We start from the raw sequence: 82,533 nt of genomic DNA, 5'->3' as shown, positions 1-82,533 counted from the left end.
ACAAGGAAGCGGGCCTGATCGACTGATCTGACCGAAGCCTTTCCCGGCCGCGGGCACACTGTGCCCGCGGCTACCAATGACCCTCCGTTTTCCTCTGACAGGATTCAGCTATGACCAATAGCGACCCGAGAGCTGGGAACGACATCGACAAGCAGAAAGTCGAAGAGTTTCTACAAACCGAATCCGGTGGAAGAGCGACGACAGGCCCTGCTGCCGTTATTCTGTTTGTTGTTCCACTGCTCTGGTCCCTTTTTCAGCTTTGGATAGCGTCACCGCTTCCTTACATCTTCGAGATGGGCGTCTTCAATTCCACGGAATCGAGATCCATACACCTAGCGTTTGCGGCGTTTCTCGCGTTTGCAGCTTTCCCGATGATTCGAGGAAAGCATGCCAACCATGTGCCCGTGTATGACTGGATTCTTGCGTTGGCGGCGGCGTTTGCCGCATCGTATCTCTACATATTTTATGACCAACTGTCGCAACGCCCGGGCGCGCCCAATACCCAGGATATGGTGGTTGCGCTGGGTGGTCTTGTGCTCCTTCTGGAGGCTACGCGCCGTTCACTGGGGCTGCCGCTGACCATCGTTGCCGGCGTGTTTATTATTTATTCGCTCGCCGGGCCCTACATGCCCGATGTGATCTCTCACAAAGGCGCGAGCCTCAGCAAACTGTCATCACATCAGTGGCTGGGCACCGAAGGCGTGTTTGGTGTTGCCTTGGGCGTGTCTACCAGTTTTGTCTTCCTGTTTGTGCTCTTTGGCGCTTTGCTTGAGCGTGCCGGCGCTGGTAATTATTTTATCCAGGTCGCCTATGCTCTGCTGGGTCACATGCGGGGCGGACCAGCCAAAGCGGCCGTTGTGTCCAGTGGTCTGAGTGGCATCATTTCCGGATCGTCAATCGCAAACGTGGTGACCACCGGTACCTTTACCATTCCGCTGATGAAGCGTGTTGGTTTTCCTGCCACCAAGGCAGGCGCAGTGGAAGTTGCAGCCTCCACTAATGGCCAGCTGACACCGCCCATCATGGGGGCGGCGGCGTTCCTGATGGTCGAGTACGTTGGTATTTCTTATCTTGAGGTCATCAAGCACGCGATTTTGCCGGCAATGATCTCCTATGTAGCTCTGATCTATATCGTTCATCTGGAAGCCTGCAAGCTGAACATGAAGGGTATTGAGCGTCTGGACCGGCCGACCCTGGCACAGCGCATGTTGAACTGGGTCGTGATTCTACTAGGACTAAGCGTTCTCACGCTGGCGGTCTATTATGGCATCGGCTGGACCAAGACCTTGTTGGGTGACGCCGCCATGTGGGTTCTGGGGCCGCTGCTGTTACTCGCCTACGTGGGCCTGGTGGGGTATGCCTGTCGGTTCCCGGATCTTGCTGTGGATGATAGCGACAAGGCAATGGACGAGTTGCCGCCGGTTGGGCCCACGGTTAAAACCGGGCTCTATTTCCTGCTGCCGGTGGTGGTGTTGGTGTGGTGTCTGACCGTTGAGCGTTTTTCACCGCAGTTGTCTGCCTTCTGGGCGACAGTGTTCATGATCTTTATCGTGGTTACTCAGGGCCCGCTGAAAGCCTTTTTCCATAACAAGGGTAATTACCTGACGAGCCTGAAAGAGGGTGTCGTGGATCTTACGCACTCCCTGGTGACCGGTGCCCGGAATATGGTGGGAATCGGCGTGGCCACCGCCACTGCGGGTATTGTGGTGGGTACTGTGACTCTGACCGGGATTGGCCTTGTGATGACTCAGTTTGTCGAGTTCATCTCCGGGGGCAACCTGTTGCTGATGCTGATCTTCACCGCCATCATTAGTCTGATACTGGGTATGGGATTGCCGACCACCGCCAATTACATCGTGGTGTCTACCCTGATGGCCCCGGTGATCGTCACCCTGGGGGCTGAGAATGGACTGTTGGTGCCGTTGATTGCCGTGCACCTGTTCGTGTTTTATTTTGGCATTCTGGCGGACGACACGCCGCCGGTGGGGTTGGCGGCCTACGCGGCCGCGGCAATATCCGGTGCCGATCCCATACGAACGGGTGTGCAGGGTTTCACCTACGATATCCGAACCGCAATATTGCCGTTCATGTTCATTTTCAACACGCAGTTGCTGTTGATTGGTCTGACCGGTTGGGTGGATCTGCTGATTACCATCTTCAGTGCGGTGACGGCGATGCTGGTGTTCTCGGCTGCCACCCAGGGCTACTGGTTTACCAAGACCCGGTGGTGGGAGACGGTATTGCTGCTGCTGATCACCTTCACACTCTTCCGTCCAGGATTTTGGTGGGATCGTATCTATCCTCCGACGGAGGACCGTCCTGGCGCAGAGGTGCTTGAATACGTGGATAAGGTGCCTGCTGATGAGCCTATCATTGTCCAGGCGTCGGGCATGTCCCTGGACGGCAACGAAGTGTCCAAGTACCTGCAGTTGCCGCTGCCAGCGGCAGATACCCCGAGCCAGCGCCTGGCTAAGTCGGGTCTCGAGGTGTCGCCGCAAGGTGGTCAGATGGTAGTGGATTTCGTTAACTTCGGAAGTGTTGCCGAACAGGCTGGCATCAGCTTTGGCTGGACCATTGATAAGGTCCAGGTGGAGATTGACCGCCCGCCGAAGGAGTTGATGTTTATCCCGGCTCTGATCCTGCTTGCCTTGCTGGCTTTTGGTCAGCTTCGGCGAAAAGCCCGGGAGGAGGAGAGTGCGCAGGTAGCCTGACGCCTCCACTCCCTCGTTCCCTTAGCAAAAACCCGGCATTAACCTGCCGGGTTTTTTTCTGGTAGACTCCCGGTCGAATCGGCCCGCGGTTTGTATCGTGGAACGCCGTCATCATGTGATCTCTGGTATAGATCACCGCTGAGCAACCAACTGGAGTTTTTCATGCCCGTCGTAACTTTGCCGGATGGCAGCCATCGCAGTTTTGCAGAACCCGTAACCGTTCATGACGTTGCCGCCGATATTGGCGCAGGTCTGGCCAAGGCCGCACTGGCTGGCCGTGTGAATGGCCAGCTGGTGGATACCAGTTACCGCATTGAAGACGATACCGAGCTGGCGATCATCACCGATCGCGACGAAGACGGCGTCGATATTATCCGTCATTCCACCGCCCATCTTCTGGCTATGGCCGTAAAAGAGCTGTTCCCCGATGCCCAGGTAACCATTGGGCCTGTGATCGACAACGGCTTTTACTACGATTTCAAATTCGATCGCCCGTTCACTAACGAAGATCTGGCGCGCATCGAAAAGCGCATGGAAGAGCTGTCCAAGCAGGATATTTCGGTGTCCCGGTCCGTGCTGTCCCGCGACGAAGCAGTGAAACTGTTCGATGAGATGGGCGAAGAGTATAAGGTTCGCATCATTGAAGACATTCCAGGTAGCGAAGACCTGTCATTCTACCGCCAAGGCGATTTCATCGATTTGTGCCGTGGCCCGCATGTGCCCAGCACCGGCAAGCTGAAGGCCTTTAAGCTTACCAAGGTGGCCGGTGCCTACTGGCGCGGCGACACCAGCAACGAGCAATTGCAGCGGGTCTACGGCACCGCGTGGGGCAACAAGAAGGATCTGAAGGCCTATCTGCACCGCCTGGAAGAGGCAGAGAAGCGGGATCACCGGAAGATCGGCAAGAAGCTGAACCTGTTCCACATGCAGGAAGAGGCGCCGGGCATGGTGTTCTGGCATCCGGATGGCTGGTCGTTGTACCAGGAAATCGAGCAGTACATGCGCGACAAGCTGCATTTCCATGGTTACAAAGAGATCAAGACACCGCAGGTGGTCTCCCGTGCGTTGTGGGAAAAGTCCGGTCACTGGGACAAGTTCCACGATGACATGTTCACCACCGAGTCGGAAAAGCACGATTACGCTATCAAGCCGATGAACTGCCCGTGCCACATCCAGGTGTTCAACCAGGGCCTGAAGAGCTACAAGGACCTGCCGCTGCGGCTGGCCGAGTTTGGCTCCTGCCACCGTAACGAGGCGTCTGGTGCGCTGCACGGCCTGATGCGGGTGCGTGGCTTTACCCAGGATGATGCGCATATCTTCTGCGAAGAAGATGCGATTCAGGAAGAAGTGTCTCGCTTCATTGATCTTCTGCACGAGGTCTATCAGGACTTCGGCTTCGATCAGATCCTCTACAAGCTGTCCACTCGCCCCGAGAAGCGGGTAGGGTCGGACGAGGTCTGGGACAAGTCAGAGGCCGCGCTGGAAGAGGCGTTGAACCGTGAAGGCGTTGACTGGGAACTGCTGCCGGGCGAGGGTGCTTTCTATGGCCCGAAGATCGAATTTTCCCTTAAGGACTGTATCGGACGGGTGTGGCAGTGTGGCACCATTCAGGTCGACTTCTCGATGCCGGGCCGATTGGGCGCCCAGTTTGTCGCGGATAATTCAGAGCGGAAAACACCGGTTATGCTGCACCGGGCCGTGCTGGGTTCGTTCGAACGCTTCATCGGTATTCTGATCGAAGAGTACGAAGGCGCGTTTCCGACCTGGCTGGCACCAACCCAGGTGGCCGTACTGAATATTACCGATAATCAGCGTGATTATTGCCAGAATCTGGCGAAAAAGTTGGATTCTTTGGGGTATAGGGTTAATGCTGACTTGAGAAACGAGAAGATCGGCTTTAAAATCCGCGAGCATACTCTTAACAAGGTTCCCTACCTTGTCGTTGTCGGCGATAAAGAAGTCGAGAACAACGCCGTTGCGGTGAGAACCCGCAAAGGTGAAGATTTGGGAACACTATCGCTCGAAGCGTTCGAACAACTTTTGCAGAAAGAAGTTGAGCGCAAGGGCAACACAAAGACGGAGATCTAATTATTAAACAGCGAGCGAATCGGGGTGGGCGTACACCAAAGGCGCCGATCAATGAGAATATTGACGCAACCGAAGTCCGACTCATCGATGCCGAAGGCAATCAGGTCGGTGTAGTACCAATTGAGGACGCCATCAAGCAAGCTGAAGAGGCGTCTCTTGACCTGGTCCAGGTTACGGATTCCGATCCGATCGTCTGTAAGATAATGGACTACGGCAAGAAAATCTTCGATGAGAAGAAGGCCAAGGCGGCTGCCAAGAAAAAGCAGAAGCAGACGCAGGTTAAAGAGCTTAAGTTCCGACCAGGAACTGAAGAAGGGGATTATCAGGTCAAACTACGCAACCTGGTACGTTTCCTTGAAAACGGGGACCGCGGCAAAATCACTATTCGCTTCCGTGGACGTGAGATGGCACACCAAGAAATTGGTATGAAACTCATGGGCCGCATTGAAACGGATATTGAGGAGCTGGCAACGGTTGAGATGCGGCCGAAAATGGAAGGCCGGCAGATGACCATGATTGTGGCGCCCCGAAAAAAGAAGTGATCCTGTTCGGGTGATGATCCCCCGCGCACGCGGGGGATTTGTCGTTCAGGGCCACATTTGATGTTCTTAAAAATAGAATGCGGAGTTTTAAAAATGCCTAAGATGAAAACCAAAAGCGGAGCCACGAAACGGTTCAAGAAAACCGCCACTGGCTTCAAGCACAAGCAGTCCTTCACCAGTCATATCTTGACCAAGAAGAGCCCCAAGCGTAAGCGTCAGCTCCGCGGTACCAAGCTGATCGCTAAATCCGATGTGGCGTCCATCAAGCGTATGACAGCGTGCTAATAGCTCGCTAATCATTCCTGACAAGGTTTATTAAGGTAGAAGGATTAAAGTATGGCTCGTGTAAAACGTGGTGTGGTCGCACGCCGTCGTCACAAAAAGATTCTCAATCAGGCCAAAGGTTACTACGGTGCTCGTAGCCGTGTATTCCGTGTAGCCAAGCAAGCGGTTATCAAAGCCGGTCAGTACGCATACCGTGACCGTCGTAACCGTAAGCGTGCTTTCCGCGCTCTGTGGATTGCTCGTATCAACGCTGGCGCCCGCGCTAACGGTCTGTCTTACAGCCGTCTGATCGCTGGTCTGAAAAAGGCTAACGTCGAAATCGATCGTAAGGTTCTGGCCGATCTGGCCATGAACGAGCAGCAGGCGTTTGCCGCTGTTGTCGAGAAAGCCAAAGCATCTCTGTGATCGCTTAAGCTCTTCATCGATTGATCATCGATACGGACGTCTCATGTCATCATGGAGACGTCTTCTGATAGGGGAAGGGCACGCTCTTCCCCTATTTTTGTTTATAGAATTCGTTATTTGTACTCCCATTTCTGGTTTGGAGCAGGGTCAATGGAAAACCTGGAGCAATTGGTTCAGGACGGATTGGCTGCGGTGGACAAAGCCGACAGCTTGCAGTCGCTTGATCAAATTCGCGTTGAGTACCTAGGTAAAAAAGGCGTGATTACCCAGCAGGCAAAGACACTGGGGAAGCTTTCCGCCGAAGAGCGTCCCGCTGCAGGCCAGAAGATCAACGAAGCCAAGGGGCAGGTGGAACAAGCTATCAATGCCCGTCGCACCGACCTGGAACGCGCGGCCATTGAGGCCAAACTGGCCAGCGAATCCATTGACGTCACCCTGCCAGGCCGAGGTCAGGATCTGGGCGGACTGCATCCGGTAACCCGCACTCTGCAGCGCATCGAGCAGTTTTTTTCGAGGGCGGGCTACACTGTTGAGCAGGGCCCTGAGATCGAAGACGACTACCACAACTTCGAGGCTCTCAATATTCCCGGCCACCATCCGGCCCGTGCCATGCACGACACCTTCTATTTCAATCCCGGCACTCTGCTGCGTACCCACACGTCACCCGTTCAGATCCGTACCATGGAAGCGGGTAAGCCGCCATTCCGGATGATCTGCCCGGGCCGCGTCTATCGCTGTGATTCCGATATGACTCACACCCCCATGTTCCATCAGGTGGAGGGCTTGCTGGTTGAGAGGGATGTCAGCTTTGCCGATTTGAAGAGCACCGTTGAGGAATTCCTGCGGGTATTCTTCGAGCGCGATCTTGAAGTGCGTTTTCGTCCGTCCTATTTCCCGTTTACCGAGCCCTCCGCTGAGGTGGATATCGAGTGGGGCAGGGAGGCTGACGGCAGCATCAAGTGGCTGGAAGTCATGGGTTGCGGCATGGTGCACCCGAAAGTATTCGAGCACTGCGGTATCGACGCCGAGGAGTACCGTGGCTTTGCGTTTGGTCTTGGCGTTGAGCGCCTGGCCATGCTGCGCTACGGCGTGAATGACCTGCGCATGTTCTTCGAGAACGATTTGCGCTTCCTGCGCCAGTTCCGTTAATCCGGCGATTTACGGCATTCAAATCAACAGGCGAAACCGCATCAGGACAAGGCATTAACCATGAAATTCAGTGAACAGTGGCTGCGCGAGTGGGTAAATCCGGCAATCGGAACCCAGGAATTGATGGATCAGATCACCATGGCCGGTCTGGAAGTGGACGGCTTTGAACCGGTTGCCGGTCAGTTCAGCGGTGTTGTGGTCGGTGAAGTGCAATCGGTAACGCTGCACCCGGACGCCGACAAGCTTCGGGTTTGCCAGGTAAGCGATGGCACCCAGACGGTTCAGGTAGTGTGTGGTGCGCCCAATGTTCGCGATGGGTTGAAAGTGCCGTTTGCGGTTGTTGGTGCGGTCCTGCCCGGCGATTTCAAGATCAAGAAGGCGAAGCTGCGTGGCCAGCCCTCCGAGGGCATGCTGTGTTCGGAGTCGGAGCTGGGGCTGTCCGAGAGCCACGACGGCCTGATGGAGCTACCTGCGGATGCTCCGGTAGGTCAGGATGTTGCCGATTACCTGAAGCTCAATGACGTCACTATCGATGTGGATCTGACACCCAATCGCAGCGACTGCCTGTCCATCAAGGGTATTGCCCGGGAAGTGGGCGTGCTCAACAGCCTGGTGGTTGAAGGGCCGGAGATTCACCCGGTTGAAGCGGTGCATTCGGAAGTGCCGGATATTCGTATCGAGGCGACTGCCGGTTGCCCGCGTTACCTGGGGCGTATCCTGCGCAATGTAAATTTGCGCTCACAGTCGCCGTTGTGGATGCAGGAAAAGCTGCGCCGCTCTGGCATCCGTTCCATCGATGCCGCCGTGGACGTAACCAACTACGTCATGCTCGAGCTGGGTCAGCCGATGCACGCCTTCGACCGCACTGAAATCCAGGGCGGTATCGTTGTTCGGATGGCCAAGCCCGGTGAGAAGCTGGTGCTACTGGATGGCCAGGAAGTCGAGTTAACCGAGCAAACCCTGATTATTGCCGACCACGAGAAGCCGGTAGCTATTGCTGGCGTGATGGGTGGAGAGCACAGCGGTGTCAGTGCCCAGACCGGCGATCTGATTCTCGAGTCGGCCTATTTTGATCCCATTACCCTGGCCGGTAAGGCTCGGGGTTATGGCTTGCATACCGACGCTTCGCACCGCTTTGAGCGTGGCGTGGATTACAAGCTGGCGCGCGAGGCCATGGAGCGCGCAACGCAATTGCTGCTGGAAATCGTTGGTGGTGAACCCGGCGAAATCGTTGAAGTGGTCAGCAAGGACGATCTTCCGAAAGATCACTCGGTGGATCTGCGCGCTACGCGTCTCTACGACGTGCTTGGGCTGGACATTGATCGCACCACGGTCGAGGAAATTCTGACCCGTCTTGGCTTGCACATCGATAAGTTGCTAAAAGACGGCTGGCGTGTGAGCGTGCCGAGTTTCCGCCCGGACATTGCCATCGAGGAAGACCTGATCGAGGAAGTTGGTCGGATTTACGGCTACAACAACCTCCCGGTTACCGAGCCTGTTGGTTCTCTGGGTTTGCGCCAGGAAGACGAAGCCACCCGGCCGATCTCGGCGATTCAGAGCTTCTTTGTGGACAACGGCTACCAGGAGGCGATCACCTACAGCTTTGTGGATCCCAAGGTGCAGCAGCTGATCGATCCGGAGCGGGAGGGTATCGCCCTGGCCAACCCCATCTCTGCAGACCTCTCGGTGATGCGCACCAGTCTCTGGAGTGGGCTGCTCAAGACCGCTGCCTACAACCAGAACCGTCAGCAGCCCCGCATTCGTCTGTTTGAAACTGGCCTGCGGTTCGAGCAGGTGGGAGAGCGGATTGATCAGCAGCAGATGCTGGCCGGTGTTGTGGTGGGTTCGCAATACCCCGAAAACTGGGCAAACGGTCGCAGAACCGCGGATTTCTTTGATGTAAAAGGAGATCTGGAAAGCCTGTTCCGTTTACTTGGTATCGACATCCAGTTTGTCGGCAGCCAGCATCCGGCCCTGCACCCGGGCCAGACCGCGGAGCTGCTCCGGGATGGCGAACATGTCGGCTGGCTAGGCACATTGCACCCACAAGTGCAGAAAAATCTTGAACTTAATGGCACGATCCTGGTGTTTGAGCTATTCTTGGATTCTATCGTTACCGGTTATGTGCCTAATTTCAAAGAAATTTCGAAATTTCCGGAAGTTCGCCGGGATTTGGCTATGATTATCGGAAGTGACGTCGCGTTTGCCGATGTCGAGCGTGTAGCCAAAAAACATGCCGGTGAGCAACTGACAGCGTTACGAGCCTTTGATGTTTATGAGGGCGAGAGTCTGGGCGAGGGGAACCGTAGCCTGGCTCTGAGTCTGTTCTGGCAACATCCGGAACGTACGCTGAATGAAGATGAAGTTCACTCGCTCTTCAATGGTGTGATTGACGCCTTGAAAGAAGAGCTGGGGGCAACACTGAGGAGTTGAGAGACATGGCGGCTTTGACGAAAGCGGAAATGGCTGAGCGGTTGTATGAGGAGTTGGGCCTGAACAAGCGTGAAGCCAAGGAAATGGTGGAAGCTTTTTTCGATGAGATCAGAGGCGCCCTCAGCCACAACGAGCAGGTAAAGCTGTCAGGATTCGGGAACTTCGATCTGCGGGACAAGAAACAGCGTCCCGGCCGGAACCCCAAGACCGGTGAAGAAATCCCCATCAGCGCACGGCGGGTCGTTACGTTTCGCCCGGGGCAAAAACTTAAGCAAAAAGTAGAAGCGTATGCTGGAACCCAGTCATAACAATGAACTCCCCACAATTCCGGGGAAGCGATACTTTACCATTGGCGAGGTCGCTGACCTCTGTGCTGTGAAGGCGCACGTCTTGCGTTATTGGGAGCAGGAATTTCCCCAGCTGTCGCCGGTCAAGCGCCGGGGTAATCGCCGGTATTACCAGCGGGCTGACGTTATCACCATTCGTCAAATCCGCAGCCTGCTCTACGATCAGGGGTACACCATCGGTGGTGCCAAGCAGAAGCTGAGCAGCCACGAAGTCAAAGATGACACCTCTCAGTACAAGCAGCTGATCAGACAGATGATCACTGAACTGGAAGACGTTCTGGATGTGCTGAACACGCCCGTCAAATAGAGGCGTTATCTCATTAAAACCGAGCTGGTTTAGTAGACCACCTCGGTTTTTTTTATGCCTGGCTAATGGGCTTTCCTGATGTCTGCGGATTGGGCCTGTTTAGATCGAATGCGTCATAAAGACCGGGTAGATCCCTGAGCGACGGATACACCATTAGATTTCCATTCCCCGCAGCGTGCAGGCGGCCATCGCGAGTGGCGTCAACTTGGGCAGCGTTGGATTGCAGAGGGAAGAACTGAACCCGCGTGCCGGCTATCGCCGTAACCGTTCTCACCGGCAAAATGTCAGCTTCTGTGCTAAACCCAATAGACAGCAAGGTATGTTTGAGTCATTGGTCGCTAAAGGTTGGGTGCCAGGGTGGCAAACGTAGATGAGGCATGACCTGAAGGATAAGAGTTTCAGAATCGGGCTCAGACGCGCTTGCGCGCCAGCCCATGAAAAGCTCGAGGGGCAACCTCAGATCAACAGTTTGCTTGATCCCAACCTCAGTGAAATAGATTACCTCGACGTTTTGCTGAGGTTTCAAGTCGGATTTCGTGAATTGAATACCTACCTCTGGTCGGCCCTGGAAGGCAGCGAGAAGTTTTGCCAATACACCAATCAGAGCTGCCGGTTGGATGCTCTCCGGGAGGACGTTGTCAGTATTTCGGGAAATCACCGGCTGCCGGATTATGGTCGGTTCCCTGAGCCTCCCTCTTATCCGCAGGGGGTGGCTGTACTCTATGTCGTCATGGGGTCGAGCCTCGGAGGGCAGGTCATTCATAGAGTATTGGCCAGGAAGGAGAGTAAAAACATCCGTTGCGCTGGCCGCTTTTTCAGCGGTTGGCCGGCTGAGCGCGCCTGTCTCTGGAAGAGGTTTCTGGCCGATTTGGAAGCATCAGCTGTTCTTTCCCATCAGGACGCGAAGGTGGCGCTCGGCGCGAATAGAGCCTTCGATGATTTATCTCATTTTTTTGAACGATTTTTCGGAAAATGGCTGAGAAAGTTGGGCCTAACTTGCTTCGTGTCACATTGAATCGAGTTCACGGTTTTTTCGGAGTCCAAAGGTAGTAGGTTTATTTCAGCATCCAGTGAACACTGAGCATCGGTGGCTTCTATGTCCGGGATTGACCTTTCGAGTTGCGCTGAAGAACCCATCCGAATACCTGAGTCAATCCAGCCATTCGGATCGCTGCTCGTGTTTGACTCTGATCGCCGTCTCGCACGTTACAGTCTCAATTCGGACGAGATGCTGAACCCTCTGAGTCCATTGGCTCCGGGGATTCGGCTATCCGACATCTTTCCTCTTGATGCAGCCCTGACCATCGACAGCTTCATTAACCAACTCAAAACGCTTGGTGGAAAACAGGCGCTTTTTGTCCAATTGATGGTAATGCATCAGTCATTTGGAGCCTGTTTTTACAGAAGCGGCGAATTTGATGTGCTAGAGCTGGTGCCGACGTCGGCCGATATGAGCTTTCAGGAAGGCTTTTTCAGGTTGCGGGACGAGGTTCAGCGACTTCTCGATTTACCTGACAAAGAAGCGCAGCTCGATTACGTCGTGCGTTTCATCAAAGAGTTGACCGGCTTTGATCGAGTTATGGTGTATCGCTTTGACGCAGAGTACAACGGCGTTGTCTGTGCCGAAGCAAGAGAGCCAGAACAGGAGGCCTTTTTGGGGTTGCATTACCCGGCCTCTGATATTCCTGCACAGGCGCGAGCACTCTACAAGGAGAACCTGGTTCGCTATATTGCCGATGTCGAGTACACGGGATGTGAGCTGTCGGACTGGAGGCATGGGCCGGTGGATATGTCTCAGAGCCTTCTGCGGTCAATCTCACCGATGCACATCCAATACATGAAAAATATGGGTGTGCGTTCAACGCTTGTGGGTTCGTTACTCAGCGATACGGAGCTGTGGGGCTTAGTGGCTTGCCATAATTCCGATCCGACCTCTTACGATTACTCCCGAATGGAGCTTTTTCGCTGGTTAGTGATTTATTTTGGTAATGCTATTGAAGTTGCGCGCCTGCGAGATACCGAAAAACGTCGAGCGCAGGTCCTGCAAATCGCAGATCAGCTAATGGGCAGAGTTCGCCAGGCAGAGGGCGGTCTGTCAGACCTTTTCGCTGGTGACCAGAGCGAGCAGTTATTGAAGATCTCTGGCTGTAGTGGTGCGGCATGCTATCTCGATGGTGAGTATTCCTGGTGCGGCCTTGTACCTACAGAGTCTGAGGTGAAGCGCATCTTAAGAAAACTCACGAAGCTTGGAGTTGTTACGATTGGCGAAATGTTTGTTACGGACAAGTTGCCGAGTCTGTTGGAGGAGGCGTCCAGCGGCCATCCGTTGTCTGCCGGTGTGGCTCTCATGAGAGTACAGGGGGCCAACAAGGATTCTTATTTCATTTTCTTCCGGAAAGAGGTCGTACGAACCGTCAATTGGGCGGGCAATCCGGACAAAATGGTCGAGCAAAACAAAACAGGATTAACGCCGCGTTCCTCTTTCAGCGCCTGGAAGGCAAAAGTCAGTGGTACCTCCAGGCAGTGGGAGTCAGAGGATAAAGATGTTGTACGGGCTTATCTGGGCGTCATTGAAATAGAGCTGAAAGCAAGGGCAGAGAGGGAGCTTCAGCTGCTCAGCAAATGCGTTGAAAGTATTAATGATTCGATCATCATCACCGATAACATCATCGACAGTCCCGGCCCCCGCATAGTTTTCGTGAACAAAGCTTTTGAAATGCAGACCGGGTACTCGAAGAAGGAGGCTCTCGGCCAAAATCCCAGAATGCTGCAGTGTGGGAAAACAGATCGGCACACCTTGGCGTGCATTCGCAACGCGATAAATCAGGCGCAACCGATACGGGTTGAAATACTGAATGCCAAGAAAAACAAAGAGCTCTATTGGAGCGAGCTTGATATCTCACCTATTTTCGACAAACGAGGCGAGGTCGGTCATTTTATCTCCGTTCAACGGGATATTACGCTACGCCGATCTGCTGACGAGACCCTTCGTTTCATTGCTGAGCGCAACTGGAATCTGGATCAGAAGGGCTTCCTGCCTGACCTCGGAAATCACGTTCTGGAACTGACTGGTTTGCCCGCGATGCTGATTGCAACCTGCGAAACATATCGGCGACCTTGTTTTACGACCGTTGTGTTTCTTCTTAACGGGCGCTTGCGGGCCAATTTTTCCTTTGAAATGCCGGACAATGTCTGGGGAGGGGAATCCTCCGAGGCCTTCTTCTGCTCGAACTTTGAGTTTCTAGCGGTAGAGCAGGACCTCGGGTATGTTGATCTCGGTAACTTCAAGGAGGTTGCAGGTATTTGGCTGAATGACGAGCATGGGTTCCGGGACGGTGTGATTCTGCTCTTGTCGGCCCAGCCGGTCCAGGCGAAAAAACACATCAGTGAAAAGCTCAAGTTGATCCAGATCCATGTGGCTCTGGATCTGGTCCGGAAAAAAGCAAGCGATGCGATCTGGTTGCAGGCCAACTATGACCTGCTCACAGGGATTCCAAATCGACGCATGTTCAATGATCGGCTCGCTCAGGCCCTGAAGAAAAGCAGCCGAACAGGGGCGTTGGGCGCGCTTTTGCTGCTCGACCTTGATAATTTCAAAGAGGTCAATGACCTGTATGGTCATCCCCTTGGCGATAAACTGCTGATCCGGGTAGTAGAACGGATCAAGAAGTCCCTTCGCGATTCGGATACGTTCGCCCGGCTTGGGGGCGACGAGTTCATCATCATTCTGGAAGATTTGAGTGACTTTGCAGATGTATCCCACGTCGCGGCCCAGATCCTGGAAAATATGAGCGCCCCCATCAGGCTTGATAAGCACGTTGTGTATTCATCCTTCAGTATTGGGATCTCGGTGTTCCCAACTGATTCTGAGGATGCGGAGCAACTGATTGCGTTCGCTGACCAGGCTATGTACGCGGCTAAAAGTAGGGGAAGGAACCAGTTCATGTTCTTCACTGCCCAGATGCAGGAAGCCATGGCACGCCGCGCTGAACTGGCTACAGACCTTCGCAAAGCGATCGAAAATGACGAGTTGGCCGTGCATTACCAACCGATCATTGACATGAAATCTGGCAGGGTCGTTAAGGCAGAAGCGCTGCTCCGCTGGCATCACCCGAAAAAAGGACTAATCAGCCCGGCCGATTTCATTCCAGTGGCCGAAGAAACGGGACAGATCATCGAAATTGGCGATTGGGTGTTCCATCGCGTGGCGAATTACACCCAGCATCTTCGAAACGCCTATGACACGGAGTTCAAGATATCGGTCAATAAATCACCGGTTCAGTTCAGGCAGGAAATAAAGGACCAGTTACAGTGGGTGGAATACCTTCAGGCGATCGGTTTGCCTGCTTCGTCGGTCATTGTTGAAATCACTGAGAGCAGCGTGATGGACGATGTTGAGAAAGCAGCCCTGGTTCTGGGGGGGTTGCAGGAGAAGGGGGTTGAAGTCGCGCTCGATGATTTCGGGACTGGCTATTCCGCCATGGCCTATCTGCAGCGTTTTGACATTGACTACCTGAAAATTGACCAAAGCTTTATTCGTGCAATGGATGCACACTCTGGTGAATTACCGATGGTTGAGGCCATCATTGTGATGGCGAAAAAGTTGGGAATACAAGTCATTGCCGAGGGAGTCGAAACAGAAGAGCAGGCAACTCTACTGAAGCGCTCAGGGGCGGATTTTGGGCAGGGCTTCTTTTTCGCCAGGCCCTTAAGCTCGGATGATCTGGAAGACATGCTGAAAAGCCAGGCTCAGCAAAAACCTTCCTAACCGGCTCGATCTTTCCGAGCGTTGCGTTTACTAAGAGATGTTGGACTCTATAACGAACTGATCCCGGATCTTACGATGCCGGGATCAGTGTCTTTGAATCTGGTCGGGACGGTAGGATTTGAACCTACGACCCCCTGCACCCCATGCAGGTGCGCTACCAAGCTGCGCTACGCCCCGAATTGCTAGTGCCTTTGAGAAACTTGAGAGTTATCTCAGTGGCTTAGCGGGAGCGAAGTCTACACCAGCCTTCAGCAAAAATAAACAGGCTTTGGGCCATTTTATTCCCGGTTATTTACCGGAGTTTGGTCTCTCTGAGTTTCAGGATAAATTCCGGCGGATCGAAGCTCGCGGAGGTGGCGTTCGGCCAGTATTTATCGAACACCGTTAGCCCAGTCTCACCCTCGAGTAGCGCACCGGGTTCCAGGAACTGGAACAGATCCAGATAGGAATGCACTTCGGTCTTGGAGACCCGGCGTACAATATGCTCTGGGCCAAGCTCTGAAGGATGGCGCAGCCCCGAGGCTTCTAGCAGGTTTTGAAGTGCATCTAGCGTAGTTTTATGGAAGTTGAAGACCCGCTCGCTCTTGAGTTCGACATCGAGCTTGTTGCCACGACGGGGGTCTTGGGTGGCCACGCCACTCGGGCACCGACCGGTGTGGCAGCTCAGCGCCTGGATGCAGCCGAGCGAAAACATGTAGCCGCGGGCTGAGTTGCACCAATCGGCGCCCAGAGCCAGGGGGCGGGCAATATTAAAGGCTGAGGTGATTTTGCCGGCGGCACCAATGGCGATGTCCTCGCGAAGGTTGGTGCCTACCAGGGTGTTGTGGACCAGTAGCAGGGCCTCGGTCATGGGCATGCCCAGCCGGTTGATGAACTCTAGCGGCGCAGCACCGGTGCCGCCTTCACCACCATCGACCACAATGAAGTCGGGTTTGCGGTTGGTCTCCAGCATCGCCTTAACGATGGCGAACCACTCCCAGGGGTGACCGATTGCCAGTTTGAACCCTACCGGCTTTCCGCCCGATAGCTCACGCAGCTGATCAATGAATTCGAGCAGCTCCACGGGAGTGGAAAAGGCGGAATGGCTGGCAGGAGACACGCAATCTTCGCCCACCCCCACGCCTCGGGCTTCGGCAATCTCAGGCGTAACCTTGGCACCCGGAAGAATGCCGCCGTGGCCGGGTTTGGCACCCTGAGATAGTTTGATCTCTATCATTCTTACCTGGTCAAGGGTGGCATTCTCCCGAAACATGTCGGCATTGAACGAGCCATCCTTATTGCGGCAGCCAAAGTAGCCGGACCCGATTTCCCACACCAGATCGCCGCCGGGTTGGCGGTGATAGCGTGAAATCGATCCCTCGCCGGTATCGTGGTAGAAGCCGCCCATCTTGGCGCCCGTGTTCAGGCTGAGGATTGCGTTCGCGGAGAGCGACCCGAAACTCATGGCCGAGATGTTGAACACGCTTGCGCTGTAGGGCTTTGCGCAGTCTTTGCCAATCAGGATCCGGAAGTCGCTACCACTGATTTTGGAGGGATTAAGGGAATGGTTCATCCATTCATAGCCTTCCTCGTACATACTCAGCTGCGATCCGAACGGGCGCTTGTCCAATACGTTCTTGGCGCGCTGATAGACGATGGTGCGCTGCTCCCTGGAAAACGGGCGTTCTTCGGTGTCGGACTGGATAAAGTACTGCCGGATCTCGGGACCGATGGATTCCAGCAGATAGCGGATATTGGCGAGAATCGGGTAGTTGCGGCTGACCGTGTGTTTCTTCTGAAGGAGATCGTAGGTGCCGAGCACCGACAAGGCTCCGAACGCGATCGGGAAAAGGTAGCTGGCCTCAACGAGAAGCGACAACGCCATAGACACAAAAAAGCCGGCGATGCTCAGCGCGTAGACGGTGTAACGTACCGGAAACGTGGTTGTTTTCTCCATGTATACCTCAGTTGGGTCCATTCAGTCGCAAGGACTCGGCGTAGTGCCAGATTATTTCGATACGCTATGAATTCTGTAGCCGACCGCCAGGCAGAGAGCTATTCACGGCGCATTCTTGGTCTATGATGAAGGAGGATGCAGCAATTCGCTGCATTTTTGATGTTTTGAGCTCAAAACATTACCATGACGCGCTTGTAACGTTTGAATACCGATTCCCAAAAAGACTTTCCACTTCAGGAGGCGCCAAACGTGGGCGAGGTAGTTAAAGACGAATATCAGACGGATTACGTCGCGGGTCAGGATAATATAAATCCTTTCGGCCTGGATCTTCATGCGCCGGTATTTCCGATTACGGCAATACTGGTCGTGCTTTTCGTGGTAGGTACCCTGATTTTTCCGGCAGAGGCGAAGTCGCTTCTGGACGGGGCAAAATGGGACATTATTGCCACGTTTGACTGGTTCTTTTTGCTCAGTGCCAACGTGTTTGTGGTGGTGTGCCTGGCGCTGATCTTCATGCCGGTGGGCAAGATTCGCCTGGGCGGTATGGACGCCAAACCCGAATTTTCGACTTTGTCCTGGTTTGCCATGCTGTTCGCAGCCGGCATGGGCATTGGCCTGATGTTCTGGGCGGTCGCTGAGCCAACAGCTTACTTCACTGGCTGGTACGAGACGCCGTTTAACGTTGAGCCGAACACGCCAGAAGCGGCCAACCTGGCCATGGGCGCTACCATGTACCACTGGGGTCTGCACCCGTGGGCTGTCTATGCCATCGTCGCGCTGTCGCTGGCGTTCTTCTCCTTCAACAAGAACATGCCACTGACCATCCGCTCAGCCTTTTTCCCGCTGCTGCGTGACAAGGTTTGGGGCTGGCCTGGCCACATCATCGATATCCTGGCGGTGGTAGCCACCATCTTCGGCCTGGCAACCTCCCTTGGCTTTGGTGCCCAGCAGGCCGCAGCCGGACTTAGCTATTTGTTCGGTGTTTCTGACGGCATCAATGTGCAGATGGCGATCATCGTGGGTGTGACTGCGGTTGCGCTGATTTCAGTACTGCGCGGTCTCGACGGCGGTGTCAAAGTACTCAGTAACATCAACATGAGCCTGGCTGGAATCCTGTTGTTCTTCATTATTTTCGCCGGCCCGACCATGACGGTAATCGAAACCCTCTGGGTGACCTCGTCCAGCTACGTCGGCAACATCCTTCAGTTCAGTAACCCGTTTGGTCGTGAAGACGAAGCCTGGTTCCAGGGCTGGACTGTGTTCTATTGGGCATGGTGGATCTCCTGGTCACCGTTTGTTGGCATGTTCATCGCCCGCGTTTCCCGTGGCCGTACCGTGCGTGAGTTCGTGACTGCAGTTCTGATTATCCCTACCGTGATTACCGTGGTGTGGATGAGTGCCTTTGGTGGTACTGCGCTGGAGCAGATTCAGAACGGTATTGGTGCGCTGGCAGCCAATGGCCTGACTGACGTGCCGCTGGCCATGTTCCAGATGTTCGAGAACCTGCCGCTGACGGGCATTATCTCCTTCGTCGGTATCATTCTGGTGCTGGTGTTCTTCGTAACCTCTTCGGACTCCGGTTCATTGGTTATCGACAGCATCACCGCTGGTGGTAAGACCGACGCACCGACAGCCCAGCGTGTATTCTGGGTGGTCATGGAAGGTGCAATTGCCGCAGCGCTGATCTTCGGCGGCGGTGAGGATGCCCTGGGCGCGATTCAGGCAACGGCGATTAGCGCCGGTCTGCCGTTTACCGCCATTCTACTGGTCATGACGTGGGGGCTTCTGAAAGGCCTGACTCATGAACGCAAATTGCTGATCGCCCGAGGCGAAATGTAATTGCACCAGTAAAGATAAAAAAAACCGGGGCTTTGCCCCGGTTTTTTTATGTCTGAAATTTGATTCGGGTGCTTGATCTGATGATGTGTGGATCAGAGCGCGCCAAAGACGTTCATGGCGTAATTCGCCCTCTCGCGGGGGGTAAAGTGGGGGCGTTTAAGACTCTCGATGGTCCGCAGTCTGGGCAGAAGGCCACGGCCATTGGCCATCTGGATAGCCAGGCCCGGGCGGGCATTCAGTTCCAGTAGTAGTGGCCCTTCGTTGGCATCCACCACCAGATCCACGCCCATATAGCCAAGACCGGTCGCCTCATAGCAGCGCGCAGCCATTTCCAGCATGTCTTCCCAAGCTTCAATGTTGATGTTCTCGAGCGCCAGGCCGGTATCCGGGTGCAGGGTAATGGGGCGGTTGAACTGCACCGCATTCAGGCTGCGTCCGGTGCCGATGTCCAGGCCTACACCCACGGCGCCCTGGTGCAGGTTGGCTTTGCCATCTGAAGCTTTGGTGGCCAAGCGTAGCATGGCCATTACCGGATAGCCCTGGAACACCACGATGCGGATGTCTGGCACGCCCTGATAGGAAAACTTGGCCAGAGACGGCGCAGACTCCACCAGGTTCTCGACAATGGCGACATCCGGGCTTCCTGCCAAGGAGTAAAGCCCCGCAAGTATGTTGGTCAGGTGGCGCTCAAGGTCGGGCGCTGCGACCCGGGCTCCGGAGGCTTTGATGTAATTATCATCATCGCGGCCGGTAATCACCGTGATGCCCTTGCCGCCGGATCCCTTTGCGGGTTTGATGGCGAACCCGCCGAGACCTTCGGCCATTTCGCGAAAATGTGAAATTTCGTGCTGTTGTCGGACAACCTGCAGCAGCCGGGGCGTAGTGACCCCGTATTCGGCCACAGCCAGCTTGGTTTTCAGTTTGTTGTCCACCAGTGGATAAGACGAGCGCTCGTTGTAGCGGGCAATGTAGTCAACATTGCGCCGGTTCATATTGAGCATACCCAGCCGGTTCAGACGTCGGGGTGAGATCCAATCCATGTTAGTCGTAGGCCCTCATGGGCGTGAACCGCTTGAGTTCGCTCAGTTTGTAGCCGGTGTATTGCCCCATGAGCAAAATCAGGCCGAGTACGGCGAAATGCAATTCGGGGAAATTGAAGGTCAGGTGTCCGGCCAGTGGCGTGCTCATCAGTAGGTAAGCGCAGATGGCTACAAACAAACTGCCGGCGCCCTGGACCGCCACTTCATTAGCCCCTTCCTCCTCCCAGAGGATGGACATGCGCTCAATGGTCCAGGCAATGATGACCATGGGGAAGAAGGTAACCGTCATGCCGGTATTGAAGCCCATCTGATAACCAATGATGCTCAGGCCGGCAGTGATGAAGATAACCAGAATGATCAGGGCCGATATTCGCGATACCAGCAGCAGGTTCAGACTGGACAGGTAGCCGCGCATCATCAGGCCAATGGAGACCACTGACAGGAAGGCGATCAGCCCTGGTACCAGGGTGGTTTGCACGAACGCCACCGCAATCAGTACCGGCATGAATGTCCCGGAGGTGCGAATGCCGATGACGATCCTCATGAACGCCACCACGAGTGCGCCCAGCGGCAGCAGCAACAGCATGCGGAACATGCTTTGTTCCTCGATGGGCAGCTCGTAGAAGCTGAGGAAGCCGAGCCCATTGGAGTCCGCTTGCATGGTCGCCAGCTGCAGCGCTGGCACTGTTTGGCGAAGCATGGAGAAGCTCACTTCGGAGTTGTCGCCACCCACTACGTCTAGGAGTGATGCGGAGCCCTGTCGCCACAGCAGAAGACTTTCGGGAACGCCTTGCTCGGCGTTCTTGGGGTCAAACGTTAACCACTGCTGGCCGTTGTAGATCTGCAGGAAGGACATCAGCGACTGGCGGCGCCGGGCATCTTCCAGCTTCAGCCCATCGGCGATGCGGGCTGGAATGCCCGAGTGGTTCAGCATGTCCACCAGCAGATCCAGGTAGTTTTCCTCGGCCACCAGCAGGGTGGTGTTCTGGGTGCGGGTATCTGGCTGCATCAGTCGGATCAGCTCCCGGGTCATGCTCTCCGGAGTGCTCGACCGTGCATTCGCCTGCGCCAGGAGTTCACGCACGGCGGTTGCCTGGGGCTCTTCAAAGAATACTTTGCGAGCCTTGGGTTCTTTAGCGGGTTTTTGGCTCAGAGCGGTTTCGTCCGGAATAAACTGGGCTTTGAAGTACAGGGTTTGCGGGCCTGAGACATCGCGCTTGGTCCATTCCGCCGTGCGATTACCAGACTTCTCGATGATTGAGAAGCCGTATCCGGGCGACGCGGCCTGTTCGCTAAGGATGCGGAATCCGGGCGGTTGATCCGGCACGTTCAGGCTGGCCTGCACTGCATTGTCGTCGGCATCAAAATCGACACGGGCCTCAATCATCCAGACCGGGCGCTGTTCCCCGGTCAGCCAGGGGATGCCAAGCTCAATGTGACGCCAGACAGCCAGGGAAATGCCTGCAGAAATGAGCAGAAAAACGGCGACGTAAAACGGGAGGCGAGAGCGGGGCTTCACGAGTCATTCCTGTTCTTGGCGATGGCTTCGGGCAGTTTGGTCGCGAATTCCCTGCCAACATCAATCAGCATTACGTCGCGGAGGACGTTGCGACCAATCAACACTTCATTGTCGAGATCGTTTCTGTCGGTCAGCGTGAATTCGGCGACTTGTTGATGATCCCCGATTGCAAATTGGAGCTCCACAACCACGCGACGTTCAGGGTCTTCGGCGGCGGCCTGGGTGACCCGGACCCTCCGGACGATTTCTTTCTCGAGGGTGGTCAGCGTATCCGAGCCTGGCACAGGCACATCAAAGCGAACCCAGTTGCTGCCATCACGTTCGAATCGGGTGATGTTGCGGGCATCAAGGGAAGACGTTTCAGCACCGCTGTCAATACGCGCGGTGTAAACCTGCTCCACAGCCGCCAAATAGATTTTTTCCACGTGGCCAACAATGATTTTGCCCTTAAGGCGAGCGTCCTGAGTCTTGGAGGTATCTACCGTTGGGCAGACTCTCTGTGCGGGGGCGGGGGGGCAACTGGGTTTTTCAACCTGAGTCTTGATGGCATCAATGATCGAATCGGTGCTGTCCTGCTGCTTTTCCAGCATCTTTTCATGACGGAACTGGGCATTGTTATCCATGGTCACAAGCGTCGCCCGTTGGGTATTAACGGACGTATTAAGCTCGCTTAAATCTTGCTTGGGCACCATGAAATATCGGTCTGATGAGCATCCAGCCAGCAATACAAGCATGCCAGTTACTAACAGGACTCTTGGTTGAGGAAAACCAGCCCGTATTTGTTTTAAACCCATTGAATACCCCTGTGCCGGCAGTTCTCAGGCCGTTTCCATGGCTGGTACCACGGCCAGTATGAATGTATTTGAAGATAGTAGGCGCAGGAGTATACAACAACCGAACTGTGTAGTTGCTTTACAGTTGGTTAAGAGGGGGATTTTCTGGCAAGTTCTCAGGTTCGGTAGGTAACTGATTACCGAAACAAGAGGTTAGCTTCGCCCAGCGTGGTTTCTGAGCGCAGGAATTCCTGAATAACCGGTGAGCAGTTCAGGTAGAACAGTAACAGTTCGCGCTGAATATCCTGATCCTGAATCCGCGCTGCGTAACAGATCAGGTCGCGCAGTGCTTCGTCGCCGGAATCTCCGCTGACCGTATCAAAAGCCTTGCTGTAGCGGCCTTTCAGCAGGTTGGTCAAACGTTCCAGATGGAATTCACCGGTGTGGGTGATGTGGGGGAGTACACGGGATCGCCCGATAGAACTGCGCATTTCACGCGTTCCAGCCAGTCCAGAATAGGCCGCGGGCGCAGAACAGCCCGGTTGCATGAAATCCGTTCCAAGTTTTCGCCAGAGTTCTTTTAGCATGGTTTTTCGCCCGTATGCGATCCTGTCGTCGTCCCCGGCACGGTTAACAAAACGTAATGCCTAAAGACAAAAGGACATTCCATCCTTTTAGACGATATTACGAGGCGCGTCTATAAACAGATGCGCTCGGCTCCGGGATTTGCCAAGCAGTCGAGATCAAAGCAGTGATCCACGATGACTGTCACGGGCCGCTGGGAAAAAGGTTCCATGGATGAGGTAGACTGTGTGCACTGATTCACAGTCTGGTTTTTTTAAAGATTTTCGCCGCAGATACAGGAGTGCATGCAGTGCCGGAAGCTGTCACTGGATTGATGATGTCCCAGCCAGCTGTAATGGCTGGTTGGATACTGGTGCTGATGGTTGGCGTGTGTGCGCTTGCAGCCTTATTAGTACGTAGTGCTGGGGCCCGTCGAAGTTTGGCGTCGGAGCTTGAGGCGCTGGAGCAGGCCCGCGCCGAGGTTGAGCAGTCGCTGCTGGCGGCCCATCACGAGCGAGCCATGGAACGGCAGCAGACGGAGCACCTGCAGCAGGCGCTTGACGAGCAACATCATCGCCTGACCAAACACGAACAGGATTTGGAGCAGTGGCGTCAGCGCGCAACCGGTCTCGAAAACCGGGTTGCCGGGCTGGAATCGGATCTGGAGGGGCGGCGCTCACGGATCACCGAGCTCGAGCAGGAGCGGACCAGCCAGCAGCAGCGCGCGGATGCGTTGTCCCGTCAGCTACACGAGGCCCAGGTAACCCTTCGTGAACAGGAAGTGACACTGGACAAGGAACGGCGCGCCACCTCGGAAAAGCTGGAGTTGCTGGAGCGCAACCGCGACGCCCTCAAGCAGGAATTTGAGAATCTGGCGAACAAGATCTTCGAGCAAAAAAGTGAGCGCTTCAGCCAGCAAACCCGCACCAGCCTGGATACGTTGCTGAACCCGTTCCGTGACCAGCTTCAGGATTTCCGCAAGCGGGTAGAAGACGTCTACACTACAGAGACACGGGATCGCCAGGCGCTGCGAAGTGAAATTAAGTCGCTTCAGGAGCTGAATCGACAGATCACCGAGGAGGCCTCGAACCTGACCCGCGCCCTCAAGGGCGACAAGAAAATACAGGGTAACTGGGGTGAACTGATTCTCGAACGGGTGCTGGAGAAGTCTGGTCTGCGCAAGGGCGTGGAGTACGAGACCCAGGGCAGCTACCGCGACGGTGACAACCAATTGCTTCGGCCTGATGTCGTGGTTTACCTGCCGGACAGCCGGAATCTGATTGTCGATTCCAAGGTGTCCCTGCTCGCCTACCAGCAGTGGGTCACCGAAGAGGACGATGCGGCGCGTGAAGAGGCGTTGAAACAACACGTGGAAGCGGTTCGGAATCACATCCGGACGCTGAGTGAGAAGGATTACAGCCAGCTTCATGGGCTGCATTCGCCGGATTTCGTGTTGCTGTTCATGCCCATTGAACCGGCGTTTGTGGCAGCGTTTCAGCAGGACGAGAACCTTTTCGCAGAAGCGTTTGAGCGAAAGATTATTGTGGTGACACCGACCACGTTACTGGCGACGCTGCGGACGATCGAAAACATCTGGCGGTATGAGCGACAGAGCCAGAACGCTCGCCGAATTGCCGAGCGCGCCAGTGCGGTGTACGACAAGCTGCGGGTGTTTGTGGAGGCCATGGAACGACTCGGAGGGCAGTTGCACACCGCCCAGGGCACCTACGATTCCGCCATGAACACCCTGACCCGTGGGCGCGGCAATCTGATATCTCAGGCAAACCGGTTTGTTGAGCTGGGTGTCCGGGTGAAGAAGGAATTGCCAAAGGGCATTATGGATCAGGCGGAAGTGGATGCCGAAGACGACCCCGACGATGAGAGGGCGGGAGCCTCTCTAGAGACGGAAGAGCAGGCGATTGGCGCGGATAACGATCAGGAGTGAGTGTCATGGCAGTATCGTACGGAAAGACCCGTCAGCGGGCTCTAGGGCTGGTTCTAGCATCAACGTTGCTGGCTGGTCAGGCTTGGGCACTGGCTCCGGAACATGAGACCCGTCGCCTGATGCTGGCGACCGAAGAGGCGGTGACCGAAGAGCGCTGGGGAGAGGCGGGCGAGTACCTCAACCGGCTCCAGCAGCTTGAAGGTCCCAAACCCGCAGACTACTTCTTTTATCGTGGCCGGGTGATGTACCAGGCGGGGCACCTGAACGAGGCACAATCGGCGCTGGAAGCGTATGTAGAGAGTGCTGGAACAGATGGCAGCCACTACCAGAAAGCGTTGAAGCTGATCACTGTGGTAGAGAAAACCCGCAAAGATCAGGCTGCGGCGCCTCAGAACGGTAACGGCGAGTCGAATAAAGTGGCTGTGATAGAGCCGGCCGGGGACCAGCAGATGGCCTCCCTGCGCAAACTCTACCTGGTCAATTCTGATCGGCAGGCACTTGCGCTGCACCTTAATGCGTTGCTTGAAGGGGCAGGCTGGCGTGAAGATCAAACCATCGTGCGACTGGATAAACCGGCCGATGTGCAATACCGGATTCGTGCGGAGTCCAGTGCCATCAACTTGCAGGAAATTCGCCGTGATGCCGAAGGGCGGATGGTGAGAACAACGCAAACCCTCTCGGTGTTTGGTGTAAATCCGCAGGTGGAATGGGCCTGCGAGGCCGCTGCGACTACCTGCTGGGTTTACGACCCACGAGACGGATCACGCCTGTTGCAGCTGTCCCTTGATCGGGACCAGACTCAGGAAATCGCCCGCACCTTTGGCAAACTAATCCGCAATCTGCAGACCCCCGCGGGCTCCTGAAGCCCTTCAATTCTTCAGGTTGCCCCGTTCGCCCTCGCGGTAGGCGCCCGGGGTAACACCTGTCCATTTCTTGAATGCCCGGTGAAAGGTGGACGGCTCGGTGAAGCCGACCTTGCTGGCAATATCGTTGATTGGTAGCTCCGGCCGGCCCAGGTAGTAAATTGCCATGTCCCTGCGCAGCAAGTCCTTGATCTCCTGAAACGAGGTGTTTTCCTGCTTCAACCGCCTGCGCAGTGTTTGCGGGCTGGTGTGCAGTTCCGCGGCAATCCATTCGAAGTCGGGCAGGGGCTTGGAAAAGTCTCGGCCGATCAATGCCCGGATCTTGCCGGTGAAGGTATTGCTCTCATCAGGGCGTGACAGCAGATCCGCTGGTGACGTCTTCAGGAACTGCCGCATTTCCGACTTGTCTCGAATCACCGGCGCGCTGAGGAAGCGCTTATCGAAGGTGAGGGCGGTGCGATCGGAGTCGAATGCCAGCGGGCAGTGAAAAATGTGGCGGTATTCATCGCCGTGAGCCGGCCGGGGATAGGCGAACTCAACTTTGGTTAATTCCACCGGCTGACCGATCAGCCAGCTGCCGAGTCGGTGCCAAATCACCAGGATGCTTTCACGAAGGAAGAAGCCGGGGTCGTGGATCTCGCCTTCCATGCGCGTAACCAGCTGAACCGTATCGCCACTGGTTTCCAGCTCCATGGTCACCATAGGCTCGAAGAGCCGGGAAAACTGGTAAGCCTGTCTGTAGACCGCCTCCAGTGTGGGGCAATCAATCACCAGCGCACACATGGTAGCGAAGGTGCCGCTGCGGGCACGGCGTGGGCCAAACCCCATGAACTCGTCATCAAGACGGTGCCACAGCACCTGCATCAAGCGGCTGAACTGCTCACTGCTGACCCGCGCCATCTCGATGCGCAGCAGCTCCGGAGATATCCCGGCGTCTTTCAGCATCTCATGGGTATCAAAACCCAGGCGCTCGGCGCCCTCTAGAGCGGCCTGCACAAAGTGTCTTGAAACCGTCAGGTTAGACATGTCACTCGCTATTCCGTGAAAACGAGCCCCATCATAAAACCCCGGTGGAACAATGCAACCGGCCAAATATCAACAAACTGGCAGAATCGGCCAATGGGAATGAAGGAACCGGCAGTTGGCCCCGAAGGCAAAACCGGGCAGCATGAGATCTACTGACAAATCTGACAACAACAAAGTGAATATCAAAGGAGAACGCCATGGCAGGTCCATTGACCTCACTGAAAGTATTGGATTTCAGCACCCTGTTGCCCGGCCCCTACGCCACCATGCTGCTGGCCGACATGGGCGCTGAAGTATTGCGGGTGGAGGCACCCGACCGGGTGGACCTCACCAAGGTAATGCCGCCGTTCGATGGCAAATTCGCCACCGCGTTCTCCTACCTGACCCGCGGTAAGCAAACGTTGCCTCTGAACCTGAAGCAGCTCGAAGCGGTTGAGCGGGTGAAGGAGTTGGTGAAGGATTACGACATCGTGGTGGAGCAGTTCCGGCCCGGTGTTATGGATCGCCTGGGCATCGGCTACGAGACACTGAAAGCCATCAATCCCAAGCTGATCTACTGCGCCATCACCGGCTATGGCCAGACCGGCCCCTATCGCGACCGCGCCGGGCACGACATCAATTACCTCGCCTTGGCGGGTGTCAGCAGCCACTGCGGCCGCGCAGACAGTGGTCCGCCGCCTCTGGGTATTCAGGTGGCGGATGTGGCTGGCGGCTCACACCATGCCGTCATGGGTATCCTGGCGGCCGTTATAAACCGGCAACAGACCGGTGAAGGGCAGTTCGTTGATATAAGTATGACCGACGCCGCCTTTGCCATGAACGCCATGGCTGGCGCTGCGTGTCTGGCTGGAGGGCAAGAGCAGAAGCCGGAGAGTGCGTTGCTGAATGGAGGCTCGTTTTATGACTACTACCGAACCCAGGATGACCGTTGGTTGTCCATTGGCAGCCTGGAGCCACAATTCTCTGCAAGGCTTTGCGATACCTTGGGTTTGGCTGAGATGAAGGGGCATGCTCTTAGTCAGGACCCTGTGCAGCAACAGCAGTTGAAAGCGGCTCTGAGGGAAAAAGTTGCGGAAAAGACGTTGAGGGAATGGCAGGAAATTTTTGCCGATCAGGACGCTTGTGTGGAGCCGGTATTGACGGTTTCTGAGGCGGCGGAGCATCCGCAGTTGAAGGCGAGGGGGATGGTGGTTGAGGTGGATCGTGGGGATGGGGTGATGCAGAAGCAGATAGGTAGTCCGATTAAAGTAGGGGGGCAAATCGTTTGATAGCGAAAACCAATGCGCAGAAATAAAAAAGGGGCCTTTCGGCCCCTTTTGCTTAGTTGCTTTCTACCACTGCACTGTTTGTTACGGAAACCGAACCATCTTGAGTATCAGGGTCAGTTGCAGTTGTGAACAGTTCAGCGATCTGAGCAACCATCTCGTTAAAGACCGCTCCGCTGGTCAGAGGATCCACTTCAGTATTGGAAGCGCTCACCGGTGTGCCATGCGACCCCTCGGTGAAGCGAGTTACGGCTGGCACAGAGCCAGCAGCAGTTGGAGTGGCGCCAATCTGCGCGATGGTCGGTTCAGTACCGGCCAAAGGTGCAGGAAGGCTGTCGATTACGAAGCCGTTGCTAAGCGTAAGCTCCAGAGGTCCTTGCCCGTAGAGATCGGCATCCGCTGCATTGGGGATGGTTCGGTCTGATGGGTTTTCAGCTGTGCCATCACCGACGATCTCTGTGAGCAGGATGTCAAAGGATGACAGGGATTTGCCAAAGTTGACTGGGTCAGTCGAGTCTATCAGGCCTTGGAGAACCGCGAAGTAGGTTTCCAGGGCAGATGAGCCTTGCACCAAAACGCCGTCAGAAGCTGCATCAAGCCCCGCCAGAATAGCAGGAGCACCGAAGCTTGTGCTGGGGGAGTTCTCAAGAAGTTTGGTCACTCCTCCGCCTGAGTTCAGCACTGCAGCTGCCTGAATCACAGGCTGATTTTCATTTACAGTTCCTGCAGCATCTGGCCCTGAGACCGAGTTATTAACGGATACGAACGGCAAGCCGTTAATGCCGCCAAGCGAATGGCCGACAAAATAGACTCTATTTGGATCCAAATCTGCGCCATTGGCAGTTCCGTCAATGTCGAGGCCTTCAATTGATGCGTTAAGGTTTAGAAGATCAAGCACGCCTTGACGAAGATTATCGCGGCTGTTTGCGAAATCGCTCAGGTTGATGAATAGGCTACCTGATGCTTCAGCCCCGTCAGGCAAGGCTGACATTGGTGTGGGTTCAAGCGCAGCGTTGGCTGAGAAGTTAAAGTGACGCTCAGTAGCACCAGCCGAGGCGCCTGCAGTCACTGTTCCATTTTGATCTTTGATCATAGAAAGACCAGGAACGATGCTGCCAGCCGGGACGACACCGTGAAGAGGCTGGTCAATTGCAATAGTGGCAAAACAATCGTCACCTGAGGCTGTCCAAGTTAATGGATTCTCTGGTGTGTCGCCAGTATCGACACAGGAAAATGCTAGCGCATTCGCTAAGGGCAAGGTTGCTGAGCGGTCGGTAGTGATACCATGTTGGTAAATGATAACCGGCCAACCGTTAACGGGTTTTGTTATACCTACTGCTGCTGTAGCGGAGGCGTCCGGGTACGTTACCAAAACAGGCACTGTAGTTTCAGCAGTTTCCCCAGCAAACGGGAATCGATAGGTGATTTTGTCAGATGGCGCCACTACCTCGGGCAAACCAGTTGCCCCAGGAGGGCTTTGAAGGCTGTCTGCTTGGTTAGCTGTCCAGCTGGAGGTCTTGATCACCGAACCATCAACATTGTCTGCAGGAATATCAAGGAAATAGGGTAGTGTAATGTCACCTTGAGAGACTTTTGCAGGCGCAATAAGTGCTGGGTTGATTGAGCTTGCATCTTCGTCCGTTGAGTAAAAGTTAACAGTACGTGATTGCGGCGCTTCAAGAACTCCAAGCGAATTCACGAAACCGCCCTCTACTGCTGTTGCTTGGCCCGCAATAGTTGGGCCCTTGACGAAGATAGCTGCTTGAGAGACTGCTGTCTGTAGGGAGAAGGCCAACGTAGTATTGAGGTCCTCGCCAGTTCCCGCGACGTCGCCAAAAGTAAGCGTGACGCTTCCCGCATTTGCAGCTGTAAGGGTGTCATCCAAGTCCGCATTATACAGTCGGAATCCTTGAGCAGGATCAGTCAACAGCTGATACAGGCGATCATTGATTGCGTCGTCTGTCGCATCACCGCCAGTCGCCTGATTGGTCAGGTTATAAGTTTCGTCAAGAAGCTTAGTGATCGCTTCTTGGCGAGCATCAATCTCTTGGCTCTCCTGGAAGAACTTTCGCGGAGCAGCGTTAGCAGTGAGTACATCCTCAACACCGGCGGTGGTAAACGTCATCGAGAATACGATGTCGTCCTTCGATGGGGCGGTTGCGCTTACCCCAGCTTTGGTGAAAACAGTTTGCATGAAGCCGAAATAACCCTCAGCCAAAGTCTCCCAGTCGAGAATAGCACTTCTAAATGGGGCGAGATCTGAGTTGCCAAGAGGCTCATTAGGGTTGGAGTAATTCTGGTAAGCAGGTGAGCCAACCAGAGGCTTGCCGCTCGCATCGCTAACATCATTGGTGATAACCACTAAGTATTTCGTCTTAGGTTCCAGTGGTGCTAGCGGGTTGATACGAATTACGTTGTTTACGCCGTCGTCAAGACTGATGATCTCAGCTCTGGCAACGGGAATCGCCAGCTCTGTAAAGATGCTGGTTGCTGCAGCCGTTTGACCGGCGGCCAGTAGGCCGCTTGCGACTTGGTAATCCACAGCTTGCGCAAAGCTTGGGATTTCACCCTCGGCTGAAAGTAGAGCGTCTTGGCCAGGATATTCAAGAGGCAGCAAGAATACGTTTTGACTGGGGTTCGGGATAATCGAACCGCCGGCATCGATGAAACTGCGCGCGTCCAATGTTTGGTTCGCATCGAGACTGCCGGAGATTTTGATATCGAAAGCAGAAGAAACGGAATTCCCATCAAGAAAACCGATGCCAGTTGTGACTGGGTTGGTAGGGTCAGAACCATCAACCATAGTCCCGTCAGCCGCGCTTTCCAACGCAAACAAGATGTCGTTGGGGACAGGGAACTCCCGAGTCACGCCATTGAAAACCGGCCATGTCTTACCAGTGAAATTCGGGTTACTGATCTTATAATCCGGATTCGCATTGCTCCCCGATTTGCCACTATCAAAGCAGCCTGTAAGTCCAAGGGAAGACGCCACGGCAACGCTTATTAGAGTTTTCTTGAACATGGGTGGAACCTTTTCCTGTTGTTGTGTCGTTATGTCAGGCAGCTGACGGGGCCGGTCTGATCCGGTAAGCCCGTTGTCAGTGGCCTGTTCTGCTTTTAACTGTTGTTAACTGTTGTCTGAAATTGTAGCCAGCGCATTAAGCCAATTTCTGTATCTTCGACTATAGCGACAGTATGGCAAGTGTTGATCAGCCGAAAGTGTGATTCTTTCGCTTTGAATACTCCACGCACGAATGGAGATTGGCCAAATTGCAAAATAGTTGGCCCTGAGCGGTTTGTCGAGCAATGAGGTGTTGGTCGGCTGGCTATTTGAAAGTCGAAAAATCCGGGCTCCGCTTTTCGCCGAACGCCCTGAACGCTTCTGCCGCTTCTGGTGCCTTCAACAGGTCAGAAAATCGTGCGCCTTCTGCGATCATTGTGTCCCTGAGTTCGGCTTGAGTGGGTCGGTTGAGCAGCGCTTTGGTGGCGCGCATGGCTGCCGGTGCCTGTTGGGCCAGTCTGGTGCAAATCTCGCGAGCGGTAGCTTCAGTCTCGGACGGATCGCACACGCGGTTGATCAGGCCGAGGCGGGCCGCATCTTCAGCGGTGAAGGTATCACCCAGCATCAACAGCTCAGCGGCGCGAACCCGCCCAAGCCAGGACGGCAGCAGCAAACTGGAGGCGCCCTCCGGGCACAGGCCCAGGTTGACGAATGGCATCTGAAAGCGGGTGTTGGTGCCGGCGAATACCATGTCGCAGTGCAGCAGCAGGGTGGTGCCGATGCCAACGGCTGGGCCATTCACTGCGGCCACCACGGGTTTGGTGGCACTGGCCAGCAGAAATAGAAAACGGCCGACCGGTGTGTCTTCGAAGGCACCGGGTAAACCCGCAGCGAATTCGCCGAGATCGTTGCCGGCGGTGAAGCAGTCGTTGCTCCCGGTAAACAGCACGCAGCGAATCTCTGGATCGTTTTCGGCCTGTTCGAGGGCATCACCGAGCCCGGTGTACATGGCGTGGGTCAGGGCGTTCTTTCGGTCTGGCCGGTGGATGCGGATGGTCAGGATGCGATTGGCTTGCTCGGTCAGGATGAGGTCAGTCATTGGGCCTCCGGCTCGGATTGTTGTTAAGTGCTTTTTCGTAAGGCTTACTTTCAGGTGTGGTTTTCAGAGAGTAATTATTATTTTGTTAGCATGATAGCTTTTTAGCGGCGGGTTGTTGCAGCTTTTGTACACGGCTTTACCGTTGGCCAGATGCCGCGCCTGATGGATTTTCTGGTAAACTCTCTGGCTCTTTTTTAGACCACGACACCAAACAACGACATCTAGCTGATGAGGCGCCTATGACCACGGTAATCCGCCAGGACGACCTGATTGAAAGCGTAGCGGACGCGCTGCAGTTCATTTCCTACTATCACCCGAAGGATTTCATCGATAGCGTGCACGAGGCCTACCAGAAGGAAGAGTCTCAGGCGGCGAAAGACGCCATGGCGCAGATCCTGATCAACTCCCGCATGTGCGCCGAAGGCCACCGGCCGCTGTGTCAGGACACCGGCATCGTGACCGTGTTCGTGAACATCGGCATGAATGTTCAGTGGGACTGCGAACTGCCCCTGGATGATGTGATCAACGAGGGTGTACGCCGCGCCTATACCCACCCGGATAACGTGCTGCGTGCCTCTATTCTGGACGATCCGGACGGCAAGCGTGCGAACACTGGCGACAACACGCCGGCCATCATTCATTACAAGATGGTGCCGGGCGATACGGTAGAAGTGCACGTAGCCGCCAAAGGCGGTGGTTCCGAAGCGAAATCCAAGTTCGCCATGCTGAATCCGTCCGATTCTGTGGTGGATTGGGTGCTGAAGATGGTGCCGCAGATGGGTGCTGGCTGGTGTCCGCCGGGCATGCTCGGTATCGGTATCGGTGGTACTGCCGAGAAAGCCATGCAAATGGCCAAGGAGTCGCTGCTGGATCCGATCGATATTCACGATCTTCAGGCACGCGGTGCGTCTAATCGTGCTGAAGAGCTGCGTCTTGAGCTGTTCGACAAGGTCAATGACCTGGGCATTGGTGCCCAGGGCCTGGGCGGCCTGACCACCGTTCTGGATGTGAAAGTGAAGGATTATCCAACCCACGCGGCCAACAAGCCGGTGGCGATCATCCCGAACTGCGCCGCTACCCGTCATGCGCACTTTACCCTGAAGGGCAATGGTCCGGCGCTGCAGACTCCGCCTAGCCTGGAAGACTGGCCAGAAATCACCTGGGAAGTGGGAGAGAACGTTCGCCGGGTGAACCTGGATACCGTTACCCCGGAAGATGTGAAGGACTGGCAGCCGGGCGAGACGGTACTGCTGTCCGGCAAGATGCTGACCGGCCGTGACGCTGCCCACAAGAAGATGGTGGATATGATAGAGAAGGGTGAAGAGCTGCCGGTCGATCTGAAAGGCCGCTTCATCTATTACGTGGGCCCGGTCGATCCGGTGCGTGAGGAAGTGGTTGGTCCTGCTGGCCCCACCACCGCCACACGGATGGACAAGTTCACTCACACCATGCTGGAGAAGACCGGATTGACCGGGATGATTGGCAAGGCTGAGCGTGGTCAGGTGGCCATCGACGCCATCCGCGAGTTTGGCGCGGTGTACCTGATGGCGGTGGGCGGCTCTGCCTACCTGGTGTCCAAAGCCATCAAGCACGCCGAAGTGGTGGCTTTCCCTGAACTGGGTATGGAAGCCATTTACGAGTTCGAAGTTGAGGACATGCCGGTGACCGTAGCGGTGGACTCTCGCGGTTCGTCAGTGCATCAGACCGGTCCCGCCGAGTGGCAGGAGAAGATCATCGCGGCCAAGGCCGTCTGATCGGTTTCTCCGTCGGAGAACAAGAAGGGGTGAAGCTTCGGCTTCACCCTTTTTTTATGGCCGCTGTTTTATCGCGCGTACCTGTCTTCGAGATTGCTCAGGACGAGCAGCTGATGTTCAGGTGCTTGCCCCAATCCGGTGGTGGCGCGGCGTATTGCTCGTGTTCGGGTTGCTCGTCGAACGGACGCTCCAGCACTTTGATCAGCTCGTGCATGGGCGCGTAATCGCCGTTCTGGGCGTCCTGGATGACCTGTTGGGCCAGGTAGTTTCGCAATATGTATTTGGGGTTCACTGCGCGCATGGCGGATTCCCTGGCCTCATCAGACCGGCTTTCGGCCTGTAGCCGCTGTTCATAACGCTGCAGCCAATCGCTGGCGGTACTGCGATCCACAAACAGGTCCAGTACCGGGCCGTGGCCGTGTCTGCGAAGGTTGGAGAGTGCCCGGAAAAAACCGGTGTAATCCACATGGTGCTCATGCAGCATGCTGAAGGTGTCCATGATCAGCCCCAGGTCGGACTCATGCTCCTGCTGCCAGCCCAGTTTGTCCCGCATGTTCTGCAGGAAGCGGTCGTTGTAGGCTACTTCGTAGCGGCGCAGTCCCCGGCGTACCGCATCCTCGTCCATCACCGGCAACAACGCGTTGGCCAGATAGCGGCAATTGGTGAAGCCGATCTGTGGTTGCCGGTTGTAGGCGTAACGGCCGCCCTGGTCGGTGTGGTTGCAGATGTAGCCGGCGTCGAAGTCGTCAAGGAAGGCGTAGGGGCCGTAATCGAAGGTGTCGCCAATGATCGACATGTTGTCGCTGTTCATCACGCCGTGACAGAATCCTACGGCCTGCCAGTCTGCGATCAGCCGGGCGGTGCGCTCCACCACCTCTTCGAACCAGCGCTGGTGGCGTTCTTCCTCCGGAAGTGCAATCAAATGTGGGAAGTGCAGTGCGATCACATGTTCAAGCAGGGTTTTGACGGTTTCCGGGCCTTCATGATGGGCGGCAAACTCAAAGTGGCCGAAGCGGATGTGGCTCTCGGCAACCCGGACGAGTGCGGCTGCGGTTTCGATGGTTTCACGACGCACCGGGTCCTTCGCGCTGACCATGAATAAAGCTCGCGTGGTGGGAATGCCCAGTCCGGCCATGGCCTCGCTGCACAAGTACTCCCGCATGGTTGAGCGAAGCACCGCCCGCCCGTCGCCAAACCGGGAATAGGGCGTGGTACCGGCCCCTTTCAAATGCCAGTCCCAGCGCCGGCCGTCCGGCCCGACGGTCTCCCAGAGCAATAGCCCACGGCCATCGCCTAATTCCGGGTTGTACATTCCGAACTGGTGACCGGTGTACTTCATCGCTACCGGATCCATGCCCTCGAGGAGTTCGGCGCCGGCGCCGATCTGGGTCCACTCGTCGGCGTTTTCGGTGTGAAAGCCCATGTCGTCGGCCAGCGCGTGATTGAAGCACACCATACGGGCGTCTTTCAGGGCGCTGGGCTGAACACGGGTGTAGAAACTGTCCGGGAGTTCCAGGTAGCGATGTTCAACTCGAAAATCGTGGTTGCTCATAAAATGCCTATACTCCCACTGGTACGAATACTGCTGTGCTTATTAACCATTCAACCACTGCCGGGACTCCAACATCGTGTCTGAACCTGAGCTGAGACAAACCCTCAACGCCCTGATCAAGCAGGAGGCGCTGCCTGACACCTACGTGAACACCGCCGAACAGACCGTTCTCCCATTGGTTGAGCACCTGGTCGCGCTGCAGCGCAGTGCCAATCGAACCATTGTGGTTGGCATACACGGCGCGCAAGGCACCGGGAAATCGACTCTGGCGTTGTTTCTCCGGGAGATTCTAGGCAAGCATTATCACTGCCCAACTGCCAGTTTTTCGCTGGACGATCTCTACCTTACCAGAGCGGAGCGCTGCGAACTTGCTGACCGCGTTCATCCCCTGTTTCGCACCCGGGGCGTGCCCGGCACCCACGATGTCGAGTTGGGTCAGCAGGTAATCAAGCAACTTAGAGCGGCGCAATCGACCGACCAGACACCCATCCCGATGTTTGACAAGTCTGTCGATGACCGGGTTCCACGGGCTGAATGGCCTGTATTCCAGGGGCCGGCGCAGGTAATCCTGCTCGAAGGTTGGTGTGTGGGCGCGCGGCCCGAGCCGGATCAGGCTCTGGAGCAGCTGCTCAACCCTCTGGAGTCTGAAGAAGACATGCACGGCATTTGGCGCAGAACCGTGAACGACTGTCTGAAGGGCAGCTACCGCCGGTTCTTTGATGACCTGGACACGCTGGTGATGCTGAAAGCCCCCTCTATGGACAGTGTCCGGGAATGGCGAACTCTGCAGGAGCACAAGCTGGCAGAAAAGATCAAAAACGCACCAAAAGCGGGCGAGGGGTCCGGCGCCGCCCAATCATTGCGCATCATGACCGATGCCGAGGTGGACCGGTTCATCATGCACTACGAGCGCGTCACCCGCGCCTGCCTGATTGAAATGCCCGAGCGAGCCAATGTGTTGATTGAGGTGGCTGAGGATCATTCCCTTGGGTTGCCGCAGTTCCGAACCTAGTAACGGAGTATTTCCATGACCAAGCCGAAGCTACTGATCATCTCTGACCTGGATGGCACTCTTCTCAATCACGAGAACTACCGCTGGGAGGCGGCCGCGCCAGCACTTAAACGGCTTGATCAGGCCGAAATTCCGTTAGTTCTCAACTCCAGCAAAACCGCCCCGGAGATCCGCAAGGTGCGGCAGGAACTGGGTAACGGGGCGCCTTTCATTGTCGAAAACGGTGCAGCGGTGGTGATTCCGGCGGGCACCTTCGGAAATAACGAGGAGCAGGTGGTTAATTTTGGGGCATCCAGGGCCGATGTCCTGGCGGTGCTGGCGGCTCAACGCAAGGCCGGTGCCCGGTTCAAAGGCTTTGAGGATATGTCGGCCAAGGAATTGGCTGAGTTGACCGGGCTTGATGAAACATCGGCTGAAATGGCCAAGGATCGGCTCGGGACTGAGCCCCTGTTGTGGGAGGGGCCGGACGAAGAACTTGCTGGATTTCAGACAGCCCTGATGGCCGAAAACCTGCGCCTGGTGCAGGGCGGACGGTTCTATCACGCCATGGGTGTCTTCGATAAAGCCGATGGGGCCCACTTTTTGCTGGGTAAATACCGGGAGCACTTTGGTGAGCAGCCGGTAGTTGCCATTGCCCTGGGAGACAGCCCCAACGATCAGCAAATGCTGGAGTCGGCGGATATCCCGGTTGTGATTCGAGGCGTTCACAGTGACGACGTGCAGCTGCCATCGGCCAAACACGCCATGCGCTCCCTCAAGCCCGGCCCGGACGGCTGGAATGAGTGCGTACTCAATCTCCTGTTTGAGTACGGCTACTAACAAGAGAACCGGTTCCAAAGAGGAGAGCCGCCATGGGCGACTTTTACCAGAATGGCATTGTCACCACCCTGCACAACCTTGTTCGTCGGCCCGTGGAGGATCTGGAGGCGGAACTGATGGAGTTCCGCAAGGCCCGCCCCATGTCCCTGGTTCTACCTTCGCTCTATTCCGAGCTGGAAGGGCCAGCGCTCAAGAACATCGTGCACGAACTCACCAAGGTGCCGTATCTGGACCAGATCGTCATTGGCCTTGATCGCGCCAATGAGGAGCAGTATCGCCACGCCCTGGAGTATTTTTCGGAACTGCCTCAGAACTTCAAGGTATTGTGGAACGATGGGCCACGGCTGAGGGATCTTGACCTGAAACTGCGAGAGCAAAACCTGGCGCCCACGGAGATGGGTAAGGGGCGAAACGTCTGGTACTGCTTTGGCTATGTGTTGGCCTCGGGTGTGAGCAAGTCCGTGGCGCTGCACGATTGCGACATCCTGACCTATTCCCGGGACCTGGTGGCCCGGTTGATCTACCCCGTCGCCAACCCGGGCTTCAACTACATGTTCTGCAAAGGCTATTACGCCCGTGTTGCTGATGGAAAAATGAACGGCCGGGTCAGCCGACTGCTGGTGACGCCGCTGATTCGCGCCCTGAAGAAGGTATGTGGCCCCAGCGACTTCCTGGATTATCTCGACAGCTATCGTTACCCACTGGCGGGTGAGTTTTCCTTCCGTACGGATGTCATCAACGACCTGCGCATTCCCAGCGACTGGGGCCTGGAGGTTGGCGTGTTGTCCGAGATGAAGCGCAACTACGCCACCAATCGTCTGTGCCAGGTGGACATTGCCGATGTCTACGATCACAAGCACCAGGAATTATCCGCGGAAGACGCCAGCCGTGGCTTGTCCAAGATGAGCATGGACATTTCCAAAGCGCTGTTCCGAAAACTGGCCACCAACGGCGAGATCTTTTCGTCAGAGAAGTTCCGGACCATCAAGGCCTCGTACTTCCGCATTGCCCTGGATTTTGTCGAGACCTACCAGAACGATGCCATCATCAATGGCCTGACCTTTGATCGCCACAAGGAAGAAAAAGCGGTTGAGCTGTTCGCTCAAAACGTGATGCGCGCCGGCGCCTATTTTCTCGACAATCCGATGGACACACCGTTTATCCCGAGCTGGAACCGGGTGACCAGTGCGATTCCAGATATCAAGGAACAACTGCTGGAAGCGGTGGAGCTCGATAACCGGGAATTCCGCCCATGACCCAGGCACTGAAGACAAAACTGGCGTCCCTGCTGACCACCGTTTATCCGGATCTGGATTGCGAGGCCTTGGCTGACCAACTGCTGGAAACCATGGGGCTGGAGCCCGAGCAACCGCCACCACCGGCACACCAGAACAACTGGGACGAGGCCGATGTGGTTCTGATTACCTACGCCGATTCGGTGCAGCAGCCGGATCAGAAGCCGCTGGTCACCCTGCATCAGTTTTTGAGGGATTGCCTGGCAGACAGTGTTTCCACGGTGCACATCCTGCCGTTCTTTCCATTCAGTTCCGATGATGGGTTTTCCGTGATGGACTACCTGGCGGTGAACGAATCCCATGGCAGCTGGGAACAGGTTGAAGCCATTGCCGCAGACTTCAAGCTGATGGCGGATCTGGTGATCAATCATATGTCGGCCCGCAGCCGCTGGTTTGAGAATTTCCGCAAGCGGGTGGATCCGGGCAAGGACTACTTCTTTGAGGGCAATCCCCGGGACGATCTGAGCGCCGTGGTTCGGCCCCGCACCTCGCCACTGCTGAGCCCGGTGCAGACCGAGGATGGTGAACGCCACGTCTGGTGTACCTTCAGTGAGGACCAGGTCGATCTGAACTTTGCCAACCCTCAGGTGCTGATTGAGTTTGCCGGCATCATCCGGCAGTACCTGGAGCGCGGGGTGATTGTGTTTCGGCTGGATGCCGTGGCGTTCCTCTGGAAGGAGCCGGGTACCCCCTGCATTCACCTGCAGCAGACCCACGAGCTGATCAAGATTCTGCGATTGTTGATTGAACATCACAGCCCGACGGCGGTGGTGATTACTGAAACCAACGTGCCCAACCGGGAGAATCTGACCTACTTTGGCAACGCCAACGAGGCCCACGTTATCTACAATTTCTCGTTGCCACCGTTGCTGATCAACACTCTGGTGACCGGGAATTGCCGGCACCTGAAAACCTGGTTGATGAGCATGCCGCCGGCCCAGATGGGCACTACCTATCTGAACTTCATTGCCTCCCACGACGGCATTGGTATGCGGCCCACTGACGGCCTGTTGAGCGAGGAAGAGAAACAGCGGCTGATCAACACCATGGATTCCTTCGGCGGCAAGGTGTCCTACCGGCGGACCGCGGATGGGCGGGACCAGCCCTATGAGATCAACATCGCGCTATACGACGCTCTCAAGGGCACCGCGGAATCCGGTGCTGATCACTGGCAGTTCCAGCGGTTTATTTGTGCCCATACAGTGATGCTCGCCCTGGAGGGCATTCCGGCGTTTTACATCCACAGCCTTTTAGCCACGGAAAACGATCTGGAGCGGGTTGAGAACACCGGCCGGCTGCGGTCGATCAATCGGAGTCAGTGGCAGCTGGATAAGCTGGAACAGGCGCTGGCGGATCCGCTGACTCATCACAGCAAGGCCTTTCACGAGTTGAAGCGACTGATCGCTATTCGCCGCAAACAGTCGGCGTTTCACCCCAACGCGACCCAGTTCACCTTGCACCTTGGTTTGCAGTTGTTTGGATTCTGGCGCCAGAGCATGCGGCGGGATCAGTCTATCTTCTGCATCCACAACATCAGCAACGAAATCCAGCAGGTGGCCTTGAGTGACATTAACCTGATTGGCACCGATGAGTGGGTGGACCTGATCTCGGGCATGACCATTGACGACCAGTCCGGCAGCATTACCCTGAAACCCTACCAGAGCGTCTGGTTGTCGAATCGGGAGTAGGGCAGAATGCCTGCATGCCCGACACGATCCCAGCCCGTAAACCCCGCACTCTTCTGCTCTCCGCCTACGACGCCGACAGCCACCGGCGCTGGCGGGAGCAGCTGGTCGCCAGCCAGCCAAGGTTCCATTGGCAGACTCTCACGCTACCCGCACGGTTTTTCCGCTGGCGGATACGAGGCAACGCCCTTACCTGGTTAAACGAGCCTCTGTTGCAGCAGCAGTGGGATCTGCTGCTGGTGACCTCCATGGTGGATCTGGTCTCCATTCGAGGCCTGCATCCGCACTTGGCTGCAACCCCTGCTGTGTTGTACATGCATGAAAACCAGTTCGCCTACCCGGAGTCGCAAGGGCAGCATGCCAGCGTCGACCCGCAGATGGTGAATCTCTACAGCGCCCTTGCCGCCGATGTTGTCCTGTTCAACAGTGACTGGAACCGTCGCAGCTTTCTGGAGGGGGTGGCCCGGCTCTACCGCAAGCTGCCCGATGGTGTGCCCAGTGAGACACTGGGCCAGCTGGCGGACAAATCCCAGGTGTTACCCGTTCCCATTGAGGACCGCCTGTTCGTAGATCGCACGGAGCCACTGAACCGAACCTGTCCGCATCTGTTATGGAATCATCGATGGGAATACGACAAGGGCCCCGATCGCCTGTTGTTGCTGTTGGATGAGCTGGAAAAGCGGGGCCAGGACTTTCGCCTGAGCGTGGTGGGGCAAACCTTCCGGCAGCAGCCGGAGGCTTTCGATGGGATTCGCCAGCGCCATAGCGAGCGCATCCAACACTGGGGCTTTCTGCCCAGTCGCTCCGACTACGACCGCCTCCTAGCCGAGGCAGATGTGGTGATCTCGACGGCACTGCATGATTTTCAGGGCCTTGCGATGCTGGAGGCGATGGCCGGTGGCTGTCTGGCGTTGGCTCCTGAACGCCTGGCTTATCCAGAATATGTCCCACCTTCGCAGCTCTATCCCAGCGTTGCTGACGATGCCCGAGCCGAAGCGCGCGGTGCCGCTGACCGGCTGACAGCAATGCTGAACCGATCTGTTGAACCCCTGAAACCCCTGGAATGGGGCATGGGCAGGCTTGCGGCCGCTTATGAAAATATTCTCATTACAACGCTGGAAAAACATCGGGTATGCTGAGCTGATGTTCCAAAACCGAGACCTCAGACATGATGAAAGCGATCAAGGTAATCGGAGACAAACTCAGCTGGGAGGACTGTGACGATTACACAGAACTGCCGGCCGACCATGTCAAAATCGATGTTGTCTGGACTGCAATCAATCGCGCTGATCTGATGCAACGAGCCGGCTTGTATCCACCACCGCCGGGTGCGTCCGATATTTTGGGCCTGGAAGTCAGTGGCCGCGTTGCGGCGCTGGGTGAGTCGGTTAGTGGCCTGGAAGTAGGTCAGGAGGTTTGCGCCTTGCTGACTGGCGGCGGTTACGCCACCAAGGTAGTGGTGCCCGCGGTTCAGGTATTGCCCGTGCCTAAGGGCTATTCACTGGATCAGGCTGCGGCCATTCCGGAAGTGTTCGCCACCGCCTGGCTCAATCTCTATCAGGAAGCGGAACTGCAGCCGGGCGAGCGCCTTCTGCTTCATGCCGGAGCGAGCGGCCTGGGTACGGCCGTTATCCAGTTGGCAACAGCGTTTGGCAACCCGGTGTTTGCAACTGCGGGCGATGCAGCAAAGCTGGAAACCTGTCAGCAGCTGGGCGCAACTGGTGTCTGGAACCGCAACGACGGCTCGTTTGTCGATGCCGTGAAGAGCTGGGGATGCGTCGATATGGTGCTGGACCCGGTCGGAGGCAGTTACATCGGCGAGGATCAGAAAGTCCTGAACGTGGATGGCCGGATCGTACTCATTGGACTGATGGGTGGCCGTTCGGCCGAGGTGGATCTTGGCCTAATGCTGGTAAAGCGTCACCGTCTGATTGGCTCCACACTGCGATCGCGGACCGTGGTCGACAAAGGCAAGGTAATGCAGGCGCTGCACCGGCACGTATGGCCGTTGCTGAGCGCTGGGCAGATCCGCCCGCAGATCGACAGCGAATGGCCGATCACCAAGGTTGAAGAGGCGATGGCTTACGTTGCCGAAAATCAGAACACCGGGAAGGTTCTGCTGAAGGTCGCAGACTGACCTTCCCGGTTATCACAGTGCTGCCAACCAATCAGTCGGCGATGTGCACCAGCTGCTTGCCGAAGTTCTTGCCGTTGAGCATGCCTTTGAAGGCGTCAACGGCATTCTCCAATCCCTTAACAATGGTTTCCTGGTACTTCAATTCGCCACTGGCGATGCGTGAAGCCAGAATGTCCGTGATTTCCTGATGCTTGTCCTGCCATTCGGTGACGAGGAAAAAGCGATGCTCGGGCACCGGATCCAGAGCCTTGAGGACGTGGAAGGGTGTTTCTACCGAGGCCATGTCAGTAGCGTTGTACGCTGACACGTAACCGCAGATGGGGACTCGTGCGCCGTCGTTTAACAACGGTGCCACGGCTCGGGTAACGGCACCGCCAACGTTTTCGAAATAAACGTCGATGCCGTCGGGGCAGGCAGCCTTCAGATCAGCCTCAAGGTTGCCCGCCTTGTAATCGACGCAGGCATCAAAGCCCAGCTCGTTAACCACGAAACTGCATTTCTCCGGACCACCGGCGACGCCGACAACCCGGCAACCTTCGCTTTTTGCGGTTTGACCGACCACCGTGCCAACCGGGCCTGAGGCGGCAGAGACCACCACGGTTTCGCCGGCCTTGGGCTGGCCAACGTACATAAGGCCGCAATAACCGGTGCGCCCCGGCATGCCCGCCACGCCCAGATAGGTTTGCAGGGGCACGTTATCCTTCTGGTGAATCTTGTAGACCATGGGTGCGTCGGCGGGGAAGGTTACGTATTCCTGCCAGCCCGAATAACAGGTCACCAGGTCGCCCACCTTCAGTTTGTCCGAGCGGGATTCGACAATGCGGGCAACGCTTTCGCCCACGATGGGCTCATCGATACCAATGGGGTCCATGTATCCCTTGGCGTCGTTCATGCGTGGGCGCATGTAAGGATCCAGCGAAAGCCAGAGAATCTTGGCAACGACTTCGCCGTCACCAGGCGCCCTGACCGGCCGCTCTTCCATGGCCAGATCGCCTTCCTGGATTTCCCCTTGCGGGCGTTGTTTGAGCACCACGGCTCTGTTTTTGTATTCGCTCACAGCGTTCTCCGGTTGCATAATGAAACCAGATTAGGGTGCAGCAGAATCAGCCTGTGGTCAACCTCCCATCTTGGAGAGGTGACCGGGTCGTTTGGGTTACATTCATTCAGGCCGTCGGTATACTTCCGTTCACGCTCAGGATGAGCACTATTTTTCTTCTTCAAGGACGGAAGACATGCCCCAGGCAAGTGGATTGCAGTTCACCGCCCGTGTTGGTGAGCTCCCCCCCGATGTTTTTTCTGTGGTTGGCTTTGCACTGACCGAAGCCCTTTCCGAGTTGTTTCATGGCCGCCTGCAACTGGCCAGTATCGATCCGTCGATTGGTGCTGAAGCCGTGCTCGAACAGCCTGTTGAACTGATGATCTGGCAGGATGGCGAACCGCTGCGACGCTTCACCGGTGTGGTCAGTGAGTTTGTCCGCGGCGACTCCGGCCACCGCCGCACCCGCTATGAACTGGTCATCCAGCCGCCGCTGTGGCGGTTGGGGCTGATGCACAACAGCCGGATGTTCCAGAAACAGCACCCTGGTGCCATTGCACGCACGCTGCTGGAAGAGCGGGGCATTGTGGACTCGGTGATTGAACTTAAGCGCGAGTCGGTGGAACGGGAATACTGTGTTCAGCACCGGGAAAGTGATCTGGCGTTTCTGGAGCGACTGGCGGCCGAGGAAGGCTGGCATTATCGCTATCAGCACGGCGCGGTCGACGGCAGTGCATCGGCGGGGCTGATTGTGGCCGACCATCACGGCGATGCACCGGTTTTGGCTCCCGTAGCCTACAACGCCTCTGCGGGCGGCAGTCACCGGCGGCTGTCAGTGTTCAAGTTCCGCTACCAGGAGCGGGTTCGGGCTGCTTCCGTTGCGTTGAAAGACTATACCTTCAAAAATCCCGCCTACGCCCTTATGCACGAGCAGAGTGCCAGTGCTTTTAACCACCGCGACGACTACCAGCACTTCGATTACCCGGGCCGATTCAAGGCCGACGCCAGTGGTCAGCCGTTCACCCAGGCCAGATTGGACGCGCTGCGAAACGACGCCAGTACCGCCCGAGGCGAAAGCAATCGCCCGGACTTCGCACCGGGCGCCAAGGTTGAACTCACCGACCACGACCAACCGACCCTGAACCGGGACTGGCTGCTCACGGCCGTTACTCATCGGGGCCAGCAACCACAGGCTTTAGAGGAAGAGGGCGGATCGGAACCGACCACTTACCACAACAGCTTCAGCGCCATCCCCGCGAACCTCACCTGGCGGCCACAGTGTGTCCATCGCCCCCTCATGGACGGCCCGCAGATTGCCATCGTCACTGGCCCCGAGGGTGAAGAAATCCACTGCGACGAACACGGCCGGGTGAAGGTGCGCTTTCCCTGGGATCGTTACAGCCAGAACGACGAACACAGCAGCGCCTGGTTGCGGGTCAGCCAGGGTTGGGCTGGCGGGCAATATGGCTTTATGTCGTTGCCCCGAATCGGCCATGAAGTGATTGTGTCCTTTCTGGACAGCGATCCGGACCAGCCGATCATCACCGGGCGCACCTACCACGCCACCAACCAACCGCCGTATGCGCTGCCGGAACACAAAACCCGCACCACCCTGAAAACCCAGACTCACAAGGGCGAGGGCAGCAACGAGCTGCGCTTTGAAGACGAGGCTGGTCAGGAACAGATCTACGTGCACGCCCAGAAAGACCTGGACCTGCTCACGGAGCATAACCGTACCGAGGTGATTAAAAACGACAGCCACCTGACCGTTAGGCATCAGCACGTCTGTCATGTCGGAGGTAGTTCACACACCAACATCGAAGGAGAAGCACGAGAGCGCTATGGCGCAGATGTTTTTCAGGACATCGGTGGCACTCTCCACACTTCGGTGGGCGGAGGCTCTGCCAGCGAGGCGGAGCATGAAGCGCACCACAAGGCGGGCGCCAAAGTGGTTCTGGATGCCGGGTCGGAGCTCACCATTACCGGAGGAGGCAGTTTCATCCGGCTCGACGCCAGCGGTGTGACCTTGAGCGGTCCGGGTATCAAGATTAATTCCGGTGGTGCGCCGGGCAGAGGCTCAGCGGTTCAGGTAAACCAGCCGGATCTGCCCAGGAAGGTGGAGTCGGAATCTGCCGTCAAAGCGCCCGCGGACAGCCTTGCGGACGTTCACCAGAGACGCAATGCCTCGCCAGAGACGGTTGCCTTTAACGGCATCGAGAAACCGAACCGAGAGCTGATTGTTGATGTAATCGGAGGCACCTCCACAGGCGAGGATGTCGTGGTCATCAAACCGCTGGCAGTGGAGGTAGATCAGTGAGCAATATGCTGAGTTTCAACGATGAGACTCTGGGCAACGCCATCCGCCGGCGTGCGGATTATGATGACCAGAACCGGGGAACCATGGTTCTGGCTGTGCCCAGGCGAGCCGGCGGGCACATCCACCTGCCACTGATCGAGAAGGCCCGATCGAATATCGAGCAGGACGAACACCAGGAAAATACCCTGCTTCGGATCAAGCCTTTGGCAGAATTGACCAACAACCTACCCGTAAAGTCCGGTGGCTTGACCTTTCATACCGGCAAAGGGGTTGCCCTGCTGCGCCCCGGGTATCTTTACGTATTCCGGGGCAAGGAGCTGTGGCGCGAACTGGAAGTGGATGCGGCCGGTTTAATGAGTGACGTTGATCTTTCAGCCGTCCGACAATCCTCAAACGGGGCAGAGCAGACCGGAAACCGAAATCGGGTCAGTGAAGGCGAATGGCTGTCAAACATCCTTGTTCCCGTGCTTCTTCAGGGCCGCGCGGTTCTCAGTGAGATACGAGTGGCCTTCAGCGAGGTGCAGTGGGACTGGGCCTATATTCGTCGTCTGGAAGAAAACGCGACCTCCAGGCAGGCCCGGACCACGGGCATTGATCACGCCTGGCCGGCAGCCACTTTGGATGAACTTGTCTTTGATAAAGGCTATCCCGCCTCAAAAATTACCAATGTGCAGGGAATTCGGGGCCGGGATCTTGGTATCGAACTTATGCTGGAAGATCCCGCTGAGTTTCTGCCCGATTTCGAAGTGCCGAACGCCAGAGAGCTTTGCATGCGCGTGAAGCACCGCCTGACGCAGATAGCCGAAGAAGATCAGCCGCCGCTAAACATGGATCTTCATGTTGGCCAGGGTGAAGACCTGTTGCAGGACCTTCGTGACCAGAAGGGCGTGGTGTGCGTTTCCATTCCTGATCCGCTGTTTCAGCTGCGGCATTCCCTCAGTCAACTGCATCTGGCGCTTCACTATCTCGATGCGGTCGACGTATCGCTTAAACAGAAACCTATGGCTCACTCAGCCATGCTCATTCGACAGGCGGTGTTCGACCCGCTCACTCTTGATCGCAAAACCGACTTGCAGAAGTACGCCGACGCCATCAACAAAGACAAACTTGATGAGGTGCTCGACACCAAAGAGAAAGACCACGCAGTCGCAGTGATTGATCGTCACGTTGAACGGCTGCAAGAGATGATGAAAAGCTCCGTGCTCGAGGCTGTATTGAATGATTATTGCGCTTGCACCGATGTAGCGATCTGCGAGGGCTACCTGCTGATTGCCGATCAGTTGAATCTGCTGCAGCAGATTCCCGGTGTAATGCGGGCAAATGGGGTGGCTCGTGACTACGACCTCTTCAAGAGCCTCAAAGGGTGGCTTTTCAACAGCGGTTTCCTGGCTGCCTGGGCTCCTCAGAAACCAGGTTCCGAAAACAGCGATGAGGTGAGTGACACGGAATCTCGATACCACAAACTCCAGCAACTGACGGAGGACTCCAGCGAAATCACTGAGGAAATGCTGGACCGCCTGAACCTGCAGTCCCTCGCATACCTGGAAAAACAGCTTCACGAACGTGAAGAAGGTGCGACGAGCATTGCTAAGAATATCCAGGACGCCGGCAAAGTGGGCAATCTGGTCATCCGCTCGCTGGAGGAATGGTGTACTGCGGTGCTCAAAGTGTGCGAGCGGCTCATAGAAGAGGGGACGGTCAACCAGGTCCAGGTGCAGCGTGTGATGGCGTCGGCAGTCTCGAACTTCACTCTCGCCGATCCGTCGCTCGCTGGCATCAGCATTGTCAGTCGTGGAGGCGTTGAGTCGTCGGGCACGATTCTTGGTGTGAGGGGAGAGGGCCTGACTCGCGGACTCACGGAGTTTGACCGAACCGAGGGCATTCTGACCCGTAAAAACGATTATCTCTACGCCGACTTGGTGGACGACTCCGGCGCAATGTTAGGTTCGACCAGCCCCACTCGGGCGGCGGACGAAATGGAATTGGCAATTCAAAAAGCCGCCGGTCATGCATCGGTTTTTTATGCGCCGGCGGGGCATGCTGAGGCGAGGAAGCTCAGTTTGATCAAGGTAGATATTGCGGAAAAAGCCAAGGACATAGTGGATGGACCCGCTGTTTCCCGTGGGCTCGTGGTTTTGGCGGCTTTCAACGTTTTTGTTGAAGCAAGAGCGTCGATTGAAGGTATTCGTCAGGGGAATGAACAGTGGCCATTGTTGTTGTCAAAATTTGTTAGCGCAGCCGTGGATCTAACGGCAGCATCCTTTAAATTGGCCCAAGTTTTGGGACAACTGGGTGGGGCTCAAGTCTCTAATGCAAGACAATATCGGATTGCCACACGGCCACTTTTCGACGTTAAGAACTGGTTTTTCATTGGTAATCGCTTGCGAAAAGTCGGTGCCCCGAGCTTGGTACGGGTGGTCGGGTTGGCAAGCTTTGTCGCAGGTGCTGTCACAGCAGTTTTGAGTTGCGCGGAAATGGCGCTCGGTTTTCACAATAGAGATTTCGATGCCGCCATTGGGCATGCAGTCGCGTTCACCGGCGGGCTGATTTATGTCGCGCACCCTCTCATGGCCACGCTTTTATCTATTCCTGGGTGGGGCTGGGCGCTACTGGGGATGAGTCTGGTCTTGGGCGGGAGTTTATACGCTAACAACGTCGCCGACGACGCCTTCGAAAAACTCATTAAACGTGGACCACTAGGGCTCTATCCGAAACCAAGCCAAAGTAACGTCACTGACGACGCATATTTCGCTCAATTAATGACTTTAATGTCGCCGATCGTTGTTGATGTGCAAACTTACCAGAGCGTCGCTAAGGATCTTGAGTTCTCCCGCGCGACGCAGTCGCCGGACCCGGAAGACTACGTAGTGACGGTTCGAATGCCATTAGTGAGCAGGCTGATGGTTTCTTCCTCTCAACTGCCGGGAACACCTCACAACTCGTTTAATCTTCTGGTTCAGGAAGTTGCCTATACTTCTGCGTCGATCGATACGCATGGGCCTGCTGGGAAGGTAGAGAACCAGTACATAGCGTCTACAACGCCTTTAAGAAAAGTGGTGGCTCGCCAATCTTTGCCCGATGAAGGAGGAGTGCGTTTTCTGGTTAAAAGACAACTGGAGAACGAAAGTAGGAGCTACTGGGGCTATGACGAGGCTGTTTGGACCACAGTGAGAGTCGGAGTTCAGGCGGTTGTTCGCACTGAACTGGGTTCGATTGTGCTGCCAACCCCTGTGAATGATGAGTATGAGCCTTTCGAGCTTTCGCGTCATGGAAATCCTCCTGCCAAGGGACGCTTTGCGTCCGATCCATTGGCTCAGCCGGACGCGCCCTATTGGTTCTTTACTGAGGAAGAAGTGTGAGCGACATGGAAAACGCCAGGCATGATGCTTTCAACGCGTATTCGTCAAATAGTATTGGTGCGCTTCCGGAATGCCCGGCCAAGCGCCCGCGAATTGGTGACGAACTGCAGCCAGCGGGGGACTATGCCGGCTTAAATCCATATTTTCTTGTGGAGAGGGACGTTGAAGCGGTGCAAGACCAAGACCATATCGATCCGGAATTTAAAGATGCGGATTGGTGGTGGAGTCATGAGCGAATAGGTTTCCTCAATGGGAAGCTCGGCTTAAAATTTTTGATATTGATTATCCCTTTCGCATGGGTACTCATGCTCTGGCTTGGGGGGCCGGGACTCATGATCTGGGGCATCAGTGAGTTTGATCTCATCCACCGCGTGCCCGCCACGCTATTGGTGATCCTTTTCGTCTTATTGACCTTTGGATGGTTAGGCCTCGCTATATGGGCTACCCCCTACACCACTAACTGGCTAATGAGTACCGGCATCGGTTTTTTGCTAAAACCTTTCGAAAAAACCATTGAAAGTAAATTGGACGAGACTTTCGAAGACGGATACAGCGAGCTAAATCGCCTCAGCGGTCAGCTTCGTTTTGCGATGGGGCGAAAACGATTCTTTGAAGCGCCGTTCGTGGAATTCGATGCCTACGTTGAGCGAGTGATCCAGCACGGGGGCATTTTCTACCGATTGATGTTTGTCCACCGTTACACCCAGAAGACGTTCAACCAGACGTGGCTCAGCGGCATTGAAGCCTCAAAAAACGAAGTGCTGGCGCTATGGGACATGCTCCAACGCTACATGGACGTGTCTGAACCACTACCCGATGTGCCTCGATTGGAGCCGTTCCGTCATCTGGATCCTGTGACTCGCGAACACGACATTGAAACGAATCGAAACCCACGGTACTGGCGCGACCTGGATCTGGAAGCCTGGAAAGCCGGTGAAGGTGCTCAGATGTTAAGGCGGCAAAGCCAGTACCCCTGGGCGTCTCGCGAGTGCAAATTGACGCCCCAGCTTGGCAAGACGTCTATGGCTGATTACAGAAAAGTGCGACCAGCAGAAGCGTGGCCAATTTAATATTCATCGGAGGAAACTTTTTAGGCGCTCAAGTCTAAATCGTTATGATTTGAAGCTCAGTTCAAAGGATGAACAGATTATGCGAAAGGAAATTCGTCAACGATTAGAAAACGGAGAAAGCCGGGCAGATGTCTTTGAGCAAATGCGCGGCGATGTAGGCAATGAAGAAAGACTTGCTCAGAAGATTGCGACCGTTCGGATTCAACCCGCGACTGGCCGCCTGATTTACATTAATTACTTGCTACTTTTCTTTGTACTTGCACAAACCATATTTGGCATATGTGCAGCGTGGATAGAGTTCGGATCGGTGCATGCCGATTTGGTTGTTGAAGTGTCTTTCTTTGTCGGCATCATCACAGTGCTTTACGTCATCGGTATTGCCCGGATGAGCTTTCTCGGATTCGCATGTTTTTTGATGTTCTGCTTTATGACGGTGGCCGACTACATTTACATTTTCGAAGTAACACCCGTCATCTCGATCCTTGGGCTGCTCATAGCTGTTATCAATTTCGCGTTGGCCTACTTTCTCAAAGTGCGTCTATTTCCACATATGGGGTTCTCGGCGATCCGTAAAGACAATCAAGGGCGCTTTGTCCTTGAATAGCGTGACTCCTATGCTGAAGCCTAGATAGGCCATTCCGCCGGTGCTACAAAGATTCGTCGCTTTTCGCACCAGCTATTTGTGGGTTGGTCAAACCAGAGCTCTGCATACAGGCGAGGTATCTGATCGTGCTTTATCAGAGTCAACGAGTGCTCTGTAGAGTCAGCTTCAGGTGTTTCAAACTGACGCCAGGGCCCGACCCAGTGAGGCTTGTGCAGTTGAACCCAGGACGACGTGTCGGTTGTAGTCAGGTCGTTGGCGTAGGTCCACCAACCACGAAGATGATTGGTTGGCGTTTCGGCAGGTGGTTCCAGATAGTCCGATAATGGATAAAACAGGTAACCCGGCATGAAGATCCGGGCGGTCAGCGGCCCGGTGATGCCGTGGTCGGAAAGTAAGGCCTGGGTTTCCGGCTGATGGGTGCGGGTGCTCTGGTGATTGATCAGTCGGTCGCTCTTCAGATCGAGGCGATCCCGGGCATTGGGACCATACCAGAGAGCGGTGTCGTTGCCGTTCGGTACGCCAAGGTAGTACTTGATTGCGATTTCATGATGCTCAATTCGATTCTCAGTGGTGTTGTGAACAACGAAATCCAGCTCACCGAGGGTATGTCCGTTCGACTGTATCTGGGCGTTTTTTAGCAGGATTGGCCAGCCAAGCAGATCAGTGAGCATGACTTCGTAGAGGCGCTCGAAATAAAAGCCCAAGCGCCGTTGGGGTGGTTCTCTGAGCAACGCGGGCGCTGTGTCCAGATTCTGGTCCCAGGCCAGAAGTCGTTCTGGGTAATCCGCTGGTAGGTAGTCGGCGGGCTGAAATGAAGCCGACGCAAAGAGGAGCTGTGGGGCCGAGCACAGCCAGGCGAGATGGCGCACCGCCGGGTGGCGGAATTCCAGAAGGCTATTGTTAGGGGTACGTACTGTCATCCGTCCAGAATACCGTAAACTGGTTGTCAGTTAAGGGCGAACCCACGCCCTACATCAGTAAGCCGTAATCAGGAGCCGATATGCAATACCTGCACACCATGATTCGTGTCAGCAACCTCGACGAGACTTTGCACTTTTTCTGTGACCTTCTGGGCATGAAAGAAATCAGTCGGAAGAGCAGCGAAAAAGGCCGTTTTACTCTGGTGTTTCTGGCGACTCCAGAAGATGAAGCGCGTGCCCGCGAAGAGAAGGCTCCCATGATTGAGCTGACCTACAATTGGGATCCCGAGGAGTATTCCGGCGGTAGGAATTTTGGCCACTTGGCTTATCGGGTAGATGATATCTACGCGCTGTGTGAGCGCCTGCAGGCGAATGGTGTCACCATTAACCGGCCTCCCAGGGATGGTCATATGGCTTTCGTGCGCACCCCGGACAACATTTCCATCGAACTTCTACAAAAAGGTGAGGCGCTTGCACCAAAAGAGCCTTGGGTCAGCATGGAAAACACCGGTAACTGGTAGCTTGCCGGATCCGGGGCACTAAATGCAGCGGCCCCAGTTTTTTGCATCAGGATGATGCGGTTACAACATGGAGCGTGTGATGGATGATTGGCAAGGATGCCTGGCGCCTGAATGCCAGACGGCGCTGGTAAAAGCGCGAGACAGCGTTAGTGAGCGCGGTGGTGCCGTTATCACTGTGGAAGATTTTCTGCTCGCGCTTCTTGATACCTGCCCCGATATTCCCCGTTTTCTGCGCGGCTGCGGGATAGATCTTGATGAGCTGGTGCGAACCGTCCAGTGTGAGCAACCGATCGTTACCGAGGTTGGTGCAGAGGGCGCGTTGTCGTCTCAGCTGGTCGACTGGTTTGCGTGCGCCCGAGACCTCAGCAGCGCCCCCTGGCTCGAATGGAGTCTGCTTCTCAGCGTGCTCACGACGGGCATGGAGCGTTTGCAGGATAAGGCCTATGTTGCGGTGCTTGAGTTGGTGCCCAGTTGGCCATGTGAAGGCATAGACACTTTCCCGGCAGGAATCGAATCCAACACCGGTGCGCCCCTGGTGGTTACCAATGCGCAGTGGGTGGAGTTGGCGGAAGATGTTGCCATCACGGTTTCCGCGTCATCCTCTTCGTTGCTTTGGATCCGAGCAGAACGGGGAGCCGGTAAGTCCAGTTGGCTGCCAATTATGTTGGCGGCGGTCAATCGGGATTATCTGGAGCTGGATCTGCGTCGCGAGGCCGAGGTAATGGCCAACGATTTGCCGGCTCTTGCTGCGTCAGATCAGACCTCCCCGCGTGAGTGGCCATTGCTGATACTGGACAACACATCGCCATCAGACCTGATGCTCATGATGGAGCGGCCAGGAAGTCTGGCGTCTGAGCTGGTCACCAACTGGCGAGGACCGATACTGTTACTCGGGCCCGAGCGCGCAGAGGAAGATCATTGTTACTTCGAGCGTCGTCTGGGGCGCTCTCTGCAGATTGTCGATTTGCCGAATTGCGATGCTACTCAGCGCGAGGCGATACTGACTGCACATCAGCCTGATATCGAAAGGCGTTGGAAGATTGAGCTTTCCGCGCCGGTCCTTCGGTTTGCGGCCCATTGTTCAAACAACCGTATAGCCACTCCCGGTGCCATGCTGGAGTGGGTGGAGCGGGCCGCCGCCAGGCTGGATCTGTTTGCCCGTTGCGGGCCCATGGGCAGGGTGGCTCTGGCCGGCGCGGCAGATACTTTGCACCGGCAGCATCTGGTGGCGCTGGCACGTGCGGAGGCGGCACCTCCGATCTCTGATGCGCTCGACGACATCGAGCGCCGGCAAGCTGCACTGGGAAAAAACTGGTGTGAGCGAAAAGCAGAAGGCACGCTGAGGCGATTGTTGGTGGCTGACCTGGAGCATGAACTGGAACGTTGGCTTGCAGCGGACACCGGCCCGGTTCACTATGTGCTGCATTGTAATCAACAGGATGGAGATTCAGCCGGTGCAGGATCTGGAAATATACATTCGTGACCTTGCAGAGGGCACTGTTTCACAGTGGCTGACTGGTCATCTGGACAGTCTGGAGCTGGATGACAGTCAGGTGACGTCAGTGATCAAGGGGCACGCCCTGTGTGCAGGTAAACGGTTGAGGATATCGCTGTATCCAGGTGCGTTCGGAAAACGTTTCACCTGTCTGGTGATGGAAGGGGAGAGTCTGCCCTGGCATACCGACCTGGAGTGCGCGAGGAGCGCCTGGCGTTCCATGGATACGGAGATCCGATGCAGTCCGGGCGATTGGAAGGAAGGGGAGCCGGTCGCCGATGAAAAATGGTGGCGGTTGGATCACCGGGGTGAAAACCTGGTCGTCTGGAACTAAAAAAGGCAGCCCGAGGGCTGCCTTTTTCATGGACACCGGTGTCAGTCGCTCAGGATCGACACGTTGTCTGCCTGCAAGCCTTTGTCCGCTTCTACAACATTGAAGCGAACCAGTTGGCCCTGACGCAGAACCCGGCGGCCGCGGCCACGAATGGCGCGGAAGTGAACGAATACCTCGTCACCACTGTCGCGAACGATAAAGCCGAAGCCTTTCTTCACGTTAAACCACTTCACGGTGCCTTCTTCGTCACCCTCGGGGCTACCGTCGTCGTAGTCGGCGTCATCGTCATCATTATACGACGGGCTCTGTGAGCGTGCGGTTGAACCAGATGAGCTGCGTGTTGTGCTCTTCTGCTTGGCCGACAGGGAAACTGCCAGGAAACCGGCCACGGTGAAGATCACTAGTGCAATGATGTAGGCGGCAATACCCTGGGCGCTGCCAAGGACAAACGTGGTGCTGTTGGCCAACTCGCTGGACTCGGACTGCGAAAGGATCTGAAACAGTTCCGGGGTAAATGACACCAGCAGGAAACCGAGGATAAAAGGAGCTGGAATGGCGATCAAAAGAGCAACAAGGATCGCTTTGGCTGGATTACGCATTGACTAAGATTTCTCCATTCTTGTAACGCTAACGATAAAAAACCGGATATCGGGTAAAATCGCATACCCGGTCGATGAAAACCGCCGGTTGGCCTGTTGGTAAAGGCGCCTGCGGGCAAAAGCGGCATGATAGCAGATTATCCGGTTTGCTGACCAAGGCAATGGTATTCAACAGCCCTGAACGTGCCGAAGTTATCAGTCGAAGCTATCTACTAAAGCTATCTACCAAAGCTATCAGCAAAAGAAATCAAAGGGGCAGATAGTTACACAGTCACATTCTCAAACGTTCCGTGCACGGGAGTTGCAGCAGCAGTCATGAGTGAGAAAGATCTGGAAACACGACTCGACGAACTGGAAACGCGGATGGCGTTCCAGGATGACGTCATCAATACGCTGAGTGAGCAGGTGGCCAAGCAGGAATTAGAGCTTCGCGAGTTGTGGCAAGCCAAGCAACTGTTACATCGGCAATTGAAAGAAGTTTCCCCCTCGAACATCAAGAGTGAAGAGGAAGAAACACCGCCCCCTCACTACTGAGGCAGGGCGGCTGGGGCGGCGTCAGGCCAGAAGCTCAACCAGAATTTGCTCGTAAATCCGGGAAAGCGTATTCAGATCCTCGGCCTTCACGCACTCGTCCACCTTGTGGATAGTGGCGTTGATGGGGCCGAGCTCCACGACCTGAGCGCCAGTAGGGGCGATAAAGCGCCCATCGGATGTTCCGCCCGAGGTCGACAGCTCGGTTTCCCGACCGGTGACCGTCCGGATCGCATTCTGGCTGGCTGTAACCAGCGCACCGCGGTCGGTCAGGAACGGCCGGCCACTCAAATGCCAGTCCAGATCATATTTCAAGCCGTGACGGTCCAGGATGGCGACCACCCGCTCTTCAAGACTCTCGGCGGTGTTCTCGGTGCAGTAACGGAAGTTGAAATGCACCAGGCACTCGCCGGGAATGATGTTGCTTCCGGTTCCAGATTCGATCTTGGTGATCTGGAAGGTCGTGGGTGGGAAGAAATCGTTGCCATTGTCCCAGAACTCGCGGGCCAGCGCGTCCAGTGCCGGTGCCGCTGTGTGTACCGGGTTCTCTGCCAGATGCGGGTAGGCGACGTGGCCCTGAACACCCCGAACCGTCAGGTAGCCGTGCAAAGAGCCCCGGCGACCGTTCTTGATCACATCCCCGACTTCCGTCGTGCTTGAGGGCTCACCAATCAGGCACCAGTCAATCTTCTCGTTCCGGGCTTCCAGGGTTTCGACCACCTTCACGGTGCCGTCCTGGGCAGGGCCTTCCTCGTCACTGGTGATCAGCAACGCGATTGACCCACGATGGTTCGGATACGCCTCAACGAAGCGTTCACAGGCGGTGACAAACGCTGCGAGGCTGCCTTTCATATCGGCCGCCCCGCGACCCAGCAGGAAGCCGTCTTTAATGACCGGCTCAAACGGAGGGTGTGCCCAGTTTTTCTCCGGGCCCGTTGGAACGACGTCGGTGTGACCGGCGAAGGCCAGCACCGGACCCTCTGAACCCTTTCGGGCCCAGAGGTTGTCAGTGTCGCCAAACCTCAGGTTTTCGCCGTCAAAACCGAGCGGTCCCAGGCGCGACATCATCAGCGCCTGACAGCCCGCGTCATCCGGTGTGACCGATTGCCGGCGGATCAGGTCGACGGCCAGCTCAAGGGTTTTCGACTCAGTTGTTTGCATGCAGTTCTTCGTTCAGCTCGATGGCGGACTTGTTGGTTTTGCATTCCACGGCGCCAGTCTGGCTGTTGCGACGGAACAGCAGGTCGGGCTGGTTGGCCAGGTCACGGGCCTTGATAACTTCCACCAGCTTGTTGTTGTCATCCAGCAGGGCTACTTTGGTACCGGCGGTGATGTACAGGCCGGCCTCAACCTTGCAGCGATCACCCAAGGGGATGCCGATGCCGGCATTGGCGCCAATCAGGCAGTTCTCACCCACCGCGATGATGATGTTGCCACCACCGGACAGAGTGCCCATGGTGGAGCAGCCGCCACCTAGGTCGGAGCCCTTGCCGATCATGACGCCCGCAGATATGCGGCCCTCGATCATGCTGGTGCCCTCGGTACCCGCGTTGAAGTTGATAAAGCCTTCGTGCATGACAGTAGTGCCTTCGCCGACATAGGCACCGAGACGTACCCGGGCGGTATCGGCGATTCGTACGCCGGTTGGCACCACGTAATCGGTCATCTGCGGGAACTTATCGACGGATTTCACTTCCAGCGTGCGGCCTTCAACCCGTGCCTGCAGCTGGCGGTCCGGCAGCTCGCCCAGGTCGATAGCGCCTTCACTGGTCCAGGCGAGGTTCGGAAGTAATCCGAAGATACCATCGAGTTTCAAAGCGTGAGGCTTGGTCATGCGATGGGAGATAAGGTGCAGCTTGAGGTATACCTCAGGCGTGCTGGAGGCTGTGTCGTCGGTTTCCAGGATAGTCACCACAACCGGACGTTTGCTGTTTGCGGCAGTTTCCGCAAGCCGTGCCTGGTCGGCCTCGCCGATCTGACGCAGGGCATGGGCAAGTTGGTTGAGCTGCTCGGCGGTGGCACTGATCGCCTGATTTCCGCCCTTGTAGTCCAGGGCGTTCTGCACCACTTCCATCAGGGCGTTATCGGGGGTCATAACCGGCTGCTGGTAATAGACTTCCAGCCAATGTCCCTGCCTGTTCTGGGTGCCGATGCCGATACCGAATGCGAAACTCATCAGGTGGTTGCTCCTTTATGATCGTCAGACTTAAGCGTTTGAAAACTGTTGGGCCCAGTCGTCGGCTTTGAAGCCAACGGAAATCGAACCTTCATGCTCGACCACCGGTCGTTTGATGATGGAAGGGTTTTCCAGCATGAGGTTGTGGGCAGATGAACCGTCTATGGTATCACGAACCTCGTCCGGAAGTTTGCGCCAGGTAGTGCCGCGGCGGTTAAGCAGGGTTTCCCAGCCAACGGCCTGTTCCAGTCTTTGGAGCAGGGCGTCATCCAGGCCATCTTTTTTGAAGTCGTGGAAGCTGTGTTCAATGCCTTGCTCGTCGAGCCATTTGCGAGCTTTCTTGACGGTGTCGCAGTTTTTGATGCCGTAAATCTTCATGGAGTATTTGCCTTCACAAATTCAACAATGCGCCTTGCGGCTTCCACGCACTCTTCCAGGGGCGCCACCAGGGCCATCCGAACTCGATTTTCCCCGGGGTTATGGCCATCAACGGTGCGGGACAGATAGCGGCCGGGCAGCACATGCACGTTCTGCTGGGCTGACAATTCCCGGGCGAAGGTTTCGTCGTCCATAGGTGTGACTGGCCACAGGTAAAAACCTGCATCTGGGAACTCAACGTCCATAACCTCGCGAAGGATCGGCACTACGGCCTCAAACTTGGCGCGATAGGCGGTTCGATTTTCAACTACGTGGGCCTCGTCCTGCCAGGCAGCAATGCTTGCCAGCTGGTTGTGGATGGGCATGGCGCAGCCGTGGTAGGTGCGGTATTTCAGGAACCCCTTGAGCACCGAGGCGTCGCCGGCCACGAAGCCGGATCGCAGACCTGGCAAGTTACTGCGTTTGGACAGGCTGTGGAACACGATGCAGCGGGCAAAGTCATTGCGACCAATGGCGGCGCAGGTTTGCAGGAGGCCCTCGGGCGGCTGGTTTTCATCGGGGTAAAGTTCGGAATAGCATTCGTCCGAGGCAACGATGAAGTCGTGCTTGTCGGCGAGCTCAATGACTTGTACCAGGGTCTCCCGGGGCATCACGGCACCACTGGGATTGCCGGGCGAGCACAGGAAAAGGATCTGGCAGTCTTGCCAGACCGAATCCGGTACCGAGCCAAAATCAGGAATGAAGCCGTTGGATCCGTCACAGGGCAGGTAGACAGGGGTGGCGCCAGCCAGGAAGGCGGCGCCTTCATACACCTGGTAAAACGGATTCGGGCTAACCACCGTGGCGGAATCGCTGCCTGCGACAACGGACTGTACCAGGGAGAAAATGCCCTCCCGGGTTCCGTTGACCGGAACAATGTTGTCGGCCGCGCTCAGCGAGCCGGCTTCAAGCTGGAAGCGTCGGGTTGCCCACTCAGCGATGGTGGTGCGCAACTCGTCGGTGCCCTTGGTCGTTGGGTAGTTGGCGAGCTTATCGAGATTGTCCGCGATGACCTGTTTTACGAATTCGGGCGACGGATGTTTGGGCTCGCCGATGCCCAAGGAGATGGGCCGCAGGCGTTCTGGTGTGGAAATACCTGCTTTTAGCTTGGCCAGTTTTTCGAAGGGGTAGGGATGAAGTCGGTCCAGATTTGGATTCATTGAATATCGTCCAGCATTTTACAGAGGTCTTGCTGCAATTCGTGGCATGTCGCCGGATCGCGCAGGGGTTCGCCCTGTTCGTCGGTCACAAAGAAGACGTCTTCCACTCGTTCGCCGAGGGTTGCGATCTTGGCATTGGTCAGGCGCACCCGGTGATCCAGAAGTACCTGCCCGATTCGGGCCAGCAGGCCAGGTCGGTCGGGCGTAATCACTTCCATGACCGTGCGCTGATTGATGGTGTCGTTTGAGAAGGTCACCTCGGTTGGAAACGCGAAGTGCTTCAGCTGCCGCGGTGTGCGGCGATGGATGATGTCGGGGTAATCATCAGGATCGTCCAGCTCTTCAATCAGGCGTTTGCGTACCCGATCCTTTCGCGCCGGGTCTGTGCCCAGAGGCTGGCCTTTTTCATCCAGCACAACATAGGAGCTGATGGAGTAGGGGCCTTCGCTCGAACTTATCCGCGCATCCACGATGTTGAGATTCAGTTGCTCCAGCACCGCCGTGGTGGCAGCAAACAGCGCGACCCGGTCTTTCATGTAGATGATGATCTGGGAGTAGCCATCTGTGGGGCCGCCGCGGGTATCGCGAATCAGCACCAGGGGATCCGGATTGTCGCCGTGGCGGATAATGGCGGCCGTCTGCCAGGCAATATCCACGGTCGAATCCTGCAGGAAATAGTCCTCATCGACCGTGTCCCAGATGTGATCAATCTGTTCGTCGGTCATATTCTGGGCGTGCAGGATTTCCCGGGCTTCCGATTGCGTGGCGCTGACCCATTCGTGGCGTTTAATCGGTGTTTCCGTGCCCCGGCGCAAGGCGCGCTTGGCCTCAATGTACAGCTGGCGCAATAGGGAGGCGCGCCAGGTATTCCACAGTTTCGGGTTAGTAGCGCTGATATCGCAGACGGTCAGCACGTACAGGTAGTCCAGGTGCGCCTGACTGGGCACTGCTTGGGCAAAGTTGTGGATGATGTCGGGATCAGAGATGTCCTTGCGCTGTGCCGTCATCGACATCAGCAGGTGATTCTCCACCAGCCACGACACCAGCTTGGTATCGCGCTCGCTCAGGTGATGTCGCTGGCAAAAGGCCTCAGCATCAATTGCGCCCAGCTCCGAGTGGTCGCCGCCACGGCCCTTGGCAACATCGTGATAGATGCCGGCAATGTACAGGGTTTCCAGCTTCGGTAAACGGTGGATCAGTCGTGAGGCCAGCGGGTATTCCGTGCGTGCCCCGGCGCTGTTTAGTCGCACCATGTTGCGGATCACCCGCATGGTGTGGGCGTCCACGGTATAGATGTGGAACAGGTCATGCTGCATCTGCCCGATAATCTGGCCAAATTCCGGCAGATACCGGCCCAGCACGTTGTACTTCTTCATGGCCGACAGGGTCTGGTCCAGGGCATGCGGGGTTCGCAGCAGTTCCATGAACAGCGTGGTTACTGCCAGGTCCGACCGGAAGGCGTCATCAACCAGGTGTCGGTGGGCTCGCAGGGATCGAATGGTCGTGGCCCTGATTCCCTTGATCTCCGGGTGCTGCGCCATCAGCACGAAAATTTCCATGATGGCGTAGGGGGCGTAGGCGAACACTTGATTGTTGACCGCTTCTATATAGCGGTTGCGAATCTGGAAGCGCTTGTTCAGCGGCTGGATGTCGTCAGCGGTGCCCGTACCGAGGATCGCTTCATCGTAGTACTGAAGGATAACGTCGGCGAGCTCCGCCAGTGCCAGCACCGTTCGGTAGTAGGACTGCATCATCAGCTCAACACCCAGGCGCTTGCCCTCATCGTGATAGCCGAGCATTTGTGCGAGTGCGCGCTGATGGTCGAACAGCAGTCGGTTCTCGGGCCGGTCAGCCAGCAGTTGCAGGCCGTAGCGAAGCTGCCAGAGGAAGGTCTCGCCCTGGAACAGAATCTGGTGTTCTTCTTCCGTCAGGATGCTGAATCGGGTCAGATCTGCGATGTTCTGGAGGCCAAAGTGCCGCTTGGTGATCCAGCCAATGGTCTGGATATCCCTCAATGCGCCGGGCGAGCCCTTCACATTCGGTTCCAGGTTGTATTCAGTGTCGCCGTATTTGTCGTGGCGATCCCGCTGTTCCTGCCGCTTGGCGATGAAATAATCGCGATCGGTGCTGACGCCATCGCCATAGACCTGAGTGCTCAGTTCGTCCCGTAGCTCGTCCGGACCCGCGATGGTGCGGGTTTCCAGTAGGTTGGTGAGGATGGTGACGTCATCGCGGGCAGCGGCTTTGCTTTCCTCTATGCTGCGAACGCTGTGGCCAATGTCGAGCTTCAGATCCCACAGCAGGGTGATGAAGGCGCTCAGGTCGTCCTGCCAGCTCTCTTCAATACTGGAGCGGGTCAGGATTAGCAGGTCGATGTCTGACTGAGGGTGCAGCTCGCCGCGGCCATAGCCGCCGACCGCAACCAGGGCTATGTCTGGCGAGCTGGAGAAGGGGTAGCGATTCCAGATCAGCCTGAGCACCGTGTCCACGGTGTCGGCTCGGGAATGGACCAGGGCGCGAACATCCGCGCCCTGACGAAAGGCCTCCGCGTCGGCATTATACCGCTCTCGTAACAGCTCACGGGCTGCAGACACCGGGGAGGTGTCGTTGCTGATGCGCGACTCCAGTTCGCTCAGGTCCACTTAGAAGGACTCTTCCGCTCGTTTGGTCAGAACTTCGTGGCCATCGGCGGTGACCAGAATAGTGTGTTCCCATTGAGCCGACAGCTTGTGATCCTTGGTGACCACGGTCCAGCCATCTGGCAGCAGCTTGGTTTGGTACTTGCCCTGGTTGATCATTGGCTCGATGGTGAAGGTCATGCCTTCCTGCAGTTCCATGCCTGTGCCGGGCTTACCGTAATGCATCACCTGCGGCTCTTCGTGGAACACCTTGCCAATGCCGTGGCCGCAGTAGTCACGAACCACCGAATAGCGGTGCTTTTCAGCGTGCTGCTGGATAACGTGGCCGATGTCGCCCAAGCGTGTGCCCGGCTTAACCAGTTCGATACCTTTATAGAGGCACTCTTGGGTAATGCTGATCAGTCGCTCAGTGCCGGGTTTGGGTTTGCCAACTGTCCACATCTTGCTGGTGTCGCCGTGATACTCATCCTTTATAACCGTGACATCAATATTCAGGATGTCGCCATCTTTCAGGATTTTCTTCTCTGACGGGATGCCGTGGCAGATCACATGGTTGACGGAAGTGCAGACTGATTTCGGAAACCCTTTATAGTTCAGCGGGGCCGGGATCGCCTTCTGTTCATTCACGATGTAGTCGTGGCAGATTCGATCAATCTCTTCGGTGCTGATTCCAGGCTTGATGTGTTCGCCAATTATTTCGAGCACTTCGGCGGCCAAGCGGCCGGCAACGCGCATTTTTTCGATTTCTTCCGGGGTCTTGATCGATACTTGCATCGGGCTTCCCATTGATTTGTATCAAACCGGCATTTTAAGGGCGCGAGAGGCTAGGTACAAGGAAGGGTGCTGGTAAAAATAATGGCGTTGTCTGCTTGAATTATGGTATAAACGCGCCCGCTGGAAACAAATCCGGCAAATTCACACACGTGTCGGCACGTTGTCCCAGGGTGCCTCCCTTCAGTTAGATGAAGGCGGGTTGGGGCAATCGGACGCGTGGAGGTCTAACCCGAAGCTAAATAAGGTAACTATCATGGCTCAGGTAAATATGCGTGACCTGCTGAAGGCAGGTGCTCACTTCGGTCACCAGACTCGCTACTGGAACCCGAAAATGTCGAAGTTCATCTTCGGCGCCCGTAACAAGATTCATATCATCAACCTTGAGCAGACCGTTCCTGCCATGAATGAAGCGCTGAACTTCATTCAGCAGCTGGCAGAGAACAAGAACAAGATCCTGTTCGTTGGCACCAAGCGTGCTGCGGCCAAGATCGTCAAGGAAGAAGCAGAGCGCGCTGGCCAGCCGTTCGTTAACCATCGCTGGCTCGGCGGCATGCTGACCAACTACAAGACGATCCGTCAGTCGATCCGTCGCTACCGTGATCTGGAAGCCCAGAGCAAGGACGGCACTTTCGACAAGCTGACCAAGAAAGAAGCTCTCGATCGTACCCGTGAAATGGACCGTCTCGAGCGTTCCATTGGCGGTATCAAGGACATGGGCGGCCTGCCGGACGCAATGTTCGTAATCGACGTGGATCACGAGCGTATCGCAATCAAGGAAGCCAACAAGCTGGGTATTCCTGTTATTGGTGTTGTTGATACCAACAGCGATCCGGATGGCGTTGATTACGTGATCCCAGGCAACGACGACGCGATTCGTGCGATCCAGATCTACGTGAAAGCCGTTGCTGACACCTGCATGGAAGCATCGCAGTCTGCAGGTTCAGGCGCTGACGAGTTTGTAGAAGTTAGCGAAGACGCTGAAGGCGCCGCCCCGGCCGCCGAATAAGCGTTAGCTTCACGTTGAGATGTAAAGTGCGCCCGGGCTTGCTCCGGGCGCACTTCCCACCGAATTCGTAATAGTTGAGAGGATTGAACATGGCTGCAATTACCGCTGCAATGGTCAAAGAGCTGCGCGAGCGTACTGGCCTTGGCATGATGGAGTGCAAAAAAGCACTGGTAGAAGCTGAAGGCAGTGTCGACGCGGCGATCGAAGAGCTGCGTAAGTCTTCAGGCCTGAAGGCCGCCAAGAAAGCTGGCCGTACTGCTGCTGAAGGCGTATCTCTGGTCAAGATTTCTGACGACAACACCGTCGCCTACATTCTGGAAGTAAACTCCGAGACTGACTTTGTTGCTCGTGACGACAACTTCCTGAACTTCGCCAACGACGTTCTGGCCGTCGCTTTCGAAAATGGCGAAACCGACGTTGCCAAGCTGATGGAAGGCGATCTGGAAGCCAAGCGCGAAGCGCTGGTTCAGAAGATCGGCGAAAACATCACTGTGCGTCGTCTGGTCAAGGTTGAAGGCCCGGTTGTCGGTGGCTACGTTCACAGCACCAACAAGATTGCTTGTGTGGTTGCCCTGACCGCTGGCGATTCTGAAACTGCTCGTGACATCGCAATGCACGCTGCCGCTGTTAACCCGCGTGTTGGCAAGCCGGAAGAGATGCCTGCTGAAGAGCTCGAGAAAGAGAAAGAAGTCATTAAGGCCCAGCCGGACATGGAAGGCAAGCCAGCCGAAATCGTCGAGAAGATGATGGGCGGCCGGATCAAGAAGTTCCTCAAGGAAAACAGCCTTGTTGAGCAGCCTTTCGTTAAGAACCCGGACCAGACTGTGGGTGAATTGATCAAGTCCGCCGGTGGCGAGCTGGTCGAGTTCGTTCGTCTGGAAGTGGGCGAAGGCATCGAGAAAGAAGAAGTGGACTTTGCTGCTGAAGTTGCTGCGGCAGCTGGCACCAGCAAGGCCTGATCCTTCTTTCGGCACGGGTTCAACACCACTGTGCCATCTGAGTCTGCCACGTTAGTCAGGTCTGCCTGGCTTTCGTGGCGGGCTTGTATCTGAGATACCCCTTTTTATGAGGAGTATGTCAGATACAAGCCTGCGACGCGTATTACGCCGGACCGCAGCCAACAGACGAAAAGGGGATCCTCATGCCGACATCATCCAAAACCCAGCCCAGATACAAGCGTGTTCTGCTCAAGCTCAGTGGCGAGGCCCTGATGGGAGAGCACGATTTCGGTATTGATCCCAAAGTTCTTGATCGTATGGCCCTTGAAATCGGGGCGCTGATTGGTATTGGTGTGCAGGTCGGCCTGGTGGTTGGTGGCGGCAACCTGTTCCGGGGTGCGGCATTGAACGAGGCTGGAATGGACCGGGTTACCGGTGATCACATGGGCATGCTGGCCACGGTGATGAATGGTCTGGCCATGCGCGACGCGCTGGAGCGGTCTAACATTCGGACCCGGGTAATGTCGGCGATCCCCATGAGCGGCATTGTCGAGCATTACGATCGTCGTCGCGCGGTGCGGGACCTGAAGGACGGTGACGTGGTCATCTTCTGTGCCGGTACCGGAAACCCCTTTTTCACCACCGATTCGGCGGCCTGCCTGCGTGGCATTGAAATCGAGGCGGACGCCGTGCTCAAGGCGACCAAAGTGGATGGCGTATACTCCGCAGACCCCTACTTGGACAGCAGTGCTGAGAAGTACGATCGCCTGACCTACGATGAAGTGCTGGACAAGAAGTTGGGTGTCATGGATCTGACCGCTATCTGTCTGGCCAGGGATCACGGCATTCCGCTGCGAGTATTTGATATGAACCGGGCGGGCGCCCTGACGCGCATCGTAACCGGCGAGAAAGAAGGTACACTTATCGAGTAGCCGGGCCTTGGGACTATGGGCCTGAAGCCATGGCAACACATGATTTGACGAATGAATCGAGGATGCTGAAGTGATTAACGACATCAAAGCAGAAGCCGAAAAGAAAATGCAGAAGAGCCTGGAGTCGCTCCATTCGGCTTTCAAGAAGATTCGTACTGGTCGGGCGAACCCGGCCATTCTGGACAGCGTCATGGTGAGCTACTACGGCCAGCCAACACCGCTGAAGCAGGTAGCGAGCGTTAACACCGAAGATAACCGTACGCTCACGGTTACGCCGTGGGAGAAGAACCTGGTGCCGACCATCGAGAAGGCCATCATGACCTCTGACCTGGGCCTCAACCCGGCGACCAATGGCGACGTTATCCGGGTACCCATGCCGATGCTGACCGAAGAGACCCGTAAGGAAATGGTTAAGCAGGCCAAGGCCGATGCCGAACACGGCCGGGTTTCCATTCGCAACGCCCGTCGCGATGCCAACAGCACCATCAAGGAATTGCTGAAGGAAAAGGAAATCACTGAGGATGATGAGCGTAGAGGCGAGGACGAGATCCAGAAGCTCACTGACCGCTACATCGCCGAAGTCGAAAAGGCTCTGAAATCCAAGGAAGAGGATCTGATGGCGGTCTGATCGCCAGGATCTTCTTGCACGCGAACGATGATCCGGGGGCTACTTCTCCCCCGGTCGAGCAGAGGGTTTCATGACGGGAACGGTATCCGCAGAGATTCCGATGTCGGCAGAGAGCCGGCCGCGGCACGTGGCAATTATCATGGACGGTAACAATCGGTGGGCCAAGCTGCACCGGTTGACGGGTGTCGCTGGGCACAAGGCGGGCGTGGATGCCGTCAAGGCCGTGGTGGAGACCTGCGGGCGTGAAGGCGTGGAGGTGCTCACCCTGTTCGCGTTTTCCAGTGAAAACTGGCGGCGCCCAAAAGACGAAGTGTCGGCGCTGATGAAGCTGTTCCTGTTTGCTCTTGAGCGTGAGGTTAAGAAACTGCACCGCAACAACATCCGGTTGCGGATCATTGGTGATCGCTCAGCTTTCAGTGCCGCGCTGCAGAAGCACATGGACGAGGCGGAAGAGCTGACTCGTCACAACACCCGGATGACCCTGGTCATTGCCGCCAACTACGGCGGACACTGGGACATCGCCGAGGCGAGCCGGCAGGTTGCTGCCAAGGTGCGTGCGGGTGAGCTTGAACCTTCCGATATCACAGATGACCTGATTCAGCAGCACCTTAGTATTGGTGACCTGCCGATGCCGGATCTGATGATCCGCACTGCGGGCGAGCAGCGCATCAGTAACTTCATGCTTTGGCACCTCGCTTACACGGAATTGTACTTTTCCCCTGTGTTCTGGCCTGACTTCAAGGCCGACGAGATGCGCAAGGCGCTGCAGGCGTACGCTGGTCGTCAGCGCCGTTTCGGCCAGACCGATGACCAGATAGCCGCCAAAGCCTCACAACAATAACGAAACCATAGCGACCTTCACCGTGTTAAAAACCCGAATTATTACCGCATTGATCCTGGCTCCCATCGCTATTGGTGGCATTTTCTTTTTGCCGCCTCTTGGTTTTGCCCTGTTCACCGGCGCCATCATCACGCTTGGGGCCTGGGAGTGGGCCAACCTGTCCGGGATTGAGGGGCAGGGCGGCCGTGTGGCCTACGCCGCTGTCATTGCCGCGATTCTTTATGGGCTCCTGAACGTACCGGCGGTTGCTGTACTTTGGTTGGCGCTGGCCTGGTGGTTTGTCAGTTTCCTTTTGGTTCGCAGTTATCCCGCCGGATCGGGCGGTTGGGGCAGCGTGCCGGCCCGCGCGATCATGGGTCTACTGGTGCTACTGCCGGCCTGGGTAGGTTTGAATCACCTTCGCACTGGCGTGCTGGATTTCGGTACTGTCAGCAACAGCCTGTGGGCGATCCTCTATGTATTCTGTGTGGTCTGGGTTGCCGATATCGGTGCCTTTTTTGCCGGCCGCGCTTTTGGTAAGGCCAAGCTGGCGCCGCGAGTCAGCCCGGGTAAATCCTGGGCCGGTGTCTGGGGCGGACTGGTCGCCGTTGGTGTCTTCGCTGTGCTGGTCAGTCTGATTGTATCCGCCAGTGTTCCTGAAACGGCATTCCTAGTCCTCGCTAGTCTGGCGACCGGCTTGGTGTCGGTGTTGGGTGATTTGCTGGAAAGCATGCTCAAACGGTTTCGCGGTGTTAAAGACAGCAGTCAGCTGTTGCCCGGCCATGGTGGTATCATGGATCGCATCGACAGCCTGACCGTAGCCATTCCGGTGTTTGCTTTAATCATCACTCAACTTGGCTGGCTCACCGCCGGACAGTGGTAACCATGGAAACGCGCCGCCTTACGATACTCGGAGCGACTGGTTCTATTGGTTTGAGCACGCTGGACGTGATCCGGCGCCATCCCGATCGTTTTTCAATTTATGCACTTACAGCCGGTACTCGGGCGAGCGAGCTGGCGGCGCTGTGTCGTGAGTTCCAGCCGGAGGTGGCGGTGATGGCCGATCAGGCTGCAGCGAAGCTGCTGGCCGAGCTCTTGTCTGATCTGCCGGATATCCGTGTTCTTAGCGGTACCGAGGGGCTTTGTGAGGTGGCGTCGGCCCCGGCTGCCGATACTGTCATGGCGTCTATCGTGGGTGCTGCAGGTCTGCCGCCAACATTGGCGGCCGTTCGCGCTGGTAAGCGCGTGCTGTTGGCGAACAAAGAAGCGCTGGTGATGTCCGGTAAGCTGTTCATGGACGCGGTTGCCGATTCTGGCGCCGAGCTGCTACCGATTGACTCCGAGCACAACGCGATATTCCAGTGCCTGCCCTCGGACCGGATTCGCGATCCCCAAGGCGCGGGTGTCGCCCGGATCCTGTTGACAGCGTCAGGTGGGCCATTCCGCGAGCATAGCGCGGAGGCACTTCGATCGGTTTCTCCGGCCCAGGCCTGTGCTCACCCCAACTGGTCAATGGGGCAGAAAATTTCAGTGGATTCCGCCACCCTGATGAACAAGGGGCTGGAGCTGATCGAAGCTTGCTGGCTGTTCAATACCACACCCGAGCGGGTTGAGGTACACGTCCACCCTGAGAGCATTATTCACTCCATGGTCGAGTATGTGGACGGATCGGTGTTGGCCCAGTTGGGGAGCCCGGACATGCGCACTCCTATTGCCAATGGCCTGGCCTGGCCCGAACGCATAGACGCCGGGGTTGCTCCGCTGGATCTGTTTTCCATAGGCCGGTTCCATTTTGAACGGCCAGATCTGGTACGCTTCCCATGCCTGAGGTTGGCGGCCGAGGCATTTGTTCAGGGTGGCACTGCGCCAGCGGTGCTGAATGCCGCCAATGAGGAGGCTGTTGCAGCCTTTCTGGCCGGTAACCTGTGTTTTGCCGATATCCCCGTTATCATAGAGCGGACGCTGGCGGCCACGACAGTGATGCCAGCAGACAGTTTTGAGGCGATTTTCGCTAAGGATTTTGAAGCGAGAGAGCGCGCCCGGGAACAGATTGGAATGTTAACTGTCTGAAATTTCGAACATTGTGCTTGTGCGTTTTAGCCACTAACCGGGAATGCTATGCAAATAATCGAAACCATTTTGGCGCTCGCGCTGACCCTGGGCATTCTCGTCACATTGCACGAGTACGGCCATTTCTGGGTTGCCCGCCGTTGTGGCGTCAAGGTGCTCCGATTCTCGGTGGGGTTTGGTAAGCCGTTATTTTCCTGGTATGACCGTCATGGCACCGAGTTCGCGGTTGCGGCGATTCCCCTGGGTGGCTATGTCAAGATGCTGGATGAGCGGGAAGGCCCGGTTCCTGCAGAGTTGAAAGATCAGGCCTTCACCTCCAAATCACCGTCCCAGCGCATTGCCATTGCCGCCGCTGGCCCGGTAGCCAATTTCCTATTTGCCCTGGCCGCCTACTGGTTGCTAGGTATTGTCGGGGTCACCTCGGTCGCTCCCATTGTGGGCGACGTCGCCCCGGATACGGTGGCCGAGCGGATGGGCCTGCGCGAAGGCATGGAGCTGCACGCGGTCGATGGTCATCGGGTTTCGTCCTGGCGCGATGTGAACATGCGCCTGCTGGAGCGAGCTGGTGAGCGTGGCGAGATTGCCATCGAGGTCACCGACAACGGCGCGCGAGGAACCGTTGCAGGTGAGTTGGGTGGTTGGCGCCTGAGCGAGCAATCCCCGAACCCCTTGGCCGAATTCGGGATTACGCCCTGGCGACCTGACATTCCCCCGGTACTCGGACAGATCTCAGAGGGCGGCCGTGCCCAGCAGGCAGGCTTGCAAACTGGCGATCAGGTGTTGGCCGTAGATGGTGAGCCGGTGACGAACTGGTTTGCTCTGGTGGACTTTATTCAGAAAGCGCCGGAACAAACCCTGGCCCTGACCATTCTGCGCGACGGTGCCGAACGCGCGATTCAGGTAACACCGAAAGCAAAAACCGTTGACGGTAGTGAGACCATCGGGTTTGTCGGGGCCGGTGTTCAGCCCGTGTCCTGGCCCGAAGAGGCTTTGCGGGAAGTCAGTTATGGCCCGTTGGCTGCGATCCCCCACGCCGTAAACGAGACCTGGTCAGACACACGGCTGACCCTTGTCGCCATCAAGAAAATGGTGACCGGGTTGCTGTCCCCGACCAATCTGAGTGGGCCGATCACTATTGCCCGGGTTGCCGAAGCCAGCGTGAGCTCGGGCTTTGAAGATTTTGTCAGGTTTCTGGCCTATCTCAGCATCAGTCTTGGCGTTCTTAATTTGTTGCCAGTGCCCATTCTCGATGGTGGGCATATCGTTTATTACACCATCGAAGCCATCCGGGGCCGGCCGCTTTCTGATCAGGTCCAGGCACTCGGGTTACGAATTGGTATGGCATTGATTCTTACATTAATGGTGTTTGCTCTTTACAACGACCTGATGCGGTTGTGAGAATTGCGAGCTCTTTACGCGCATTAACCAGGCGAAATATTTGAATGAGACGTTCTCTTCTAGGTGTAGCCATTGGCCTCGCTGTAGCCGCGACTGGCATAAATACAGCCACGGCAGACGAATTTACGGTTGCGGATATTGAGGTTGAGGGCCTGCAAAGGGTATCTGCCGGTACGGTATTTTCATCCTTCCCAGTCAACATTGGTGAGCAGGTCGACCCGTCCGAGCTGGCCGATGCCATCAAGTCCCTGTTCCGGACCGGTCTCTTTACTGATATTGAAGCCAGCCGCGATGCCGGCGTTCTGATCCTGACTGTTCGGGAGCGTCCCTCCATCAGTTCCATTGAGATTGAGGGCAACAAGAACATCGAGACTGAAATGCTGATGGACGCGCTTTCGGGCGCCGGATTGCAGGAAGGTCAGGTGTTCCGCCGAGCGACACTGGAGCGGCTGGAGCTGGAAATCCTCCGTTCCTACATCGCCCAGGGTCGCTACAACGCCCGCGTCAAGGCGACCGCGGAAGACCAACCGCGAAACCGTGTTGCTATTCGCCTGGAGATCAATGAGGGTACGGTAGCTGCCATCCACCACATCAACATTGTGGGTAACGAGGACTTTAAGGACGAAGAGCTGCTCGGGCTGTTCGAACTCAAGACCAGCTCCTGGTGGAATTCCCTCACTAACTCGGATAAATACGCCCGTGAACGTCTGAGTGGTGATCTGGAGTCGCTGCGGTCGTTCTATCTGGATCGTGGCTACCTGGATTTCAACGTGGAATCGAGCCAGGTTTCCATCTCTCCGGACAAGCAGCAGGTATTCATTGCCATCGCGCTCAATGAAGGGCCTCAGTACACCATCTCGGAAATCAATCTGCGCGGCGATCTGATCGTCGGCGAAGAGGAATTGCGTAAGCTGATTCCGGTGGAAGAGGGCGATGTCTTCTCCCGTGCCCGGATGACCGCGATCTCCGAGGCGCTGGCTTTCCGGCTGGGGCGTGAGGGTTACGCCTTCGCCAACGTCAACGCTGTGCCCGAGCCGGGCGAAGACAATACCGCTGCGGTTACCTTCTTTGTTGAGCCCGGCAAGCGTGCTTACGTTCGCCGGGTGAAGTTCGATGGCAACGTCTCCACTCGGGACGATGTCCTGCGCCAGGAAATGACGCAGATGGAAGGTGGCATTGCTTCCTCCGATCGAATTGAATTTTCCAAGACCAAGCTCGAACGTTTGGGCTTTTTCAAAACGGTGGAAGTTGAAACTGTTCCGGTTCCCGGCACCGACGATTTGGTGGATGTGAACTACAGTGTCGAAGAACAGCCCACGGGCAGCCTATCTGCGTCCGTTGGTTTCTCCCAGGATTCCGGGGTTATCCTCGGCGCCAACGTGTCAGAGAACAACTTCTTCGGTACCGGTAAACGGGTGTCGTTCGGCGTCAACGTGAGTGACTCGGTCAAGAGCGCCAACGTTTCCTACCTGGATCCGTATTACACGGTGGATGGCGTCAGCCGCGGCTTCAGTCTGTTCGCCCGCGAGACCGACTACGAAGACGAAGACATCTCCTCGTACTTGCTGGATGAATACGGTGGCCGTGTTACCTTCGGTTATCCTACGGACAGCATTACCCGTCTGAACTTTGGATTGGGCTACACCCAGTCCAACATCAAGGCCGGTACCTTCACATCCCAGGAGGTGAATGATTTCATCGAGGAGGAGGGCGACTCCTTTAATAACTACTTCCTGTTCGGTAGCTGGCGCCGAAGCACCCTGAACCGGGGTGTTCTGCCGACCGATGGCTACAGCCATTCGGTGTCACTCGATGTGGCGGTACCGGGCAGTGACCTGACGTTCTACAAGGTCAGTCATAAGACTGATTTTTATCAGCCGATCACCGATTCCGGTAACTGGATTTTCCGGGCCCGGTCAGACATCGGCTACGGCGATGGCTACGGCGATCGCACCCAGATGCCGTTCTACGAGCACTTCTACGCTGGCGGTTATGGTTCTGTCCGGGGTTACGAGGCGAACTCCCTGGGACCGCGGGCCACCAACAGTCCCAACGACTTGTCTGACCCAGATCCGTTCGGTGGTAATGTGCTGACCGAGGGTAGCCTTGAATTAATTTTCCCGACACCTTTTGCCGGTGACAGTCGCTCGATGCGGACAGCGTTCTTCGTGGATGCGGGCCAGGTGTTTGATACCGACCGTGATTTCGAGCCCGAGCTTGAAGAAGTGCGGCTGTCCGCGGGTGTCGGTTTCCAGTGGATTACCGCCGTCGGCCCGCTGGCTTTCAGTCTTGCGAAGCCACTGAATGATAAAGATGGCGATGAAACTCAGGTCTTCCAGTTCTCGCTGGGTCAGACCTTCTGACGAATGAACAGCATAAAAACAACGGATTAAACGTAGGAGAAACCCAATGTTCCGAATTTTCATGATGATTGCAGCGGCCCTGATGGTGCTATCGTTTCCGGCGATGGCCGAGACCCGCATCGGCGTCGTTGACCTGCGCCAAGCACTGTTCTCGTCCAACGATGCGAAGAGTTTCAGTGAGTCACTGCAGAAGGACTTTGCCGCTGACGAAGCCAAAGTACGTGAAGTGCAGGAAGAAGCTCGTAAGCTCAAAGAGCGTCTGGAAAAAGATGGCGCGATGATGAACGAAAGCGAGCGCAGCAAGCTGACTGGCGAATTTCAGGAAAAGGTAAAGGAATTCAACTTCCTGAAGCAGCGTCTTGATAGTGCCGTCGCACAGCGTAAGCAAGCGTTCCTTGAGCAAGCCCGCCCGGAAGTCGATCTCGCTGTGGAAGAGTTACTTGAAGAGAACGATCTCGACATTATCCTGCCCAGCGAAGCGGTGGTTTATGTGAAGCCGGAGATGAATCTGACCCCGCAGCTACTTGAGAAGCTGAACCGTTAAGTACCAGGCGGGTGTCCCCGGACTGTTTTTAGGGAGCGAGTGATGACAAAGAAGTCCTTCCGGCTCGGCGAAATCGCCACGGCGTTGGGCGCCGAACTCAAGGGGAATCCAGACCTTGAGGTGACCGGTCTCGCCACATTGCAGGCAGCGACACCGGGTCAGATCAGTTTTCTGGCGAATCCGTCCTATGCCAAGTACCTGGCGAATACCCAGGCGTCGGCTGTGATCATGTCTCCGGCAGCAGTCGGCGACTCTGAAATCAATGTGCTGTTACTCGATAATCCCTATCTGGGCTACGCGCGTCTGAGCCACTGGTTTGATCCAGAGCCCGTTGCCCAGCCAGGCATTCACCCGTCGGCCGTGGTGGACCCGGATGCCCACGTGGCGGACACCGCTTCGATTGGCCCCAACGTGGTGATCGAGGCCGGCGTCGTTGTTGGCGAGCAGGTTGTGATCGGCGCTGGCTCGGTCATTGGTGCGCGAGCTCAAATTGGTGCCGCCACAGTGATCCGACCGCGCGTGACTCTGGCTCACGATGTGGTTCTGGGGCAACGTTGTCACATCTTGAGTGGCGCTGTAATCGGATCGGATGGGTTTGGATTTGCCAATGAGAAAGGTGTCTGGCAACGGATTGCCCAGCTAGGCCGAGTGGTGTTGGGCGATGATGTGGAAGTGGGTGCAAACACCACCATCGACCGAGGCGCGCTTGACGATACTCTGATCGGAGACGGCGTGAAGCTCGACAACCTGATTCAGATTGCGCACAACGTGCAAATTGGTGATCACAGTGCCATGGCTGCCATGGTCGGTATCGCGGGCAGTACGCGCATTGGTCGTCACTGCGTGTTTGGCGGCGCCTCTGGCGTTGCTGGCCATCTGGAAATCGCGGACCAGGTGCATCTGACCGGGATGACCCTGGTGACTGGCGATATCCGGGAAGCTGGCGTGTATTCTTCGGGCACCAGTGCCGATACCAACCGGCAGTGGCGCAAGAATGCCGTTCGATTTCGGCAGCTGGACGATCTGGCGCGACGAATTAGAGACCTGGAAAAGAAATCAAAAGGCTGAGGCCAAGCAAGATGATGGGAATAGACGAAATTCTGGAATACCTGCCGCATCGCTATCCGTTCCTGCTAGTGGACCGGGTTACCGAAGTGGAGAAAGGGAAATCGATTAAGGGTTATAAGAACGTCTCAGTCAACGAGCCATTCTTTCAGGGCCACTTCCCCAATAATCCAATCATGCCGGGTGTGCTGATCATCGAGGCCATGGCGCAGCTTTCCGGCATTCTCGGATTTGTGACCGTGGGGCGGAAACCCGCAGACGGCGTGGTACAATATTTAGCTGGATCCAGTAAGGCACGCTTCAAGCGTCCTGTGTTGCCGGGAGACCAACTCTGCATGGAGTCAGAGCTGATTTCCGGCAAGCGTGGCATCTACAAATTCGAATGTCGGGCATTGGTCGACGGTGACGTCGTGTGCGTGGCAGAGATTCTGACCGCTGAGAGAGAAGTTTGATGGCGACAAGTGACTGGTCGGGTATTCATCCTCAAGCGATTGTAGACCCATCAGCCAAACTCGCGGACAACGTGACCGTTGGCCCGTGGAGCTACATTGGGCCCGGCGTTGAGATCGGAGAAGGCACCGAGATTCTGTCCCACGTGGTTGTGAAGGGGCCGACAGTGATCGGTCGCAACAACCGGATTTTCCAGTTCTCCAGTATTGGAGAGGAATGCCAGGATAAGAAGTACGCGGGTGAACCGACGACGCTGACGATTGGTGATAACAACGTAATTCGCGAGAATTGCACAATCCACCGGGGCACGATCCAGGATCGTGGTGAAACCCGGATCGGCAGCGGTAACCTTCTGATGGCCTACGTGCACGTTGCCCACGATTGTGTGGTGGGTGATAACGCTATTCTGGCCAACTGCGCGACCCTGGCGGGTCACGTTAACGTGGGTGATTTCGCCATTCTGGGCGGTGGCACCATGGTGCACCAGTTCTGTCAGATTGGCCCTCACAGTATGGCGGCCGGCGGCAGCATTGTGCTCAAGGATATTCCTGCTTACGTGATGGCCAGTGGCCAGTCCGCCGAGCCCCATGGCATGAACGTGGAAGGTTTGAAGCGCCGTGGGTTCAGCAAGGAAGTCCTGCTGACGCTACGTCGCGCTTACAAGGTGATCTATCGCCAAGGGCTCACGACCGAGCAGGCGGTGGAAGAGTTGACCAACGCCTATTCGGACATTCCTGAGATACGCCCCCTCATTGACTCCCTTCGTGGAGCGCATCGCGGCATCATCCGCTAATCTGGCGGGAGCCTGCTGGTGACGGACCTTCCTAAGCAGTGCGCGGTTGTCAGCAACCGCGCCATTACGTTCGGAATCATTGCTGGTGAGGCCTCCGGCGATATTCTGGGTGCCGGTTTAATCCGCTCTCTTCGCGCCCGCTATCCCAAGGCTCGCTTCGTCGGCATCGGCGGCGACGACATGATCGCCGAAGGCTTTCATTCTCTGGTGCCCATGGAGCGGCTATCGGTTATGGGGCTGGTTGAAGTGCTCGGCCGCATCCGAGAGTTGTTCCAGATTCGAGCTCGCTTGCTGGAGTACTTCTTCACTACGCCGCCGGATGTTGTGATTGGAATCGATTCTCCGGATTTCACCCTCGCTATCGAACGCCGTTGCCGCGATGCGGGCATCCCGTCGGTTCATTATGTCAGTCCATCGGTGTGGGCGTGGCGCCAGAAACGCATCTTTAAGATAGCCAAGTCCGTTAACCTGATGCTGACACTGTTTCCTTTTGAGGCCCGATTCTACGAAGAGCATCAGGTGCCTGTGGCGTTTGTCGGTCACCCTTTGGCCGATCGGATACCGATGGTCCCGGATACCGGAAAGGCGCGTCAGGAACTGGGTCTGGACGACCAGGCGCCGTTGCTGGCTGTGCTGCCCGGAAGCCGGGCTGGTGAGGTAGAGCGTCTGGGTACCCTGTTCCTTGAAGCCGCGCGCTGGATTCAGGAAAGGCGGCCGGATCTGCAATTGGTGATTCCCTGTGTCAATCGGGATCGCGAGCGGCAGGTGCGGGACCTGGTAGATGCCTTGGAGGTGAAGCTGCAGGTAACCATTGTTCGGGGTCGTTCACGGGAGGTGATGGCAGCGTCCGATGTGGTCCTGTTAGCCTCCGGTACCGCGACCTTGGAAGCGATGCTGCTGAAAAAGCCTATGGTGGTTGGATATCGGCTGAGTGATTTCAGCTACGCGTTGCTGTCCCGGTTAGTGAAAGTGCCCCATGTTGCGTTGCCGAACCTGCTGGCGAAAAAGGCGTTGGTTCCTGAATTGTTGCAGGCCGACGCCAGCCCTGAATCCCTGGGTACGGCGGTACTTGAGCGCCTGGAGAATGAGAGCGAGCGCGAGCATCTGTTTGCTGCCTTTACCGAGCTGCACCACACGCTCAGGCAGGATGCGGATGAAAAGGCCGCCCAGGCAGTTTCAGAATTGCTGGAAGGAAGGCGAGGTTAATCATGGCGCGTGTCGAGCTGCCGCCGTTCGAGTGCTCTTACCGGGGCTCACTGCTGGCGGGTGTGGATGAAGTGGGACGCGGGCCATTGATCGGTGCTGTCGTTACCGCGGCGGTCATTCTGCACCCGGACCGGCCCATTTCCGGGCTTGCCGATTCCAAGAAGCTGACGGAAAAAAAGCGCAACGCCCTTTACGACGAGATCATAGCCAAGGCTGAAGCCTGGTGCATTGGCCGGTGTGAGGCCCATGAGATTGATCAGTTGAATATCTATCAAGCCACCATGGTCGCTATGGCGCGTGCCGTTGAGGGTTTGAGGGTTGAGCCGGAGTATGTGCTGGTGGACGGCAACCGGTGCCCGAACTGGCGCTGGCCCTCCGAACCGGTAGTGAAGGGCGATAGCCGGGTTGAGGCAATCAGTGCCGCATCGATCCTGGCCAAGGTGGCGCGGGATCGGGAGATGGAGGTGTTGGAGCAGACGTACCCAGGCTATGGACTGGCCAAGCACAAGGGATACCCGACGCCCGTGCACCTGGAGGCACTGAATCGCCTGGGTGCGACACCTGAACATCGGCGTTCCTTTCGCCCGGTTCGTGAAGCCATTGATGCTGTTGGTCTTTGGCAGCCACCTGCAATCACTGAGCGCGTGGTTACCGAAGACCTGTCCTTTCCAACTGATTTGTTTGAAAATAGTGATTGACAGGGCGCCGTTAGCTCCCTATTATACGCGCACGTTGATCGGGGGTTCCCCGGTAAACAACCAGTTTTGATGCGGGGTGGAGCAGTCTGGTAGCTCGTCGGGCTCATAACCCGAAGGTCGTAGGTTCGAATCCTGCCCCCGCTACCATTTTTTAAAGACGGATCAGTTTTCTGATCCGTCTTTTTTTGTGCTTAAAAAAGTTGAGCCGCCTGATCGGCTTGCTGGTCTGTTCCATCCTGCTAATCCGCTCACTAGTTGCCGACGCCTTGACGCATTAACTCCTATTCAATAGCGGTAATGTTGGCGCTATTCTGACGTCATGCCCAAGTCTCCTCCAGAAGCTTTGTTGAATCTGACGCATTTTTACGCCTGCTTCCTGACCTTTTTGTAAGTATTACTGCGTATCCCTGTGTCATTTTGGGCAAGAAATTGCCCAAGAAACAGTGTCATGGGTCGTTTTGTTACCTATTCCTGTCGAAAAATTGACCAATTTGTAATTAGGAAACCGACGTTTGTCACATTTAATATCGACCTCGTTTTATACAATTTTACAAAATCGACGAAATAATGGTGGATATGCACATGAAACGCGTCAGCAAAATGTCAACGGCATGGATCGCCGCGTTTGTGATGGGAGCTTTTCTAACGGGGTGTGGTGGCGGATCGTCCGGCTCTGGCAGCTCAGGTTCTTCGTCAGTCACGGGAGCTGGCAATGTCGGTGGGGGTGTCTCAGGCCCGCGTACGGCGGTGTTGAGCTGGAATGCGCCCCTCACTCGAGTCAACGGTGAGAGCATTCCCATGGGGGAGTTGGACCGGTATGTGATTCGCTATGGTCAGGATGACGAGAACCTGACCGAAGAAGTGGTGGTAACCAATGCCCAGGCGCAGGCGGAGATGTCTTACGCAATCAGTGGGCTCGATAACGGTACCTGGTACTTCACCATTCAGGTTCAGGACACCAGCGGTCTCATCAGTGAGCCGTCAGACGTTGTAAGCAAATCTGTACAGTCTTAACCGTGATTTCCCCGTCTGCCTGAAGGAATGCAGTCTCAGGCAAGAGGGTCGGCTATTGGAAGCCTTAGTGTGAAAGTGGATCCTTCCCCGGGTTCTGAGGCTACTGCAATTTGTCCTCTGTGCTTTTCAACCACTGTCTTTACGAATGACAACCCGAGCCCGGTGCCGTGCACTCCGGCTAGTTCACTGCGCTTCTGACGGCGATAACGGTCGAACAGGTGGGGGAGCTCTTCGGGATCAATACCGCTGCCTTCATCACCGATGGTCAGACAGGCCAGGTGGCCGGCGCGGAATACCTGAATGTCGATCGCCGATCCTGTCGGGCTATACTGGACGGCGTTGGTCAGCAGGTTGATGACCGCTCTCTCAAGCAACTCCGCATTGCCTCTTAGCCAAAGATCCTCAGTACCCTGAAGGTGGAAGTGAATGCCTTTTTCGGCCGCCTGTTCACTGACGCTGTCGCGGGCATTCTCCACAATTGCCAGAATTTCGCACTCGTAAAAGCGGGTCTCCGTCAGTTGTTCGGCGCGGGCAAGCTGAACAAACTCCTCCGCGAGGTGGTAGCTGCGCCTGGCTAATCGGCCAAGCTGATCCAGCTGTTGCTGGTCGATATGGCTGGGGTCGCGTTTCAGCTGCTCGATCAGCGCCAGTTGGGACACCAGTGGCGAGCGGACATCGTGGGAAATGAAGTCGATGGCTTCGCGGTGCTGGCGTTGCTGCTCGCGAAGCTCGGAAATGTCGGAGATGTTCGCGATGATGCCGTGCTGGTCGCTGTCTGGCAGAGCAAACGGTGCAAAGTGGATGAGAAAGTCTTTGTTGTGGATGTGCAGGTCCACTGTCCGGCTCTGTTGCAGTGTCAGAGTCTCAGATACGGTCTCATGCCAGGGTGGTTTTTCCCGGGGGTCGTGGCCCTCCAGAAGCCGCGGAAGCGGCAAGCCGCCGAGGCTGGGCATGGGTTCCTGGAACCATTCTTCAATATGACCGTTGGCAAACCGGATGACACCCAGTTCATCGGTCACAATGATGCCGTCGGGCATGCGCTCAAAGCTGTGGCGAATAAACTGTTGCATGTGATTGAGCCGCTCCGTGGCGATGCGTACCCGTTGAATTCGCGCGGAAATATTCTCCCGCGGGCGTTCCGTCTTCCTGGCGTCCTGGGAGAATTCCAGGTGCAGGCGCCGCAGATAGCGCTGTATGGCGTCGCGACTTAGGTCGTTGGGCAGAATCAGGCCAAGAGTGTAGGCGGTTTTGCCGCGCATCAGCTGCACCCAGCTGCGATTGCTGTCGTGATGCCATTGGCCGGGGCACAGTTGCTGAGGAATATCCGCCGCTGAGAGCTCCTTGGCGGAGAGAATGAATCGGTCTTCGATCAGGAACCAGCCACGGGGCTGCAGCAGCGCCTGCAGATGCTCCAGAAGCTGAGCCGGGTGCCTGCGGGTCGGGTCCGGAACGGAAACGTGGGGTGTACGGGCGAGTACGTCCAGTTGTCGATTGAGGAACCGGTTGGTCATGGCCAGGCGGAAACCACTTGATACCGGAAACGCCAGCAGGGGGACCAGCAGCGCATTGGCCACCGGCAGCCAGACCCGAGCGGTGAACAGGCCAAGCAGGAACACCGCTATCACGGCAGCCAGGGTAAACAGACACGCCAACAGTGTGCGGGTAGGTCGCATTCTCGGCAGCGTGATTGCCAACAGTAGGATTGTCGCCAGCGCAAGGCCCGGACCAACCCAGCGGGGCGTGGGCTTTATTATCAGCTCCTGGCTGAGGGCGGAGTACGCATTGGCGTGGAATTCCACACCGGACATTGGTCGGCTCAGGCCTGAAAATGGCGTTGGCAGGATATCCCCGAAGCCTGCTGCCGTTGCGCCTACAAATACCGTTTTGCCATTGAATAGACTGGGATTGGCGGGCTCGTTCAATACTCGAACATAGGAGTGCGTGGGCAAGGTTCCGGCGCCACCGGCCAGCGGCACAGCATGATAACCGACTCGGACATTGACAAACGGTGGTGCCCCGTGGGAACTGGTGTTCGGTTTGGCCGATCGGTTAGCGGCTGCAGAAAGGCTCGGCCATAAATGGCGCCCCAGGCCGTTGAACAGATAGAGCCCCCGGGCAACACCGTCTGTGTCCAGTTCCACGTGAGCATGTCCGAGTGCAGCGGCAGCAGAGGCCAATTGTGCCGTGGGCAACTGTTCGCTCAGCAGGTAATTGGACGCTGGGGGCGATAAGTAGACCGGCAACACGACGTTGCCGTGGTTAGCCATGGCCCGGGCCAGTTCCTCATCGTCTGGCGACGGCTCGGGAAACAGAATGTCGAAGACAACGGTGTCGGCGCCGGCGGCGTGCAGTTTTCGGATGACGTCTGCATGGACACTGCGTTGCCAGGGCCATCGGCCGATGCGGTTCAGACTGAGCTCATCAATGGCGACGATGGCAACATCATCGGACGGCTTGGCTGGCAGGGAGGTGGTGGCTATATCGTAAAGCCAGAGGTTGAGGCGATCAGGCAGCGCCGATGCCTGGATAAGCAGAATCAGCAGGGTCAGAAGCAGGCCCATGGTCCAGGGAGTCGTTTTTATTGGCAGCCAATCCCGGTTCATGCGTCCTGCTGTATCGGTTGGTCAATGGATTATTCCAGGTAGAGTTCCCTCCCGGGGCCCCAGCGACTGGTCAGGGGGGCATCTGAAAGAGCTTTCAGCCGCACAAAATACCGTCTTCCGGGAATCAGACGCAAGGCTGCTGTCGTCTCAGGTAGCGTTGCCTCCTTGATTATGTTCTGGAATTCCGGTTCTTCTGAGAGCTGAAGGTGATATTCCTGAGCGGTCCGGACTTTTTCCCAGAACACCCGCACCTGACTGTCAACGTAGTTGATGCTGATGATGCGCACTGGCGGCAGGCTGCCATTCACTACCACTTTCCTGGTTTCGCTCGTGGCCACCGAGGTGCCACCTGCCTCAGTCACAACGCGCCAGTAATACTGACCCGGACTAAGCGGGCGCAGGGGCAGGGCTGAGGTTTCAGGTGCCCACTCACTTGAAGTTACCAGATCGTTGAAGCTGTCGTCCTCTGCGATTTCCACCCGTGCCACTTCATTCTGGCCATTCAGGCTCCAGCTGAATTCGGGCATATCGTCGTCTGCCAAGCTGCCCTCGTCAGGCGCAATCAGGCTCGCGGCCTTGGCCTGCAGATCCACTTTTACCGGTACGACGGCAGGCAGGCCGGTGGTGCCACGGTTAGTCAGTGCCGCCAAGTGAATCTCGTAGGCGCCATTGTCCAGCATGCTGATGTCGAATTGGCTGCCGTCAAGCTCTCGGCTTTCCACCCAGCGTCCGCTCCCGGATTCAAAAATATCCAGCCGGTGCTGTGTTGCCGGGCTGGGTGCCCATTTCAAGGTGGCGGGTAATTGGGTCAGTGTGGCTGGCAGTGGGTTGACGTCGGGTGCCGGTGGCAGGCGGCGAATGGTGAGTCCGCCACTTGGCTGGGTAGAAACCGTGGCGCTGTAGCCGGCCGGAATCCGACGGGTTTTCCCGGGCACACCAAAATCAACCACACCTTCGGTAACCTGAAGGCTGCTGCCGGTTGCCGATGTTTGTAGGGCGAAGGCGGTGCCTCGAACGGCGGCAACGGCAGATGGCGTTTCAATTTCGAATCGGGCACCGCCCTCAATCACCGGTCTGACCCGGGTGTGAACCTCGCCCTTATTAAGGCGCAGCCGGGTGTCTACCATTCCGGATTTGCCGTATTGGGTGAGCCGATTGAATATCAATCGGGAATCGGGCGCCAGCCGGACTTCCGATCCGTCCGCCAGGCTGACGGTCGCCGAGCCCGAGCTGGAAATAATTTCATCACCAGCGCGAATAAGGGTATTAGGGGTAAGCGGAATTTTCCGGCCATTTGCCCCGGAGATCAGCTGCACCGAGCCGGAGACCGAGGTTACCCGGGCTGCATCGGGTTGGCGTTTGAGCCAGTGCAGGGGAATTCGGATGCTGTCGCCCTCGGCCACAAGAGCATCTTCTTCGATATTGTTGAATTGCAGCAGGCGCGATGCATTGTAGCCACGAGCCAGCAGCTCCTTGGCAACCTGATGGTAATTTTCGCCCGGGCGCAACGTGTAGAGCCATTCCTGCGCCGCCGCTGAAGGCGCCTGAGCAGACGGTAGGCCCGAGCCTTGGGTGATGGACAGCTCGGCCTGGGCAGTCGTTGCTGTCCAGAGAATGGCCGAAGTTGCAAGTGCCAGAAGCGTTCTTAGTGTTCCAGCTCTACTCATTCGCGGCCCGGTCGGTTTCACGGATGTCGGAGCTGCTGTCCACTTGGGGGGGCTGCATGGATTCAAGCCGGTAGCCGCGCTGATAAATGGTTTTGATCCGGAAGCCGTTTTCCGGGTTCAGCCCAAGGCGACGCCGCAGCCGACTCATGTGGGTGTCGACGGTGCGGGTGTTGATTTCCCGTGCCAGGCCCCAAACGCGTTCCAGAAGCATTTCCCGGGTCAGCAGG

67 protein-coding genes and 2 tRNA genes (1 of these 69 only partly in view) are annotated in these 82,533 nt (G+C 56.4%); 47 read left to right on the top strand and 22 right to left on the bottom strand.

Annotation, left to right across the window (positions count from 1 at the left end; genetic code table 11):
- The first annotated feature begins 110 nt into the window (after nucleotides 1-110).
- The 11 genes from FGO67_RS16055 to FGO67_RS16005 all read left to right on the top strand — a co-directional run bounded on the left by FGO67_RS16055 (nucleotide 111) and on the right by FGO67_RS16005 (nucleotide 15,035).
- Nucleotides 111-2,711, top strand: a complete 2,601-nt coding sequence (locus FGO67_RS16055; RefSeq protein WP_203301688.1) for a TRAP transporter permease — start codon at nucleotides 111-113, stop codon at nucleotides 2,709-2,711.
- A 162-nt stretch (nucleotides 2,712-2,873) separates the two neighbouring features.
- The gene (gene thrS / locus FGO67_RS16050) at nucleotides 2,874-4,799 is read left to right on the top strand and encodes a threonine--tRNA ligase (protein ID WP_203301687.1); all 1,926 of its coding nucleotides are present in this window, start codon (nucleotides 2,874-2,876) and stop codon (nucleotides 4,797-4,799) included.
- Nucleotides 4,800-4,801: 2 nt separating this feature from the next.
- Nucleotides 4,802-5,341 carry a translation initiation factor IF-3 gene (infC, locus tag FGO67_RS16045; RefSeq protein WP_094191242.1) on the top strand — a complete coding sequence of 180 codons (540 nt, stop codon included), beginning with the start codon at nucleotides 4,802-4,804 and terminating at the stop codon, nucleotides 5,339-5,341.
- A 93-nt stretch (nucleotides 5,342-5,434) separates the two neighbouring features.
- Nucleotides 5,435-5,626 carry a 50S ribosomal protein L35 gene (rpmI, locus tag FGO67_RS16040; protein WP_007151842.1) on the top strand — a complete coding sequence of 64 codons (192 nt, stop codon included), beginning with the start codon at nucleotides 5,435-5,437 and terminating at the stop codon, nucleotides 5,624-5,626.
- A gap of 51 nt (nucleotides 5,627-5,677) precedes the next feature.
- Nucleotides 5,678-6,031 (top strand): 50S ribosomal protein L20, encoded by a 354-nt coding sequence (gene rplT / locus FGO67_RS16035; RefSeq protein WP_008170485.1) that lies wholly within the window; start codon nucleotides 5,678-5,680, stop codon nucleotides 6,029-6,031.
- 150 nt (nucleotides 6,032-6,181) lie between these two features.
- Complete coding sequence (pheS, locus tag FGO67_RS16030) at nucleotides 6,182-7,180, top strand: phenylalanine--tRNA ligase subunit alpha (protein WP_203301686.1); 999 nt, start codon at nucleotides 6,182-6,184, stop codon at nucleotides 7,178-7,180.
- 60 nt (nucleotides 7,181-7,240) lie between these two features.
- Entirely contained in the window at nucleotides 7,241-9,613 is a 2,373-nt protein-coding gene (pheT, locus tag FGO67_RS16025) for a phenylalanine--tRNA ligase subunit beta (RefSeq protein WP_203301685.1), read from the top strand.
- Between the two features lie 5 nt (nucleotides 9,614-9,618).
- Nucleotides 9,619-9,921 carry an integration host factor subunit alpha gene (ihfA, locus tag FGO67_RS16020; protein WP_007151838.1) on the top strand — a complete coding sequence of 101 codons (303 nt, stop codon included), beginning with the start codon at nucleotides 9,619-9,621 and terminating at the stop codon, nucleotides 9,919-9,921.
- The gene (locus FGO67_RS16015; protein ID WP_138440558.1) at nucleotides 9,902-10,267 is read left to right on the top strand and encodes a MerR family transcriptional regulator; all 366 of its coding nucleotides are present in this window, start codon (nucleotides 9,902-9,904) and stop codon (nucleotides 10,265-10,267) included. The genes ihfA and FGO67_RS16015 overlap by 20 nt, the downstream gene beginning before the upstream one ends.
- Before the next feature lie 469 nt (nucleotides 10,268-10,736).
- The gene (locus tag FGO67_RS16010; RefSeq protein ID WP_203301684.1) at nucleotides 10,737-11,282 is read left to right on the top strand and encodes a biliverdin-producing heme oxygenase; all 546 of its coding nucleotides are present in this window, start codon (nucleotides 10,737-10,739) and stop codon (nucleotides 11,280-11,282) included.
- Between the two features lie 81 nt (nucleotides 11,283-11,363).
- Nucleotides 11,364-15,035 (top strand): EAL domain-containing protein, encoded by a 3,672-nt coding sequence (locus FGO67_RS16005; protein WP_203301683.1) that lies wholly within the window; start codon nucleotides 11,364-11,366, stop codon nucleotides 15,033-15,035.
- A 100-nt stretch (nucleotides 15,036-15,135) separates the two neighbouring features.
- On the opposite strand, the gene FGO67_RS16000 is transcribed toward FGO67_RS16005, so the two are convergent.
- Nucleotides 15,136-15,212, bottom strand: a tRNA-Pro gene (locus tag FGO67_RS16000).
- 115 nt (nucleotides 15,213-15,327) lie between these two features.
- A complete protein-coding gene (locus FGO67_RS15995; RefSeq protein WP_203301682.1) occupies nucleotides 15,328-16,971 on the bottom strand; it encodes an FMN-binding glutamate synthase family protein in 1,644 nt (547 codons plus the stop codon).
- A gap of 249 nt (nucleotides 16,972-17,220) precedes the next feature.
- On the opposite strand from FGO67_RS15995, the gene FGO67_RS15990 reads away from it, so the two are divergent.
- Nucleotides 17,221-18,810: a BCCT family transporter gene (locus FGO67_RS15990; RefSeq protein ID WP_203301681.1), complete on the top strand. Its 1,590-nt coding sequence runs from the start codon at nucleotides 17,221-17,223 to the stop codon at nucleotides 18,808-18,810.
- A 92-nt stretch (nucleotides 18,811-18,902) separates the two neighbouring features.
- On the opposite strand, the gene FGO67_RS15985 is transcribed toward FGO67_RS15990, so the two are convergent.
- The 4 genes from FGO67_RS15985 to FGO67_RS15970 form a co-directional block, all read right to left on the bottom strand.
- Nucleotides 18,903-19,850, bottom strand: coding sequence for an alpha-L-glutamate ligase-like protein (locus FGO67_RS15985; protein ID WP_203301680.1), 948 nt, complete (start codon nucleotides 19,848-19,850; stop codon nucleotides 18,903-18,905).
- 1 nt (nucleotide 19,851) lies between these two features.
- Entirely contained in the window at nucleotides 19,852-21,369 is a 1,518-nt protein-coding gene (locus FGO67_RS15980) for an inactive transglutaminase family protein (RefSeq protein ID WP_203301679.1), read from the bottom strand.
- The gene (locus tag FGO67_RS15975) at nucleotides 21,366-22,163 is read right to left on the bottom strand and encodes an ATP-dependent zinc protease family protein (RefSeq protein WP_203301678.1); all 798 of its coding nucleotides are present in this window, start codon (nucleotides 22,161-22,163) and stop codon (nucleotides 21,366-21,368) included. The genes FGO67_RS15980 and FGO67_RS15975 overlap by 4 nt, the downstream gene beginning before the upstream one ends.
- Before the next feature lie 176 nt (nucleotides 22,164-22,339).
- Nucleotides 22,340-22,633 (bottom strand): hypothetical protein, encoded by a 294-nt coding sequence (locus FGO67_RS15970; protein ID WP_238942514.1) that lies wholly within the window; start codon nucleotides 22,631-22,633, stop codon nucleotides 22,340-22,342.
- 593 nt (nucleotides 22,634-23,226) lie between these two features.
- Between FGO67_RS15970 and FGO67_RS15965 the strand changes: the two genes are divergently transcribed.
- The gene (locus tag FGO67_RS15965) at nucleotides 23,227-24,651 is read left to right on the top strand and encodes a DNA recombination protein RmuC (RefSeq protein ID WP_203301693.1); all 1,425 of its coding nucleotides are present in this window, start codon (nucleotides 23,227-23,229) and stop codon (nucleotides 24,649-24,651) included.
- Nucleotides 24,652-24,656: 5 nt separating this feature from the next.
- A complete protein-coding gene (locus tag FGO67_RS15960) occupies nucleotides 24,657-25,514 on the top strand; it encodes a hypothetical protein (protein WP_203301676.1) in 858 nt (285 codons plus the stop codon).
- Nucleotides 25,515-25,520: 6 nt separating this feature from the next.
- Here FGO67_RS15960 and FGO67_RS15955 read toward each other — a convergent pair whose 3' ends face one another.
- Nucleotides 25,521-26,540 carry an AraC family transcriptional regulator gene (locus FGO67_RS15955; RefSeq protein WP_203301675.1) on the bottom strand — a complete coding sequence of 340 codons (1,020 nt, stop codon included), beginning with the start codon at nucleotides 26,538-26,540 and terminating at the stop codon, nucleotides 25,521-25,523.
- Nucleotides 26,541-26,737: 197 nt separating this feature from the next.
- Between FGO67_RS15955 and FGO67_RS15950 the strand changes: the two genes are divergently transcribed.
- Nucleotides 26,738-27,808, top strand: a complete 1,071-nt coding sequence (locus FGO67_RS15950; protein ID WP_203301674.1) for a CaiB/BaiF CoA transferase family protein — start codon at nucleotides 26,738-26,740, stop codon at nucleotides 27,806-27,808.
- Between the two features lie 52 nt (nucleotides 27,809-27,860).
- Here FGO67_RS15950 and FGO67_RS15945 read toward each other — a convergent pair whose 3' ends face one another.
- On the bottom strand, nucleotides 27,861-30,827 hold the full coding sequence (locus FGO67_RS15945; RefSeq protein WP_203301673.1) for an Ig-like domain-containing protein: 2,967 nt from the start codon (nucleotides 30,825-30,827) through the stop codon (nucleotides 27,861-27,863).
- Between the two features lie 304 nt (nucleotides 30,828-31,131).
- Nucleotides 31,132-31,905, bottom strand: coding sequence for an enoyl-CoA hydratase (locus FGO67_RS15940; protein ID WP_203301672.1), 774 nt, complete (start codon nucleotides 31,903-31,905; stop codon nucleotides 31,132-31,134).
- Nucleotides 31,906-32,144: 239 nt separating this feature from the next.
- Here FGO67_RS15940 and FGO67_RS15935 point away from each other — a divergent pair, with 239 nt between their 5' ends.
- Nucleotides 32,145-33,659, top strand: coding sequence for a fumarate hydratase (locus FGO67_RS15935; RefSeq protein WP_203301671.1), 1,515 nt, complete (start codon nucleotides 32,145-32,147; stop codon nucleotides 33,657-33,659).
- Between the two features lie 97 nt (nucleotides 33,660-33,756).
- Here FGO67_RS15935 and FGO67_RS15930 read toward each other — a convergent pair whose 3' ends face one another.
- Nucleotides 33,757-35,211 carry a protein adenylyltransferase SelO gene (locus FGO67_RS15930; RefSeq protein WP_203301670.1) on the bottom strand — a complete coding sequence of 485 codons (1,455 nt, stop codon included), beginning with the start codon at nucleotides 35,209-35,211 and terminating at the stop codon, nucleotides 33,757-33,759.
- 76 nt (nucleotides 35,212-35,287) lie between these two features.
- On the opposite strand from FGO67_RS15930, the gene FGO67_RS15925 reads away from it, so the two are divergent.
- The 6 genes from FGO67_RS15925 to FGO67_RS15900 are packed head-to-tail and all read left to right on the top strand — an operon-like array spanning nucleotide 35,288 to nucleotide 42,159.
- A complete protein-coding gene (locus tag FGO67_RS15925) occupies nucleotides 35,288-36,223 on the top strand; it encodes a hypothetical protein (protein ID WP_203301669.1) in 936 nt (311 codons plus the stop codon).
- Nucleotides 36,224-36,238: 15 nt separating this feature from the next.
- Entirely contained in the window at nucleotides 36,239-37,042 is an 804-nt protein-coding gene (locus tag FGO67_RS15920; protein ID WP_203301668.1) for an HAD-IIB family hydrolase, read from the top strand.
- Nucleotides 37,043-37,074: 32 nt separating this feature from the next.
- The gene (locus FGO67_RS15915) at nucleotides 37,075-38,298 is read left to right on the top strand and encodes a glycosyltransferase family protein (protein WP_203301667.1); all 1,224 of its coding nucleotides are present in this window, start codon (nucleotides 37,075-37,077) and stop codon (nucleotides 38,296-38,298) included.
- Nucleotides 38,295-40,025 (top strand): sugar phosphorylase, encoded by a 1,731-nt coding sequence (locus tag FGO67_RS15910; RefSeq protein ID WP_203301666.1) that lies wholly within the window; start codon nucleotides 38,295-38,297, stop codon nucleotides 40,023-40,025. The genes FGO67_RS15915 and FGO67_RS15910 overlap by 4 nt, the downstream gene beginning before the upstream one ends.
- A gap of 14 nt (nucleotides 40,026-40,039) precedes the next feature.
- Nucleotides 40,040-41,161: a tRNA-queuosine alpha-mannosyltransferase domain-containing protein gene (locus tag FGO67_RS15905; RefSeq protein ID WP_203301665.1), complete on the top strand. Its 1,122-nt coding sequence runs from the start codon at nucleotides 40,040-40,042 to the stop codon at nucleotides 41,159-41,161.
- Nucleotides 41,162-41,193: 32 nt separating this feature from the next.
- Nucleotides 41,194-42,159, top strand: coding sequence for an NAD(P)H-quinone oxidoreductase (locus FGO67_RS15900; protein WP_420844523.1), 966 nt, complete (start codon nucleotides 41,194-41,196; stop codon nucleotides 42,157-42,159).
- 31 nt (nucleotides 42,160-42,190) lie between these two features.
- Here FGO67_RS15900 and FGO67_RS15895 read toward each other — a convergent pair whose 3' ends face one another.
- Nucleotides 42,191-43,216, bottom strand: coding sequence for an NADP-dependent oxidoreductase (locus FGO67_RS15895; RefSeq protein ID WP_203301663.1), 1,026 nt, complete (start codon nucleotides 43,214-43,216; stop codon nucleotides 42,191-42,193).
- Nucleotides 43,217-43,391: 175 nt separating this feature from the next.
- Here FGO67_RS15895 and FGO67_RS15890 point away from each other — a divergent pair, with 175 nt between their 5' ends.
- From FGO67_RS15890 to FGO67_RS15875, 4 genes are all read left to right on the top strand, one after another.
- Nucleotides 43,392-45,512, top strand: a complete 2,121-nt coding sequence (locus FGO67_RS15890) for a type VI secretion system Vgr family protein (protein WP_203301662.1) — start codon at nucleotides 43,392-43,394, stop codon at nucleotides 45,510-45,512.
- Between the two features lie 5 nt (nucleotides 45,513-45,517).
- Nucleotides 45,518-48,871: a toxin VasX gene (locus FGO67_RS15885; protein ID WP_338039586.1), complete on the top strand. Its 3,354-nt coding sequence runs from the start codon at nucleotides 45,518-45,520 to the stop codon at nucleotides 48,869-48,871.
- Nucleotides 48,868-49,941 (top strand): hypothetical protein, encoded by a 1,074-nt coding sequence (locus FGO67_RS15880; protein WP_203301660.1) that lies wholly within the window; start codon nucleotides 48,868-48,870, stop codon nucleotides 49,939-49,941. Before FGO67_RS15885 ends, FGO67_RS15880 begins: the two co-directional genes overlap by 4 nt.
- 79 nt (nucleotides 49,942-50,020) lie before the next feature.
- Nucleotides 50,021-50,545: a hypothetical protein gene (locus tag FGO67_RS15875; protein ID WP_203301659.1), complete on the top strand. Its 525-nt coding sequence runs from the start codon at nucleotides 50,021-50,023 to the stop codon at nucleotides 50,543-50,545.
- 20 nt (nucleotides 50,546-50,565) lie between these two features.
- On the opposite strand, the gene FGO67_RS15870 is transcribed toward FGO67_RS15875, so the two are convergent.
- Complete coding sequence (locus tag FGO67_RS15870) at nucleotides 50,566-51,465, bottom strand: DUF1853 family protein (protein ID WP_203301658.1); 900 nt, start codon at nucleotides 51,463-51,465, stop codon at nucleotides 50,566-50,568.
- Between the two features lie 80 nt (nucleotides 51,466-51,545).
- Here FGO67_RS15870 and FGO67_RS15865 point away from each other — a divergent pair, with 80 nt between their 5' ends.
- From FGO67_RS15865 to FGO67_RS15855, 3 genes are all read left to right on the top strand, one after another.
- Nucleotides 51,546-51,986, top strand: coding sequence for a VOC family protein (locus tag FGO67_RS15865; protein ID WP_203301657.1), 441 nt, complete (start codon nucleotides 51,546-51,548; stop codon nucleotides 51,984-51,986).
- A gap of 79 nt (nucleotides 51,987-52,065) precedes the next feature.
- Entirely contained in the window at nucleotides 52,066-53,469 is a 1,404-nt protein-coding gene (locus FGO67_RS15860; protein ID WP_203301656.1) for a hypothetical protein, read from the top strand.
- Nucleotides 53,441-53,815: a hypothetical protein gene (locus FGO67_RS15855; protein ID WP_203301655.1), complete on the top strand. Its 375-nt coding sequence runs from the start codon at nucleotides 53,441-53,443 to the stop codon at nucleotides 53,813-53,815. The genes FGO67_RS15860 and FGO67_RS15855 overlap by 29 nt, the downstream gene beginning before the upstream one ends.
- A gap of 41 nt (nucleotides 53,816-53,856) precedes the next feature.
- Here FGO67_RS15855 and FGO67_RS17255 read toward each other — a convergent pair whose 3' ends face one another.
- The gene (locus FGO67_RS17255; RefSeq protein WP_203301654.1) at nucleotides 53,857-54,414 is read right to left on the bottom strand and encodes a cold-shock protein; all 558 of its coding nucleotides are present in this window, start codon (nucleotides 54,412-54,414) and stop codon (nucleotides 53,857-53,859) included.
- Nucleotides 54,415-54,729: 315 nt separating this feature from the next.
- On the opposite strand from FGO67_RS17255, the gene FGO67_RS15845 reads away from it, so the two are divergent.
- Nucleotides 54,730-54,948 (top strand): SlyX family protein, encoded by a 219-nt coding sequence (locus FGO67_RS15845; RefSeq protein ID WP_041342487.1) that lies wholly within the window; start codon nucleotides 54,730-54,732, stop codon nucleotides 54,946-54,948.
- Nucleotides 54,949-54,969: 21 nt separating this feature from the next.
- Here the strand turns inward: FGO67_RS15845 and dapE are convergent, their stop codons facing one another.
- The 6 genes from dapE to map are packed head-to-tail and all read right to left on the bottom strand — an operon-like array spanning nucleotide 54,970 to nucleotide 62,111.
- Nucleotides 54,970-56,106, bottom strand: a complete 1,137-nt coding sequence (gene dapE, locus FGO67_RS15840) for a succinyl-diaminopimelate desuccinylase (RefSeq protein ID WP_203301653.1) — start codon at nucleotides 56,104-56,106, stop codon at nucleotides 54,970-54,972.
- Nucleotides 56,093-57,121: a 2,3,4,5-tetrahydropyridine-2,6-dicarboxylate N-succinyltransferase gene (dapD, locus tag FGO67_RS15835; RefSeq protein ID WP_203301652.1), complete on the bottom strand. Its 1,029-nt coding sequence runs from the start codon at nucleotides 57,119-57,121 to the stop codon at nucleotides 56,093-56,095. Before dapD ends, dapE begins: the two co-directional genes overlap by 14 nt.
- A 30-nt stretch (nucleotides 57,122-57,151) precedes the next feature.
- The gene (locus tag FGO67_RS15830) at nucleotides 57,152-57,499 is read right to left on the bottom strand and encodes an ArsC family reductase (protein WP_203301651.1); all 348 of its coding nucleotides are present in this window, start codon (nucleotides 57,497-57,499) and stop codon (nucleotides 57,152-57,154) included.
- Complete coding sequence (gene dapC, locus FGO67_RS15825; RefSeq protein WP_203301650.1) at nucleotides 57,496-58,698, bottom strand: succinyldiaminopimelate transaminase; 1,203 nt, start codon at nucleotides 58,696-58,698, stop codon at nucleotides 57,496-57,498. Before dapC ends, FGO67_RS15830 begins: the two co-directional genes overlap by 4 nt.
- Entirely contained in the window at nucleotides 58,695-61,340 is a 2,646-nt protein-coding gene (locus FGO67_RS15820; RefSeq protein WP_203301649.1) for a [protein-PII] uridylyltransferase, read from the bottom strand. Before FGO67_RS15820 ends, dapC begins: the two co-directional genes overlap by 4 nt.
- Nucleotides 61,341-62,111, bottom strand: coding sequence for a type I methionyl aminopeptidase (gene map / locus FGO67_RS15815; RefSeq protein ID WP_203301648.1), 771 nt, complete (start codon nucleotides 62,109-62,111; stop codon nucleotides 61,341-61,343).
- A gap of 253 nt (nucleotides 62,112-62,364) precedes the next feature.
- Between map and rpsB the strand changes: the two genes are divergently transcribed.
- The 17 genes from rpsB to FGO67_RS17135 all read left to right on the top strand — a co-directional run bounded on the left by rpsB (nucleotide 62,365) and on the right by FGO67_RS17135 (nucleotide 78,036).
- Nucleotides 62,365-63,117 carry a 30S ribosomal protein S2 gene (rpsB, locus tag FGO67_RS15810; RefSeq protein ID WP_041342506.1) on the top strand — a complete coding sequence of 251 codons (753 nt, stop codon included), beginning with the start codon at nucleotides 62,365-62,367 and terminating at the stop codon, nucleotides 63,115-63,117.
- An 89-nt stretch (nucleotides 63,118-63,206) separates the two neighbouring features.
- Nucleotides 63,207-64,076 carry a translation elongation factor Ts gene (gene tsf / locus FGO67_RS15805; RefSeq protein ID WP_203301647.1) on the top strand — a complete coding sequence of 290 codons (870 nt, stop codon included), beginning with the start codon at nucleotides 63,207-63,209 and terminating at the stop codon, nucleotides 64,074-64,076.
- 182 nt (nucleotides 64,077-64,258) lie between these two features.
- Nucleotides 64,259-64,987, top strand: coding sequence for a UMP kinase (gene pyrH / locus FGO67_RS15800; protein WP_041342512.1), 729 nt, complete (start codon nucleotides 64,259-64,261; stop codon nucleotides 64,985-64,987).
- A 70-nt stretch (nucleotides 64,988-65,057) separates the two neighbouring features.
- Nucleotides 65,058-65,615, top strand: a complete 558-nt coding sequence (gene frr, locus FGO67_RS15795; RefSeq protein ID WP_203301646.1) for a ribosome recycling factor — start codon at nucleotides 65,058-65,060, stop codon at nucleotides 65,613-65,615.
- A 70-nt stretch (nucleotides 65,616-65,685) separates the two neighbouring features.
- Nucleotides 65,686-66,456 carry a polyprenyl diphosphate synthase gene (gene uppS / locus FGO67_RS15790; protein WP_203301645.1) on the top strand — a complete coding sequence of 257 codons (771 nt, stop codon included), beginning with the start codon at nucleotides 65,686-65,688 and terminating at the stop codon, nucleotides 66,454-66,456.
- A gap of 22 nt (nucleotides 66,457-66,478) precedes the next feature.
- Nucleotides 66,479-67,318: a phosphatidate cytidylyltransferase gene (locus tag FGO67_RS15785; protein WP_203301644.1), complete on the top strand. Its 840-nt coding sequence runs from the start codon at nucleotides 66,479-66,481 to the stop codon at nucleotides 67,316-67,318.
- A gap of 2 nt (nucleotides 67,319-67,320) precedes the next feature.
- The gene (ispC, locus tag FGO67_RS15780; protein WP_203301643.1) at nucleotides 67,321-68,505 is read left to right on the top strand and encodes a 1-deoxy-D-xylulose-5-phosphate reductoisomerase; all 1,185 of its coding nucleotides are present in this window, start codon (nucleotides 67,321-67,323) and stop codon (nucleotides 68,503-68,505) included.
- Nucleotides 68,506-68,553: 48 nt separating this feature from the next.
- The gene (gene rseP, locus FGO67_RS15775) at nucleotides 68,554-69,903 is read left to right on the top strand and encodes an RIP metalloprotease RseP (RefSeq protein WP_203301642.1); all 1,350 of its coding nucleotides are present in this window, start codon (nucleotides 68,554-68,556) and stop codon (nucleotides 69,901-69,903) included.
- A gap of 44 nt (nucleotides 69,904-69,947) precedes the next feature.
- Nucleotides 69,948-72,266 (top strand): outer membrane protein assembly factor BamA, encoded by a 2,319-nt coding sequence (bamA, locus tag FGO67_RS15770; RefSeq protein WP_203301641.1) that lies wholly within the window; start codon nucleotides 69,948-69,950, stop codon nucleotides 72,264-72,266.
- A 46-nt stretch (nucleotides 72,267-72,312) separates the two neighbouring features.
- Nucleotides 72,313-72,810 (top strand): OmpH/Skp family outer membrane protein, encoded by a 498-nt coding sequence (locus FGO67_RS15765; RefSeq protein WP_041342527.1) that lies wholly within the window; start codon nucleotides 72,313-72,315, stop codon nucleotides 72,808-72,810.
- Between the two features lie 42 nt (nucleotides 72,811-72,852).
- A complete protein-coding gene (gene lpxD / locus FGO67_RS15760) occupies nucleotides 72,853-73,878 on the top strand; it encodes a UDP-3-O-(3-hydroxymyristoyl)glucosamine N-acyltransferase (RefSeq protein ID WP_203301640.1) in 1,026 nt (341 codons plus the stop codon).
- Between the two features lie 11 nt (nucleotides 73,879-73,889).
- Nucleotides 73,890-74,327: a 3-hydroxyacyl-ACP dehydratase FabZ gene (fabZ, locus tag FGO67_RS15755; protein WP_041342533.1), complete on the top strand. Its 438-nt coding sequence runs from the start codon at nucleotides 73,890-73,892 to the stop codon at nucleotides 74,325-74,327.
- The gene (gene lpxA / locus FGO67_RS15750) at nucleotides 74,327-75,118 is read left to right on the top strand and encodes an acyl-ACP--UDP-N-acetylglucosamine O-acyltransferase (protein ID WP_203301639.1); all 792 of its coding nucleotides are present in this window, start codon (nucleotides 74,327-74,329) and stop codon (nucleotides 75,116-75,118) included. Before fabZ ends, lpxA begins: the two co-directional genes overlap by 1 nt.
- Before the next feature lie 18 nt (nucleotides 75,119-75,136).
- Nucleotides 75,137-76,324: a lipid-A-disaccharide synthase gene (lpxB, locus tag FGO67_RS15745; protein ID WP_338039584.1), complete on the top strand. Its 1,188-nt coding sequence runs from the start codon at nucleotides 75,137-75,139 to the stop codon at nucleotides 76,322-76,324.
- A 2-nt stretch (nucleotides 76,325-76,326) separates the two neighbouring features.
- Nucleotides 76,327-77,022, top strand: a complete 696-nt coding sequence (gene rnhB, locus FGO67_RS15740; protein WP_203301638.1) for a ribonuclease HII — start codon at nucleotides 76,327-76,329, stop codon at nucleotides 77,020-77,022.
- A 70-nt stretch (nucleotides 77,023-77,092) separates the two neighbouring features.
- Nucleotides 77,093-77,169, top strand: a tRNA-Met gene (locus FGO67_RS15735).
- Nucleotides 77,170-77,604: 435 nt separating this feature from the next.
- Nucleotides 77,605-78,036 carry a fibronectin type III domain-containing protein gene (locus tag FGO67_RS17135; protein ID WP_238942511.1) on the top strand — a complete coding sequence of 144 codons (432 nt, stop codon included), beginning with the start codon at nucleotides 77,605-77,607 and terminating at the stop codon, nucleotides 78,034-78,036.
- A gap of 35 nt (nucleotides 78,037-78,071) precedes the next feature.
- Here the strand turns inward: FGO67_RS17135 and FGO67_RS15725 are convergent, their stop codons facing one another.
- The 3 genes in view from FGO67_RS15725 to FGO67_RS15715 are tightly spaced (at most 29 nt apart) and all read right to left on the bottom strand, a layout consistent with a single transcriptional unit that may run on beyond the window.
- Entirely contained in the window at nucleotides 78,072-80,639 is a 2,568-nt protein-coding gene (locus FGO67_RS15725; RefSeq protein WP_203301637.1) for a CHASE2 domain-containing protein, read from the bottom strand.
- 29 nt (nucleotides 80,640-80,668) lie between these two features.
- Nucleotides 80,669-82,306 carry a FecR family protein gene (locus FGO67_RS15720; RefSeq protein WP_203301636.1) on the bottom strand — a complete coding sequence of 546 codons (1,638 nt, stop codon included), beginning with the start codon at nucleotides 82,304-82,306 and terminating at the stop codon, nucleotides 80,669-80,671.
- A protein-coding gene (locus tag FGO67_RS15715; RefSeq protein ID WP_203301635.1) for a response regulator transcription factor crosses the window boundary here: on the bottom strand, nucleotides 82,299-82,533 show its 3' portion. The gene runs 506 nt beyond the window's last position; only the last 235 of its 741 coding nucleotides appear in the window; the start codon falls outside the window, past its right edge; it ends in the stop codon at nucleotides 82,299-82,301. The genes FGO67_RS15720 and FGO67_RS15715 overlap by 8 nt, the downstream gene beginning before the upstream one ends.

This window comes from Marinobacter sediminum, assembly GCF_016820575.1.
Taxonomy (GTDB): Bacteria; Pseudomonadota; Gammaproteobacteria; order Pseudomonadales; family Oleiphilaceae; genus Marinobacter; species Marinobacter sediminum.
The sequence above is the reverse complement of the archived record's forward strand: the minus strand, read 5'-3'. Positions and strand labels throughout refer to the sequence as shown.

What these genes read in the sequence shown, in the direction of transcription:
- FGO67_RS15870 (WP_203301658.1), bottom strand. Translation starts at nt 51,465, where the DNA reads ATGACAGTACGTACCCCTAACAATAGCCTTCTGGAATTCCGCCACCCG.
- bamA (WP_203301641.1), top strand. Translation starts at nt 69,948, where the DNA reads ATGAGACGTTCTCTTCTAGGTGTAGCCATTGGCCTCGCTGTAGCCGCG.
- lpxD (WP_203301640.1), top strand. Translation starts at nt 72,853, where the DNA reads ATGACAAAGAAGTCCTTCCGGCTCGGCGAAATCGCCACGGCGTTGGGC.
- rseP (WP_203301642.1), top strand. Translation starts at nt 68,554, where the DNA reads ATGCAAATAATCGAAACCATTTTGGCGCTCGCGCTGACCCTGGGCATT.
- FGO67_RS15860 (WP_203301656.1), top strand. Translation starts at nt 52,066, where the DNA reads ATGGATGATTGGCAAGGATGCCTGGCGCCTGAATGCCAGACGGCGCTG.
- FGO67_RS15955 (WP_203301675.1), bottom strand. Translation starts at nt 26,540, where the DNA reads ATGTCTAACCTGACGGTTTCAAGACACTTTGTGCAGGCCGCTCTAGAG.
- FGO67_RS15985 (WP_203301680.1), bottom strand. Translation starts at nt 19,850, where the DNA reads ATGGATTGGATCTCACCCCGACGTCTGAACCGGCTGGGTATGCTCAAT.
- FGO67_RS15830 (WP_203301651.1), bottom strand. Translation starts at nt 57,499, where the DNA reads ATGAAGATTTACGGCATCAAAAACTGCGACACCGTCAAGAAAGCTCGC.
- FGO67_RS16005 (WP_203301683.1), top strand. Translation starts at nt 11,364, where the DNA reads ATGTCCGGGATTGACCTTTCGAGTTGCGCTGAAGAACCCATCCGAATA.
- ihfA (WP_007151838.1), top strand. Translation starts at nt 9,619, where the DNA reads ATGGCGGCTTTGACGAAAGCGGAAATGGCTGAGCGGTTGTATGAGGAG.
- FGO67_RS15930 (WP_203301670.1), bottom strand. Translation starts at nt 35,211, where the DNA reads ATGAGCAACCACGATTTTCGAGTTGAACATCGCTACCTGGAACTCCCG.
- FGO67_RS15970 (WP_238942514.1), bottom strand. Translation starts at nt 22,633, where the DNA reads ATGCGCAGTTCTATCGGGCGATCCCGTGTACTCCCCCACATCACCCAC.
- FGO67_RS15845 (WP_041342487.1), top strand. Translation starts at nt 54,730, where the DNA reads ATGAGTGAGAAAGATCTGGAAACACGACTCGACGAACTGGAAACGCGG.
- FGO67_RS16015 (WP_138440558.1), top strand. Translation starts at nt 9,902, where the DNA reads ATGCTGGAACCCAGTCATAACAATGAACTCCCCACAATTCCGGGGAAG.
- FGO67_RS17135 (WP_238942511.1), top strand. Translation starts at nt 77,605, where the DNA reads ATGAAACGCGTCAGCAAAATGTCAACGGCATGGATCGCCGCGTTTGTG.
- rnhB (WP_203301638.1), top strand. Translation starts at nt 76,327, where the DNA reads ATGGCGCGTGTCGAGCTGCCGCCGTTCGAGTGCTCTTACCGGGGCTCA.
- FGO67_RS15950 (WP_203301674.1), top strand. Translation starts at nt 26,738, where the DNA reads ATGGCAGGTCCATTGACCTCACTGAAAGTATTGGATTTCAGCACCCTG.
- FGO67_RS15995 (WP_203301682.1), bottom strand. Translation starts at nt 16,971, where the DNA reads ATGGAGAAAACAACCACGTTTCCGGTACGTTACACCGTCTACGCGCTG.
- tsf (WP_203301647.1), top strand. Translation starts at nt 63,207, where the DNA reads ATGGCTGCAATTACCGCTGCAATGGTCAAAGAGCTGCGCGAGCGTACT.
- fabZ (WP_041342533.1), top strand. Translation starts at nt 73,890, where the DNA reads ATGATGGGAATAGACGAAATTCTGGAATACCTGCCGCATCGCTATCCG.
- dapD (WP_203301652.1), bottom strand. Translation starts at nt 57,121, where the DNA reads ATGAGTTTCGCATTCGGTATCGGCATCGGCACCCAGAACAGGCAGGGA.
- FGO67_RS15890 (WP_203301662.1), top strand. Translation starts at nt 43,392, where the DNA reads ATGCCCCAGGCAAGTGGATTGCAGTTCACCGCCCGTGTTGGTGAGCTC.
- FGO67_RS15920 (WP_203301668.1), top strand. Translation starts at nt 36,239, where the DNA reads ATGACCAAGCCGAAGCTACTGATCATCTCTGACCTGGATGGCACTCTT.
- FGO67_RS15935 (WP_203301671.1), top strand. Translation starts at nt 32,145, where the DNA reads ATGACCACGGTAATCCGCCAGGACGACCTGATTGAAAGCGTAGCGGAC.
- ispC (WP_203301643.1), top strand. Translation starts at nt 67,321, where the DNA reads ATGGAAACGCGCCGCCTTACGATACTCGGAGCGACTGGTTCTATTGGT.
- dapC (WP_203301650.1), bottom strand. Translation starts at nt 58,698, where the DNA reads ATGAATCCAAATCTGGACCGACTTCATCCCTACCCCTTCGAAAAACTG.
- FGO67_RS15885 (WP_338039586.1), top strand. Translation starts at nt 45,518, where the DNA reads ATGCTGAGTTTCAACGATGAGACTCTGGGCAACGCCATCCGCCGGCGT.
- FGO67_RS15720 (WP_203301636.1), bottom strand. Translation starts at nt 82,306, where the DNA reads ATGAGTAGAGCTGGAACACTAAGAACGCTTCTGGCACTTGCAACTTCG.
- FGO67_RS15765 (WP_041342527.1), top strand. Translation starts at nt 72,313, where the DNA reads ATGTTCCGAATTTTCATGATGATTGCAGCGGCCCTGATGGTGCTATCG.
- uppS (WP_203301645.1), top strand. Translation starts at nt 65,686, where the DNA reads ATGACGGGAACGGTATCCGCAGAGATTCCGATGTCGGCAGAGAGCCGG.
- FGO67_RS15915 (WP_203301667.1), top strand. Translation starts at nt 37,075, where the DNA reads ATGGGCGACTTTTACCAGAATGGCATTGTCACCACCCTGCACAACCTT.
- FGO67_RS15945 (WP_203301673.1), bottom strand. Translation starts at nt 30,827, where the DNA reads ATGTTCAAGAAAACTCTAATAAGCGTTGCCGTGGCGTCTTCCCTTGGA.
- FGO67_RS15900 (WP_420844523.1), top strand. Translation starts at nt 41,194, where the DNA reads ATGAAAGCGATCAAGGTAATCGGAGACAAACTCAGCTGGGAGGACTGT.
- FGO67_RS15975 (WP_203301678.1), bottom strand. Translation starts at nt 22,163, where the DNA reads ATGGGTTTAAAACAAATACGGGCTGGTTTTCCTCAACCAAGAGTCCTG.
- rpmI (WP_007151842.1), top strand. Translation starts at nt 5,435, where the DNA reads ATGCCTAAGATGAAAACCAAAAGCGGAGCCACGAAACGGTTCAAGAAA.
- FGO67_RS15865 (WP_203301657.1), top strand. Translation starts at nt 51,546, where the DNA reads ATGCAATACCTGCACACCATGATTCGTGTCAGCAACCTCGACGAGACT.
- pyrH (WP_041342512.1), top strand. Translation starts at nt 64,259, where the DNA reads ATGCCGACATCATCCAAAACCCAGCCCAGATACAAGCGTGTTCTGCTC.
- FGO67_RS17255 (WP_203301654.1), bottom strand. Translation starts at nt 54,414, where the DNA reads ATGCGTAATCCAGCCAAAGCGATCCTTGTTGCTCTTTTGATCGCCATT.
- pheS (WP_203301686.1), top strand. Translation starts at nt 6,182, where the DNA reads ATGGAAAACCTGGAGCAATTGGTTCAGGACGGATTGGCTGCGGTGGAC.
- rpsB (WP_041342506.1), top strand. Translation starts at nt 62,365, where the DNA reads ATGGCTCAGGTAAATATGCGTGACCTGCTGAAGGCAGGTGCTCACTTC.
- FGO67_RS15965 (WP_203301693.1), top strand. Translation starts at nt 23,227, where the DNA reads ATGGAACGGCAGCAGACGGAGCACCTGCAGCAGGCGCTTGACGAGCAA.
- FGO67_RS15960 (WP_203301676.1), top strand. Translation starts at nt 24,657, where the DNA reads ATGGCAGTATCGTACGGAAAGACCCGTCAGCGGGCTCTAGGGCTGGTT.
- map (WP_203301648.1), bottom strand. Translation starts at nt 62,111, where the DNA reads ATGCAAGTATCGATCAAGACCCCGGAAGAAATCGAAAAAATGCGCGTT.
- rplT (WP_008170485.1), top strand. Translation starts at nt 5,678, where the DNA reads ATGGCTCGTGTAAAACGTGGTGTGGTCGCACGCCGTCGTCACAAAAAG.
- thrS (WP_203301687.1), top strand. Translation starts at nt 2,874, where the DNA reads ATGCCCGTCGTAACTTTGCCGGATGGCAGCCATCGCAGTTTTGCAGAA.
- FGO67_RS15725 (WP_203301637.1), bottom strand. Translation starts at nt 80,639, where the DNA reads ATGAACCGGGATTGGCTGCCAATAAAAACGACTCCCTGGACCATGGGC.
- lpxA (WP_203301639.1), top strand. Translation starts at nt 74,327, where the DNA reads ATGGCGACAAGTGACTGGTCGGGTATTCATCCTCAAGCGATTGTAGAC.
- FGO67_RS15940 (WP_203301672.1), bottom strand. Translation starts at nt 31,905, where the DNA reads ATGACTGACCTCATCCTGACCGAGCAAGCCAATCGCATCCTGACCATC.
- dapE (WP_203301653.1), bottom strand. Translation starts at nt 56,106, where the DNA reads ATGCAAACAACTGAGTCGAAAACCCTTGAGCTGGCCGTCGACCTGATC.
- FGO67_RS15910 (WP_203301666.1), top strand. Translation starts at nt 38,295, where the DNA reads ATGACCCAGGCACTGAAGACAAAACTGGCGTCCCTGCTGACCACCGTT.
- FGO67_RS16055 (WP_203301688.1), top strand. Translation starts at nt 111, where the DNA reads ATGACCAATAGCGACCCGAGAGCTGGGAACGACATCGACAAGCAGAAA.
- pheT (WP_203301685.1), top strand. Translation starts at nt 7,241, where the DNA reads ATGAAATTCAGTGAACAGTGGCTGCGCGAGTGGGTAAATCCGGCAATC.
- FGO67_RS15905 (WP_203301665.1), top strand. Translation starts at nt 40,040, where the DNA reads ATGCCCGACACGATCCCAGCCCGTAAACCCCGCACTCTTCTGCTCTCC.
- FGO67_RS15875 (WP_203301659.1), top strand. Translation starts at nt 50,021, where the DNA reads ATGCGAAAGGAAATTCGTCAACGATTAGAAAACGGAGAAAGCCGGGCA.